Source organism: Massilia sp. CF038 (assembly GCF_900129765.1).
In the GTDB taxonomy this organism is placed as follows: domain Bacteria; phylum Pseudomonadota; class Gammaproteobacteria; order Burkholderiales; family Burkholderiaceae_D; genus Telluria_A.
In genome coordinates, this window is record NZ_FQWU01000002.1 from 55,812 (window position 1) to 170,853 (window position 115,042).

At 62.3% G+C, this 115,042-nt stretch carries 101 protein-coding genes (2 of these 101 only partly in view); 54 read left to right on the plus strand and 47 right to left on the minus strand.

Going from position 1 to position 115,042, the window contains the following annotated elements:
- A protein-coding gene (locus BUC24_RS10310; RefSeq protein WP_073215243.1) for an isovaleryl-CoA dehydrogenase crosses the window boundary here: on the minus strand, positions 1–1,443 show its 5' portion. 237 nt of this gene lie to the left of the window's left edge; the window shows 1,443 of its 1,680 coding nt (coding positions 1–1,443); it begins with the start codon at positions 1,441–1,443; its stop codon lies off the left edge, out of view.
- Between the two features lie 244 nt (positions 1,444–1,687).
- Here BUC24_RS10310 and BUC24_RS10315 point away from each other — a divergent pair, with 244 nt between their 5' ends.
- Both BUC24_RS10315 and BUC24_RS10320 read left to right on the plus strand, forming a co-directional pair.
- Positions 1,688–3,436, plus strand: coding sequence for a putative bifunctional diguanylate cyclase/phosphodiesterase (locus tag BUC24_RS10315; RefSeq protein ID WP_073215247.1), 1,749 nt, complete (start codon positions 1,688–1,690; stop codon positions 3,434–3,436).
- A complete protein-coding gene (locus BUC24_RS10320; protein ID WP_073215250.1) occupies positions 3,433–4,926 on the plus strand; it encodes an HDOD domain-containing protein in 1,494 nt (497 codons plus the stop codon). The genes BUC24_RS10315 and BUC24_RS10320 overlap by 4 nt, the downstream gene beginning before the upstream one ends.
- 12 nt (positions 4,927–4,938) lie before the next feature.
- On the opposite strand, the gene BUC24_RS10325 is transcribed toward BUC24_RS10320, so the two are convergent.
- Complete coding sequence (locus BUC24_RS10325) at positions 4,939–6,108, minus strand: MFS transporter (RefSeq protein ID WP_073215253.1); 1,170 nt, start codon at positions 6,106–6,108, stop codon at positions 4,939–4,941.
- 16 nt (positions 6,109–6,124) lie between these two features.
- Complete coding sequence (gene aroC / locus BUC24_RS10330; protein ID WP_073215256.1) at positions 6,125–7,219, minus strand: chorismate synthase; 1,095 nt, start codon at positions 7,217–7,219, stop codon at positions 6,125–6,127.
- A 212-nt stretch (positions 7,220–7,431) separates the two neighbouring features.
- Between aroC and BUC24_RS10335 the strand changes: the two genes are divergently transcribed.
- The 3 genes from BUC24_RS10335 to BUC24_RS10345 all read left to right on the plus strand — a co-directional run bounded on the left by BUC24_RS10335 (position 7,432) and on the right by BUC24_RS10345 (position 15,475).
- Positions 7,432–9,696, plus strand: coding sequence for a putative bifunctional diguanylate cyclase/phosphodiesterase (locus tag BUC24_RS10335; RefSeq protein ID WP_073215260.1), 2,265 nt, complete (start codon positions 7,432–7,434; stop codon positions 9,694–9,696).
- A gap of 123 nt (positions 9,697–9,819) precedes the next feature.
- Positions 9,820–12,936 (plus strand): ligand-binding sensor domain-containing diguanylate cyclase, encoded by a 3,117-nt coding sequence (locus BUC24_RS10340; protein WP_083598862.1) that lies wholly within the window; start codon positions 9,820–9,822, stop codon positions 12,934–12,936.
- A 130-nt stretch (positions 12,937–13,066) separates the two neighbouring features.
- Positions 13,067–15,475 (plus strand): response regulator, encoded by a 2,409-nt coding sequence (locus tag BUC24_RS10345; RefSeq protein ID WP_073215266.1) that lies wholly within the window; start codon positions 13,067–13,069, stop codon positions 15,473–15,475.
- A gap of 68 nt (positions 15,476–15,543) precedes the next feature.
- Here BUC24_RS10345 and BUC24_RS10350 read toward each other — a convergent pair whose 3' ends face one another.
- Together BUC24_RS10350 and BUC24_RS10355 are read right to left on the minus strand one after the other, a co-directional pair.
- Positions 15,544–16,416 carry a PhzF family phenazine biosynthesis protein gene (locus BUC24_RS10350; RefSeq protein WP_073215269.1) on the minus strand — a complete coding sequence of 291 codons (873 nt, stop codon included), beginning with the start codon at positions 16,414–16,416 and terminating at the stop codon, positions 15,544–15,546.
- Between the two features lie 4 nt (positions 16,417–16,420).
- The gene (locus BUC24_RS10355) at positions 16,421–16,873 is read right to left on the minus strand and encodes a CBS domain-containing protein (RefSeq protein ID WP_073215273.1); all 453 of its coding nucleotides are present in this window, start codon (positions 16,871–16,873) and stop codon (positions 16,421–16,423) included.
- Between the two features lie 220 nt (positions 16,874–17,093).
- Between BUC24_RS10355 and BUC24_RS10360 the strand changes: the two genes are divergently transcribed.
- Genes BUC24_RS10360 through BUC24_RS10370 form a run of 3 tightly spaced genes read left to right on the plus strand, consistent with a single transcriptional unit; the run spans position 17,094 to position 19,521 of the window.
- Entirely contained in the window at positions 17,094–18,404 is a 1,311-nt protein-coding gene (locus BUC24_RS10360) for an O-acetylhomoserine aminocarboxypropyltransferase (RefSeq protein ID WP_073215276.1), read from the plus strand.
- 2 nt (positions 18,405–18,406) lie between these two features.
- Positions 18,407–19,213 (plus strand): alpha/beta fold hydrolase, encoded by an 807-nt coding sequence (locus tag BUC24_RS10365; protein WP_073215279.1) that lies wholly within the window; start codon positions 18,407–18,409, stop codon positions 19,211–19,213.
- 2 nt (positions 19,214–19,215) lie between these two features.
- On the plus strand, positions 19,216–19,521 hold the full coding sequence (locus tag BUC24_RS10370; protein ID WP_073215282.1) for an Mpo1-like protein: 306 nt from the start codon (positions 19,216–19,218) through the stop codon (positions 19,519–19,521).
- A 10-nt stretch (positions 19,522–19,531) separates the two neighbouring features.
- On the opposite strand, the gene BUC24_RS10375 is transcribed toward BUC24_RS10370, so the two are convergent.
- Positions 19,532–20,884 carry a YihY family inner membrane protein gene (locus BUC24_RS10375; RefSeq protein WP_229448162.1) on the minus strand — a complete coding sequence of 451 codons (1,353 nt, stop codon included), beginning with the start codon at positions 20,882–20,884 and terminating at the stop codon, positions 19,532–19,534.
- A gap of 62 nt (positions 20,885–20,946) precedes the next feature.
- Between BUC24_RS10375 and wrbA the strand changes: the two genes are divergently transcribed.
- The 11 genes from wrbA to BUC24_RS10430 all read left to right on the plus strand — a co-directional run bounded on the left by wrbA (position 20,947) and on the right by BUC24_RS10430 (position 34,226).
- Positions 20,947–21,558: an NAD(P)H:quinone oxidoreductase gene (gene wrbA / locus BUC24_RS10380; RefSeq protein WP_073219912.1), complete on the plus strand. Its 612-nt coding sequence runs from the start codon at positions 20,947–20,949 to the stop codon at positions 21,556–21,558.
- Positions 21,558–21,953 (plus strand): DUF2069 domain-containing protein, encoded by a 396-nt coding sequence (locus tag BUC24_RS10385; protein ID WP_073215284.1) that lies wholly within the window; start codon positions 21,558–21,560, stop codon positions 21,951–21,953. Before wrbA ends, BUC24_RS10385 begins: the two co-directional genes overlap by 1 nt.
- Positions 21,950–23,359: an FAD-binding oxidoreductase gene (locus BUC24_RS10390; RefSeq protein ID WP_073215287.1), complete on the plus strand. Its 1,410-nt coding sequence runs from the start codon at positions 21,950–21,952 to the stop codon at positions 23,357–23,359. Before BUC24_RS10385 ends, BUC24_RS10390 begins: the two co-directional genes overlap by 4 nt.
- 17 nt (positions 23,360–23,376) lie before the next feature.
- Complete coding sequence (locus BUC24_RS10395) at positions 23,377–23,808, plus strand: DUF4124 domain-containing protein (protein ID WP_073215290.1); 432 nt, start codon at positions 23,377–23,379, stop codon at positions 23,806–23,808.
- Entirely contained in the window at positions 23,796–26,345 is a 2,550-nt protein-coding gene (locus BUC24_RS10400) for an FtsX-like permease family protein (protein WP_073215293.1), read from the plus strand. Before BUC24_RS10395 ends, BUC24_RS10400 begins: the two co-directional genes overlap by 13 nt.
- Entirely contained in the window at positions 26,345–27,397 is a 1,053-nt protein-coding gene (locus BUC24_RS10405; protein WP_073215297.1) for a lipocalin-like domain-containing protein, read from the plus strand. The genes BUC24_RS10400 and BUC24_RS10405 overlap by 1 nt, the downstream gene beginning before the upstream one ends.
- Before the next feature lie 28 nt (positions 27,398–27,425).
- On the plus strand, positions 27,426–29,279 hold the full coding sequence (locus tag BUC24_RS10410) for an ABC transporter transmembrane domain-containing protein (RefSeq protein WP_073215301.1): 1,854 nt from the start codon (positions 27,426–27,428) through the stop codon (positions 29,277–29,279).
- A 21-nt stretch (positions 29,280–29,300) separates the two neighbouring features.
- Complete coding sequence (locus tag BUC24_RS10415; RefSeq protein ID WP_073215304.1) at positions 29,301–30,404, plus strand: threonine aldolase family protein; 1,104 nt, start codon at positions 29,301–29,303, stop codon at positions 30,402–30,404.
- A gap of 17 nt (positions 30,405–30,421) precedes the next feature.
- Positions 30,422–31,216 (plus strand): thymidylate synthase, encoded by a 795-nt coding sequence (thyA, locus tag BUC24_RS10420; protein ID WP_073215307.1) that lies wholly within the window; start codon positions 30,422–30,424, stop codon positions 31,214–31,216.
- Complete coding sequence (locus BUC24_RS10425) at positions 31,213–31,701, plus strand: dihydrofolate reductase (protein ID WP_073215311.1); 489 nt, start codon at positions 31,213–31,215, stop codon at positions 31,699–31,701. Before thyA ends, BUC24_RS10425 begins: the two co-directional genes overlap by 4 nt.
- A 272-nt stretch (positions 31,702–31,973) precedes the next feature.
- On the plus strand, positions 31,974–34,226 hold the full coding sequence (locus BUC24_RS10430; protein WP_073215314.1) for an arginine/lysine/ornithine decarboxylase: 2,253 nt from the start codon (positions 31,974–31,976) through the stop codon (positions 34,224–34,226).
- A gap of 63 nt (positions 34,227–34,289) precedes the next feature.
- Here BUC24_RS10430 and BUC24_RS10435 read toward each other — a convergent pair whose 3' ends face one another.
- From BUC24_RS10435 to BUC24_RS10480, 9 genes are all read right to left on the minus strand, one after another.
- Complete coding sequence (locus tag BUC24_RS10435; RefSeq protein ID WP_073215317.1) at positions 34,290–34,856, minus strand: PEP-CTERM sorting domain-containing protein; 567 nt, start codon at positions 34,854–34,856, stop codon at positions 34,290–34,292.
- 268 nt (positions 34,857–35,124) lie between these two features.
- Positions 35,125–35,691, minus strand: a complete 567-nt coding sequence (dcd, locus tag BUC24_RS10445) for a dCTP deaminase (RefSeq protein ID WP_018058479.1) — start codon at positions 35,689–35,691, stop codon at positions 35,125–35,127.
- 56 nt (positions 35,692–35,747) lie between these two features.
- Positions 35,748–36,569: an alpha/beta hydrolase gene (locus tag BUC24_RS10450; protein ID WP_073215322.1), complete on the minus strand. Its 822-nt coding sequence runs from the start codon at positions 36,567–36,569 to the stop codon at positions 35,748–35,750.
- Between the two features lie 63 nt (positions 36,570–36,632).
- Positions 36,633–38,975: a DNA internalization-related competence protein ComEC/Rec2 gene (locus BUC24_RS10455; protein ID WP_073215326.1), complete on the minus strand. Its 2,343-nt coding sequence runs from the start codon at positions 38,973–38,975 to the stop codon at positions 36,633–36,635.
- A gap of 84 nt (positions 38,976–39,059) precedes the next feature.
- On the minus strand, positions 39,060–39,863 hold the full coding sequence (locus tag BUC24_RS10460; RefSeq protein ID WP_073215328.1) for a TatD family hydrolase: 804 nt from the start codon (positions 39,861–39,863) through the stop codon (positions 39,060–39,062).
- Between the two features lie 5 nt (positions 39,864–39,868).
- Entirely contained in the window at positions 39,869–40,552 is a 684-nt protein-coding gene (gene lolD / locus BUC24_RS10465) for a lipoprotein-releasing ABC transporter ATP-binding protein LolD (protein WP_073215331.1), read from the minus strand.
- Positions 40,545–41,810 (minus strand): lipoprotein-releasing ABC transporter permease subunit, encoded by a 1,266-nt coding sequence (locus BUC24_RS10470; RefSeq protein ID WP_073215334.1) that lies wholly within the window; start codon positions 41,808–41,810, stop codon positions 40,545–40,547. Before BUC24_RS10470 ends, lolD (BUC24_RS10465) begins: the two co-directional genes overlap by 8 nt.
- Positions 41,811–41,821: 11 nt before the next feature.
- Positions 41,822–42,520 carry a lipoprotein-releasing ABC transporter ATP-binding protein LolD gene (gene lolD / locus BUC24_RS10475; protein WP_073215337.1) on the minus strand — a complete coding sequence of 233 codons (699 nt, stop codon included), beginning with the start codon at positions 42,518–42,520 and terminating at the stop codon, positions 41,822–41,824.
- Positions 42,513–43,781, minus strand: coding sequence for a lipoprotein-releasing ABC transporter permease subunit (locus BUC24_RS10480; protein WP_073215341.1), 1,269 nt, complete (start codon positions 43,779–43,781; stop codon positions 42,513–42,515). The genes lolD (BUC24_RS10475) and BUC24_RS10480 overlap by 8 nt, the downstream gene beginning before the upstream one ends.
- 161 nt (positions 43,782–43,942) lie before the next feature.
- Between BUC24_RS10480 and BUC24_RS10485 the strand changes: the two genes are divergently transcribed.
- From BUC24_RS10485 to recJ, 5 genes are all read left to right on the plus strand, one after another.
- The gene (locus tag BUC24_RS10485) at positions 43,943–45,133 is read left to right on the plus strand and encodes a hypothetical protein (RefSeq protein ID WP_073215343.1); all 1,191 of its coding nucleotides are present in this window, start codon (positions 43,943–43,945) and stop codon (positions 45,131–45,133) included.
- Between the two features lie 22 nt (positions 45,134–45,155).
- Positions 45,156–45,929, plus strand: coding sequence for a ferritin-like domain-containing protein (locus BUC24_RS10490; protein ID WP_229448164.1), 774 nt, complete (start codon positions 45,156–45,158; stop codon positions 45,927–45,929).
- A 132-nt stretch (positions 45,930–46,061) separates the two neighbouring features.
- Positions 46,062–46,703 (plus strand): PEP-CTERM sorting domain-containing protein, encoded by a 642-nt coding sequence (locus BUC24_RS10495; protein ID WP_073215345.1) that lies wholly within the window; start codon positions 46,062–46,064, stop codon positions 46,701–46,703.
- Positions 46,704–46,775: 72 nt separating this feature from the next.
- Positions 46,776–47,798, plus strand: coding sequence for a hypothetical protein (locus BUC24_RS10500; protein ID WP_073219927.1), 1,023 nt, complete (start codon positions 46,776–46,778; stop codon positions 47,796–47,798).
- Positions 47,795–49,489: a single-stranded-DNA-specific exonuclease RecJ gene (gene recJ, locus BUC24_RS10505; RefSeq protein ID WP_073219923.1), complete on the plus strand. Its 1,695-nt coding sequence runs from the start codon at positions 47,795–47,797 to the stop codon at positions 49,487–49,489. The genes BUC24_RS10500 and recJ overlap by 4 nt, the downstream gene beginning before the upstream one ends.
- 44 nt (positions 49,490–49,533) lie before the next feature.
- On the opposite strand, the gene BUC24_RS10510 is transcribed toward recJ, so the two are convergent.
- Entirely contained in the window at positions 49,534–49,995 is a 462-nt protein-coding gene (locus BUC24_RS10510) for a YybH family protein (protein WP_073215348.1), read from the minus strand.
- A gap of 111 nt (positions 49,996–50,106) precedes the next feature.
- Between BUC24_RS10510 and BUC24_RS10515 the strand changes: the two genes are divergently transcribed.
- From BUC24_RS10515 to BUC24_RS10525, 3 genes are read left to right on the plus strand one after another with little or no spacing between them, the layout of a single operon-like run.
- Positions 50,107–50,544 (plus strand): MbcA/ParS/Xre antitoxin family protein, encoded by a 438-nt coding sequence (locus tag BUC24_RS10515; protein WP_018058492.1) that lies wholly within the window; start codon positions 50,107–50,109, stop codon positions 50,542–50,544.
- A gap of 2 nt (positions 50,545–50,546) precedes the next feature.
- On the plus strand, positions 50,547–51,230 hold the full coding sequence (locus BUC24_RS10520; protein ID WP_073215351.1) for an RES family NAD+ phosphorylase: 684 nt from the start codon (positions 50,547–50,549) through the stop codon (positions 51,228–51,230).
- A gap of 15 nt (positions 51,231–51,245) precedes the next feature.
- Positions 51,246–51,566 carry a DUF2288 domain-containing protein gene (locus BUC24_RS10525; RefSeq protein ID WP_073215354.1) on the plus strand — a complete coding sequence of 107 codons (321 nt, stop codon included), beginning with the start codon at positions 51,246–51,248 and terminating at the stop codon, positions 51,564–51,566.
- Here the strand turns inward: BUC24_RS10525 and BUC24_RS10530 are convergent.
- Positions 51,563–52,030, minus strand: coding sequence for a GNAT family N-acetyltransferase (locus BUC24_RS10530; RefSeq protein ID WP_073215357.1), 468 nt, complete (start codon positions 52,028–52,030; stop codon positions 51,563–51,565). The genes BUC24_RS10525 and BUC24_RS10530 overlap by 4 nt on opposite strands.
- Positions 52,031–52,086: 56 nt before the next feature.
- Positions 52,087–52,701, minus strand: a complete 615-nt coding sequence (gene clpP, locus BUC24_RS10535; protein WP_073215360.1) for an ATP-dependent Clp endopeptidase proteolytic subunit ClpP — start codon at positions 52,699–52,701, stop codon at positions 52,087–52,089.
- 148 nt (positions 52,702–52,849) lie between these two features.
- On the opposite strand from clpP, the gene BUC24_RS10540 reads away from it, so the two are divergent.
- The gene (locus BUC24_RS10540; RefSeq protein WP_073215363.1) at positions 52,850–53,539 is read left to right on the plus strand and encodes a sigma-70 family RNA polymerase sigma factor; all 690 of its coding nucleotides are present in this window, start codon (positions 52,850–52,852) and stop codon (positions 53,537–53,539) included.
- 9 nt (positions 53,540–53,548) lie between these two features.
- On the opposite strand, the gene prfH is transcribed toward BUC24_RS10540, so the two are convergent.
- From prfH to BUC24_RS10565, 5 genes are all read right to left on the minus strand, one after another.
- Positions 53,549–54,181 carry a peptide chain release factor H gene (gene prfH / locus BUC24_RS10545; protein ID WP_073215366.1) on the minus strand — a complete coding sequence of 211 codons (633 nt, stop codon included), beginning with the start codon at positions 54,179–54,181 and terminating at the stop codon, positions 53,549–53,551.
- On the minus strand, positions 54,181–55,374 hold the full coding sequence (locus tag BUC24_RS10550) for an RNA ligase RtcB family protein (RefSeq protein WP_073215369.1): 1,194 nt from the start codon (positions 55,372–55,374) through the stop codon (positions 54,181–54,183). Before BUC24_RS10550 ends, prfH begins: the two co-directional genes overlap by 1 nt.
- A gap of 230 nt (positions 55,375–55,604) precedes the next feature.
- On the minus strand, positions 55,605–56,036 hold the full coding sequence (locus BUC24_RS10555) for a hypothetical protein (RefSeq protein ID WP_073215372.1): 432 nt from the start codon (positions 56,034–56,036) through the stop codon (positions 55,605–55,607).
- 48 nt (positions 56,037–56,084) lie between these two features.
- On the minus strand, positions 56,085–57,635 hold the full coding sequence (locus BUC24_RS10560; RefSeq protein WP_073215375.1) for a helicase HerA-like C-terminal domain-containing protein: 1,551 nt from the start codon (positions 57,633–57,635) through the stop codon (positions 56,085–56,087).
- Positions 57,636–57,671: 36 nt separating this feature from the next.
- Positions 57,672–58,478 carry an SPFH domain-containing protein gene (locus BUC24_RS10565; protein WP_073215378.1) on the minus strand — a complete coding sequence of 269 codons (807 nt, stop codon included), beginning with the start codon at positions 58,476–58,478 and terminating at the stop codon, positions 57,672–57,674.
- Between the two features lie 168 nt (positions 58,479–58,646).
- On the opposite strand from BUC24_RS10565, the gene BUC24_RS10570 reads away from it, so the two are divergent.
- Complete coding sequence (locus BUC24_RS10570) at positions 58,647–59,177, plus strand: GNAT family N-acetyltransferase (RefSeq protein WP_267873483.1); 531 nt, start codon at positions 58,647–58,649, stop codon at positions 59,175–59,177.
- Here BUC24_RS10570 and BUC24_RS10575 read toward each other — a convergent pair.
- The gene (locus BUC24_RS10575) at positions 59,165–59,629 is read right to left on the minus strand and encodes a tetratricopeptide repeat protein (RefSeq protein WP_073215383.1); all 465 of its coding nucleotides are present in this window, start codon (positions 59,627–59,629) and stop codon (positions 59,165–59,167) included. The two genes, BUC24_RS10570 and BUC24_RS10575, sit on opposite strands and share 13 nt — an antisense overlap.
- Positions 59,626–61,617: a bifunctional 2',3'-cyclic-nucleotide 2'-phosphodiesterase/3'-nucleotidase gene (locus tag BUC24_RS10580; RefSeq protein ID WP_073215388.1), complete on the minus strand. Its 1,992-nt coding sequence runs from the start codon at positions 61,615–61,617 to the stop codon at positions 59,626–59,628. The genes BUC24_RS10575 and BUC24_RS10580 overlap by 4 nt, the downstream gene beginning before the upstream one ends.
- A gap of 260 nt (positions 61,618–61,877) precedes the next feature.
- Between BUC24_RS10580 and prfB the strand changes: the two genes are divergently transcribed.
- The 5 genes from prfB to BUC24_RS10610 all read left to right on the plus strand — a co-directional run bounded on the left by prfB (position 61,878) and on the right by BUC24_RS10610 (position 66,995).
- Positions 61,878–62,982 (plus strand): peptide chain release factor 2 gene (gene prfB / locus BUC24_RS10590; protein ID WP_143167486.1). Its coding sequence is split into 2 segments (ribosomal slippage): positions 61,878–61,958 and positions 61,960–62,982, totalling 1,104 coding nucleotides; the frame shifts between segments, so codons are not numbered across the junction.
- Between the two features lie 3 nt (positions 62,983–62,985).
- The gene (locus BUC24_RS10595; RefSeq protein ID WP_073215398.1) at positions 62,986–63,645 is read left to right on the plus strand and encodes an HAD family hydrolase; all 660 of its coding nucleotides are present in this window, start codon (positions 62,986–62,988) and stop codon (positions 63,643–63,645) included.
- A 27-nt stretch (positions 63,646–63,672) separates the two neighbouring features.
- Positions 63,673–65,205, plus strand: a complete 1,533-nt coding sequence (gene lysS, locus BUC24_RS10600; RefSeq protein ID WP_073215401.1) for a lysine--tRNA ligase — start codon at positions 63,673–63,675, stop codon at positions 65,203–65,205.
- Between the two features lie 57 nt (positions 65,206–65,262).
- The gene (locus tag BUC24_RS10605; protein WP_073215403.1) at positions 65,263–65,808 is read left to right on the plus strand and encodes a nuclear transport factor 2 family protein; all 546 of its coding nucleotides are present in this window, start codon (positions 65,263–65,265) and stop codon (positions 65,806–65,808) included.
- A 95-nt stretch (positions 65,809–65,903) separates the two neighbouring features.
- Entirely contained in the window at positions 65,904–66,995 is a 1,092-nt protein-coding gene (locus BUC24_RS10610; protein ID WP_073215406.1) for a catalase family protein, read from the plus strand.
- 6 nt (positions 66,996–67,001) lie between these two features.
- Here BUC24_RS10610 and BUC24_RS10615 read toward each other — a convergent pair whose 3' ends face one another.
- The gene (locus BUC24_RS10615) at positions 67,002–67,442 is read right to left on the minus strand and encodes a carboxymuconolactone decarboxylase family protein (RefSeq protein ID WP_143167487.1); all 441 of its coding nucleotides are present in this window, start codon (positions 67,440–67,442) and stop codon (positions 67,002–67,004) included.
- Between the two features lie 97 nt (positions 67,443–67,539).
- On the opposite strand from BUC24_RS10615, the gene sigJ reads away from it, so the two are divergent.
- A complete protein-coding gene (gene sigJ, locus BUC24_RS10620; RefSeq protein ID WP_073215412.1) occupies positions 67,540–68,427 on the plus strand; it encodes an RNA polymerase sigma factor SigJ in 888 nt (295 codons plus the stop codon).
- A gap of 3 nt (positions 68,428–68,430) precedes the next feature.
- Here sigJ and ppnN read toward each other — a convergent pair whose 3' ends face one another.
- A complete protein-coding gene (ppnN, locus tag BUC24_RS10625) occupies positions 68,431–69,801 on the minus strand; it encodes a nucleotide 5'-monophosphate nucleosidase PpnN (RefSeq protein ID WP_073215415.1) in 1,371 nt (456 codons plus the stop codon).
- A gap of 257 nt (positions 69,802–70,058) precedes the next feature.
- On the opposite strand from ppnN, the gene BUC24_RS10630 reads away from it, so the two are divergent.
- Positions 70,059–71,576: a peptide MFS transporter gene (locus tag BUC24_RS10630; RefSeq protein ID WP_073215418.1), complete on the plus strand. Its 1,518-nt coding sequence runs from the start codon at positions 70,059–70,061 to the stop codon at positions 71,574–71,576.
- A 384-nt stretch (positions 71,577–71,960) separates the two neighbouring features.
- On the opposite strand, the gene BUC24_RS10635 is transcribed toward BUC24_RS10630, so the two are convergent.
- Complete coding sequence (locus BUC24_RS10635) at positions 71,961–72,854, minus strand: LysR substrate-binding domain-containing protein (protein ID WP_073215420.1); 894 nt, start codon at positions 72,852–72,854, stop codon at positions 71,961–71,963.
- 104 nt (positions 72,855–72,958) lie between these two features.
- On the opposite strand from BUC24_RS10635, the gene BUC24_RS10640 reads away from it, so the two are divergent.
- Positions 72,959–73,888, plus strand: a complete 930-nt coding sequence (locus BUC24_RS10640) for an NAD-dependent epimerase/dehydratase family protein (protein ID WP_073215423.1) — start codon at positions 72,959–72,961, stop codon at positions 73,886–73,888.
- A 95-nt stretch (positions 73,889–73,983) separates the two neighbouring features.
- Here the strand turns inward: BUC24_RS10640 and BUC24_RS10645 are convergent, their stop codons facing one another.
- Complete coding sequence (locus tag BUC24_RS10645; RefSeq protein ID WP_073215427.1) at positions 73,984–76,239, minus strand: OPT family oligopeptide transporter; 2,256 nt, start codon at positions 76,237–76,239, stop codon at positions 73,984–73,986.
- A gap of 164 nt (positions 76,240–76,403) precedes the next feature.
- On the opposite strand from BUC24_RS10645, the gene BUC24_RS10650 reads away from it, so the two are divergent.
- The 3 genes from BUC24_RS10650 to BUC24_RS10660 all read left to right on the plus strand — a co-directional run bounded on the left by BUC24_RS10650 (position 76,404) and on the right by BUC24_RS10660 (position 80,355).
- Positions 76,404–78,704, plus strand: coding sequence for a penicillin-binding protein 1A (locus BUC24_RS10650; protein ID WP_073215430.1), 2,301 nt, complete (start codon positions 76,404–76,406; stop codon positions 78,702–78,704).
- 107 nt (positions 78,705–78,811) lie between these two features.
- On the plus strand, positions 78,812–79,657 hold the full coding sequence (locus tag BUC24_RS10655; protein ID WP_073215431.1) for a PP2C family protein-serine/threonine phosphatase: 846 nt from the start codon (positions 78,812–78,814) through the stop codon (positions 79,655–79,657).
- Between the two features lie 131 nt (positions 79,658–79,788).
- Positions 79,789–80,355 (plus strand): YceI family protein, encoded by a 567-nt coding sequence (locus BUC24_RS10660; RefSeq protein WP_073215433.1) that lies wholly within the window; start codon positions 79,789–79,791, stop codon positions 80,353–80,355.
- A 23-nt stretch (positions 80,356–80,378) separates the two neighbouring features.
- Here BUC24_RS10660 and BUC24_RS10665 read toward each other — a convergent pair whose 3' ends face one another.
- Complete coding sequence (locus tag BUC24_RS10665; protein ID WP_073215436.1) at positions 80,379–81,128, minus strand: serine/threonine-protein kinase; 750 nt, start codon at positions 81,126–81,128, stop codon at positions 80,379–80,381.
- A gap of 276 nt (positions 81,129–81,404) precedes the next feature.
- Between BUC24_RS10665 and BUC24_RS10670 the strand changes: the two genes are divergently transcribed.
- The 4 genes from BUC24_RS10670 (at position 81,405) to serB (ending at position 87,835) form a co-directional block, all read left to right on the plus strand.
- The gene (locus BUC24_RS10670) at positions 81,405–82,442 is read left to right on the plus strand and encodes an HDOD domain-containing protein (RefSeq protein WP_073215438.1); all 1,038 of its coding nucleotides are present in this window, start codon (positions 81,405–81,407) and stop codon (positions 82,440–82,442) included.
- A gap of 46 nt (positions 82,443–82,488) precedes the next feature.
- Positions 82,489–83,430, plus strand: coding sequence for a 5'-nucleotidase (locus BUC24_RS10675; protein WP_073215441.1), 942 nt, complete (start codon positions 82,489–82,491; stop codon positions 83,428–83,430).
- Positions 83,431–83,524: 94 nt separating this feature from the next.
- On the plus strand, positions 83,525–86,971 hold the full coding sequence (gene mfd, locus BUC24_RS10680) for a transcription-repair coupling factor (RefSeq protein ID WP_073215443.1): 3,447 nt from the start codon (positions 83,525–83,527) through the stop codon (positions 86,969–86,971).
- 21 nt (positions 86,972–86,992) lie between these two features.
- Positions 86,993–87,835, plus strand: a complete 843-nt coding sequence (gene serB / locus BUC24_RS10685) for a phosphoserine phosphatase SerB (protein ID WP_073219930.1) — start codon at positions 86,993–86,995, stop codon at positions 87,833–87,835.
- A gap of 3 nt (positions 87,836–87,838) precedes the next feature.
- On the opposite strand, the gene BUC24_RS10690 is transcribed toward serB, so the two are convergent.
- Positions 87,839–88,372, minus strand: coding sequence for a GNAT family N-acetyltransferase (locus BUC24_RS10690; protein ID WP_073215445.1), 534 nt, complete (start codon positions 88,370–88,372; stop codon positions 87,839–87,841).
- A gap of 27 nt (positions 88,373–88,399) precedes the next feature.
- Positions 88,400–89,236, minus strand: coding sequence for a hypothetical protein (locus BUC24_RS10695; RefSeq protein WP_073215448.1), 837 nt, complete (start codon positions 89,234–89,236; stop codon positions 88,400–88,402).
- A gap of 195 nt (positions 89,237–89,431) precedes the next feature.
- On the opposite strand from BUC24_RS10695, the gene BUC24_RS10700 reads away from it, so the two are divergent.
- Positions 89,432–90,949: a sigma 54-interacting transcriptional regulator gene (locus BUC24_RS10700; RefSeq protein WP_073215451.1), complete on the plus strand. Its 1,518-nt coding sequence runs from the start codon at positions 89,432–89,434 to the stop codon at positions 90,947–90,949.
- Positions 90,950–90,959: 10 nt separating this feature from the next.
- On the opposite strand, the gene BUC24_RS10705 is transcribed toward BUC24_RS10700, so the two are convergent.
- Both BUC24_RS10705 and BUC24_RS10710 read right to left on the minus strand, forming a co-directional pair.
- Complete coding sequence (locus BUC24_RS10705) at positions 90,960–91,628, minus strand: hypothetical protein (protein ID WP_073215453.1); 669 nt, start codon at positions 91,626–91,628, stop codon at positions 90,960–90,962.
- A complete protein-coding gene (locus BUC24_RS10710; protein ID WP_073215456.1) occupies positions 91,625–93,760 on the minus strand; it encodes a serine/threonine-protein kinase in 2,136 nt (711 codons plus the stop codon). The genes BUC24_RS10705 and BUC24_RS10710 overlap by 4 nt, the downstream gene beginning before the upstream one ends.
- A 173-nt stretch (positions 93,761–93,933) precedes the next feature.
- Here BUC24_RS10710 and BUC24_RS10715 point away from each other — a divergent pair, with 173 nt between their 5' ends.
- Both BUC24_RS10715 and BUC24_RS10720 read left to right on the plus strand, forming a co-directional pair.
- Positions 93,934–94,305, plus strand: coding sequence for a hypothetical protein (locus BUC24_RS10715; protein WP_073215459.1), 372 nt, complete (start codon positions 93,934–93,936; stop codon positions 94,303–94,305).
- A gap of 122 nt (positions 94,306–94,427) precedes the next feature.
- Positions 94,428–96,626 (plus strand): hybrid sensor histidine kinase/response regulator, encoded by a 2,199-nt coding sequence (locus tag BUC24_RS10720; RefSeq protein ID WP_073215462.1) that lies wholly within the window; start codon positions 94,428–94,430, stop codon positions 96,624–96,626.
- On the opposite strand, the gene BUC24_RS10725 is transcribed toward BUC24_RS10720, so the two are convergent.
- Positions 96,592–97,353 carry a DUF72 domain-containing protein gene (locus BUC24_RS10725; protein WP_073215465.1) on the minus strand — a complete coding sequence of 254 codons (762 nt, stop codon included), beginning with the start codon at positions 97,351–97,353 and terminating at the stop codon, positions 96,592–96,594. The genes BUC24_RS10720 and BUC24_RS10725 overlap by 35 nt on opposite strands.
- 118 nt (positions 97,354–97,471) lie before the next feature.
- On the opposite strand from BUC24_RS10725, the gene trxC reads away from it, so the two are divergent.
- Positions 97,472–97,915 (plus strand): thioredoxin TrxC, encoded by a 444-nt coding sequence (gene trxC / locus BUC24_RS10730; protein WP_073215468.1) that lies wholly within the window; start codon positions 97,472–97,474, stop codon positions 97,913–97,915.
- Between the two features lie 24 nt (positions 97,916–97,939).
- A complete protein-coding gene (locus BUC24_RS10735; protein ID WP_073215471.1) occupies positions 97,940–98,302 on the plus strand; it encodes a DUF4870 family protein in 363 nt (120 codons plus the stop codon).
- 132 nt (positions 98,303–98,434) lie between these two features.
- On the opposite strand, the gene BUC24_RS10740 is transcribed toward BUC24_RS10735, so the two are convergent.
- The 4 genes from BUC24_RS10740 to phaC all read right to left on the minus strand — a co-directional run bounded on the left by BUC24_RS10740 (position 98,435) and on the right by phaC (position 103,672).
- On the minus strand, positions 98,435–99,595 hold the full coding sequence (locus tag BUC24_RS10740) for a cystathionine beta-lyase (protein WP_073215474.1): 1,161 nt from the start codon (positions 99,593–99,595) through the stop codon (positions 98,435–98,437).
- A 24-nt stretch (positions 99,596–99,619) separates the two neighbouring features.
- A complete protein-coding gene (rimO, locus tag BUC24_RS10745) occupies positions 99,620–100,999 on the minus strand; it encodes a 30S ribosomal protein S12 methylthiotransferase RimO (RefSeq protein ID WP_073215477.1) in 1,380 nt (459 codons plus the stop codon).
- Positions 101,000–101,165: 166 nt separating this feature from the next.
- Entirely contained in the window at positions 101,166–101,729 is a 564-nt protein-coding gene (gene phaR, locus BUC24_RS10750) for a polyhydroxyalkanoate synthesis repressor PhaR (RefSeq protein ID WP_073215480.1), read from the minus strand.
- Between the two features lie 206 nt (positions 101,730–101,935).
- Positions 101,936–103,672, minus strand: coding sequence for a class I poly(R)-hydroxyalkanoic acid synthase (gene phaC / locus BUC24_RS10755; protein ID WP_073219933.1), 1,737 nt, complete (start codon positions 103,670–103,672; stop codon positions 101,936–101,938).
- Positions 103,673–103,722: 50 nt separating this feature from the next.
- Here phaC and BUC24_RS10760 point away from each other — a divergent pair, with 50 nt between their 5' ends.
- Entirely contained in the window at positions 103,723–104,082 is a 360-nt protein-coding gene (locus BUC24_RS10760; RefSeq protein WP_073215483.1) for a hypothetical protein, read from the plus strand.
- A 26-nt stretch (positions 104,083–104,108) separates the two neighbouring features.
- On the opposite strand, the gene pgeF is transcribed toward BUC24_RS10760, so the two are convergent.
- The gene (gene pgeF / locus BUC24_RS10765; RefSeq protein WP_073215486.1) at positions 104,109–104,897 is read right to left on the minus strand and encodes a peptidoglycan editing factor PgeF; all 789 of its coding nucleotides are present in this window, start codon (positions 104,895–104,897) and stop codon (positions 104,109–104,111) included.
- A complete protein-coding gene (locus BUC24_RS10770) occupies positions 104,897–105,934 on the minus strand; it encodes an RluA family pseudouridine synthase (RefSeq protein ID WP_073219936.1) in 1,038 nt (345 codons plus the stop codon). Before BUC24_RS10770 ends, pgeF begins: the two co-directional genes overlap by 1 nt.
- A gap of 65 nt (positions 105,935–105,999) precedes the next feature.
- Between BUC24_RS10770 and BUC24_RS10775 the strand changes: the two genes are divergently transcribed.
- Positions 106,000–106,809 (plus strand): outer membrane protein assembly factor BamD, encoded by an 810-nt coding sequence (locus BUC24_RS10775; protein WP_073215489.1) that lies wholly within the window; start codon positions 106,000–106,002, stop codon positions 106,807–106,809.
- 39 nt (positions 106,810–106,848) lie between these two features.
- Here the strand turns inward: BUC24_RS10775 and yaaA are convergent, their stop codons facing one another.
- Complete coding sequence (gene yaaA / locus BUC24_RS10780) at positions 106,849–107,619, minus strand: peroxide stress protein YaaA (protein ID WP_073215491.1); 771 nt, start codon at positions 107,617–107,619, stop codon at positions 106,849–106,851.
- A gap of 27 nt (positions 107,620–107,646) precedes the next feature.
- Between yaaA and BUC24_RS10785 the strand changes: the two genes are divergently transcribed.
- From BUC24_RS10785 to BUC24_RS10795, 3 genes are read left to right on the plus strand one after another with little or no spacing between them, the layout of a single operon-like run.
- Positions 107,647–108,084, plus strand: a complete 438-nt coding sequence (locus BUC24_RS10785; protein WP_073215494.1) for a putative toxin-antitoxin system toxin component, PIN family — start codon at positions 107,647–107,649, stop codon at positions 108,082–108,084.
- A 47-nt stretch (positions 108,085–108,131) separates the two neighbouring features.
- Positions 108,132–109,289: a pyridoxal phosphate-dependent aminotransferase gene (locus BUC24_RS10790; RefSeq protein ID WP_073215497.1), complete on the plus strand. Its 1,158-nt coding sequence runs from the start codon at positions 108,132–108,134 to the stop codon at positions 109,287–109,289.
- A gap of 44 nt (positions 109,290–109,333) precedes the next feature.
- A complete protein-coding gene (locus BUC24_RS10795; protein WP_083598871.1) occupies positions 109,334–110,431 on the plus strand; it encodes an HD-GYP domain-containing protein in 1,098 nt (365 codons plus the stop codon).
- Between the two features lie 18 nt (positions 110,432–110,449).
- Here the strand turns inward: BUC24_RS10795 and BUC24_RS10800 are convergent, their stop codons facing one another.
- The 5 genes in view from BUC24_RS10800 to BUC24_RS10820 are tightly spaced (at most 15 nt apart) and all read right to left on the minus strand, a layout consistent with a single transcriptional unit that may run on beyond the window.
- A complete protein-coding gene (locus tag BUC24_RS10800) occupies positions 110,450–111,547 on the minus strand; it encodes a tetratricopeptide repeat protein (RefSeq protein WP_083598872.1) in 1,098 nt (365 codons plus the stop codon).
- Complete coding sequence (locus BUC24_RS10805; protein ID WP_073215503.1) at positions 111,544–112,434, minus strand: ExeA family protein; 891 nt, start codon at positions 112,432–112,434, stop codon at positions 111,544–111,546. Before BUC24_RS10805 ends, BUC24_RS10800 begins: the two co-directional genes overlap by 4 nt.
- Positions 112,435–112,436: 2 nt before the next feature.
- The gene (gene mshL / locus BUC24_RS10810; protein ID WP_073215506.1) at positions 112,437–114,209 is read right to left on the minus strand and encodes a pilus (MSHA type) biogenesis protein MshL; all 1,773 of its coding nucleotides are present in this window, start codon (positions 114,207–114,209) and stop codon (positions 112,437–112,439) included.
- A 15-nt stretch (positions 114,210–114,224) separates the two neighbouring features.
- Complete coding sequence (locus BUC24_RS10815) at positions 114,225–114,596, minus strand: hypothetical protein (protein ID WP_073215507.1); 372 nt, start codon at positions 114,594–114,596, stop codon at positions 114,225–114,227.
- Positions 114,581–115,042, minus strand: the 3' portion of a protein-coding gene (locus tag BUC24_RS10820; RefSeq protein WP_073215510.1) for a hypothetical protein. The gene runs 195 nt beyond the window's last position; 462 of the gene's 657 nt are visible here — the last part of the coding sequence; the start codon falls outside the window, past its right edge; the stop codon is at positions 114,581–114,583. Before BUC24_RS10820 ends, BUC24_RS10815 begins: the two co-directional genes overlap by 16 nt.

Genomic DNA, 115,042 nt, shown 5'->3' on the forward strand with positions numbered 1-115,042 from the left:
GTAGTCGTTCAGGGCGCTGTTGCCCCGCCCCGCCAGCGCCAGTTCGGCTGCCAGCGCGTCGCGCGCGGCCGGCGTCTTGCCGAACGCGCGCAGCAAGTCCAGGCACATCACATTGCCTGAGCCTTCCCAGATCGAGTTGACCGGAAACTCGCGGTACAGGCGCGCCAGCGGTCCGTCTTCCACATAGCCGTTGCCGCCCATGACTTCCATCGCCTCCGCGCCAAATCCCGGGCCGCGCTTGCACAGCCAGTATTTGCCGGCCGGCGTCAGCACCCGGCCCAGCAAGGCTTGCGCCGGATCGCCGGTCTGGTCGAAGCAGCGCGCCAGGCGCAGCGCGAACGCGGTGGCTGCTTCCGATTCCAGCGCCAGATCGGCCAGCACGTTTTGCATCAGGGGCTGCTGCGCCAGCGGGCGCCCGAAGGCGGCGCGGCCGCGCGCGTGGTGCAAGGCATGCGTGAGCGCAGCGCGCATGATGCCAGCCGTGCCCACCACACAATCGAGGCGCGTGTAGCCGCCCATTTCCAGGATGGTCGGAATGCCGCGTCCGGGTTGGCCAATCAGCCAGCCCACCGCATCGCAAAATTCCACTTCCGACGAGGCATTCGAGCGGTTGCCCAGTTTGTCCTTCAGGCGTTGCACGCGAATCGCATTGCGGCTGCCGTCAGGCAGAAAGCGCGGCACAAAAAAGCAGGACAGGCCGGCGCTGCCTTCGTCGTCGGTCTGCGCCAGCACCAGGTGCGCGTCCGACTGCGGCGCCGAGAAAAACCACTTGTGGCCCACCAGCGCCCAGGCGCCCTCGCCTTCCTCGCCAAACCGCGCCCGCGCCTGCAGTGGATCGATCAAACTGGCACGCGTGGTGTTGGCCCGCACGTCGGTGCCGCCCTGCTTTTCCGTCATGCCCATGCCGATCAGGGCGCCGTGCTTTTGCTCGATCGGCAGCGAACGCGGATCGTACTGGCGCGACAGGATCTTGGGCAGCCACTTGGCTGCGATTGGCCCGGCCTGGCGCAGCGCCGGCACCGATGCATACGTCATCGTGACCGGGCACTGGGCGCCGTTTTCAAGTTGGCCAAACAGCAGATACTGGGCCGCGCGCGCCACCTGCGCCCCTGGCACACCCGAGTCCCAGGGCGAAGCATGGGCGCCGGCACCGATCATCAGTCCCATCAGCGCGTGCCACGAGGGGTGAAATTCCACTTCGTCCACGCGTCTGCCGCTGCGGTCGAAATTATGCAGCCTGGGTGAATTGACATTGGCCTGGCGCGCCAGATCGAGCGTGTCGGCCTGGCCAAGACGCGCGCCCAGCGCCGTCAGGTCCGCTGCCGCGTCGCCCCCGCCTTCGCGCTCCAGTGCCTCGCGCAGGGCCGGATCGCAGGTGAACAAATTGATGTTTTCAAAGGCCGGCGCCTGATTGAAGACGGCGTGGGTATCGAAATGATTCATGCTGGCGCTCTTTCCGGTGAATTTGTCATATGTGCGTCTACTTGCGCTGGGAGGCTAGCGCAAAGTACCGGGTCAGGCAAGCACCGCCTTAGCGCGTTTCGGGCTTCCATTTCATGATCTGCCACAAACATTGTGGGCGGAATGCCATAGCAAAGACAAATTCGTGCGTTTTAGCATCTTTCAGTGATACATTAGTTCATAGATTTGCAAGCGGCCACCCCTCCACCCGAGCGCGATTGTTTCCATGCCCACCAGCCCTCCTGAAGTGAGCGCCGACGCCAGCCACCGGATCGACCATCTGCTGGAAGCGGCGGGCGACATCGTGTTCCGCCTCGACGCCAGTGGCAAGGTGCTGTTTGCCAGCAGCCGCGCGCAGCGCCTGTTCGGCAGCGTCGATCAGGCGCCGCTGCCCATGCTGGCCGCCCTGGCCGCCGATGTCGACCAGGCAGTGCTGCGCAACGCGATTGCCGATGCCGGCAATGTACCGACCCAGCCCATGGCCGACGAAGGCGCGCTGCTCTCCCCGGAGCCGGTCCGCGTGGCCGTGCGCATGCATGCGGGCGACCAGGAAACCTGGTTCGAATTGCGCATTTCCGCCCTGTCCCATGCCGATACGCCGCAGTTGCTGGTGGTCGGGCGCGACATGTCGTCCCAGCACGCCACTGAAGCGCGGCTGCGCCACATGGCCACCCACGACGCCCTGACCGGCCTGCCCAACCGCCTGCTGCTGTCGGATCGCATGCGCATGGTCATCGCCCAGGCCCGCCGCTCGGGCCAGGGTTTCGCCATTGTCACCATCGGCCTCGATGGCTTTAAAAAGGTCAACGACGGTCTGGGCCACCCGGTCGGCGACGCCGTGCTGCGCATGGCTGCGGCGCGCCTGCGCAAAATGCTGCGCGACAGTGACACCCTGGCGCGCGTGGGCGGCGATGAATTTGTCGCCGTGCTGCCAGGTACCCACAGCGCGGCCCAGATCAAGCTGGTCACGGGGCGCCTTCTGGCCACCACCCAGTCGCCCTTTGAAATTGACGGCCACACCATTTATGTGGGCGCCTCGATTGGCGTGTCCACCTTTCCCGAGCATGCCGAAGACGAGGTACGCCTGGTGGCGCTGGCCGACGCCGCCATGTCGCTGGCCAAAGAAACCGGCAAGGGCCGCGCCCTGACCTACAGTTCGCGCTTCAACGCCGCGCCCGAACATGACATTTCGCTCGAAGCGGCCATGTTCCAGGCCATTCGCGAAGGCGAATTCCTGCTCCACTATCAGCCCATCGTCGCTGCGGCGACCCGCCAGATTCAGGGTTTCGAGGCGCTGATGCGCTGGAAGCATCCGACCCTGGGCATGGTCCCGCCGGCGCGCTTCATTCCGATTGCCGAGACCAATGGCTTGATCAATATGCTGGGCGCGTGGGCGCTCAAGTCAGCCTGCATGCAGATTCGCCAGTTCGCCCAGGCTGCCGGCCGGCCCCTGTACATGTCGGTCAACATCAGCCCGCGCCAGTTCCGCAGCGATAAATTTTTGCAGGTACTGGACGACGCGATCGGCTACGCCGGCCTTGATGGCAGCGAACTGGTTCTGGAAATTACCGAAGGCACCCTGATGATCGATCCGGTGCACGCCGAGACCATCCTGACGCGCATGGCCGAACGGCGCGCGCGCATTGCGATTGACGATTTCGGTACCGGTTACTCGTCGCTGGCCTATCTGAAGCGCTTCCCCATCTCGGTTCTGAAAATCGACCGCGCCTTCATCAAGGATTTGCCCGCCTCCGAAAAAGATGGCGCCATCTGCAACGCGGTACTGGATCTGGCGCGCCACCTGAACCTGTCGGTGGTGGCCGAAGGCGTCGAGACCGAGGACCAGTTCCATTTCGTGGAACAGCGCGGCTGCCGCTACGTGCAGGGTTACCTGACCGGCAAACCAATGCCACCTCAGGTTGCACTGGCGGCTCTGACCGATACCTACCAGCAGCTGCGTGAAGGGGTGGCATGAATCTGAGCGCAGCCATGGCCCCCGCCACCGACGGCGCCGCCACCCTGGCACTGCTGTGGGAACAGGTGCGCAAGCAAGGCGACATGCCCGGCTTCACCAAGGCCATCAACAGCATTCTGGGCGCCGTGCGCGGCGAAGAGGAAAAGGAATTCAGCATGACCGAGGCCGTGCTGTCGGACCCGGTCCTGACCCAGAAGGTACTGCGTCTTGCCAACAGCGGCATGTACTGTGCGTTCGGTCAGCGCATCAGCACCGTATCGAAGGCGGTACTGGTACTGGGGGCCGACGCCATCGGCCACCTGGCATTGGGCTTGAAGCTGATTGAGGAATTGTCGGCTGACGACCCGTCCAGCGCCCACGTCGAGATGGAAAAATCGGTACTGGCCGGTATCGTGGCGCGCCAGGTGGCCGTCAGCGCCGCGCCAGGCGACGCCGAAGAAGCCGTGGTCTGCTCCATGCTCCATTCGCTCGGGCGCATGATGGTCACGTATTACCTGCCCCAGCAATGGCGTGCGCTGCAGGACAGTGGGGGCGCCGGTTTTGAAGATGCTGCCGCCAGCGCCGTACTGGGCCTGTCGATGGAAGACATCGGCCGCGCCGCAGCCGAAAAATGGGGCTTGCCGCATCGCCTGATCCAGAGCATGCGGCGCATGGAGCCAGCCGCGCGCAGCGCCAGTTTCAGTCACGACGACTGGCTCGCGGCGCTCTCGACCATGGCCTCGCAATGCGCCGAATCACTGTGGCATGACGATGAAGCTGGCGACGTCACGGTACGTGCGCTGGCCAGCAGTTTTTCCGAAATGCTGGGCGTGACGCCCGACTCCATCATGAGCGCCGTGGCGCGTGCGCGCGAAGTGGCCGCCGCCGGTTTGTCGCTGGCGCCGCTGGCGCGTCCGGCCGAGCGGCGTGCGCGCGTGCTGGCCTCGAGCCGGATGCGCGCCGAGGGCAACAAAGTGCTGGTACTGGGCGTGACCGATATGCGCGACGCCGTGCGCAGCGCCAGCCCTGGCCAGATGATGTCCATGGCGCTGGAAACGGCCTACCAGGGTCTGTCGCTGACACGCGCCGTGGCCTTCATGCGCATCCGGCGCGAAAAGCAGTACGTGGCGCGGCTGGGGTTTGGCAGCGGCGTCAAGGCGCTCCTGCCCGCCCTTAAATTTGACGATGCCTATACGCCCAACGTGTTCCATGCGGCCCTGGCGAGCGACCGCGTGATTTTTATCGAGCATCCGCGCGAGCCTGATTTTGCCGCCAAAATGCCGGCCTGGTGGAAGCAATCGCTGGAAGGGGCGCGCAGCTTTGTCATCCTGCCGCTCAGCAGCCACGGCCAGCCGGCCGGCTTCATTTATGGCGACTGGGACGGCAATGTCCCGCCGGTGCAGCTGACACCAGCCGAATTTGGCCTGCTCAATGACATGCGCGCGCTGGTGGTCAAGGCCATCGAACGGCGCCAGCTGATCGAAAGCGCCGCCGCGCCGAAGCCGGATTAGACCGGCAAGGCCTCAGGCGGCGGAACGCTCATGGCGCGCATGCATGGCGTACTGCGCCACGCCCGCACCGGCCAGTGCCATCAGAGCCGCACCGTAATACATCTGCTGCGGGCCGAACCGCTCCCATACCCAGGTCATGCCAAGGCCGCCCAGGGTGCCGCCGACACCATACGACAGACTGATATACAGGGCCTGCCCGCGCGCGGCCAGCGCGCCCGTGAACCAGCGCTGCATCGTCATCACGGCGGCAGAATGGTGCGCGGCAAAGGTCGCTGCATGCATCAGCTGCGCCACCACCAGGACCAGGAATACCTGCGGCAGCGCGCCCGTGACCACAAAGCGCAGCACGGCAATGGCGAACGCCCACAGCATCACCCGGCGTGCGCTGAAGCGGCCAAACACCCGCCCCTGAAAATAGAAGAACACCACTTCGGCCACCACGCCCAGCGCCCACATGGCGCCGATGACAGGTTTGCCGTAGCCGGCCCGCGCCAGATACAGAGAGTAAAACGCGTACAGCGCCATGTGCGCGCCCACCATCAATGCCGTGGACAGGAAAAACGCCGCCACTTCCGGCTTGCGCAGCACGCACCACAGAGGTGGCGCCGCCTGCGCATGGTGCTCGTGCGGCAGCTCGCGAATGCGCAGGCTTGCGCCCAGCACCAGCAACAGCAGCGCGCCGCAGTACCACAGCAGCGATTCGGTGCCGAACCAGTCGAGCACATAGCCGCCCGCAACCACGGCAACGATGAAGCCGATCGAACCCCACAGTCGGATGCGGCCATATTTACCCAGGTCGCCGCGCATGTCCGACAGCATCAGCGCTTCCGACAGCGGCGCCTGAGCGCTGGTAAACAGATTGACGATCACCATCGCCGCAAAGAACTGGATAAACGTCTGCGAGAAGAACATCGCGCCAAAACACAGCAGCGCCGCACCGGCGGTGAGGCGCAGCACGCGCGCGCGTGCACTGGTATGGTCGGCCACCCAGCCCCACACATTGGGGCCGAAAATGCGCATGACCTGAATCAGCGACAGCAGCACGCCGATTTCTGCCACGCGCATGCCGCGCGCGGCAAAGAACAGGGCCGCGTAGGTGGCAAAGGTGCCTGCGTAGGCGTAATGCCCGAACAGGAAGAAGGAAAAATTAAAGGCTTGCGGGCGGTGCGCTTGCGGGGCCATGGTTGCGCCGTCCGCCTCAGGCGATCTTCGGCGTCTCCACCCGCACATCGCCACACTGGGCGCGGTGCATCAGTGCATGGTCAATCAGCACCAGGGCCAGCATCGCTTCGGCAATCGGCGTGGCGCGAATGCCCACGCAGGGGTCGTGCCGGCCAAAGGTTTCGACCAGCACTTCCTTGCCCGCTTTGTCGATCGAGCGGCGCGGGGTGCGAATGGACGACGTGGGCTTGATCGCAATCGACACCGTGATGTCCTGCCCGGTCGAGATCCCGCCCAGCACACCACCGGCGTTATTGCCGATAAAGCCGGCCGGCGTCAGTTCGTCGCCATGCTCGGAGCCGCGCTGCGCCACCGACTTGAAGCCGGCGCCAATTTCCACGCCCTTGACGGCATTGATGCCCATCATGGCGTAGGCGATGTCGGCATCGAGCTTGTCGTAGATGGGCTGCCCCAGACCGACCGGCACATTGTGCGCCACCACGTCGATGCGCGCGCCGATCGAGTCGCCGTCGCGGCGCAGCGCGTCCATGGCCTCTTCCATCTGGGTGATCAGGGCCGCATCGGCGCTGGCGGCAAAGAACGGGTTGTCGTGCACATGGTCGAACGACTGGAACGGCACCACAATGTCGCCCAACTGGCTCATGCAGCCCTTGAACACGGTGCCATACTGGGCCAGCAGCCATTTTTTGGCGACAGCCGCCGCGCCCACCACTGGCGCCGTCAGGCGCGCCGAGGAGCGCCCGCCGCCGCGCGGATCGCGCACGCCGTATTTATGCCAGTAAGTATAGTCGGCGTGCCCGGGCCGGAAACTCTCGACGATATTGCCGTAATCCTTGCTGCGCTGATCCTGGTTGCGGATCAGGAGCATGATGGGGGTGCCGGTGGTCTTGCCTTCGTAGGTGCCCGACAGGATTTCAACCAGATCGGCTTCCTGGCGCTGCGTCACATGCCGCGAGGTACCTGGTTTGCGCCGGTCCAGATCGGGCTGGATGTCCGCTTCTGTCAGGGGCAGGCCGGGCGGGCAGCCGTCAATGATGCAGCCAATGGCCGGACCGTGCGACTCGCCAAAGGTGGTAACGCAGAACAGCTTGCCAAATGAATTGCCGGACATGGTCGAAAGAAGAGTGGCGGAAAGGTTAATTCTACCAGCCCCCGCCCGTTTGCTGGCAAAGGCCCCTCGCGACATGCACGAGAGACAAGTACAATGTCCATGTGTCACTATTTTGCATCGGTTTTTCCGGAATTTGTTTTTCTTAACGTTAATTCGCGCAAGTGCCTGATTTCGTGGCATGCTATTGAAAACGCATCCTGGAGAAGTACTACATGCCCCCATCGAGCACGTCCCCTGACAACACCAGGGACGATCACGACGACCTGGTATTTTTGGACGAGCACCCGGCGCCGGCAACGGCGGGCGGCGCTTCCCATGTCTGGCGCGTGATGATCATCGACGACGATGAAGACGTGCATTCGACCACCACCTTCGCCCTCGGCAACCTGGACATGCAGCACCGTCCACTTGAATTCGTGCACGCCTATTCCGCCGGCCAGGCGCGTGAACTGCTGCGTACCGAAGCCGACATCGCCGTCATTTTGCTTGACGTGGTGATGGAGCAGGATGACGCCGGCCTGCACCTGGTGCGCTACATCCGCGAGACCCTGAAACTGGCCGACGTGCGCATTATTTTGCGCACCGGCCAGCCCGGCTACGCGCCCGAAATCGACGCCATTCGCGATTTCGATATCAACGATTACAAGACCAAGTCCGAGCTCACCCGCATCAAGCTGTTTACCACCGTCACGGCAGCCATCCGCTCGTACGAGCAGATTCGCGCCATCAGCGCCAACCGGCGCGGCCTGGACCAGGTGGTGCAAGCCAGTACCGAGCTGATGGCCCTGCACGGCGTGCACAATTTTGCCGCTGGCGTGCTGGCGCAGGTGGCCGACATTCTGGCCATGCCGGCCAACGGCGTGCTATGCGTGCAGGAGTGCGCCGACCCGACCCACCCGGACCAGCTGCAGATTGTGGCCACTGCCGGCGCCAGCCGCCGGCTGGGCACGGGGCTGCTGGGCCAGCGCGAAGACGCCGCCATCCACGACGCGCTCGAACGCACCATTGCCGCGCACCGCAATATCTACGACGCCGGCTACGTCACGCTCTACTTTGCCGGCAAGGCTTGCCGCGACTTTGTCGCCTACCTGGTGCTGTCACGCCCGCTCGACGATATCGACCAGCGCCTGCTGGAAGTCTTCTGCAGTAACGTCTCGGTCGGTCTGCACAATGTGGAACTGGTCAGCCACCTGCACAATGCCGCTTTCTACGACCAGCTCTCCAAGCTGCCCAACCGCACCCGCCTGGTCGAAATCCTGGACGCCACCCTGGCCGGCCCTGGCCGCGCCGACGCCACCCTGTCGCTGGTCGACCTGGACCACTTCGCCGAAACCAACGACGCGCTGGGCCACCATTTCGGCGACACCTTGCTGGTGGCCGTGGCCGGCCGCCTGCAAACGAGCCTGGGCCAGGAATTGACGGTGGCGCGCATTGGCGGCGACATCTTCTCGGTGCTGGGCGACGCCTCGGCGGTGAATCCGGCCCGCATCCTGGCCCTGTTCGAAGCGCCCTTCCCGATCGACGGCCAGGAAGTCCAGCTGTCGGCCACCCTCGGTCTGGTGCGCCTGGGCGAGCATGACGGCACCGGCGCCGATGCGCTCAAGGATGCCGACATTGCCCTCAAGCGCGCCAAGCTGCAGCAGCGCGCCGGCCACTTCTACTTCTCGCGCAGCATGGGCGTGGAAATCCGCGAGCGGGTGCGCCTGATGCACGCGCTGCGCACCGGCTTCAGCAAGGGCGAGCTGTCGGTCATGTACCAGCCGCAGATCGATCTGGCCACGCGCCGCCCGGTGGGCGCCGAAGCGCTGCTGCGCTGGTGTGGCGCCGACGGCAAATTCATTTCGCCCGACCGCTTCATCCCGATTGCCGAGTATTCGGGCCTGATCATCGACATTGGCGAATGGGTGTTGCGCGCCGCCTGCCAGGAAGTGGTGCGCCTGCGCGCGGCCGGCTACCGCGACTTCACCATGTCGGTCAACGTCTCGCAAGTGCAGTTCCGCCATCCCTACTTCCTTGAAATGCTGCGCTCGGCCCTGACCGACACCAATGCGCCGCCCGAAAACATCGAGCTGGAGATCACCGAATCGATGGCGATGGAAGAGCCGGACCTGCTGATCAAGATGCTGGCCCAGATCAAGCATACCGGCGTGTCGATCGCCATTGACGACTTCGGGACCGGCTTCTCCTCGCTGTCGTATCTGCAGCGGCTGCAGGTCGACAAGCTCAAGATCGACCGCGCCTTCGTGACTGAAATCACGGGTTCGGCGCGCGGCAGCAGCATTGCTGAAATGGTCATTCAACTGGGCCGCAACCTGGGCCTGTCCGTGATTGCCGAAGGCGTGGAAGACGAGCGCCAGGCCCAGATCCTGCAAGCGCTGGGCTGCCCGATGGCGCAGGGCTTCCTGTTCGCCCGTCCGATGGCGGTGCCGGCCCTCTACGAATGGCTGAGCAACGACGCCCTGCATCGCGCCGCCTGAGGCTTTTCGCCAATTCCTGTGGTTTGAGGGCAACAATTTGGCGGGCTGTGCGCTGCCAGCGGCCCTACTCAGGTAGGATTGTTGCTCATCTCGGCCCATAGCGGCCACTCTGGGAAATTGGCAATGAGCAGGCTTTCCATTTCGCGTCTTGTAAGCTGCGTATTGCTGTGCGCTGCCGCCTGTGGCATCTGCTTGCCGGCCCATGCGCTGGACCCGGGCAAGGCCTTCCACCATTACGTGCGCAACATCTGGTCAATTCAGCATGGTTTGCCGCAAATTAGCGTCGGCGCCATCGTCCAGGATCAGCAAGGCTACATCTGGGTTGCCACCCAGGCTGGCGTGGCCCGCTTTGACGGCGTGCGCTTTACCATCTATTCGCCGGAAACCAATCCCGAGCTGCCCGGCGTGCTGGCCCGCTCGCTGCTGGCTGACAGCGCCGGGCGCGTCTGGATTGGCACTTACAAAGGACTGGCCGTGTTTGAAAACGGCCAGTTCCGCACCATTCCCATTGCCGACCAGGCCCAGTTCCCCGCGCTCGACATCAACGCCCTGGTCGAGGACGAAGGCCGGATCGTGGCCGCCACCAACAATGGTGTGTTTGACGTCAGTGGCGGCAAGCTGGTGCTGCGGCCGGGCAGTCCGGCGCCGGCCACGTCGCTGCTCAAGAGCGCCGACGGCATTTACGTGGGCACCCTGGGCGCCGTCACGCGCCTGCAGGGCAGCACGACGACCGTGCTGGCGCTGCCCGAGCAGCTGCGTCAAGGCATGGTTACGCGCCTGGCCGAAGCCCAGGGCAAAATCTGGGCTGGCACCAGCGTCGGCCTGCTGGTGCGCAGCGGCGAACAGTGGCTGCCTGCCACCACCGATCCGGTGATCCAGAATTCGCCGATTAACATGCTATTCCAGGACAGCGACCGCAGTCTGTGGGTCAGCAGCAATGCCGGCGTGGCGCGCTTGCGCGATGGGGTGTTGGCCGAGGTGGTCCCCGAAAAAAATCCCACTGCCGTCAAGGGCATCATCGCCGCCTTCGAAGACCGCGAGCGCAATCTATGGTTCGGCAGCCAGTGGGTAGGCCTGGTGCGCATGTGGAATGGCTCGACCCGGCGCCTGTCCGGGGCGGAGGGATTGACCGAGCCGATCGTGTGGTCAGTGGCGCGCGCGCCGGATGGTCGCACCTGGGTCGGCACCAACGACGGCTTGTCGGTGTTTCAGGCTGGCCGCTTCAGCCAGGTGCTGCGCGGCGAGCAACTGCCCCACCCCCATGCCTACAATCTGCTGGCCGAGGACGACCGCATCTGGGTCGGTACGCGGCGCGGCCTGGTGCTCTACCGTGGCGGCAAGATCGAAACACCGTCCGTGTTTGCGCCCATGGCCAACGCCCAGATCAACGGCATTGTGCGCGCCAGGGACAACAGCGTCTGGATTCCCACCAGCGAAGGCTTGTTCCACCTGGTGGGCGAACAGCTCACGCACTACGCCAAAGAAGCGGGCCTGGCCGACATCCGCGTGCGCCAGATCCGTGAGCTCAAGGACGGCCGCCTGCTCGTTGCCACCCAGGACGGCTTGTACGAAAAACGCGGCGAGCGCTTTGTGCTGCTCGGGCTCGAACAAGGCTTGCGGCCCAAGATGGACGTCACGTCCGTCCTGGAACTGGCCGACGGCTCGCTCGTCATCAGCACCCTGGCCGAAGACACCTATTTATACAACGGTCGCAGCTGGCAGCGTTTCAGCCGCGCCGACGGCTTCCCGCCCAACACCGCCTTCTTCATGGCCGAAGACAATGCGGGCTTCCTGTGGGAGGCTGGCATCCGTGGCATCACGCGCGCCACCTTGTCCGAAATGCGCCAGGTGCAAAACGGCACCGCCAAAACCGCCTACGCTGAAATGATCCTCAACGAGCGTGGCGACCGCCGCAGCGGCGAACAGGGTTACTGCTGCAATGGCGCCGGCAATTCCAAGGGCTTCATGGACAGTGCCGGCGTGCTCTGGCTGCCCAGCCGCGACGGCGTGGTCACCCTCGACACCCTGGGCGTGGCCAAGAACATGACCGCGCCCACCGCCGTGATCGAGCGCCTGCGCGTGCACGAAAAATGGCAGGATGTGCGGCCTGGCCAGAACCTCAAACTGCCTAGCGACGCGCGCGACCTGGCCTTCGAATTCACCGCCCTGTCGTTCCAGGATCCAGCCAGCGTGGTGCTGCGCTACCGCCTGCACGGCTACGACAAGGATTGGCGCGAGCTGGCCGCCGGCGCCTCGCGTTCGGTCAATTACACCAACCTGCCAGCTGGCAGTTACACCTTCGAGATCAAGGCCAGCAACAATGCCGACGTGTGGAACAAGTCACCGGCCAAACTCGATTTCAGCATCGCCCCCTTGTTCTGGGAGACCGGCTGGTTCGTCGGCCTGATCGCCGCTGCCCTGCTCGGCACCGTGTATGGCGGCTACCGCCTGCAGCGGCGCAAGCACGAGCGTCAGCGCGCCGAACTCGAACAGCAGGTCGCCGAGCGCACCCAGCAGCTGCACGTTGCCAATCTGGCACTGGAACTGGCCAGCCAGACCGACCCGCTGACCGGCCTGCACAATCGCCGCTACCTGAGCAACCAGATTCCCGCCGACCTGGCGTTCTACGAGCGCGAAACCCGGCGCAAGGGTGGCGGCCAGGAGAACACGCTGCTGTTTGCGCTGGTCGATATCGACCACTTCAAGAAAGTCAACGATACCCACGGTCACAAGGCCGGCGACCGGGTCCTGCAGCAAGTGTCGGAAGTGCTGCGGCGCCAGGTACGCACGGGCGACTACCTGGTACGCTGGGGTGGCGAAGAATTCCTGCTCGTGTGCCGCCCCAGCACGCGCCAGTTCGTGCCTGTACTGGGCGAGCGCATCCGGCGCGCCGTGGAAGAGCACTCCTTCGACCTGGGCGATGGTGTGCATATCTCGCTGACCTGCTCGATCGGCCTGGCCGAGAGCGGCCTGTATCTGAACGGCCAGCAATCGGTCGGCTGGGAGCAATTGGTCGAACTGGCTGACGCTGCCCTGTACTGGACCAAGGCCAACGGCCGCAACGGCTGGTCGGCGCTGCGGCCACAGCCGAATGTCGATTTCGCCGAACTGATCGAAAAACTGCATCTGGGTGCCCAGATCATGATCGATACTGGCCGCGTCGTCCTGATCAGCTCGGGTGATGAGCTGTCTGCACAACACGCCGCAGCCCTGGAAGAAGCCGACGACGTTGCAGGATAACCCCGAAAGCTTGCTTCCATTGCAAATGAGCAACACGTTCCCTATTGCGGTAGTGTAAGATTCGTATGTGCGTCTGTCGCACTACAAACAACCTCTCGCCTGTCGATGGCGCCCAGACGGAGTCGTCCGCGTGTTACTTGAAGAAATTGCATTTTTTGTCGTCCTGATCCTGGTCGTGGCGGTCGCCTTTATCATGCTGCGCGGGCGCCGCCGCCCGCCGGAACAGGCACGCGCCCCAAGCACCCACTTCATGATCGATGAAGGGGCCCCGCTCGACCCGGCCACCATCGACCAGATGCAGGAAGACCGCCTGCACAAGCTGCGCTCGGCCGCCGACGAAATGGACGCTGCCGCCACCCGTGCCGGCACCAGCACCTTGATGGACATCCAGTCCATGCTGGACCCGGCCGTCATCTTCCGCGCCGAAGACGAGCGTATTGCCGCCCACATGGCCGCGCGCGCAGAAGCCGAGCGCATCGCTGCCGAAGCCGAAGCCGAGCGCGCCGAAACGCGCCGCGTGGCCGAAGCGCACACCGCCCGGGTGGCCGCCGAAAAGAAGGCTGCAGCCGAAGCGGCTGCCGCTGAAGCGGAACTGCGCCGCCGCGCGCGCGACGTCGCCCGCCTGGAAAACACCGACGCCAAGACCATCGCCGACGATCAGGCCCTGCGCGACGAAGAACAGCGCGTGGCCGCCGAAGAAGCCGAACGCCTGCACACCAAGATGCTGGCCGAGCAAGCCGCCGCCCGCATCGCAGAACGGCGCCAGATTGAAGAAGAAGCAGCGCGCCTGGAAGCCCAGCGCGCCATCGCTGAAGCAACTGCCCGCGCAGAAGCGGAGCGTGTGTCGGCAGCCCACCACGCCGAACTGGCCCGCATGGCGGCGCAAAAACGCGCAGCCGCCCAGGCTGCCGAAGACGAAGCAGAACGCATCGCCAGTGCCCAGGCCGCGGCTGCCGAAGCCGCCCAGCGTGAAGCGACCAGCGTGGCCGAACGCGAAGCAAGCCGGCTCGAGGCCGAGCGCCCCGCTGCCGAAAAAGAAGCGCAGCGCCTGGAAGAAGAACGCATCGCTGCTGAAGAAGCGGCGCGCGTGGCAGCCGAACGGGCCGCCGCGCTCGAAGCAGCACGTCTGGAAGCGATGCGCGTGGCCGCCGAACTGGCGCAGCGCATCGAGGCCGAACGCATCGCCGCGGCCGAAGAAGCGCGCCTGAAAGCCGAGCAGGAAGCGGCCCAATTGGCCGAGCAGGAAGCCGCGCGCGTGGAAGCGGCGCGCGTGGAAGGCGAACGACTGGCGGCCGAACAGGCCGCGCAGGCCGAGGCGGCCCGCATCGAAGCCGAACGCCTGGCGGCCATCGAACAAGCGCGCCTGGAAGCGGCGCGCGTCGAGGCCGAGCGTCTGGCCGCCGAGGAAGCGGCGCGGGCAGAAGCGGCCCGGATTGAAGCCGAACGTGCCGCTGCCGCTGAAGCGGCACGGCTCGAAGCCGAACGGCTGGCGGCGCTGGAAGCGGCGCGGATCGAAGCAGAACGCCTGGCGGCGCTGGAAGCGGCCCGCATCGAAGCCGAACGACTGGCCCAGGAAGAAGCCGCGCGCGTGGAAGCGGCGCGGGTGGCCGCCGAAGAAGCGGCGCGGGTGGAAGCGGCGCGTCTGGCTGCCGAAGAAGCCGCGCGCATCGAACAGCAGCGCCTGGCCGAAGAACGTGCCGAGCAGCTTGAGCGCGAGCGTTTGGCGGCGGAGGAAGCGGCCCGCGTCGAAGCACGCCGCCTGGCCCAGAAAGAAGAAGCACGTCTGGAGGCGAAGCGCATCGCCGACGAACACGAGGCGCGGCGCAACGTCGAAAAACGCGAAGCCGAAGAAATTGCCCGCATCGCCGCCGAGCGCAAAGCCGTGGCCGACGCCAAAAAGGCAGAGGAAGAACGCCTGGCGGCCGAAGAAGCGGCGCGCGTCATCGCCGAACGCCACGCTGCCGCTGAAGCCATGCGCATCGAGGCCGAGCGCGTTGTCGCGGCCGGCAAAGCGCGGGTGGAAGCGAAGCGCATTGCTGCCGAAGCGGCGCGCGAAGAAGCCGAACGCGCCCAGGCCGAAGCCGACCGCGTGGCAGCCGTGCGCGCGGTCAAAGAATCGGGCGCCGTGCCACCGAAGCCAGCGGCGCCGGTACAGAAAGCAGCGGCCGACACCGTGGTGATGATCGCCGACGACTCCAAGGTGGTGCGCGTGAAGACCAACCGCTTCCTGACCAACAACCAGTTCCAGGTGCAGCAGGCCGAAGATGGCCTGGACGCCGTGCGCCAGATCACCGAGCGTATGCCGGACATTTTGATCACCGACGTCGAAATGCCAGGCATGAACGGCTTCGAACTGACAGCGCACATCCGCTCCAGTCCCACGCTCAAGCACATCCCCGTGATCATGATCAGTGCCGAAGAGAGCTACGGCCCCAAGGCCAAGGAAGCCGGCGTCGACGTGCTGCTCGGCAAGCCCTACGCCGACGACGTCATGCTGTCCCACATCCAGCGCTTCCTGCGCGAAGGCCGCCCCGCCTGATCTGTCCCATCCCGGCGCTGCCTTCAGGCGCTGGAATTGGGACAGCGATTGCGATTTTTTTCGGGGAATTAAAGAGCGATGCTGCCGTCGATGACGGTGACGCAGTGCCCGCCGATCCACGGCGCGCCTGCGCGGTAGTGCACCGCGATCCGGCCGTCACACTGCAAGAGCGTGCCCTGCCGCGCACGGTAGCCACTGGTGTTGCCGTCGGGGAAGCCTTGTGCTTGCAGCACGCGGGCGATGCAGGCATTGGCGCTGCCCGTGACCGGGTCTTCGGCCAGCTGGCCTTGCTTGGTGAAGAGGGCCCGCACTTCGTAATCGGCAGGACCGCCCACATCATGCTTGCCGTACATGGCGATGCCCACCACGCCCTGGCGCAAAAATGCGCTCAGACCGGCTGCGTCCACCCGCGCGTCCAGGCAGGCTTGCGCACTTTTCATGCGCACCACCAGCCAGCCGATGCCCATGGTGGCGATCAGCGGTGGCGGCTCAAAACAGATTTGCTCGCTGTTCAGGGTGCTCGACAGCGCAGGAAACAGACTGGGATGCAAGGCCTGCAATTGCGCCTCGGGCGAATGGAAGGCAAGCGCGCCGCCCTCGCCCAGATCGATCGGCACCAGGCCAACGCCACACTCCTGGATCAGCTGCCCTGGTGTTTTGGGACGCAAGCCCGCTTCCAGCAGCGCGTGCGCGGTGCCAAGGGTGGGATGGCCGGCAAAGGCAAATTCGGCACCGGGCGAAAAGATACGCACCCGATAATCAGCCAACGGCGAGGTCGGCGCCAGCACAAAGGTGGTTTCGGATAAATTGGTCCAGCGCGCCAGCGCATGCATCTGCGCTTCGGACAGGCCATCCGCATCGAGCACGACGGCCAGCGGATTGCCCAGCAGTGGCACGCTGGTGAAGACGTCGACCTGCTTGAATCGGCGTTGCACCAGCATGCGCTTATTCTTCCTGCGACGCTTCGGCTGGCCAGTCGCGGATGTAAGCCTTGAGCATGCGGTTTTCGAAGTTTTGCGCTTCCAGCATGGCACGCGCCACGTCGTAGAAGGAAATCACACCGAGCAAGGTGCGCGCATTCATGACCGGCAGATAGCGCGCGTGCTTTTCCAGCATCATGCGCCGCACTTCGTTCACTTCGGTATCGGGGGTGACCGTGATCGGATGGTCGTCCATATGCTTGCGCACTGTGTCGGTGCCGATGGCGCCACCGTTTTTATGCAGGACCTTGATCACTTCGCGGAAGGTCAGCATGCCCACCAGATCGCCAAATTCCATCACCACCAGCGAACCGATGTCTTTTTCGGCCATGGTGTTGACGGCCTCGACCAGCGGCATGTCCGGAGTGGCGGTGTACAGGATGTTGCCCTTGACTTGCAGAATTTCCGAGACTTTCATGGTGGCCGCCCTTGTCTGATGAGGTATATGGTGAGTTGTTTTTATAAGCCTTAGCTCCGAATGTAGCGTAAGCTTGGCGAAAAATCCAGCATTGCGACGAATCAAACTTTAGCGGGATGATCGATCGACTTCCACGCTATTTTAGCCAGGAAACCATTCTTCTGTGCGGTACGGGCATGCTACGATTCGCGCCATCCCATTTCAACCAGATGAGTCCACCATGAGCGGTCCTCGATACCCCGGCTTCGACACCATGTCGCTGCATGCCGGCGCCACGCCAGATCCGGCCACCGGCGCACGCGCTACCCCTGTTTATTTCACCTCGTCCTTCGCGTTCAAGGATTCCGATCACGCCGCCGCGCTGTTCAACATGGAGCGCGCTGGCCACGTGTATTCGCGCATTTCGAACCCCACCAACGCGGTACTGGAAGAGCGCATTGCCGCCTTAGAAGGCGGCGTGGCGGGCATTGCCACCGCCAGCGGCCAGGCCGCCATGTTCCTGGGCCTGGCCACCATTGCCGGCGCCGGCTCGCACATCGTGGCCTCGCGCGCTCTTTACGGCGGCTCGCAAAATCTGCTGGGCTACACGCTCAAGCGTTTTGGCGTCGAGACCACCTTTGTCGATCCGCGCGACCATGCTGCCTGGCGCGCCGCGATCCGCCCGAATACCAAGGTGCTGTTCGCTGAAACGCTGGGCAACCCGGGGCTGGACGTGCTGGACATCGGTGCCGTGGCCGACATCGCCCACGCTGCCCACCTGCCCCTGATGGTCGACTCCACCTTCACCACGCCCTACCTGCTGCGTCCCTTCGAACACGGCGCTGACCTGGTGTTCCACTCAGCCACCAAATTCCTGTGCGGGCACGGCACCGCCATTGGCGGGCTGCTGGTGGATGGCGGCACCTTTGACTGGCAAGCCGCGTACGACCAGAGCGGGCGCTTTGCCGAATTATGCGAGCCGTATGACGGCTTCCATGGGATGGTGTTTGCAGAAGAATCGACCGTGGGCGCGTTTTCGCTGCGCGCGCGGCGCGAGGGCTTGCGCGATTTCGGCGCCATCATGAGCCCGCACAATGCCTTCGCCATCCTGCAAGGGATCGAAACACTGGGCTTGCGCATGGAGCGCCACGTGGCCAACACGCGCAAGGTGGTGGAGTTTCTGCTGACGCATCCGGCAGTTGAATCGGTCTCCTATCCGGAGCTGGAATCGCATCCCGATTATGCACTGGCCAAACGCCTGCTGCCAAAGGGTTGCGGGGCCGTTTTCTCGTTCAGCCTGAAGGGCGACCGCGCTGCCGGACGCCGCTTTGTCGATGGACTCAAGGTGTTTTCTCACCTGGCCAATGTGGGCGACGCCAAGTCGCTGGTGATCCATCCCGCCTCCACCACCCATTTCCGGGTCCCGGTCGAGCAGCTGGCCAAGTCCGGCATTACCGAAGGGACGATGCGCCTGTCGGTTGGACTGGAAAACGTGGACGATCTGATCGACGACCTGGCGCGCGGCCTGAAGCTGTCGCAGAAGGGAGCCTGAGCATGATCGTGACCGTACAAGACCAGGCAGCGTATTTCTATACCGGCGGCAAAGCCTTCGATCCTGCCCGCCCCAGCGCCATCTTCATTCACGGTGCCCAGAACGACCATTCGGTCTGGGCCCTGCAAACCCGCTATTTTGCCCACCATGGCTTTAACGTGCTGGCGCTTGACCTGCCCGGCCATGGCCGCAGCCAGGGCGCGGCAAAACAAAGCGTCGAGGACATGGCCGACTGGGTGCTGGCCCTGATGGACGCTGCTGGCGTGGACAAGGCCATGATGATCGGCCACAGCATGGGTTCCCTGATCGCGCTGGAAGCATCGCAGCGCGCGCCGGATCGCGTCACCCGAATGGCATTGGTGGGCACCACCTACCCGATGAAAGTATCGGACGCGCTGCTTGCCAGCGCGCGTGACGACGAACAAGCCGCAATCGACATGGTCAACATCTTTTCGCACTCGTCGATGGCGCAAAAACCGTCGTGCCCGGGCCCCGGCTTTTCCACCATGGGGGGCGCGCGCCGCTTGATGCAGCGTATGTCGCAACGCAATCCCGCGCAGCTGTTCTTCACCGATTTCTACGCCTGCAATGCGTATGCCAATGGTGAACAGGCCGCGCAGGCAGTACGCTGTCCGGTGCTGTTCCTGTTCGGCAGTCTGGACATGATGACGCCACCGCGTTCGACCAAAACCCTGACGGCGGCCATCAGCCACGGCAAGGTGGTGCAGGTCGCGGCCGGACACCAGATGATGGCCGAGCAGCCCGACGCCGTGCTCGACGCCTTGTTTGCCTTTGCCACCGGGAGTTAGCCATGACTGAGCGCTATACCAGCTTCAGCGAATTCTATCCGTTTTACCTGACCCAGCATGCCAACCGCATTTGCCGCCGCACGCACTTCATCGGCAGCAGCGGCGCCCTGGCCTGCCTGGCAGCCCTGGTCGCGACTGGAAACGCCTGGTGGATCGTGGCGGCGCTGGTGTCTGGCTATGGCGGCGCCTGGATTGGCCACTTCGTCTACGAAAAGAACCGCCCTGCTTCCTTCGCCCAGCCGCTGCTGTCGTTTCGCGCCGACTGGGTCATGTACTGGCAGATGCTGACGGGTAAGCTGAGCTGGTGAGGTAATCAGCTTAAGCAGCCACCCCAAAGTGGTCTGCCAGCGTCTGATCCAGCCCGCCTTCAACGGCCTGCTCCACCTGCCGCGCCAGCGCGCTGGTATCGAGCGTCAACGGCGACGTGCCATCCAGATCAAGCGCCTTGGCCGCGTCGGCGGCGGTACCGCTGAACACGAACAGGCGGTACACATCGGCCAGCCGCAGCTTGTGCACGTTCACCAGCAAGACCCAGTTGTCCGCGCCTTCGCGCGCCCGCTTGCCCCAGCGCGAGCGGGTCGTCACATCTTCCTGCACGCGGCCCACCCAGCCCACGCGCAGCATTTTCTCCAGCAGTGTGGTCATTTCGTCGTAGCCAAAACGGGTATGCGCGCGAATCGACGCCGACGACACCAGCGCCGTGTCGTTTGCCTGCGCGCTGCCATGCAAGACCTTCAGAATCGCCATGGCGTCGACAAACGCGCCACCTGGCACCGGCCGATACCACCAGCGCTCGTACTTCACCACCGGCAGCGCGGCCGCGATCAGGGCGCCAATCAAGGTGATCATCCAGGACAGATAGATCCACAGCAGGAACAGCGGCAGCGCCGCCAGGGCGCCGTAAATCACTGCATAGGTGGGGAACTGGCGCACGAACATGGCAAACAGGCGCTTGGCGATTTCGAATGCAATCGCTGCCACCACCCCGCCCCAGACCGCGTCGCGCCAGTCGACGTGGCGGTTCGGCACAGCCATGTACAGCAGCGTGTAGCCACCCGTGGTCAGTGCCACGGAAATGAAGGTGTACAGGATGCCGCTGGCCAGCGGGACCGCCTTGGCCAGCCCGCTGGTAGCCACAAACAGCTGCGACGACGCCGAGATCGACAAGCCGAACAGCAATGGTCCCAGTGTGACCAGGGCCCAGTAAATCACGATGCGCTGTCCCAGCGGGCGCACCCGCTTGACGCGCCAGATCTGGTTGAAGGCGCGCTCGATCATCCCCATCATGGCCGCCGAGGTAAACAGCAGCGCCACCGCGCCCACTGCGGACAGGCTTTTGGCCTTGCTGGCAAACTGGGTCAGGTTGGTGACAACGGTGTTGGCGATCCCCTTCGGCATCATGGTCTGGACGAAGTAGGCATCCATCGACGCGCGGAAGTTGCTGAAGATCGGGAACGTCGTAAACAGGGCCAGAATGATCGTCAACAGGGGCACCAGCGCCAGAATGGTCGTAAACGTCAGGCTGCCTGCCACTTGCTGCAGCTTTTCTTCGGTGAGGCGGCGGCGCGCAAAGTACAGCAGGTCGCGCGCTTCGCTCCACGTGAGGCCACGGACGACGTCGACGCTGGAGTTGATCATCTGGTTGGTAGAACGGGAAATTTTGGAAAGCATGAAGTCTGAAAAACGCGCCCGGGTGGCGATGTCGGCCTGTAAAGCGCCCTATAATACCAATGATGAACCCAACCAATCCGATTATTCTTGTTTTGTATTACTCGCGCCATGGCGCCACGCGCAAACTGGCCGAACTGATCGCCCAAGGCATCGAGAGCGTGGCCGGGGTCGATGCCCGCCTGCGCACGGTGCCTGCGGTGTCCACCGTGACCGAGGCCACCGAGTCCGATATCCCGTCGGCCGGCGCACCCTATGTCGAGCTGCAGGACCTAGCCGACTGCGCCGGCCTGGCGCTGGGTTCGCCCACCCGCTTTGGCAACATGGCCGCTGCGATGAAATACTTTCTTGATGGAACGGCAGCGCAGTGGCTGTCCGGTACCTTGTCGGGCAAGCCGGCCGTCGTGTTCACCTCCACCGGCAGCCTGCACGGCGGCCAGGAATCGACCCTGCTCACCATGATGATCCCGCTGCTGCACCATGGCATGATGGTGATGGGCTTGCCTTATACCGAGCCGGCGCTGATGACCACCTCCAGTGGCGGCAGCCCCTACGGCCCCACCCACTGGTCCGGCATCGACGGTAACAAGCCCATCAGCGACGATGAAAAAAAACTGGCCATCGCCATGGGCAAACGGCTAGCCGAAACGGCAGTGCGACTGCAGGGAGCTCGCTGATGGAAGCGCCAAAATATTTTCACATGGGGGCCATTGCCAGTCTGGTGCTGCTGATCGTCTGGCTGGTGGCCTGGGAAACCGTGGTCGCGCCGCTGCACCCGGGCTGGTCGTGGGTGGCCCTGAAGGCGGTGCCGCTGCTCATCCCCCTGGGCGGCGTGATCAAGCGCGATATTTATACCCTGCAGTGGTCGTCCATGGTGATCCTGCTGTACTTCACCGAAGGCGTGGTACGCGCCTGGAGCGACCGTGCCGCCATTTCGCAAATCATGGCCTGGGGCGAAATCGTTCTGGTCTGCGTCTATTTCGTGTGCGCGCTGCTGTACCTGCGTCCATATAAAAAGGCGGCCAAGCGCATCGCCAAAGAATTGCTCGAAAAGGTCAATTCGGCCAAATGACGATGGATTTCCTGGCCCGCTGCCGCGCCATTGCCGGCACCGATCATGTGCTGACCGCCGCCACCGACATGGCGCCCTTCCTGACCGATTGGCGCGGCCGCTTTACCGGAAGCGCCCTGGCGGTGCTGCGCCCGGCCGACGTGCAGCAGGTCGCTGCCCTGGTGCGGGCCTGCGCCGACTGGCGCGTGCCGCTGGTGCCGCAAGGCGGACGAACTGGCCTGGTGCTGGGCAGCGTGCCCGACGCCAGTGCCAGCGCGGTGGTGCTCTCGCTCAGCCGCCTGAACCGCATCCGTTCGCTGGACGCTGTCAATCGCACCATCACGGTCGATGCCGGCTGTATTCTGCAAGCCATCCAGGACGCGGCCGCGGCCGAGGATTGCCTGTTCCCCCTGTCCCTGGCAGCCGAAGGCAGTTGCACCATTGGCGGCAATTTGTCGACCAATGCGGGCGGCACTGCCGTACTTCGCTACGGGAATACCCGTGAGCTGTGCCTGGGCCTGGAGGTGGTGACCGCCCAGGGCGCCATCTGGGACGGCTTGCGCGGCCTGCGCAAGGACAATACCGGCTACGATCTGCGCGACCTGTTCATTGGCGCCGAAGGCACGCTGGGCGTGATCACCGGGGCGGTGCTAAAACTGTTCCCGCAGCCGCGCGCCGCACTTGCCGCCATGGTGGCCATCGATACGCCGCGCCACGCGCTGGACTTGCTGCATCTGATGCAAGCGCGCTGCGGTGCCAGCCTGACCGGCTTTGAATTGATGTCCGACCTGGCCATGCGCCTGGTGGCCACCCATTTCCCGGCCTTGCCCAAACCCTTTACGGCGCGCCACCGCCAGTACGTGCTGGTGGAAGTGTCGAGCAGCCAATCGTGCGAGCATGCGGTCGAACTGCTGGAAAGCGCCATCGCCGACGCGCTCGAACGCGATCTGGCCGACGACGCAGTGGTGGCCACCTCGGTCGCGCAGGCGCGTGGCTTGTGGCAGGTGCGCGAACATATCTCGATGGCCCAGGCTGCCGCCGGCAAGAACATCAAGCACGATATTTCCCTGCCCATTTCCCGGATTGCCGACTTCATTAGCAGCACCGACGCCCTGCTGGAGGCCGCCTTCCCGGGCTGCCAGCTGGTGTGCTTCGGGCATCTGGGCGATGGCAATCTGCATTACAACGTGGCGCCCCCCGAGGGCGCCAGCCATGACGCATTCCTGCTGCATCAGGAGGCGGTCAACCGCATCGTGCACGACAGCGTGGCTGCATTCAACGGCTCGATTTCGGCCGAGCATGGCATCGGCATGCTCAAGCGAGACGAGCTGATCCGCTATAAATCCGAGATCGAGCTGAACATGATGCGTGCGATCAAATCGGCACTGGACCCGCTCGGCATCATGAATCCTGGCAAAGTCCTGTGAACCCTGGGAGAACCACTATGCAACGTCTGTTACCTGTTTTAATGCTGTGCCTGCTGCCGCTGGGCGCCTCGGCGCAATCGCTGTATAAATGCCGCATCGATGGCACCCTCACTTATTCCGGATCCCCCTGCCCCGGTGTGTCCAGTACCGCGGTCGAGGTGCCACCACCGGTCAAGGCGGAAGCGGGGACCGAGCCCGATCTGAAGAAAATGCAGGCCGACGCCACCAAGCTGCAAAAGGAACGCAACGCCAAGGAGCAATCGCAGGCCAAGCTGGATCAGGCTGCCGCGCGCCTGGCAGAAAGCAAGCGTCAGCGCTGCGGCAAACTGCGCCTGCAGAAAAAATGGGCCGACGAAGCTGTTGCCGCCGGCAGTGCCAGCGCCAAGGACAAGGCCACCGAAAAAGCGCGCCGCCTGGGCGACCAGCTGCAGCTCGAATGTCCGTTCTAAGTCCGCTCTCGCGCTGGCTGCTGTTCGGCGAGTGGCGCGCCCATCCCGTCCGGGCCTTGCTTGCCATTGCTGCCATTGCAGTCGGGGTGGCGATGGGCTTTGCCATTCACCTGATCAATGCTGCCGCCTTCAACGAGTTTTCCGCCGCGACCAAAAGCCTGGCCGGCGAAGCGGACGTGCAAGTGGGCGGACGCGAAAAATGGTTCGATGAAGCGATCTACACGCGCCTGGCCGAACACCCATCGGTGCAACTGGCTTCGCCTGTGTTGCTGGTGTACGCCGGTGTGCCGGGCAAGACCGAACCCTTGCAGGTGGTGGGCGTGGACGCATTTCGTGCAGGTGGCGTCACGCCTGGCTTGCTCGGTGCAACCGCCAGCGGCGACCCCGCCGACATCCTGGCCGATGACGCCATCTTTCTGTCGCCAGCGGCATCGAGCTGGCTTGGCCAAAACAATGGCGGCACGCTTAAACTGCGCTCCGGCACCACCGATTTTAGCCTGCGCGTTGCTGGCTCGGTGCCGCAGGCTCGCCCCGGCCAGCGCATTGCCGCCATGGACATCGCCGCGGCCCAGTACCACTTCGCCAGAATCGGCCAGTTGTCCCGGGTTGACCTGAAACTGCGCGCGGGCGTGAGTCGCGACGCCTTCGAACAGTCGCTGGCACGTGAGCTGGAACGCGACTTTCCCGGCCGCTTCGTGGTCTTGCAGCCCAGCGACGGCAAACAGGAAAGCCGCAACAGCGGCATGAGCCGTGCCTATCGCGTCAATCTGACGGTGCTGGCCCTGGTTGCCCTGTTCACTGGCGCTTTTTTGGTGTTTTCGACCCAGGCCCTATCCGTCATGCGCCGCCGCAGCCAGTTTGCGCTGCTGCGGGTGCTGGGGGTGCAGCGCAAGCAGCTGCTGCGCCAGGTGCTGCTGGAAGGGGCCAGCCTGGGCCTCGTGGGCGCGCTGGCGGGCATTGGCGGCGGCTACGCTTTCGCCGCCATCGCCCTGCACTATTTTGGCGCCGACCTGGGCGCGGGCTTTTTCGCCGGTGTGCGTCCGCAAGTGGCTTTCCCGCCCGTGGCCGCGGCCGTGTTCTTCTCTCTTGGCCTGGGCGTGGCCTTGCTGGGCTGCCTGGCACCGGCCTGGGAAGCGGCGCGCGCCGCCCCGGCCGTGGCCCTCAAATCGGGTAACGATGAAGCGGCACTGTCGCGCCTTGCCCGCATCTGGCCTTCGCTGGTATGCCTTGCGCTGGCGGGCATGATGGCCTTCGCGCCGCCGGTCTTCGAGCTGCCCCTGTTTGGCTACCTGGCCATCGGACTGCTGCTCATTGGCGGCATTGGCATGATGCCGCGTCTGGCCGCCAGCGTGTTCACCCTGCTCAACCGGCGCTCCATGCAGCGCCAGGCCCAGCATCCGGTGCTGGCCCTCACGCTGGCGCGCCTGGCCAACGCCTCCGGCCAGGCGGGTATCGCTCTCGGCGGCGTGCTGTCGAGCTTTAGCCTGATGGTGGCCATGGCCATCATGGTGTCGAGCTTCCGCATTTCTCTGGACGACTGGCTGGTACGCCTGCTCCCGGCCGATTTGTACGTGCGCGTGGAGAACAGCGGCAGCGCTGGCGGCATTGGCCCCGCCCAGCAGGCGCAGCTGCGCGCCCTGAATGGCGCCAGCCGCATCGATTTTCTGCGTGCGCGCCCGATCACGCTCGACGCGGCCCGTCCCGACGTCGCCCTGCTGGCCCACGCGATTGACGCGGCCGACCCGGGCCGCAACATGCTCATCGAAGGCGCCAGCGCGCCGATTCCTGCGGGCGCGCGCCCGGCGTGGGTGTCGGAAGCCATGCTCGACCTGTATGGCACCAGGGTCGGCGGCGATATTCAACTTCCCCTGAACGGCAAGCTGCAGCGCTTCTTTGTTGCCGGCGCCGTGCGCGACTACGCCAACCAGTCAGGCGCCGTGCATATTCGTCTGGATGACTACCGCGCCCTCAGCGGCGACGTTCTCGTCAACGACATCGCCATGTGGACGCGCGCCGGCATCGACGCCGACGCGCTCGAGGCGCAGGTACGCGCACTGCCCTTCGGCACGGCGCTCAGTTTTGCCAAGCCAGGCCAGATCCGCACCATGAGCATGCAAATATTTGATCGCAGTTTCGCCGTCACCTATCTGCTTGAAGCGATTGCCATCGCCATTGGCATGGCCGGGGTGGCGGCCACCTTCTCGGCCCAGACCCTGGCGCGCTCGAAAGAGTTCGGCATGCTGCGCCATGTCGGCGTCACCCGCGGACAAATTCTGCGCATTCTTGCACTCGAAGGCGGCGGCCTGTCGGCGCTGGGCGTGGCCTGCGGTTTTGGCCTGGGCCTGCTGATCAGCCTGATCCTGGTGTACGTCGTCAATCCGCAGTCCTTCCATTGGTCGATGCAGCTGCATCTGCCGTGGGCGCTGCTGTCGACGGTGGCGGCGGTCCTGCTGGCCGCCTCTGTCATTACGGCCCTGGTGTCGGGCCGCTATGCGTTGTCCGGCGGGCCGATTCGCGCCGTCAGGGAGGACTGGTAATGCGTTTTCTTTGGATCTTGCTGCTGCTGGCAGCACAGAGCTGCTGGGCCTTTGAAGCGGTCACGCCGGGCCGGGTGCTGCGCTTCCCGGCCGATTACGGCGCCCACCCGGAATTCAAGACCGAGTGGTGGTACGTGACTGGCTGGCTCAATACGGCCGACGGCAAGCCGCTGGGGTTTCAGGTCACCTTCTTCCGCAGCGCCACTGGCCAGGGCAAGAACAACCCCAGCGCCTTCGCGCCGCGCCAGCTCATTATTGGGCACGCTGCATTGTCCGACCCGGCTGCCGGCAAGCTGGCGCACGACCAGCACGCCGCGCGGGAAGGCTTCCAGCTGGCGTTTTCCAAACCCGGCAGCACGGATATCAGGCTCGATGACTGGCGCATGAAGCGAGCCGCCGATGGCAGCTACACGGTCAACATCAAATCGAGCGAACTGCAATTCGACCTTGTATTGACGCCAACCCAGTCAGTATTGCTGCAGGGCGAAGGTGGCTACTCGCAAAAAGGCGCCGATCCCGGCAACGCAAGTTACTATTACAGCGAGCCGCAGCTCAAGGTCCATGGCAAAGTCAATGGCAAGGCGGGCCCGCGCACGGTGACGGGCACCGCCTGGCTGGACCACGAATGGTCCAGCCAGGCGGTCTCGACCGAGGCGGTGGGCTGGGACTGGATTGGCGCCAACCTCGATGACGGCGGCGCCCTGATGGCTTTCCAGGTCAGGGACAAACAAGGTGGTAAACTATGGTCGCACGCGATGTTGCGCGACCGTGGCGGCAAAGTGACCCAGTTTGGCCCCGGCCAGGTCAGTTTTACCCCGCAGGCGCACTGGACTTCGCCGCGCACCCATGCCGCCTATCCGGTTGCAACCACCATCAAGACCGGGGACACCAGCTGGCAAATCATCCCGCTGCAGCAGGACCAGGAGCTCGATTCGCGCCGCTCCACGGGTGCGGTGTACTGGGAAGGCGCGGTGACCATCCAGCGCGACGGCGTGCAGGCCGGACATGGCTACCTGGAATTGGTTGGTTATGTCACGCCCATGAAACTCTGAATTAACACGAATAACGAACAAGAACACAATGACCAACAGCACCACCAGCAGCACCAGCGCCGCCAGCACGATCAGCACGAGCACGAGCACGCCGCCAGAAGCCAGCCGCAAGGGCAGCCTGTCGGCTTTTAAGGGCCTGCTGCCCTTCCTGCGGCCGTACCGCCGCCATTTCGTCATGGCCGGCATTGCACTGGTGGTCGCAGCCGGCGCCACGCTGGCCATTCCGGCCGCCTTCAAGCAAATGATCGACCATGGTTTTGGCGCTGTCGCCGGCGCGCAGAACGCGGCCCAGGTTGACGCCACTTTCCTGGCCCTGTTTGCCGTTGCAACGGTGCTGGGCGTGGCAACTGCGGCGCGCTTTTACACAGTTTCGTGGCTGGGTGAGCGCGTGACCGCCGACATCCGCAGCGCCGTCTACAGCCACGTGGTCGACCAGAGCCCTGAATTTTTCGAGACCACCCAGACCGGCGAAGTCCTGTCGCGCATCACCACCGACACCACCCTGATTCAGGCCGTGGTCGGCACCAGCATCTCGATGGCCTTGCGGAACATGCTGCTGTTTGTCGGCGGCCTGGTCATGCTGTTTATTACAAGCGCCAAACTGACCTCCATCATTCTGGTGCTGCTGGTGCTGGTGGTGGTGCCCATCATTCTGTTCGGGCGGCGCGTACGGCGCCTGTCGCGCGACTCGCAAGACCGCATTGCCGATGCCTCGGCCATGGCCGGCGAAATCCTCAACGCCATGCCAACGGTGCAAGCCTATACCCACGAAAAGCTGGAAGCGCAGCGTTTTGGCGGCTCGGTCGAAAGCGCGTTTCAAACAGCAATGCGCCGCATCCGCGCCCGCTCGCTGCTGACCATGGTGGCCATCGTGCTGGTGTTCGGCACCATCGTGTTCGTGCTGTGGCTGGGCGCGCACGCTGTGCTGGAAGGGACCATGACGGGCGGCGATTTAGGGCAGTTCATCTTGTACGCCACCATGGTGTCCGGCTCGATTGGAGCGTTGTCGGAAGTGATGGGCGAAGCCCAGCGCGCTGCCGGCGCCACCGAACGCCTGCTGGAACTGCTGGCGGCCAAGTCGTCGATCCAGAATCCGGCGCGGCCACTGCCGCTGCCAGGTCGCACTGCCAGTGGCGCCTCGCTGTCACTGGCCGACGTGACGTTCTCTTATCCTTCGCGTCCTGAAACGGCCGCACTGTCGCATCTCTCGCTGTCGATCGCGCCTGGCGAAACGGTGGCCGTGGTCGGCCCATCCGGTGCGGGCAAAACCACGCTGTTCCAGCTGTTCCTGCGTTTCTACGATCCGCAGAGCGGCGCCATCAAACTCGATGGCATCGACATTAAGCAGCTTGACCTGCACGCGCTGCGCGACGCTATCGGCATCGTCCCGCAAGACACGGTGATCTTCTCGGCCGATGCGATGGAAAATATCCGCTACGGCCGCGCTGGCGCGACCGACGAAGAAGTCATCGCCGCAGCGCGCATGGCAGCGGCGCACGAATTCATCGAGCGTCTGCCGCAGGGTTACAAATCGTTCCTGGGCGAGCGTGGCGTGCGCTTGTCGGGCGGGCAGCGGCAACGCATCGCCATCGCGCGCGCGCTGCTCAAGAATCCGCCGCTGCTGCTGCTGGACGAAGCCACCAGCGCGCTCGATGCCGAATCCGAACGCCTGGTGCAAAGTGCGCTGGAAGCGGCCATGGTCGGCCGTACCACCGTCATCATCGCGCACCGCCTGGCCACAGTGCAGCGCGCGGACCGGATCATCGTGATGGAAGATGGCAAAATCGTGGAAACCGGTACCCATAACAGCCTGGTCGCGTTGGGCGGCATCTATGCCAACCTGGCCGCCCTCCAGTTCCACAACGTCCATATCGCCCATTAATTTCCCTGACACGGAGCCATTGTGACCGACGCCGAATTGCTGCAGCAGTGCCACACGGTGATCCCAGGCCACCGCGCACGCGCGCCTGCCGCAATGTTCGCCGCCATGGCTGAATGGTGCGAAACCCATCAGATCGCGCATGATGTCTATGGCGATGGCGCGCTGATCGAAGCCTTCGAAGACAAAGTGGCGCGCCTGCTCGGTTTTGAAGCAGCCGTGTTCTGCATCAGCGGCACCATGGCCCAGGTCACTGCACTGCGGCTGGGCTGCGAAGACCGCGACAGCCGCCTCGTGGCCCTGCATCCCACCTCGCACATTCTGGTGCACGAAAAATCCAATTACCAGCTGTTCGGCCACTTCAACATGGTGCAGGCAGGCGACCGCCATCGGCCCGCCACCGAGGCCGATCTGAACGCCATTCCCGACCGCCTGGGCGCCGTCGCGATCGAACTGCCCATGCGCGAAATTGGCGGTCAGGCGCCAACCTGGGACGAGCTGCAAGCCATCAAACTGCACTGCCGCCAGCGCAACGCCCACCTGCACATGGACGGCGCGCGCCTGTGGGAGGCGGCTGCCGGCTATGGCCGCAGCGTGACCGAGATTGCAGCCGGATTCGATTCGGTCTACGTTTCGCTGTACAAGGGCATCGGCGGCCTGGGTGGCGCCATGCTGGCCGGCTCGCGCGACTTGATTGCGCGCGCGGCCGAATCGTTCCGCAGACAAGGCGGCAATGTGATTCACCGCTCGCCGTATGTGGTGGCGGCAGCCATGCAGTTCGACCAGCGCCTGGCCGCCATGCCCGCCCTGTTCCGCCGCACCCAGTGGCTGTACCAGCTGCTGCGCGACTTCCCGGCCTTGCGCGTCAACCCGGCCGCACCGCAGGCAAACATGCTGCATCTGCACCTGCCGGTGGGACGCGAACGCGCGCTGGCGATCCGCAATCAGCTGGCGGAGCAGCATGGCATCTGGATGTTCGGCCGCGCTTCCAACGCCGCCCTGCCCGACACCAGCGTCGTGGAGCTGTACGTGGGCGACAATCTGGCCAGCCTGCCCGACGACAAGGTACGCGCCGCATTTGCCCTGTTCGAAGGCGCCCTGCGCACCTCAGTTACAATCACGCCTTGACACTTTAAGTAAGCACCATGCGCCAATACCTCGATCTGATGCGCCATGTGAAAGAACATGGCACCGACAAAACCGACCGCACCGGCACCGGCACCCGCTCGGTGTTTGCGCACCAGATGCGCTTCGACCTGCAGGAAGGCTTCCCCCTTGTCACCACGAAGAAGCTGCACCTGAAATCGATCATCCATGAACTGATCTGGTTCCTCAACGGCTCCACCAACATCGCCTACCTGAAGGAAAATGGGGTCTCGATCTGGGACGACTGGGCCGACGCCGAAGGCAATCTGGGGCCCATCTACGGCTACCAGTGGCGCAACTGGCCGACGCCCGACGGCGGCCATATCGATCAGATCACCCAGGTCATGGATCAGATCAAGAACAACCCGGATTCGCGCCGCATGATCGTCTCGGCCTGGAACGTGGCCGACGTGCCGAACATGAAGCTGCCGCCCTGCCACGCCCTGTTCCAGTTCTACGTGGCCGATGGCAAGCTGTCGTGCCAGTTGTACCAGCGCAGTGCCGACATCTTCCTGGGTGTGCCATTCAATATCGCCTCGTACGCGCTGCTGACCCACATGATGGCGCAGCAGGCCGGTCTGGAAGTGGGCGATTTTGTCTGGACCGGGGGCGACTGCCACCTGTACGCCAACCATATGGAGCAAGTCGACCTGCAGCTGTCGCGCGCGCCGATGCCGCTGCCGCGACTGGTCATCAAGCGCAAGCCCGACTCCCTGTTCGACTACAAGTTTGACGACTTTGAATTCACCGGTTACGAGCCGCATGGCCTGATCCGGGCACCGGTGGCTGTATGACGCGCGCGCTCACCATGATCGTGGCGCTCGATGCCGAGCGCGGTATTGGCGTTGACAACAAGCTGCCCTGGCACCTGCCCGAAGACCTGGCGCACTTCAAGCGTCTTACTTCCGGCCATCCGATCATCATGGGCCGCAAGACCTTCGATTCGATTGGCCGCGCACTGCCGAACCGGCGCAATATTGTCATTACCCGCAATGCGGCGTGGGGTCACGATGGTGTCGAGGCGGTCGATTCCTTGGAGGCGGCAATTGCACTGGTGGGCGACGGCCCGGCTTTCATCATTGGCGGCGCGCAGATTTTTGCCGCATCCATGGATCTGGCCGAGCGCATGATCATTACCGAGATTGACCATACTTTTGCATGTGACACCTTCTTCCCAGCACTGCCGGCCGGCCAGTGGAAGGAAACGGCGCGGGACGCGCATCACAGTGAGGCGAATGGCTATGATTACGCGTTCGTGACGTACGAAAAAGTGAACTAACCTCGTCCTCGCGAAGGCGGGGACCTATACCATGTCCCCGAAGTCGTTCAGCATGGTATAGGGCCGGCGCATGCGCCGGCGCCTCCGCGAGGACGATGTTGGTCTGCTAGTGTGCGCCGCCCGAGCCTGCTTGTAGTTATCCTAATATAAGTTTTTTCACCGGATTGCGGCCTTTTCTGCGAAAATCCGCTTCTAATTTTTTTCTCGGTGCCGTGAGCGACGTTCTGCCCCCAGGTGGACAGCCCTCACGGCGCTTCGCTTTGGAGCTGTCCATGAAATTTCGTTTCCCTATCGTCATCATCGACGAGGATTTCCGCACCGATAACACGTCCGGCCTGGGCATCCGCGCCCTCGCCGAGGCCATGGAAAAAGAAGGCATGGAAGTACTCGGCCTGACCAGTTACGGCGACCTGTCGCAGTTCGCGCAGCAGCAGTCGCGCGCGTCGGCCTTTGTGCTGTCGATCGACGATGAGGAATTCGGCGAAGGCTCCGCCGCGGAGACCGATTCGGCCCTGATCGCCCTGCGCGCCTTTATCAAGGAAATCCGCCACAAGAACTCGGACATCCCGATCTACATCTACGGCGAAACGCGCACCTCGCGTCACATCCCGAACGACATTTTGCGTGAGCTGCACGGCTTCATTCACATGTTCGAGGACACGCCAGAATTCGTGGCGCGCCACATTATTCGCGAAGCCAAGTCCTACCTCGACAGCCTGGCGCCGCCGTTCTTCCGCGCGCTGGTCAACTACGCCAACGACGGTTCCTATTCGTGGCACTGCCCTGGCCACTCCGGTGGCGTGGCCTTCCTGAAGTCCCCAATCGGCCAGATGTTCCACCAGTTCTTTGGCGAGAACATGCTGCGCGCGGACGTCTGCAACGCGGTGGAAGAACTGGGCCAGCTGCTGGACCACACCGGCCCTGTGGCCAAGTCCGAACGCAATGCCGCGCGCATCTTCAACGCCGACCATTGCTATTTTGTGACGAACGGCACCTCGACCTCGAACAAGATGGTCTGGCACTCCACCGTGGCGCCAGGCGACATCGTCGTGGTCGACCGTAACTGCCATAAATCGATTCTGCACTCGATCATCATGTGCGGCGCGATCCCCGTGTTCCTGATGCCGACCCGGAATCACCTCGGCATCATCGGCCCGATCCCGCTGGAAGAGTTCACGCCCGAATCGATCGCACGCAAGATCGAAGCCAATCCGTTCGCACGCGAAGCCGTCAACAAGAAGCCGCGCATTCTGACCATCACCCAGTCAACCTACGACGGCGTGGTGTACAACGTTGAAACGCTGCGCGAAATGTTGGACGGTAAAATCGACACCCTGCACTTCGACGAAGCATGGCTGCCACACGCCACCTTCCACGACTTCTACAAGAACATGCACGCCATCGGCAAGGACCGTCCGCGCGCCAAGGAGTCGATGATCTTCTCGACCCAGTCGACCCACAAGCTGCTGGCTGGTCTGTCGCAGGCGTCGCAAGTGCTGGTGCGTGAATCGGAATCGGTCAAGCTGGACCAGGACGCCTTCAACGAGGCCTACCTGATGCACACCTCAACCTCGCCGCAGTACTCGATCATCGCCTCTTGCGACGTGGCTGCGGCCATGATGGAAGCGCCGGGCGGCACCGCTCTGGTGGAAGAGTCGATCCTCGAAGCGCTGGACTTCCGCCGCGCCATGAAAAAAGTCGACGAAGAATGGGGCAAGGACTGGTGGTTCCAGGTCTGGGGTCCGAGCACCTTCAGCGAAGAAGGCATCGGCACCCAGGAAGACTGGATGATCCGCGCCGAAGACGACTGGCACGGTTTCGGCAAGCTGGCGCCGGGCTTCAACATGCTCGACCCGATCAAGGCAACCGTAGTCACCCCTGGCCTGTCGCTCGACGGCGCCTTTGGCGAGACCGGCATCCCGGCTTCCATCGTGACCAAGTACCTGGCCGAACACGGCGTGATTATCGAGAAGTGCGGGCTGTACTCGTTCTTCATCATGTTCACGATCGGGATCACCAAGGGCCGCTGGAACACGCTGGTCACGGCGCTGCAGCAGTTCAAGGACGACTACGACAAGAACCAGCCGATGTGGCGCATTCTGCCGGAATTCGCAGCGGCCAACCCTCGCTACGAAGCGATGGGCCTGCGCGACCTGTGCCAGCAGATCCACGACTTCTACCAGACCTACGACGTGGCACGCCTGACGACCGAGATGTACCTGTCGGACATGATCCCGGCCATGAAGCCGTCGGACGCATTCGCCAAGATGGCGCACCGCGAGATCGAGCGCGTGGCACTGGAAAACCTGGAAGGCCGCATCACCGCCATCCTGCTGACACCTTACCCGCCGGGCATTCCGCTGCTGATTCCGGGCGAGCGTTTCAACAAGACGATCGTCGACTACCTGCGCTTCGCACGCGACTTCAACGAGCGCTTCCCCGGCTTCGAGACGGACGTGCACGGCTTGGTCAAGCGCGAGGTCGACGGCAAGCGCGGTTACTTCGTCGACTGCGTCAAACAATAAGCCGTTTGATAAAAAGAGCCCGGCCGCTGCGAAACGGCCGGGCTTTTTTACGTTTGGAGCGGCTTATTTTGCTTTGCGGCGGCGGGCAGCGGCGATGCCTGCCAGTCCCAAACCCATCAGCAGCATCGATGCTGGCTCCGGCACCTGGCCAGGGGTGGTGGCGGTGTTGGTGAACGAGAAGCTCAGGTCATTGAAATCAAAAGGACCGCCCAGCAGATCTTCAAAGCTGACCAGGGTCGTGTTCAAAGCCCAGTTTTCCTGCACGCGGGCGTGGAAGCTATTGTCGGCGTTGCGGCTGGCGGCGCCGGTGTAGTAGTCGGCATTGGTGTTGTTCACGTGCAGGCGGAACACCAGTTCGGTGCCGAAGGTGAATGCGCCCAAGTCGACCATGCTGCCAACGGGCGAGGTGTGATTGTTGAAGATGAATATGTCGTTGTTGTCGACGCCGTCGTCGGTGACCAGGTACAGGTCGTTGCTGTAGGACGCCGAGTTGCCTTGGTAGGTAGCGACCACGGCGCCGTTACCGGCCAGTACAGCAAGACCTTCGGTACCAGCGTCGGCGATGGGGAAGGCAAAGGCGGCGGCAGGAGCGGCCAGCAGTGCGGCGGCGATGATTTGACGAATTTTCATGGCGGGTGTCTTCCAATAGATTAGTTGCCAGACGTAAAGCATATCTCGTGCCAGCTGTAAATACTGCCAAAGAATCAGGCAGTTACCAATCCGCATAACGGAATGTGTAAAAGTTCCCGACACCCCACATCGTCCTCGCGGAGGCGGGGACCCATAGCACGCTGAGCGACTTCGGCGACGTGGTATGGGTCCCCGCCTCCGCGAGGACGATGTAGTGGCGAAAAAAAAGGCCCCTTTCGGGGCCCTGGCACATTTGGTCGTGGATCAATCAGGTTTTCGGCAGAGTCACCCCATGCTGCCCCTGATACTTCCCGCCGCGATCCTTGTACGAGGTTTCGCACACTTCATCGCTCTCAAAGAACAGCACCTGTGCGCAACCTTCGCCCGCATAAATCTTGGCCGGCAGCGGCGTGGTGTTTGAAAACTCCAGCGTGACGTACCCTTCCCACTCCGGCTCGAACGGCGTGACGTTGACGATAATGCCGCAGCGCGCGTAGGTCGATTTGCCCAGGCAAACCGTCAGCACATTGCGCGGAATGCGGAAGTACTCAATGGTGCGCGCCAGCGCGAACGAATTCGGCGGAATGATGCAGACATCGCTTTTGATATCGACAAACGAATTCGAATCGAAGTTCTTCGGGTCGACAATCGTGCTGTTGATGTTGGTGAAGACCTTGAATTCGTCGGCGCAGCGGATATCGTAGCCGTAAGACGAGGTGCCGTAAGAGATAATCTTGCGGCCATCAGCCTCGCGTACCTGGCCTGGCTCGAACGGTTCGATCATGCCGGTGGCCAGGGCCGTGCGGCGGATCCATTTATCGCTTTTGATTGTCATCGCGGAGATTCTCTTAGTGGGGGTGAATTTCCCGCGATTTTACGCGAAAAGTGGCCTCAAGTCGCCTGTCTTGACGCCCTGCCCTCGCGCGACGCGAGCAGGCGCGCAATCATGTCACGCGTCAGCCGCGCCGCCTTTTCAGGCGACTCCATCGGAAACAGGTGCCCGCCTTCGATTTCGCTGAAATACTCTCCCACCAGCGCACGGGTGGCGGTCAGCCCAGCCTGACGCAGCTCGACCGAGTCTGTCCCGCCCACGAAACCGATCGGCACCGGGTAGTCGTCGTTCATCAGGCTGCCCAGGTGATGCGGCAAGGCGCGGTAAATTTCGGTCTCGATTTCGCGTTTGAAGCGCAGCTGCACGCCTTCTGGATGCGGCTCCAGTCCGTGCTCAAGATAGTCGTTCAACACACCGGGGGCCCAGGCCGCAAACATCGGTTTGCTGATGAAATGATCATGGGCGGCCTTCGCATTCGGCCATACGTTGCGCCGCTTCAGCGAGAATTTGGCCGGCGAAAAATTGTCGCTCCAGGACTGCTTTTTGGTCAGCCGCCACAACATGGCACGCCAGCCGGCCACCACGGGCGAATCGAGCATGACAACGCAGCGCACCAGGTCCGGCCGCTGCTTGGCCGCCATCAGGCTCAGCATGCCGCCCAGCGAATGCCCGACCAGGATGACTGGTTCCTTGTACTCTTCGAGGGCGCTGATCAGGTGTTCCACCAGCTTGGGCCAGCCGTCGGTGACCGGGTAGCGCGGATCATGGCCGTACATGTCGATGGAGCGAATATCAAAATCGCTTAGATAGTCGAAAAACTTCCGGTAACTGCCAGCGGGGTAGCTATTACCGTGAGAGAAATGAATGATGGGTTTGCTCATCGGTAAATTGTAAGGCGATTCGGGCCGATTCGATTCCTAATTAGAGGGAACCCACTAGTTGTGCTAGCGGCCGTACCAGTAGCGCGCATGTTCGCTGCGGTACTGGCGCGGCGCCAGGCCGGAGGCGGAATCGAGGAGGACCGCCCCTGCCTCGTCGCTGCGAATACGGACAATTCCCAGGCGCTCGTAGCGGGCATATACCTGGGCCTTGGGATGGTGATAGCGGTTCCGGTACCCGACCTGGAACAGCGCAACGCGCGGCTGCACCGCTTGCAAAAAAGCCAGGGTCGAGGAAGTGCCGCTGCCATGATGGGGCGCGAGCAGCACATCGGCGCGCAGGCTGGCCGGCGCATGCGTGACTAGCGCCGCTTCTTGCGCCGCCTCGATGTCGGCTGCCAGTAGCAGCGTGCCGCCAGCAGCCGTAATGCGCAGCATGCAGCCGCGCGCGTTGGGTTTGAGCGCCGTGTCGGCATAGCTTGCCACCGTCGGTTGCAGCATGTCGAAGGCAACACCATCCCACCGCCACGTCTGCCCGGCCACACAGCGCAAGTGCCGCGGGGCCGCTGCCACGATCGGATGATCAAACCACAGCGACGACGCCACCCAGTCAAGCTGGATGGCGCGCAGCACCTCGAGCGCGCCGCCGGCATGGTCCGCATCGCTGTGGCTGACGACCATGCCGTCCAGACGGTCGATGCCGCGTGCTTTCAGGTAGGGCAGGATGACCCGGTTGCCGCCATTCGATTCCGGCGAATAGATTGGGCCTGTGTCGTACAGCAGCCGGTGTCCACTGGTCTCGATCAGCAGCGCCATCCCCTGCCCGACATCGAAGGCGGTCACCTTGAACTGGCCCGGTTCGGGATGCGTTGGCTGGCCGGACAGCAGCGGCAGCCAGGCCACCAGGCCAAGCCAGCGCCGCGGCCACCCACGCGGCGCCAGCATCCAGATCGTCCCCAGCAGCGCAAAGCAGAACACCCAGGGCTGCGGCGTTGGCGCGCTCCACACCGCGTAAGGCAAGCTGCTCATCCATCCCAGCGCCTTTGCCAGCAGAGCCACTAGCGCGTGCGCCAGCGACAACAGCAATGTCGACAGGGGCGCAGGGAGCAGACTGCCCGCCAGGGCCAGCGGCGTGACGACAAGGCTGATCAGGGGGATGGCGAGCGCATTGGCAAACGGACTGGCCAGCGACAACTGCGAGAACAGCAGCATGGTGAGCGGCACCAGGCTGACCGTGGCGACAAACTGTGCATGCACGCCAAGGCGCAGGGCCTGCATCAGGCCTGGTCTGCTGCGCGCGATGCGCCCGGTCCCGGCGTACAGCAGCATCGCCACGGCACCGAACGAAAGCCAGAAACCCGGTGCCAGCACTGCCCAGGGGTCCAGCAGCACCACCACGCCGAGCGCGGCGCACAGCACATGCGACACGCTGGACAGCCGACCGAACCAGAGGGCAGCGGCCACCACGCACAGCATGTACAGCGTGCGCTGGGCCGGGATGCCAAAGCCGGCCAGCAGCACGTACAGCAGCGCAGCCAGTGCCCCGGCCAGGGCCGCCACCTTTTGCGCCGGCAGCAGCAGCGGCAACTGCGCGTTGGTGAAGAAGGAGTGGCGCCACAACGCCGACGCCAACTGTGCAAACAAGGCGGCTACCATGGTGATGTGCAGGCCAGAGATCGAGATCAAGTGGCCGACACCGGTGCGGTTAAAGATATTCCAGTCCGACTGGTCGATGGCGCGCTGGTCACCCACCACCAGTGCCACAATGACGCCTGCATATGGCTTGTTCGCCAGTGCATGCTCGATGCGGGCGCGCAGCGCGGCCCGGCAGCGCTCCACCACATTCGATACAGACCAGGCGAAGCTGTCGATGCGTCCATCGCCTGCTGCCAGGGGACGGACATAGCCTGTGGCGCGCACGCCCTGCTCCAGCAGCCATACTTCATAGTCGAAGCCGTGCGGGTTGGCGTTGCCGTGCGGGCGTTGCAGGCGCACCGTCAGCTGCCATCGCTCACCCGGCAGGACCTGCGTCAGCGGCCCTGCGCCATACCAGGCAAGTGCGACGCGCGGTGGTACCGTCGCATCGCGCTGGCGTACGCCCTCCACCGCAAAATTGAAGCGCACACCCTGCTCAAAGCGATAAGGCAGACTGTCGATGGTGCCGGTCAGGTTGAGGTCACGCCCCTCGTCGCTTCGCGCCAGTTCGTGGCCCAGCGCCAAAGATGCCAGCAGGGCCGCCCAGCAAAACCCGGCAAGTGCGCCAGCCAGTGCTTTGGCGCTGACGGGCTTCAGGCCGCAAAGCAGTACGGCCACCGCTGCCAGAGCGGCGCTGGTGGCAGCAGCTGGCAGTTCGGCGCAGGTCTGGAGTAGACCAACACCGCCTGCAAAGCCCAATATCGCGCATCGCATGAATAGGCCCGTAATGGGGAAACACCTAGTGTCTTGCGGCGGAGCGGCTGAACGTTTGTGAAATATCTAGCGACCGCCAGATTGTCAGGGTTGGAGGAGCCTGCGCAAGCGTGGGATGGCCACAAAGGCATTGCTCATGGTGGTAGCTTTAACCTGATCCACGTCGATGCCGCGCAATTCGGCCAGCATGGCACCGATGGCAGGCAGCTGCTCCGGGCTGTTGCGGCCCGGGTGTACCCACGCCGGCGCAATATCCGGCGCATCGGTTTCCAGCACGATGGCCTCCAGCGGCAGCGTTGCGGCCAGACGGCGGATCTGCAAGGCGCGCGTGAACGTCATGGCGCCGCCAAAACCCAGTTTGAAGCCCAGGTTAATGTAGGTTTGCGCCTGCTGAAAACTGCCATTGAAGGCATGCGCGATGCCGCCGGCCGGTGGTATCTGGCGCACATGCTTCAGAACCTGGTCTTGGGAGCGGCGTACGTGCATCAGCACGGGCAGCTCGAACTCGCGCGCCATGCGCAGCTGCTCGCGGAAGAAGTGCTCCTGCTTTTCGCGCATCGCCGGTTCGCACAGCAGCGGAATGAAGTGATCGAGACCGATTTCACCAACGGCGACAAAGTTCGGGTCGGCCATGGCAGTGCCGATGGCAGCGCGCAGCGCGGCCAGATCCGATTCCTGCGCCTGGGGCACGAAGATGGGATGAATACCCAGACCGTAACTGGCATTCGGTGCTTGCGCGGCCATGTTGGCGACGACTGCGAAATTGCCTTGCTCAACCGCGGGGATCACGATCATGCCCACCCCGCCCTCGCCTGCGCGGCGCGCCACGTCCAGCGACTCGGCGCCAAATTCGTGCGCATCAAGGTGGCAGTGGGTGTCGATCCACATGATGGTCAGGCCTGCGCTTGCAAGCCGTGTTCGGACAAACGCAGCACGCGGTCGCAGCGCCCGGCCAGCTCGTTGTCGTGCGTGACAATCACAAAGGCCGTGCCCAGGGTCGACGACAGGTCGAGCATCAGGTCGAAAATCTGGTTGGCGGTCGCATGATCGAGATTGCCGGTCGGTTCGTCGGCCAGCACACAGGCTGGTTGCGTGACCAGTGCGCGCGCCAATGCCACGCGCTGACGCTCGCCGCCAGACAACTCGCCCGGCACATGGATCGCGCGTTTGGACAAGCCCACCCGCGCCAGAATCGCTTCGGCCTTTTCCACTGCGACCGCACGCTTTTCGCGCCTGATCATCAGCGGCATGGCTACATTGTCCAGCGCCGAGAACTCCGGCAGCAGATGGTGGAACTGGTAGACAAAGCCCAGCGACTGGTTGCGCAAGTCGCCGCGCGCGCTCTCGGACAGGCTGGCAAAGTCATTGCCCAGCAAGGAGACAGACCCGGTGCTTGGCGTATCCAGCCCGCCCAGTAAATGCAGCAAGGTCGATTTGCCGGAACCGGAGGCGCCGACAATGGCCACGTGCTCGCCGCGCCCGACGCTGAAGTCTACCTTGCTCAGCACCGGAACCTGGTAGGCGCCCTGGGTGAAGGTCTTGCCCAGGCCTGCGCACGAAAGAACGGGATTACTCATAGCGCAGCGCCTCCGCCGGCTTCACGCGCGAGGCCGAATAGCTCGGATACAGGGTGGCCAGGAAGGCCAGCACCATTGCCACCACACCCACGCCGGCGATGTCGCCAAGGCGTACGTCCGACGGCAAGGTGCTGATGAAGTAAATATCCTTGGACAGGAAGTGAATGCCGAATAAGCGTTCCAGCGCGGGGATGATCACGTCGATATTAACGGCCACCAGCACCCCGAACCCAACCCCGAGCGCGGTGCCGGCAATACCCACCAGTGCGCCCTGCACCATGAAGATCTTCATGATCGAGCGCGGCGAGGCGCCCAGCGTGCGCAAAATGGCGATATCGGCCTGCTTGTCCGTGACCGTCATGACCAGCATGGCTACCAGGTTGAAGGCGGCCACGCCGATGATCAGGCTCAGAATCACGAACATCATTGTCTTCTGGCTCTGCACGGCCGCGAACCAGATCGTGTTCTGCTTGGTCCAGTCGCGGATGAACAGGTCGCCCGACATGCTTTGCTTGAGTTCCTGCGCCACTTGCGGCGCCTTGTGCAAGTCCGCCAGCTTGAGACGCAATCCTGCCGGCGCATCCAGATTGGCCACCGACTGCGCGTCGGCCAGGTGCACGAAGGCCAGGCCCGAATCAAATTCGAAGTGACCCACATCGAAGGTGCCCGAGACAGTAAAGTTGACCATGTGCGGCGCCATGCCGGCAGAATCGGTCTGCGCCGGGGCCACGGCCATGGTGACCTTGTCGCCCACGTTCAGCGACAGCGCCCTGGCCAGTTCGATGCCCAGCACGATGTTGAATTCGCCGGCGCGCAAAGTGTCGAAGCTGCCCTGGGTCACATGCTTGGGCACGTCGGACACCTTGCCTTCTTCGGCAGGCAAAATGCCGCGCACAATGGCCGGGCGCATCACGCCGTCGGACATGAGCATGCCCTGGGTTTCGGCGAACGGCGCCGCCCCCGTCACGGCCGGATTGCGCTGGGCTTCCAGCTGCGCTGCCTGCCAGTTGGGCATGCCGCCGCGGGCGTCGAAGACTTCAATGTGCGCCAGCACCGACAGCATGCGGTCGGTCACTTCCTTCTGAAAGCCGTTCATGACCGACATCACGATGATCAGGGCGGCCACGCCCAGCGCGATGCAGCTGATTGAAATGAGCGAAATGAACGAGATGAAGCTGTTGCGCCGGCTGCGTTTGCCGGCCCGCGTGTAGCGCAGGCCCACGGTCCATTCATACGGCAAGGTGTCGATAAAACTCATAGGGTACTCAGTCAGGATTCGGCCGGATGCAGGCCGTGTTCGGTCAGGCGCAGCACGCGGTCGCAGCGGCGCGCCAGTTCGATATCGTGGGTGACGATCACGAAGGCGGTGCCCAGCGTGGATGACAGGTCAAGCATCAGATCGAAAATCTGCTGCGCGGTGGCCTGGTCGAGGTTACCGGTCGGTTCGTCGGCCAGCACGCAGCCGGGTTGGGTGACCAGGGCGCGGGCCAGTGCCACGCGCTGGCGCTCGCCGCCCGACAATTCGCCCGGCACATGGATAGCGCGTTTCGACAAGCCGACCCGCGCCAGAATCGCCTCCGCCTTCTCGACTGCCACGGCGCGCTTTTCGCGCCGGATCAGGAGCGGCATGGCCACGTTATCGAGCGCAGAAAATTCGGGCAGCAAGTGGTGGAACTGGTAGACAAAGCCAAGCGACTGGTTGCGCAAGTCGCCGCGCGCGCTTTCCGACAAGGTGGCAAAATCCTGCCCCAGCAGCGATACCGTGCCGGTGGTGGGCGTATCGAGCCCGCCGAGCAAATGCAGCAGGGTCGACTTGCCCGAGCCCGAGGCACCCACGATGGCCACGTGTTCGCCGCGCTGCACATGGAAATCGATCTTGCTCAGCACGGGCATCTGGTATTCGCCCTGGACAAAGGTTTTGCCCAGACCGGTGCAGGAAAGGACGGTGTCGTTGACGCGGTTATTCATAACGCAGTGCCTCCGCTGGTTTCACGCGCGAGGCGGCGAAGCTGGGGTAAATGGTGGCAAGGAAGGACAGCAGCACGGCAATGCCGGCAATGACGAAGACATCCATCCAGTGCATATCGGACGGCAAGGCGCTGAACTGATAAATATCCTTGGACAGGATCTGAATGCCGACCAGGCGCTCGAAGAATGGGACGATCACGTCGATGTTGAGCGCCACGGCCACGCCAGCCGCTGTCCCGGCAAGGGTGCCGAAAATGCCGATCAGCGAGCCCTGGATCACGAAGATCTTCATGATCGAATGGGGCGAGGCCCCCAGCGTGCGCAAAATGGCGATATCGGACTGTTTGTCGGTCACGGTCATGACCAGGGTCGACACCACGTTAAATACCGCCACGGTGATAATCAGCGCCATCACGATCAGCATGACCTTTTTTTCGATCTGCACAGCGGCAAACCAGGTTTTATTCTGTTTGGACCAGTCACGCACATTCAGTTCGCCCGGCATGCTGGCCTGGAGCGCATCGGCGACGTCGGGCGCCTGGTGCATGTCGGCGATGCGCAGGCGGATGCCTGACGGCGCGGCCAGCCGTTCCATCTTCTGGGCGTCTTCCATGTGCACAAAGGCCATGCCGGCATCGAATTCATGGTGGCCCGCCTGGAACACGCCCACCACATTAAAGGAGCGCATGCGCGGCACCATGCCGGCCGGGGTGACCTGGGCTTGCGCCAGCGCCATGGTGACCTTGTCGCCAATGTTCAGGCCCAGCGAGCGCGCCAGCGAATACCCAAGCACGATGTTGAACTGGCCCGGCTGCAGTGCATCCAGGCTACCGTATTTGACGGTCTTGGCCACATCCGACACCTTGGGCTCTTCCGAGGGCAGAATGCCGCGAATCACGGCCGGGCGCATCACGCCATCGCGCAGCAGCATGCCCTGAGTTTGCACGAACGGCGCAGCGCCCTTGACGGCCGGGTTCTTGAAGGCGTCCTGCATGGTCTTTTGCCAGTCGGGCAGGCCGGCCCCATTCTTGTCCAGCACTTCAATATGCGCCAGCACCGACAGCATGCGGTCGGTCACATCCTTGCGAAAGCCGTTCATGACCGACAGGACCACGATCAAGGCGGCGACGCCGACCGCGATGCCGGACACGGAAATGAGCGAAATGAAGGAAATGAAGCTGTTGCGGCCGCTACGCCGGCCAGCGCGCGTATAGCGCAGCCCGACCAGCCATTCGTACGGCATTTGATGGGTGAGACTCATGAGCTCCAGCAGTGTATTTTAAGTAAGCCCGAAGTGTGCCATACAAAGCACTTCCTTGACAGGGTTGCCACAATTGAATCGCCATGGCATCAAGACTGAAAAAAGGGTTGAACCCGGCCCCGCCTGCGACAGTCCAATCCTCATTAGCAACGGGAGGACATATGGCATTCAGCTTATTCGATGCAAAAGGCATCCCGCTTGACCAGCAGCGCTTCACCTGGCGCGACCTGGTTCAAAAGCCCATCAGCAAACTCGACGACGACGCATTTACGCGGGTGCGCGTCATCCTCATTAACGGGCTCGAGAACGAGGCCCTGCGTTTCGGCCACATGGCCGCGCGCTTTAACCGCGAGCTGCGCCTGCCCCTGGCCAAGGTGCGCCGCTGTGAGCAGCACCAGGCCACCATGGTCAACTGGCTCATCGCCGCCGACCATTCACCGCTGGAAACCACCATCGCCTACGAACAGGTCGCCATCGAGGTCACGGCTGCCATCGCGCAAAAGGAACCCGACCCGTATCTGGCCCAGGTCTACCGCTTCGGCCTGCTGGAAGACTTCGACCATCTGTACCGCTACTCCGCCCTGCTCGACCGGCTCGAGGGCAAGGACGCCAACAACATCCTGCAAAGTTATACCGACGTTCTGCATGGCCGCCCCACCATGGAGCACCATCGCGCGCCCGAGGATGACTTGCGCACGCCGTATGACGCGAAAAACGCGGCCTTCCTCACCAAGCTGCACGCGCTGACCATAGTGGCAAGCGAATACCAGACCCACGACTACTATATGAATGTCGGCCCCCTGTTTTCCGATCCCGTGGCGCGCCAGCTGTACGCCGAAATCGCCTCGGTGGAAGAGCAGCACGTCACCCAGTACGAATCCATGCTCGACCCGCAAGAAAGCTGGCTCGAGCAGTGGTTGCTGCACGAGGCCACCGAGTGCTACAACTATTACAGCTGCGTGGAGCAAGAGACCAATCACCACGTCAAGGCCATCTGGGAACGCTTTCTCGACTACGAGCTGGGCCACTTTCACATGGCGTGCGAACTATTCAAGCAGTTCGAACGGCGCGATCCGGCCGAGGTTGTCACCACCGACTTTGCGGCGCCCCTGGAATTTCGCAGTCAGCGCGAGTATGTGCGCAAGGTCCTCGTCAACGAGGTCGACCTGCGCGCCGACGGCACGGCCTTCGTACCGCGCCAGAACGAAAGCGCAGCGTCCATCCAATATCGCCACCAGCTCAACGCCGACGGTTCCCCCAGCGAAGCGGTGGCCTCGGGCTATGTATGGACGCCCGGCACCGAACTGAGCCGCAAAAGCATTGCCAGCGCGGTCAGCGACCTCGCGCCCTGAACTCAACCTGAAAGGAAGCACCATGTCTTTACAAAGCACCTCCATGGGCATGAACCGCACGGGTATCCAGATGTCGCCATTCGACAGCAAGGCCATGCAAACCGTCGATCCGGCCATTGCCAGTACCGATACCGGCGACGAATCGGCCTGCGCCGACCTGCGCAACGACTACATCGCCAATGCTGATTCGCTTGGGTCCGTCCCCATGCCGGGCACCTTGCAGGGCGCCGTCACCATGGGCATCAAAATGCTCACTGGCGACAGTCCGCAAATCTTGCTCGACAAGCTAGGCGAGCGTCTGGCGTTCGAGCGCACGGGCACCCGCCTGTACGATGCGCTGATCACCAAGTGCGAAGTCATGCTCGATGGCGACATCAGCATGACGATCGAAGACTTGCAGCAAATCCGCGCGGACGAGGCGCGGCACTTCCGCATGATCGCCGAAGCAATCGAGTCCCTCGGCGGCGACCCCACCTCGCAAACGCCCAGTGCCGACCTGGCCGGGGTCGAATCCATGGGTCTGGTGCAAGTGCTGAACGACCCGCGTACCAGCATTGCGCAATCGCTGCACGCCATCATTACTGCCGAACTGTCCGACAAGGCTGGCTGGGAGACCCTGGTTGCACTGGCGGACGAACACGAGATCGATAGCATGGTGGACGACTTCACCGACGCCCTCAACCAGGAGCGTGAGCATCTTGCCCTGGTGCAAACCTGGTACGAGGAAGCGATTGGTCTCACCTACGGCGATGTGGAGCTCGACGACAACAGCAGCGGCGCCACATCGGCGGTTTGATGTCGAACAAACTTACACAAAATTTAACTTTTTAGCGAGATTTCCCCTTAAGCCTTTGAATCGATAGCAGAAGTCCGCACGGGCACGGCCATTGCTTACCAAGCTATCTTTTCAATCACTTAAGGGAATCTCATGTTCAAGGCAAAACTGGCGCTGTTCCTGGCATGCATCACCCTGTCGTTTAACGCGTGTGCGGGCTGGGTGCAATTCACTTTTCAAAATGCCGTGCTGGACAACGGCTCGGTGCTGGAAGGGTATTTCATCCAGGATCTGGAAGACCGTTCCATCGCGTTTTACGAATTCCGTTTCCTGGGCGGCGGCAATCCAGGCATGATCAACATGTCCCCAAGCGGGATCTTCAACAACATCACCTCGGCTAGCAATAGTCTGCCAGGCACCGGACCGACAAGTTTCAATGCGTTTGATTTGCTAGAGGAGAGCTATTACCACGAAATGGGGTTCTACTTCAGCGGCGCGGGCGTGGGCGGCATCTATGACTTGAATGGCTACCGTCTGCAGTCGCCCTTGATTTCGGATCCGGAGATCGTGCCCGGCTACTTCACGATTAGCGGCCAGGTGATTCGCAGCGCGGTCCCCAGCGACATGCTGCTGTATCTGCAAGCGGCGGAAGACAATGGCGAGCTGATCGGTGGCCTCACCAGAATTATTCCCTCAGGGCAAATTGCAGTGCCTGAGCCAACATCCTTGGCGCTGCTGTTGCTAGGCGCGGCAGCGCTGTTCGGCAGCACCCGACAGGCACGCCGCACGCGCTAAACGTCCCATGTGCCCGCATTGCGGTATCCGAATGGCATTTTCCTGACCTGCCATTTACCCTACAATGCGGGCATGACTCAAATTACGCTTGTTCTTCCCTTCGCCCTTCCCCCTGCCGAACTTGCAGCCGATCTGATCCGCGCCATGAAGGCGCCCGCCCTGGCCGGCCTGCTAGCCCGCTCATCGCTGCAGGAATTGCCCATTGATGAGACTCAGCGCGTGCTCCCGCACGAAGCCTGGCTTGCGCGCACCCTGTCTCTCGCCAGCGACGGCAGTCCGGCGTTTGCCGCTGCCGCCATGCGCGGTTTCGGCCTCGATCCTGGTCGCGACAGCTGGTTCATTGTCAATCCCGCGCACGTGGAAATTGCCCGCAGCACCTTGTCGATTACCGATCTGCGCCAGCTGCGGCTGTCCAATGTGCATGCCAAAGGCTTGTTTGAAACGGCCAAGCCAGTCTGCGACGAAGCCGGCAAAACGCTGGTCTACGGCGACGCCTATACCTGGTTCATGCGCGCGGCCGACTGGACTGGCCTGGAAACGTCTTCGCCCGATGCGGCTGTTGGCCTGAACCTGAACGACTGGCTGCCAACCGGCCCGGGTGCGGCCGAGTTCCGCAAACTGCAAAATGAAATCCAGATGCTGTGGTTCGAGCATCCCAGCAATGTGGAGCGCGAATCGCGCGGCATGGCCTCGATCAACTCGTTCTGGCCATGGGCCTTGTCCGACGCCAGCGCAGCAGTTGCGCCGGCGCCACTGTTTGCCGCGTCGGTCGTGCCATCCTGGTTGTCGGCCATGGAAAATTGCCCGGCCACCGAACTGCCCAATCCCTTCAGCGGCGACGCCACTGACAGCATTTTGCTGCGCGGCGACCTGAGCGAAGCTGCCATTGCGGGTGAATGGTCAGTCTGGCTGGAAAGCATGCAGCGCTTCGAGGACGCCTTGTTTGCACCTGCGCTGGCAGCACTGCGCAACGGCGGCAAAGCCAAATTCACCATGGTCATGAGTAACCGCCATGGCCTGCGGCAATTCAGCACCTCGTCATGGGCGCAGCGCGCCTTCTGGCGTTCGCCCAGCCTGGACCGTCTGCTGCCATGACCCGTATTGCCACCCGCCCTTGTTCGTTCCGCACGTCCGAAATGCTGCGCCAGAGTGGCGTGCACCCCGTACTGGCGCGCCTGTACGCGTCGCGCGGGCTGAGCGACGCGCGTGAACTGTCGAGCGAACTGGCCGCCTTGATGCCACCCTCCGGCCTGCTGCACATCGACGCTGCCGCCGTGTTCCTGGCCGACGCCATCGGGGCGGGCAAGAAAATGGTGATCGTTGCCGACTACGATTGTGACGGCGCCACCGCCTGCGCGACTGCTTTGCGCGGCTTGCGTGCCATGGGTGCGACGGTCGACTTCATCGTCCCCAACCGCTTCGAGTACGGCTACGGCCTCACGCCCGAAATTGTGGAACTGACCGCACGCGAAAAATCGCCCGACATCATCGTTACGGTCGATAACGGCATCGCCAGCATCGACGGAGTGCTCGAAGCGAAGCGGCGCGGTATCGACGTCGTCATCACCGACCACCACTTGCCGGCCGACCGCCTGCCCGACGCGCGCGTGATCGTCAACCCCAACCAGCCCGAATGCGGCTTCCCCAGCAAGCACCTGGCTGGCGTGGGCGTGGTGTTCTATGTCCTGCTCGCGCTGCGCGCAGAACTGCGCCGGCGTGGCGTGTTCGACGCGCAAACCCAGCCCAAGCTGGACAACCTGCTCGACCTGGTGGCCCTGGGCACAGTGGCCGACGTGGTCAAGCTCGATACCAATAATCGCATCCTGGTCGCGCAGGGTCTCAAGCGCATGCGTGCCGGCCGCATGCACGCGGGCGTGGCGGCATTGTTCCGCGTGGCCGCAAGACAGGCGCGCACCGCCTCGCCCTTCGACCTGGGTTTCGCCCTGGGCCCGCGCTTGAACGCGGCAGGCCGCCTGGACGATATGTCACTGGGCATCGAATGCCTGATTACCGACGACGAAGGCCGCGCCTGGGCAATCGCGCAGCAGCTCAACGAAATCAATCTGAAGCGGCGCGAGATCGAAGCCGAGATGCAGGACGCCGCTCTGCTCCACCTGGACGCCTACGAACCCGCCGAGAGCAATACCATCAGTGTGTTTGATGACAGCTGGCACCAGGGCGTGATCGGCATTGTCGCCTCCCGCCTGAAGGAAAAGTTCTACCGCCCGACCATCACCTTCGCCCCCGGTAGCGACGGCTGGATCAAGGGCTCCGGCCGCTCGATCCCCGGTTTTCATTTGCGCGACGCGCTCGACCTGGTATCAAAACGGGCACCGAGCCTGATTGACAAATTCGGCGGCCACGCCATGGCAGCCGGCTTGACGATCCGGGCCGATGCCTTTGACGCCTTCTCGGAAGCGTTTGAGGCCGTGGGCCGCGCGTGGCTCAGTGCGCCTCAGCTCGAACGCATCATTGAAACGGATGGGCCACTGGAAGACGCCTACTACACCACCGAGTTCATCGACCTGATGGATGGCCAGGTATGGGGCCAGGGCTTTGCGCCCCCCGTGTTCTGCGACGAATTCCGCGTGATCAGCCAGCGCATTCTGAAGGAGCGGCATCTCAAGCTGCAGCTCGAGCGCAATGGACAACGGTACGATGCGATCTGGTTCGGCCACACTGCCTCGCTGGGCGAGCGTGCGCGCGTGGCATTCCGCCTCGATGCCAATGAATACAACGGCGTCACCCGGGTGCAACTGATGGTCGAACACGCCGAGCCCGTGTAACGCGGCAGCGGCTCAGGCAGGCGCCTGTTGCAAAGCAGCCGGGCTCAGGGCGCCGGCTTCTTGCAATCGCACAGCGGCTCGCCCTTGTCGAACACAATCTTCCACTTGCCGGCGGGGTCGCGCCGCCAGATGGAATTGAAGCGCGCAATCAGTTTCCCATCTGGTCCGTACACCGGCCCCGATGATGCAGCAAGTTCGCCCGATGCCAGCACTTCGACCTGGTCCGGCTCCCACGAGAACGGCGCCTCGGGCTTGTCATAGAACTTCTTCCAGAACGCACCGACGGTTTTCTTGCCATGCAAGGGCTCGGGCCCGTTGAAGAACACGGCATCATCGGCAACAAAGCTGACGAAACCCGCATGATCACGCGCCTTCATGGTGGCGGCGAAAGCGCGTTCCGTGTCAGCCACCTGCTTTTTCAGATCCGCATTGCTTCCCGGTGCTGCATGCACCGTACCTAGCCCGCCCAGCAGTCCTGCAATGACGAAAATCTTCGCTAAACCCATACCTAGCTCCTACAATTAGGAAACGAAAGAGAAAACGCTCCGAAATCGGCGCGCGCTTGCACTGAAACCGGATTTGGAGTATAAAGGTTCCATAACCGGAGGTATCGCACCATGAACCTGGCCTACGCCTACCCAAAAAGCCGTTTCGAACCCGCCGTACTGGTGGACCTGAATGCCCGTGCCGAGCGCGAACGGCTTTCCAAGTCTGCCCTGATCGGCTTTTTCAAGCTGGTCGCCGCCTGGAAGCTGCGCGACGAAGACGCGCGCGAATTGCTCGGCGGCCTGTCCTCCTCCACGTTCTACGAGTGGAAAAAAAACCCGGACCGCGTGCTCGAAGTCGACCGCATCACACGTATATCGTATTTATTGGGCATCTACAAGTGCCTGCACATCCTTTACGGCGACAAGCTCGCCGACGAATGGATCACCCTCCCGAATAAAAACCCGGTGTTTGGCGGCCGTACGCCGCTGTCGCAAATGCTGGCCGGCGGCTTGCTGGCCATGCAAATGGTCCGGAAATTGCTGGATGCCCGACGCGGAGGTCTTTAATCTTGCCCGTCGTTCCCAAACTCACCACACTGCGCCAGTTCGATACCTGCCGCCTGATCCCGTCCCGCTTTGCCGACGTTGAAGATTCTGTCCTGGCCCCACTGGCCGACAGCGACGCCGTGCTGCGCGACTTGTTCACGCTCGACAATGCCACCAGTGAACGCCTGCGCGGCGAGTACGGCGGGCTGCCCGGCATCGGCGTGGACGAACTGGTCTTTGGCGTACCGAATTTCCGTATCATCAATGCGGCCTATACCTACCCGCGCCCGGAAGGCAGCCGCTTCAATGACGGCGAACGCGGCGCCTGGTATTGCGCTTTCGAAGTCGAAACCTCGCTGGCCGAAATCACGTTCCACAAGACGGTGGAATACATGGAAATCGACCGTTTCGACGACAGCGTCACCTATCAGGCCATGCTGGCCGACTTCACCAGCATCTTCCACGATATCCGCGGCATCGAAGCCTACGAAGGCTGCCTCGATCCAACCAGCTACATCGAGTCGCAGCAGCTGGCCAACGACTTGCTCGACAGTGGCTCGATGGGTGTGATTTACCCCAGTGTACGGCGCCCGGCCGGCAATTGCCTGGCCTGCTTCCGCCCTGCCCTGGTCGGCAATGTCCGTAAAGGGCAAGCGTATCGCCTGACCTGGTCCGGCTCCCCTACGCCCGTGATTGAAACCATTTAAAGCAACAGTCCCAGCATGAAAACCAAACCCGAAAACGATACCGACCTGCGCATCAAGGTCAACCGTGAAACCGCCCGTCTGCCGTGGTCTGAACTGCAGCGCCATTTTGCCCAGGGCACCGTGATTTACGTCAGTGAGGAACTCGATCTGGTCGATGTAGCCGTACGCATTTCGCACGACGACAAGGACAATATCGCCAAGTGGATGGCAGAGGGCAAAATCGGCAAGGTATCCGACATCCAGGCGCAGACCTGGACCGAATCGGACGCTGCGCTATGGACCTCGGTGGTCAGTCCCTTCGTGCTGGTGCAGCCCGAAAAGAAAAACGTGCATTAAGCGGCAGCGCGCTGCCCGCTTTGCCAGTCGGACTGGCGCAGGATAAAGTAAGTATCTTTTTCGTCCTCCCGCTCGACAGTCCAGCCTTGCAGCGCATAAAACTGCGCTGCCCGTGTCCTGGCGCCGGTACTCAAGCGTACCGCAGGCTGGCCCTGCTCGAACAACCAGCTCACGGCCAGTGCCAGCAAGCGCCGGGCAAGGCCGCGACCTTCGAACGCGGGCGCGATGAACAAGGCCCAGATCGAGGCATCGGTGCTGTTGGCATACGAAAATCCAACGATGGCCCCGTCGATTTCTGCCACCCAGCCGCGGCCCAGTAAATCCAGATAGTCCTCGTACATGCGGGTCGTGACGCGGGTGGGGTCGGACAGCACATTTTCCTTCACTGCCAGGCGAATGGCGGACATTGCGGGAATATCGCTGGGCAGCGCGCGGCGAAAAGATGGTGTTTGAGCTGGCGACATTGCAATTCCAAGGTGGAGAACCGGCAGTATAAGGTGGTTTCGGATTCCCGCCACCATCAGGCCGCCTGACGCGACGTCAACACCCGGTCAATCAAACCATACTCCGCACCCTGGCTGGCCGACATGTAGTTGTCGCGGTCCGAATCCTTTTCAATTTGCGCCAGCGTTTGCCCCGTCCTTTCGGCCAGAATGGTATTGAGACGATGGCGCTGGTACAGCACTTCACGCGCCTGAATCTCGATATCGGCCGCGACGCCTTGCGAACCGCCGTGGGGCTGGTGAATCATGATTCTGGCATTGGGCAAGGCATACCGTTTGCCAATGGCCCCGGCAGCCAGCAGAAACGAGCCCATACTGGCAGCAAATCCTGTGCACAGCGTCGACACATCGGGTTGAATGAACTGCATGGTGTCATACACGGCCATGCCGGCATACACCGAGCCACCTGGCGAATTGATATACAGCGAAATATCCTTGTTCGGATCGTCGGACTCCAGAAACAGCAGCTGGGCGACAATCAGATTGGCTGATTGCTCGGTCACCTCCCCCACCAGAAAAATCACCCGCTCCTTCAGCAGCCTGGAATAAATATCGAAGGCACGCTCGCCGCGCCCGGTTTGCTCGATCACGGTGGGCACCAGCCCCAGTGCCATGGGATGAATTACAGTCATCGTCGTCCTTTTGCGGTAAAGTTGAATTACTGACCGCTTGACGTCCCTGCTGATATCCCATGTGACAGAAAAAAATAAATAATTTATGTGTCACATAGTGACGATGACAAGCGTCAAGTGGCACCAGCACCCTGCAAGGAGATCGACAATGCAAGCAAGTCCCGATTCTGGCACTGCGCTATTCGCGCAGATGCGTCCGCGCCTGATTGCCATCAGCTGCCGCATCCTGGGCAGCCAGGCCGAGGCTGAGGATGTGGTGCAGGATTGTTTCCTGAAGTGGCACCGGACCAACCAGGCTTTGCTGGCCACGCCGGCAGCCTGGCTCACCACCGTGGTACAGCACCAGTCCATCGACCGTCTGCGTACGCGTGCGCGCGATGATGCCTCCGCGCACACCGCTACTGAGCTGATCGGGCAAACGCCACCCGCCGCACCCGAGGACGAACTGCTGCGCCGTGACACTCTCGGTCAAGCGCTGGCACATATAACGGCATGCCTGTCACGCGCCGAGCAAATGGCGTTGGTACTGCACGAAGCCTTTGACTGCAGCCACGCCGATATCGCAGCAGCCCTGGGCACGTCCACCGTCAATGCACGCCAGCATCTTGCCCGCGCACGCAGACGGCTCCTGGACAACAGAGACAGTCTGACGCACGAGGAAAAAATGTCACGCGAGCGGATCCGCCACTTTCAGGCAGCCATTAACAGCATGGATGTACCTGCCATGGTTACCCTGCTTGCTGGCGAACAGCCTGTCTCCGTATGCGACGTGCCGCGCCATCGCCAGCGCGATACCTGCGCCAACGACAGCCATTTCCACCTCGCACTGGCAGCGTAGGCAGGCACGCTAAGGCCGCTCCACGAAGCGGGGCCCGACAAAGACCCGCGTGGCATTGCCCCGCTCGGCCTGCGTGTGACGCAGGCGCCGGTCAGACTTGCCCTGTGCCACCGCCGCGTTTGCCAAATCCGCCAGCTTGCTTGCCAGCAGGCGCGCAGCGAGACGTTTGTTCGCATGCTGACTGCGCTCGCTTTGCACTTTAACGGACAAGCCACTGCCCACATGCGTGGCGCGAATGGCACTATCGGTCTTGTTGACGTGCTGTCCGCCAGGCCCGGAAGCACGGGTCGCTTCGTAGCGGATCTCGCCCAGCCCGGCGTCGGCGTCCGGCGGCACAAACGCGCTCCCCGCGAGGAACCAGTTTTTGCGCTTGTGCAAAGTGCGATAGGGGCTTTCGCATACCCATAGCAAACTGCCGCACCAGCGCTCGGCCAGAAGACGGTCCGCATTGCCTGAAGCAGGATCTTCCAGCTCCAGCAACACCGAGCGCAATGTGCCCGACACCGGTCCGTCGATTTCTTCGATCAGGCGAACGCTGACCCCGTCCCGTGCGGCCTCGGCATGAATCACCCTCAGGGCCTTGTGTACGCCGAGACAGCACTCGATGGGACCTGTATTGGCCGTAATTTGCAACCAGATCATTAGCAGCACTCCCCACGCGTCTTGTAGGTCAGCACCGGCTTGCTGCGAGCGACCACCCGCGCCAGTCCCGCCCCGACCAGGCAATCGAGAACGCTGTCGACAGTCTTGTACGCCTGCGGCGCCTCCTCGTAGATCAAACCCCGATCGTTGCAGATCACGCGCCCACCCATTGAGGTGCGGCTCAATTGCGCCGGCGTGGCAATGCGCTCCAGACGCCCCTTGCAATCGGTGCGCTGCCATTTTCGCCCGGCGCCGTGCGCCAGCGAATGCAGGCTCAATGCGCCAGCGTTGGCGACTGGTGCAAGCAAGTAGCTGTAGTCGTCGCGCGAACCTGGCAACATGACCGGGCCCAGATCACTTGGTGTGGCCCCCTTGCGGTGCAGCCAGCCCTTCGCACTATCGACTTGCGCGGGTACAACCGTGTTGTGATTGACCTCAAGCACGGGAACCGCCCCGCAACGCAAACGCTGGCAAATCCGTGCCGCAATCACCCGGCGATTCAGTTCGGCGAACTGAACAGCCGCATCGTGTTGCGCCAGGTAGGCCAGCGCGTCCGCCGTACCATCAGCCAGGCCTGCATGACTGAATTGATCGACATGGTAACGCAGTACCGCTTGCCCCAGGCCACGGGAACCGCTGTGCACGAGCAACTGCAAGCGCTTCGGTTCGATTGCTGTTTGCGCCACCGTATCGGCGCATTCGACCTGATCGACCACCTGCAGTTCGGCAAAGTGATTACCGCCCCCAATGGTGCCAAGCGAACGCAGATGCGAGGTATCAAGACCGGCGTCCGCCAGCGCGGCCGTCAGCGTTGCTTTGCGCTGTACTAACAGCGGATCGCGCGCTGTCAGCAGCGCCCACTCATCCTCATCCATGATGCGGTCGAGATTGCCGATCTGCTTGTCGAGCTTGTCGAGCTTTGCCTTGCTGGCGAGGATATCGGTTTGCCACAAGGCCATGCCGCAGCCGATATCATTGCCAACCAGCGCGGGATAGAAGCGGCCAGTCGAGAAAAATGCCGCGCCGACCGGGTAGCCCCGACCCGGATGCAGATCGGGCAAGCCCACCACGCGCGCCATGCCAGGCAATTGCGACGTGGTTTTCAGTTGTTGTACAGCAGCGTCTTCGAGCCAGAGGCGTGCCGACGCGATGATCGCAACGCGATCAGAAATAATTTGAACAAAATTGCCCATGTGATGCCAATCCAAAAGATGAAACGAGGGATTGGGCGTGGCGGCGCGCGGACGAGGAACTCGTCCTGAAAGCGCTAACGATTAGTGCAGGACGTGACCAGCCAGACCCAGAAAAGGAGTGTTGGACGTAGTAACTTTCATGGTGACTCCTTTCGTTAAAGTGGGTTGGCTTGCTGAGGTCGGGGATAGTAATTTATTTTTATTCAGATGACAAGCAAAAAATACACGAATCAACTCGGCGTTTTGCGATAGACCGTCTTGCACAGCGCTTCCGTGTAAAACAGCAATCCGTCCTCCACACTGCCGCGCTTCCATGTGACCATGATCGCGTTCGATTTGGTGAACAGCTTGCGTATCGCCTGTTCTTGCGGTGTCTCGCTGGCGGCGCCGTTCGGATGTGCGGTCCGATATTCCTCGGAGTCGTACATGTCGGCAAAGGGCTGCGCCTTTACCTCGCTACCATTCTTTTGCAGAATCGCCACCACGCCGGACGGTGATTTCACCCCTTTGAAATCGGGATAATTATCGTAAAGATCTTGCAAGGGAACACAGCCGAGTTGCATGTTCACCGGAAACCAGCCTGGCTCGGCGGCGGCGCTGTGCGTTGCAAGTAGGAGCGTCGGCAACGCCAGCGTCAGAGACAGGATCAGGCGAACAAGCATGGTGACTTTCAAAGATAAGAAAAGAAACGCAACGGCTGCTGCGGGCGTTTAACGCCGTTTCAGAATGGAACCGAGCACGCCGCGAATAATCTCGCGCCCCACGGTCGAACCAATGCTGCGCGCGGCCGACTTGACCATTGCTTCCATGGGCGTCTGGCGTTTGCTGCTGCTGCCAAACAAATCGCCCAGCCCGCCAATCATGCCACCAAAGCCGCCCGAATCCGCGGGTGCTGGCGCTGGTTGCGATGCCGGCGCCCGCTTGGGCACTTCAGCGCGGATCTGCGCCTCTTTCTCGGTCGCTGCCGTTGCAGCTGTGCGGCGCGAAATAATTTCGTAAGCGGACTCGCGGTCGACGGTTTTTTCGTACACGCCCGCTACCACCGATTGCGCCAGCGCCGTCTCGCGGGCGGCCGCATCGATCGGACCAATTTGAGATGCAGGTGGCAAGATAAAGGCACGTTCAACCATATTCGGCCTACCCTTTTCATCCAGGAAGGACACTAGCGCCTCACCCACGCCCAGCTCGGTAATTACCTGCGCCGTATCGATCGCGGGATTGGGGCGGAACGTTTCGGCAGCCGCCTTGACGGCCTTCTGATCGCGCGGTGTATAGGCGCGCAGCGCATGCTGGACGCGGTTGCCCAGCTGACCCAGCACGGTATCGGGAATGTCGAGCGGATTCTGGGTAATAAAGAACACGCCCACACCCTTGGAGCGAATCAAGCGCACCACTTGCTCTATCTTTTGCAGTAACTGCTTGGGCGCGTCCGTGAACAGCAAGTGCGCTTCGTCGAAGAAAAACACCACCTTCGGCTTTTCCAGGTCGCCTACCTCGGGCAAGTTCTCGAACAACTCGGACAGCAGCCACAGCAGGAAGACTGAATACATGGCGGGCGCCATCATCAACTTGTCTGCCGCCAGGATATTGACGATACCCTTGCCACGCGCATCGGTCTGCAGCAGGTCATCGATATTGAGCATGGGTTCGCCAAAGAATTTGTCGCCGCCCTGCTCTTCAATGGCCAGCAGGCCGCGCTGGATCGCCCCAATGCTGGCCGCAGAAATATTGCCGTACGTGGTGCGGTAATCGGCTGCATTGTCGCCCACGTTTTGCAGCATGGCGCGCAAATCCTTGGTGTCCAGTAACAGCAGGCCATTGTCATCGGCGATCTTGAACACCAGTTGCAGCACACCTTCCTGGGTATCATTCAAGTTCAACATGCGCGAGAGCAGCAAGGGCCCCAGATCGGACACGGTTGCCCGCACCGGATGGCCCTGCTCGCCAAATACATCCCAGAACGTGACCGGGCAAGCGGCCCAGGCAGGCTCATCAAGCTCAAGCGCCTGCAGGCGCGTCTTCATTTTCTCCGACGCCGCGCCGGCCTTGGCCATGCCGGACAAATCGCCCTTCACGTCCGCCATGAAAACCGGCACGCCGATATTGGACAGCGATTGCGCGATGGTCTGCAAGGTCACCGTCTTGCCGGTCCCGGTCGCGCCGGTGATGCAGCCGTGCCGGTTGACCAGGCTCGACAACATCTCCAGGGACAGCGCCGGCTTGGCGTTCATGTTTTTTGCGATCGGCAGTGAAACGGACATGGCGGTAACCTTAATATAGAGACAGGAAAGTGTAGCTTACTTTGGCCCGCCCACGTTCACCATTCCCTTGAAGTCATAGGGAATCACCACCGTGTGGACCTTGCCCTCGGCGATGCCTTCGGCGATCTTCATCTGGGCCTGCGCCTGCATGTAGCTGATGGCGCCGGCGTTGGCATTCAGCGCGGAAATCCGCTCTGCCTCTTTCTTGGCGATCTGGACTTCGACTTCCTTGGTTTTTTCCTCGTTTTTGGCGCGTACCAGATTATCGGCACTGGCTTTGACAGCATCGCTTGGCACCATGCTGAATACCCGTACCTGCGAAATGATCACGCCGTTCAGTTTTTCGTCGGCCAGGGTCTTGCTCATGCTGCTCTGGATTTCTTCTTCGATCTGGGCGCGGTTATCGTTCATGTTCAAGGCCTCGTATTTGCGGGCGGTCTTGTACACGGCATTGCGCGCGGTCTGGTAAATATACTGGTGCATCAGATAGATATCGCCGGAGTTGTCCACCATATGGAAGGAGCGGCTCTTGTTGATATACAGGTCAGATACGGCCGAAGGCACGATGTTATAGACCACGCTGATATCAAAATCCTTCATGGTTGAATTGTCCGAGGCCAGCGGGTTCAAATCGCGCACATCGACGCTGACATCCTTGATCGGGAAGGTGAGCACCTTGCCGATCACGGTTTGATTGAAACTGCCGGCCACCAGCTCCGTGCCTTCTATCGTTTTATCAAAATTGACGCGCAGGCCGACTTCGCCGGTTTCAACAATGGTGCAGCCGGAGGTGGCCAGACCAACACACATCGCAACCGCCACCACTGGAATCAATTTCTTCATTTTTCGCTTTCAAGTGAAATTTTTGCGCGCACAAGCGCGCTTCTAGAAGGCAACATTACCTATATACTGTGTAAATGTAAAGACGGCTTGCCCCGACACCACATTTGATCGTCAACTGCCATTTTTGGAGTAATTCTGAACACTGAAACGCTGCGTATATCGCCAGACATCGCGCTTGTTCCTGTCTCACTCAGCCATGCCAACGCCTTGTCCACCCTGGTCCAAGAGAATCAAGCGCATCTGAAGACCTACATGCCCCGGCTTTGCACCTTGAACACGCCGGAAGCAGCCCAACACCACCTTCGCCAAGCGATCGACAGTGCCGCAAAAGACGAATTATGCGAATGGCATATTTTTTCTGGCGACCAGCTCTGTGGCGCTGTCCGCATCCACCAATTTGAACCGCACAACCGCAAAGCCGCCATCGCCTACTACATCGGCGCAGGCCAGCAGGGTGGCGGACTGGCGACCAAGTCGGCACGCGCCGTACTGGCTTACTGCTTCCGGCGGCTGGACCTGAACCGGATCGAACTGCGCTGCGCGGCCGACAACCTGGCCAGCCAGCGCGTGGCAAAGCGGCTTGGCTTCACCTGGGAAGGCATGCTGCGCCAGGCCGAACTCAATAACGGTGTGTTCATCGACCACTTCATCTACAGCCTGTTGCGCCAGGACGCCAACGCCCTGCTTCAATCGGCGTGAGGATGGTGCTTCATCGCGTGCGCCAGCACCGCCATCAGATGCGCACTGCGGGCCGGATCGGGCGCATACCCTAGCGTGCCGTACTGCAGGTATTGGGCAAGCTGCTGCAGCGCCTCGGGATGTTCGCGCTCGGCCGCGCGTTCGAGCCAGCCGCGCGCCTGCGCCTCGTCTCTGGCGCACCCCTCCCCTGCGGCCAGCATGTAATGGAGCGTGAACATGGCCTCGGGATGGCCTGCTTCGGCCGCCGATGCAATCAGCGCGCAAGCCTTGACAGGATCGCGCGCCACGCCAATGCCCTGCCGCGTCATGCGTCCAAGATCAAACCGCGCCGCGGCAGACCCTGTGGCCGCTGCCGCGCGCACGGCGGGGAGATCACCCGGCTCCAGCGGCCGCGCCACGGCCTGGCTCAGCGCCAGGCCAAGCAAGGCGGCGGAAATCCAGCCGGCTTTCACTTGGACAGATCGATCTGATACAGAGAAAAGCCCTTGCCCTGGCCGTCATCGGCGCGCAGCAGCGAGACGTTGTCCAGTCCCGCGTCGCGCGCCAGTGGCAGCACATCCGGTGCCGAGCGAAACACCACTGGTCCAGCGGTGCGCACTTTGGCAAAGCGCCAGGTGCGCTGACGGCCAAACGCCTCGCGCGTGAGCGACTTGGTCTTGCGAATGTAGGCGATCAGCACATCGCGGTTGGTATCCGGCGCCGCAATGACAGTCTTGCTGCCATCGAGGCCAGGGAAATTGCCGCCACCACTGGCGCGGTAATTATTAGTGGCGACCAGGAAGGCAGCGTCGTCCCGCACAGGCTTGCCACGATAAGCCAGGTGAGTGATGCGTTCGCCCACGGGGCGGGTCAGGTCGATCTCGAAACTGATGTCGCTCGATGTGGGCATATCAAAGTTGAAGGCCGGGTAGGACGGGTTGATCAGTTCCTGGGCTTCGCTTTTGGCCGGATCGATGGTGTTGAAGCGGGTGGCGGAGCGTTCCAGCCAGGCTTTTAACTGCGCGCCATCGACCTTGACCGCATACAGCGTATTCGGATACAGATACAAGCCCGCCGCGTTATTGAGCGCCATTGGTCCCGCCGCCACATCGGTAAAGTCGGCGGCGCCGGCAAAGCCGGTCTTGAAAGGCGACGCCATTGACAGCACCGGCAGCCTGGCATACTTGGGCAGCCCTGCCTTGACGGCGCGGCGCACATAATCGGCCTGCGCGGCATTCACCACGGCCAGGGCGGAAACGTCGCCCACCTCTGCAAAGTACGACGACATCCGGAATTTGGTCTCGCCCACGGGCGTTTTGACGTACGCGATGGTTGCCTCATGTTCTTGCGCGACCAGCGCCGCGATGGAGGCATCCGCTGCCACATACGTTTTATCATCGAGCTTTGCCGCGCGCGCCTCGACAGTGGTCCGGCTCTTGTCGACGACCCAGCGTTCGCCATCGTGCGTGAGGTGCAAACCAATCACGCCCAGGTGTTTGCCGAACATATTCGCCATCACCGTCGGCACGCCATTCACCAGGCCCTTGGCTTTGTCCACACCGGGTAAATTGAATTGGGCCGTTTTGCTGGCGGCGTTGGGGAACACGTCGTGCGAGTGGCCGATCAGCATCGCGTCAATGCCTGGCACCTTGGCCAGATGCCAGTTCCCGTTTTCCATGGTGGGTGAATAGGCGCTGTCATCGAGCCCGCCGTGCGAAATGGCGACGATCAAATCGGCGCCCTTGGCCCGCATCTCGGGAATGAATTTGTTCGCGCTTTCGCGCAAACCTTCGGTATAGACCTTGCCGTCCAGCCAGCGCTTGTCCCAGGCCAGGATGGTGGGCGGCGTAAAGCCGATGATGCCGACTTTGAGTGTCATGGTGGCCGGCTTGCCATCGGCGCCGGTCACGGCGATCTGCTTGTCGATGATGCGGTAAGGCGCAAACAGGGGCTGTTTCGATTTGATGCTGTATACGTTTGACAGCACCTGCGGGAAGCTCGGTCCGGCGCAGCGCGGCTTGGTTGGATCGACGCCGGCGACATCGAAGCGATTACCCGTCACCTGCGACAAATAGGCCAGGCCGTAATTGAATTCGTGGTTGCCGATGCCGCCGCCGTCAAAGCCCAGCGCGTTCATGGCTTTATAGACCGCCAGGGTCTTGTCGCAGCCAAGCGGCTTGACCAGCGCCTCGTAGTCGGCCAATGCCGTGCCCTGAATGGTGTCGCCATTGTCAAACAGCAGATTGTTCGGGTACTGCTTGCGCGCCTCGGCGATCAAGGTGGCGGTTCGGTCCAGACCCAGCGACGGGTCGGGCGCGAGGCGGAAGTAGTCGTAGCCGAGGACATTCGAGTGGACGTCGGTGGTTTCGAGCAGGGCCACCACGGCGGTGGAACCTGGGGTGACCGCACTGGCTTGGGCGCACAGCAGCGCAGCGAGGGAAATGCAAAATTGATAACGCATAGTCAGGGATGTGAGATTCGGTGCGCTGATCATATCCCAGGTCAGCACTCCCCACTACATCGTCCTCGCGAAGGCGGCGGTGCGACGCCTCGCGACCCATGGCAAGTTAAGCAACTTCGGGGACATGCTATAGGTCCCCGCCTTCGCGAGGACGATGTTTCAGGGGCACGGGCCATCCTTCAAACCCCGCACTCTCACTCCAGCGCCGCTGGGGTATAATCGAAGGTTCGATTTAACCAATTCAAGAAGACCGGAACGCCATGGAAGCCGAACGCATCAACGCACTGTCCGCCCTGCTCAACGACCTGACCGAACGTCAGGCCGAACTTCGGAGGTATCTTTGACTTCGATAAAAAGTCAGAGAAGCTCGAACAGGTCAACGAAGAACTAGAAGATCCAACCGTCTGGAACGATCCGAAGCGCGCACAAGATCTCGGCAAAGAGAAAAAAGCGCTGGAAGCGGTCGTCCACACCCTGATCAAGGCCGCCAACGACCTGACCGACGCCAACGACCTGTTTGCCATGGCGCGCGAAGAAAACGATGGCGACACGCTCGAAGCGGTCGTGGCCGACGCCGACACCATCAAGGGCGTCATCGAAGGCATGGAATTCCGCCGCATGTTCAGCGGCCAGCTCGACGCCAACAACTGCTTCATCGACATCCAGGCTGGCGCCGGCGGTACCGAAGCCCAGGACTGGGCCTCGATGCTGCTGCGTCAGTATGTGCGCTACTGCGAACGCAAGGGCTTCAAGGTCGATATCATGGAACAGTCCGACGGCGAGGTTGCCGGCATCAAGACCGCGACCCTGAAGGTCGAAGGCGAATACGCCTATGGCCACCTGCGCACTGAAACCGGCGTACACCGCCTGGTGCGCAAGTCGCCGTTCGACTCGGCCAACGGCCGCCACACTTCGTTCACCAGCCTGTTCGTGTACCCGGAAGTGGACGACTCGATCGAGATCGACGTCAATCCTGCCGACATCCGCGTCGACACCTACCGCGCGTCCGGCGCCGGTGGTCAGCACATCAACAAGACCGATTCCGCAGTGCGCATGACGCACGCGCCGACCGGGATTGTGGTCCAGTGCCAGAACGACCGCAGCCAGCACCGCAACCGCGCCGAAGCGATGGAAATGCTCAAGGCCAAGCTGTACGAGCACGAACTGCGCAAGCGCATGAGCGAGCAGCAGAAGCTGGAAGACTCCAAGACCGACGTGGGCTGGGGCCACCAGATCCGCTCCTATGTGCTGGACCAGTCGCGCATCAAGGACTTGCGTACCAACTTCGAGACCGGCAATACCAAGGGCGTGCTGGACGGCGACCTGGACGACTTCATCTCGGCCTCGCTGAAGCAAGGTGTGTAAGCGATGACCAAGCGCGCATTCATCTTTGACATGGACGGCACGATCGTCGACAACATGTCCTTTCACACGGCATCCTGGATCACGTTCTTCCAGCGCCGCGGCAAGGCGATTGATGCCGACGAATTCTTTCGCACCACCGCAGGCCGCCAGGGCAAGGAGATCATCCGTTCGCATCTCGGCGACGAGCTGCCGGACGAAGAAGTCCATGCCCTGAACCTGGAAAAGGAATCGGTCTACCGCGAGCTGTACGAACCGCACCGCAAAACGGTGGACGGTTTCGACGACTTGGTTGCACAAGCCAAGCTGCGCGGCGTGGCGCTGGCCGTGGCCACGGCCGCGCCCAACGCAAACATCACGTTCACGCTGGACGGGCTGGACCTGCGCCGCCATTTCGACCATGTCGTCGGTGCCGCCGATGTTGCGCGCGGCAAGCCGCATCCAGACGTATTCCTGCTGGCGGCCGAACGCTGCGGCGTCGCGCCCGAGCATTGCATCGTGTTTGAAGACGCGCCGCTGGGCGTGGAAGCGGCGCGTCGCGCAGGCATGCGCTGCGTGGTGCTGACGACCACCCTGCCCGCCACCGCCTTTGCCGAATTCGACAACGTGATTCATATCGCCAGCGATTTTTCGCAGCTGACGATCGACGAACTGTTCCCTGCATAACCCAACAAAAACCGAACGACACCCATCATGACTACGGATAACCTAGACCAAGCCGCTGCTCCAGCCGACGAAAACAAGATCATCGCCGAGCGCCGCGTCAAACTCGCTGCCATCCGCGAAAAAGGCATCGCTTTCCCGAACGACTTCCGCCCGCAGCACAAGGCGGCCGATCTGGTGGCGCAATATGGCGAGAAAACGCGCGAGGAACTCGAAGAGAACGTCGTGTCGGTGGTCATGGCTGGCCGCATGATGCTGCACCGCGAAGCGGGCAAAAAAGCGGTGTTTGCGGTGCTGCAGGATTCGTCCGGCCCGCGCGCCGACGGCCGCATCCAGATTTACGTCACGCTCGACGCCACCGGCGAAGCGGCCATGGAAGCGTTGCGCACCTACGACCTGGGCGACATTCTGGGTGTCGAAGGCACGCTGTTCAAGACCAAGACCGGCGAACTGACCGTCAAGGTCGCGCAACTGCGCCTGATCACCAAGTCGCTGCGTCCGCTGCCAGACAAATTCCACGGCTTGGCCGACCAGGAGACCAAGTACCGCCAGCGCTATGTCGACATGATCATGAGCGAAGAGACGCGCCGCACCTTCAAGGCCCGTACCGCCGCCATGTCTTCGATCCGCCGCTTCATGGAAAAGCACGACTTCATGGAAGTGGAAACGCCGATGCTGCATACCATTCCTGGTGGCGCCGCGGCCAAACCTTTCATCACCCACCACAACGCGCTGGACATGGAAATGTTCCTGCGTATCGCTCCCGAGCTGTACCTCAAGCGCCTGGTGGTGGGCGGCTTTGACCGCGTGTTCGAAGTGAACCGCAATTTCCGCAACGAGGGTGTCTCGCCGCGCCACAATCCGGAATTCACCATGATGGAGTTCTATGCGGCCTACACCGACTACCAGTGGATCATGAACTTTACCGAAGAAGTCATTCGCCAGGCCGCAGTCGATGCGCACGGCACCGCAGTGCTGACCTATGGCGGGCGCGAGCTGGACTTGTCCAAGCCATTCCACCGCATGACCATCGTCCAGGCGATCAACAAGTTCGCGCCGCATTACACCCATGAACAGCTGCACGACATGGCTTTCCTGACGGCTGAACTGCTCAAGTTCGGCGTCAAGCCATTCTCGACTTCCGGCCTGGGCGCACTGCAGCTGTCGCTGTTCGAAGAAACCGCCGAAGCGCAGCTGTGGGAGCCGACCTTCATCATCGACTACCCGGCCGAAGTGTCGCCACTGGCGCGCGCCTCTGATACCACCGCCGGCATCACCGAACGCTTCGAACTGTTCATGGTGGGCCGCGAAATCGCCAACGGCTTCTCGGAGCTGAACGACGCCGAAGACCAGTCAGCCCGCTTCCTGGCGCAGGTTGCAGCCAAAGACGCAGGCGACGAAGAAGCCATGTTCTACGACGCCGACTACATCCGTGCGCTGGAATACGGCATGCCACCAGCCGGCGGTTGCGGCATCGGCATCGACCGCCTGATGATGTTGATCACCGACTCGCCAAACATCCGCGACGTGATCCTCTTCCCGCACTTGCGCCGCGAAGAGTAAGATAAAAGGGCTCCTGAGGGAGCCCTTTTTTTTGTATCGCATATTGACAGGGACCGCATGAAAAACTTACTGGCCAGCGCACTGATTTTCTCCGCACTGAGCGCACTGCTGCCCGCGGCCCTTGCGGCCCCGGCCACCGCCACGGAGGACCGGGAACGTATTCTGCAAATCGTCGACAGCTATCGCAACGCCATCATCAAGAAGGACCGTGACACCTTTCTCAAGCTGTTTTTCGGCGGCGCAGTACCTTTTATTGGCGTGACCACCGACCAGAGCCTCGAATGGGAAAACGCCAACAAGCGCAACGCCAGCGCACCGGATGGCGCCAAGCTGTACACCTCAAGCAATCCAAAAAAATTCATCGACGGGATCGTCAACAACCCACTGCCCGTCGAACAGACGAACGACAAGGTCAAGATCGACACTGACGGCGATGTGGCCCAGGTCTGGTTCGACTACACCTTCATCGAGAACGGCTACAAGTCCAACTGGGGCAAGCAATCCTGGCAAATGGTGCGCGACAAGGACGGCTGGAAGATCAACGCGGTCATCTGGTCGATGGAGTTCAATCCCGCAGCCCCACCCCAGCGGTCACGAAAATAACCGGTCTTTAGACCGCGTCCTCTAACGAACGCACTAGGGCGCGCGCTAGACTGTTGTCTCCGATGCAATACCACGAACAAGGTAAAGGGGACCGCATGACCGAGTACATTCGCTACCACGACGCGCTGGAGCAAAAGCAGGAAAACGAAGACGCCATCATTGACGCCGTGGTCGCCTCCATGATGCGGGTGAATGAACGCGTGTTCGACAAGCACCGCCACGCCACGCGCGATGCCCATGCCAAGAGCCACGGTGTGCTGGTGGGCGAAGTGACCATCTACGACCAACTGCCTGCGCATCTGGCCCAGGGTGTGTTTGCGCGCCCCGCCACCTACCCCGTGGTACTGCGCCTGTCGACCGCGCCTGGCGATGTACACAGCGACAAAGTGCCCTCCCCGCGCGGCATGGCAATCAAAATGCTGGGCGTGCAGGGCCACCAGTTTCTACCTGAACGGCAGCAGGCCAGCACGCAGGACCTGCTACTGGTGAACCATCCCGTCATCGCCTTTGGACACGCCGCAGCCTACCTGCAAACCCAGAAGCTGCTGGAAAAGCACATGGACGATTCGGACACCACCAAGCGCATTTTTGCGGCGCTGGCGCGCGGCGGCAGCAAGGCGCTGCACGCCTTTGGTATCGAAAACCCGACCATCGATACTGTCGGCGCGCCCAACACCCACATCCTGGGCGAGACCTTCTTCAGCATGGCGGCAGTGCGCTATGGCGACTACGTGGCCAAGCTGTGCGCCGCGCCGCTGTCGGCCAACGTACGCGCACTGACAGGTCAGCTTATCGACAACGACGCCGGCGACTCCGCCCTGCGTGATCTGGTGGTCGACTTCTTCCGCCACCAGGGCGCCGAGTACGAGCTGCGCGCGCAGCTGTGCACGGGCACCGACAAGATGCCGATTGAAGACGCATCCATCGACTGGCCGCAGGATCTGTCGCCGTATCAGCCAGTGGCGCGCCTGACGATCCCGCCGCAAGAGGCATACAGCCCGGCGCGGCGCGTGTTCGCTGACGACATTCTGTCATTCAACCCGTGGCACTGCATAGACGAACACCGACCGCTGGGGTCGATCATGCGGGCGCGCATCAAGGCCTACGAGGCTTCATCGGTATTCCGGCACCACATGAACGCCCAGCCGCGCATTGAAATTGACGACATCAGCCAGGTACCACGCTGACGCCAGTTACAGCGCCGGCATCTTGCCAAAGCCGATGGCAAGACGGTTCCAGCCGTTGATGGTGGAGATCAGCACGGTCAGATCCACCATTTCCTGTGCGCTGAAGTGTGCCTTGAGCGCCTCGAAATCGGCGTCGTGCGGGTGCTGCTGTGCGATGCCCGTCATCTGCTCGGTCCATGCCAGGGCCGCGCGTTCGCGTTCGGTAAAAAATGGTGTATCGCGCCACACGCTCACCGCATACAGACGGCGCTCAGTCTCGCCATCCTTGCGTGCATCTGCCGCATGCATGTCGACACAGAAGGCGCAGCCGTTCAACTGCGAGCTGCGCAAGCGCACCAGTTCGGCCAGGGGCTTCTCGATGCTCGACTCCGCGAGATAGGTCTCAAGTGCCATCCATGCCTTGATGGCTTTCGGCGAGGCGGTATAAAAATTGAGGCGTTCCATGATGCGTCCTTTTTCAAAGTGGTTTACAGTTTGCTTTTATTCGTCTTACATGGATTAGACGAAACGGCCGCTCCTCTTGTGACAGCCAAGGCAAAAAACAATGAAAAATACTTCGACAAGTGCGCTGACCGAGTTTCAACGCATGCGCCCGCGCATGTTCGGCATTGCCTACCGCATGCTCGGGTCGCGCGCCGATGCCGACGACATGGTGCAGGAAGCCTGGCTGCGCTGGAGCGGCGGCGAAGCCCCGCCCAATCTGGCCAGCGTCGATGCCTGGCTGGTCACCATCGTCACCCGGCTGTGCATCGACCGTCTGCGTGGCTTGAAGCAGGAACGCGAAGATTACATCGGCCCGTGGCTGCCGGAGCCGCTGATCACCCACGAAGCCGACTCCCCTGAAATGCGGCTGGAACTGCTCGGTGATGTATCGACCGCCTTTATGCTGATGCTCGAGCGGCTAGGACCAGAAGAACGCGCAGTCTTCCTGCTGCATGACGTATTTGACTTTGATTATGTGGACATTGCCGCCATCATGGGCAAGAACGAAGCGGCCTGCCGCCAGCTGCTGCACCGCGCGCGCGAACGGGCCCAGACCGACAAACAGCGTTTTGCGGTAGACCCTGCGGTGCATCTGGATGTGCTGGGCCGCTTTGCCCAGGCCATGCGTAGTGGCGACCGCGCCCTGATGGCCAGCCTGTTCACGGGCGACGCCATCTTCTCCGGCGACGGTGGGGGCAAGGTGCTGGCGACGATGCGCGTGGTGGTGGGTGCGGATAAAATTGCGCGCTTCTACGCCAGTTTTGCCGAACGCCACCCGCAGATCGCCTTTGAAAGCGCGACCATCAATGGCTTGCCGGGATTGCTGGGCACAGTCAACGGCAAGGCCGACACCGTGATGTCGTTTGCCTTCGAGGGTGCGCGCATCAGCGCCATCTACATCGTACGCAATCCCGACAAGCTAGCGCTTGCCGGGACCGCGTTCGCATAAGGCTTACTGGATCACCTTGTAGCAAGGCGTATAGGTTTTACCAGGCAGCTTCATGCGGCTTTGCGCCACGAACGATGACAGCAGTGCGTCCATCGGCCCCATCACGGCCGGATCGCCGTGGATTTCGAAGTGACCGAATTTTTCGATGGCGCGAATGCCCTCGTCCTTGACGTTACCGGCCACCACACCCGAGAACGCGCGCCGCAAGTTGGCAGCGAGCAGATGCTTCTCCTGATTCTTGTGCAGGCTCAGGTTGCGCATGTTTTCGTGGGTGGGCTTGAACGGGCGCTGGAATTCTTCGTCGATCTTGAGCAGCCAGTTGAAATAATACGCATCGCTGCGCGACTTGCGGAATTCGCGCACCTGCTTGATCCCCTGCTGCATCTCGCGCGCCACCATTTCGGGATCGTCGATGATGATCTTGTAGCGCTTTTGCGCTTCCTCGCCCAGGGTATCGGCGATAAACTGATTAATCTGGATGAAGTAATCGCGCGCTGTTTCAGGGCCCGTGAAAATCAGCGGATACGGCATGTCGGCGTTATCCGGATGGAGCAGGATGCCCAGGATGTAGAGAATCTCCTCGGCCGTGCCTGCGCCGCCCGGGAACACGATAATCCCGTGACCGGTGCGGACAAACGCTTCCAGGCGCTTTTCGATATCGGGCATGATGACCAGATCATTGACAATCGGGTTGGGCGACTCCGCCGCAATAATGCCCGGCTCGGAAATGCCCAGATAGCGCCCGCGCGCCAGGCGTTGCTTGGCATGGCCAATGGTGGCGCCCTTCATTGGTCCCTTCATTGCGCCCGGGCCGCAACCGGTACAAATATCCAGGTCGCGCAAGCCCATCTGGTAGCCCACTTCCTTCGAATAGTTATATTCGACCCGGTTAATCGAGTGGCCGCCCCAGCACACCACCAGATTCGGGTTGCGCTGCGGCTGCAGCACGTTCGCATTGCGCAGAATATGGAAGACCGAATCGGTGATGCCTTCGGTGCGCGTCATGTCGAACTTGGGGTTGTCATTGACTTCGCTGCTGATGAACACAATGTCACGCAACACGGCAAACAGGTGCTCGTGGATGCCCTTGATCATCTTGCCATCGACAAAAGCGATCGCAGGTGCGCCTTTTATTTCCAATTTGATGCCGCGTTCGCGCTGAACGATGCTGATTTCAAACGATTTGTAGCGTTCCAGCAGCTCCTTGCCATCATCGATGGAGCTGCCGCAGTTAAGCACGGCAAGCGCGCAGTTACGGAAAATCTGGTACAGGCCGCCCTGGCTGGTGTCGAGGAGTTTGAAGACTTCCGCTTTGGAGAGTACTTCCAGCTGGCCTTCCGGGGAAATCAGGGTATCGACAACGTCGTGTTCCATAGTGCGCATTCCTTGTGTGGTTCCTAAAGTTCAATCTAGTCTGCAATGCCAATATACGACAAGTCAAGACAGTGCGTGGCGGAGTTTATATTGTGCATGTGACAGCGCATTTACACGCGCATCTAGCACACTTTGCAAAAAGTGGCTGGGCATGACCGATTTACATTAGAATGCAGCCCTATTGGAGCGCCGGGGCCACAAGTTCTGGTCTTCATAATAACAATCCATCCCCATAACCATAATCCAGGAGATACCGGATGAGCGGTACCACTTCAACACCGAACAAGGAAGTCGTCATTCCCGAGTTTAAGCAGATCATGGGGCACCCTAGCCCCCTGTGGATGCTGTTCATGACCGAATTCTGGGAGCGATTCGCTTTCTACGGCATTCGTTGGGCGCTCGTCCTGTACATCGTGACCCAGTTCTACGGCGGTAATTCAGCTGGCGAGCAATCCGCCAACCTGACTTACGGTTCCTACCTCGCGCTGGTGTATGCCGGCGCCGTCTTCGGCGGTTATGTGGCCGACCGCGTCATCGGCTACCAGCGCTCGATTCTGATCGGCGCCATTTTCATGGCCGCCGGCCTGTTCATGATCACTGTACCCAATGAAGACATCTTCAAGCTGGGCCTGGCGACGATCATCGTGGGTAACGGCCTGTTCAAACCGAACATTTCGACCATGGTCGGCAAGCTGTATGCATTGAACGACACCCGTCGCGATTCCGGCTTCACCATTTTCTACATGGGTATCAATTCGGGCGCATTTCTGGCCCCGATCTTCACCCAGATTTTGGCTCAGAAAGTCTTCAACGTCGGCGACACCCCGGCCTACAAGGTCGTGTTCTTCGCAGCCGGCATCGGTATGCTGATCAGCCTGGTGTGGTTCTACATCGGCCGCGCCAGCCTGAAAGGCATTGGCGCGCCGGAAGGCGAAGCCAAGAACCCGATGCGCATGGTCATGGTTGTCATCGGCGGCCTGCTGGTCATTCCGGTCATGTATTTCCTGCTCAAGGCAGGCGCCGGCAATTTGCAGATCGTGCTGACGATCCTGTTCCTGATCCTGGCCGCGATGCTGATGGTCGAAGGCATCAAAGAAGGCGCGGTGTCACGCGACAAGACGATCGCCATGATGATCATCTTCGCCTTCAACATCCTGTTCTGGATGTTCTTCGAACAGGCAGGCAGCTCGTTCACCTTCCTGGCCGAAAAAGTGGTCGACCGTACCGGCGCGCTGGGCATGGATGTGTTCCCGACCGCCTGGTTCCAGAGCGTGAACTCGGTCGCCATCATCGCCTGCGCACCGATCATCGCCTGGGTGTGGGTTGCCATGGGCAAAAGGAACGTGAATCCTTCGATTCCACGCAAATTCGGCCTGGGCATCCTGTTCAACGGCCTCGCTTTCGGCCTGCTGATGTACGCCCTGACGTTCCTGGTTGACCCAACCATCAACAAGATCCCGTTCTGGACCCTGTTCGCTGTGTATTGGATCCAGTCGATCGGCGAGCTGTGCCTGTCGCCTATCGGCCTGTCGATGGTCACCAAGCTGGCCCCGACCCGTCTGGTTGGCCTGGGCATGGGTGGCTGGTTCCTGTCTACCGGTATCGGCAACAACCTGTCGGGCATCTTTGCCAGCCATGTGTCGGGCGACTCCGGCATGTCGATCGGCTCCGCTTTGTCCGGCTACACCTTCGGCTTCTGGTCGCTGATGATTGGCGGCGTGATCCTGTTCCTGCTGGCACCGTTGATCCAAAAACTGATGCACGGCGTTAAGTAACATCCGACGCAACAAAACGAACGGCGGCCGCTTGGCCGCCGTTTTTACATCCTGGGTGCAGACCCCGTTGCCCCCGGGGTCAGACCTCATTTCTGGAATTGTTTTTTAATCGGGGTCAGACCTCAAATTTGCAAGGGAATGGCCCATCATTTGTTCCATGGCCGTGCAATAGTCGTCAAAAAATGCCCGCGATTTTCAAACATTCGTGTTTTCCCGTGAATACGGTCCGATTCATCACAGATACAGCGCCTTTTCCGTTGCAAAATCGAGGTCTGTCCCCGTTTAAACGTTGCAAAATCGAGGTCTGACCCCGATTAAAAAACAATTGCAGAATTGAGGTCTGACCCCGATTAAAAAACAATTGCAGAATGGGGGCTAAGCGCCTTAGTTGAGGGTGCGGCTCATTTCGTTCATTTCGGCAACTAGCCAGGCGCGGAAGCGTTGGACTTTTGGCATGTCTTGCTTGCGCGGGTTGACCAGGAAACGGTAGCCGCTGCCGAACGGGGCGCTGCGGCAGTTGATCTTGCGTAGCGAGCCTTTCAGGATGTCCTGGGCGGCGATGCCGTAAGCGACCAGGGCGATTCCTTGCCCAGCCACCGCCGCTTGCGCCAGCACGCCCCAGTGGCTGTAGCCTCGGGAGAAGTCGTATTTACCCTTCAGGGCCTTGTTTTCGTTCAGCAGCTTGAGCCAGGATTCGGGCGTCTTTTCATACAGCAGCGGAAAATTCGGCAGGTCCGCCAGCGTCAGCTCGCTTTGCCCTGGCGCCAGCAGGTCGGGGCTGTAGACGGCAATCAGCCGCTCGTGGAACAGGATGTCGGGGTCGCCATCGCTCACCGGGCCGTACCGTACGGCCACGTCGGTGGTGTCGTCGTCCAGGTTGACCGGGGCGTCGTTCGAGTCAAGCCGGATGTCCAGCTCCGGGTACAGCTTGGTGAATCGATGCATGCGCGGTACCAGCCACTTGATGGCAAACGAGTGGGTGGTCGAAATACGCAAGATGGCTTCTTCGTCCCCACCCTGCAAGGCGCCGACCTTGGCACTGAGTTCGCCCAGCAGCCGCCCCACCGTGATCGCCAGTTCCTGCCCTTTGGCCGTCAGCGTCACGTGCCGCGGGTGCCGGATGAAGAGCGCAAAGCCCACCGATTCTTCCAGGTGCTTGACTTGCTGGCTGATCGCCGCCGGTGTCTTGTGCAGCTCTTGCGCGGCCAGCTTGAAGCTGCCCCAGCGCGCTGCACATTCGAAGTCCAGCAGCCCGGATAGACTGCGAAGATGTTTCAAGGAAACTCCAAGGCTAAGTTATTCTTATTCAAAGCGTCAATATTTCTCGGTTGTTGAATCTTTCTGCTGAGCAGAAAATATACTCGATCAGACAAGGAAATGCTATGCGCAAGAATATATTGGTTATCGGGGGAACGCGGTATTTTGGCAAGCTGCTGGTGCAGCGTTTGCTGGCAGCCGGTCATCAGGTCACCATCGCCACCCGCGGCCACGCTCCAGACCCGTTTGGCGAGCGCATTTCCCGCATCCGGGTCGACCGCCGCAATGAACGCGCCATGCTGGCCGCCTTCCGCGACGCGCCGCCCTATGACATCGTGTACGACCAGATGTGCTATTCGCCGCTCGACGCGGCCATTGCGGTACGTGTCTTTGCCGGCCGCGCCAAGCGCTATATCGTCGCCTCCACCATTGAGGTGTACCGCTCCCTGCTCGGTCAGCAGGACCGTCCCTTCGCGGAAGCAGATCTGAATGTGCTGGCGCAACCCATCGACACCCAATATCCATGGCACGACCCGCGCCTTGCAACCCAGAGCTATGTGATGGGCAAGGTACAGGCCGAGGCTTATTTATACCGGGACGGGTCGCTGCCACTGGTCACAGTGCGCATCGGCCATGTCCTGGCCGGTTCGGAGGACTTTACCGGCCGCCTGGCGCATTATGTGGACCTGGCGCGCCAGTACGGCGCCCTGCGCTACGCCAGCGCTGCCGCTGCCACCTCGTTCATGAGCGCGCAGATCATCAGCGATTTTCTGGTGTGGACAGGTACGCGCGACTTTACCGGCCCCGTGAATGCGGCTTGCGAGGGCGGCCTGTCGGCCTTCGATCTGTACCAGCGCGTGGGCCAGGTGCTCGATACGCCCGTGCGCGCAATCCCGGCGACGGAAGCCGCCGCCCCCGGTCAGCTCAGTCCTTTTGATTACCCTGCCCCGTTTGTGATGGACATGAGCCGCGCCAGATCGCTCGGCTACCAGTTCGGTCACAGAGACGATTTCATCGACGATCTGATTCGCCAGCACGATCTGGCTTTCGTCTGACCCCCGGGCAGCCGGCGTTAAAAAAGCGGAAGGTGCCAACAGCACCTTCCGCTTTTTTTTGGGGCAGCTTGCGCCAGCCCGTCCGCCCACGCCTGTTATGGCGCTTTCTTCTCGCGTGCCACCCAGTACAGCAGCAGCATCAGGGCAGCATAAGGAATCAGCGACAGCAGATCGGAACTGGCGCCGGCAAAGAACGGGTTGGCCGCTTCCGCCCACTTGGTCATCATGGTGTCGAAGTCGGTCAGCACACCTGCGGTGATGGCGATGATGATGCCGGCCAGCGCACCGCCGGCGATGTAGCCCGATGCCAGCAGCACGCCCGAGCTGCGGTCGCCTGCCTGCTGCTGCTCTTCTTCGGTCATGGCCGCGTTATGCGCCAGCTTGTTGTTGCGGCGGTCGACCAGCCAGCGAATGGCGCCACCGACGGCGATTGGCGCAGTCGACACCAGCGGCAGGTACACGCCCACCGAGAACGCCAGCGCCTGCACGCCGGCCATTTCCAGCACCACAGCGATCATCACGCCCAGCAGCACCAGCGTCCAAGGCAGTTGCTGATCGAGGATGCCCTTGATGATGTACGACATCAGCACCGCTTTCGGCGCATCGTATTTCTTCACTTCCGAACCATCCGGACGCTTTGTATGGGTGCCGTTGATGCCCGGGTCGACCAGGTAGGCCAGCGAACCATCGTCGGCGACCAGATATTTACCCGACGGGCCACCAACGGTGTCGGTCTTTTGCCAGACTTTGTAGGTCTTGCTGTCGCTGGCGGCCTGCGGGCCTTGCAGCTGGGCCGTCACGGTCAGCCTGGAGGCATCGACTTTCAAGCCTGGCGCAACCTGCGCCGCCGGTACGTACACGGTGCTGGCGTCGTTCAGCTTGAGCAGGATCGGTCCGAGAATCAGTGCCGACGCCAATGCGCCACCCAGAATCGCGTACTGCTGCAGACGCGGCGTCGCGCCGATCAGGTAGCCGGTCTTCAAGTCCTGCGAGGTAGTGCCCGCGTTACTGGCCGCGATGCAGACAATGGCGCCCACCGACAGCGCCGTCACGTAGTACTGGCCGCCGGTCCAGCCCATCAGAAGGAAGATCAGACAGGTAAACAGCAGTGTGGCCACGGCCATGCCTGAAATGGGGTTGGATGAGGAACCGACTTCGCCTGTCAGGCGCGAGGACACCGTGGAGAACAGGAAGCCGAATACCAGAATCAACAGCGCGCCCAGGAAGTTCATGTGCAGCGGCGTGGCCAGAGAGATCACGGCGATGATGCCCAGGCAGCCAATCAGTACCCATTTGAGGGGAATATCGCGGTCGGTGCGCAGCGATTCGTCGGCCACGCTGCCTTTGCCAATGCCAGACAGACCGGCTTTCAGGCCGTTCCAGATGGTGGGCATGGCACGCGCCAGGCTGATCAAGCCACCAGCTGCAACGGCGCCGGCGCCGATGTACAGCACATAAGCGCTGCGAATGTCGTTGGCGGTCATGTCGCGAATGAGCATGGTGCCCGGCGAGACAGGTACCGTCAGCAAATCGCCGAAGAATTTGATCATCGGGATCAGCAGCAGGTACGACAACACCCCGCCCGCAGCCATGGTCATGGCAATGCGCGGGCCGATGATGTAGCCCACGCCCAGCAGTTCGGGCGAGATCTCGGCGCCGACCGAACCGGCTTTCAGGGGCGCGCCAAATTCGAAATTGGCGGTGTCCTTCCAGCCCTTGAACGAGATGTTGGCCACCTTGTACAGCAGGCCAACGGCAAAGCCGCCAAAGATGATCATGGCGCGCCGCTTGGCGTCACGCGCCGCGTCCGAGCCTTCGACCCGGCTTTCGCCCGCCGCCTCGCGCGAGGTTTCGGTCGCTGCGCACTTGAGCACTTCAGCACACGCGGTGCCTTCCGGGTATTTTAGTTCCTTGTGCTGGTCCACGATCATGGTGCGACGCATGGGAATCATCATCAAAATGCCCAGCAGGCCGCCCAGCACGCCCACCAGCATGACGCGCGAGATCTCCAGGTCGAAGCCCAGAATCATAATCGCCGGCATGGTCACGCCCAGGCCGAAGGCAATCGATTCGCCGGCCGAACCGGCAGTCTGGGTGATGCTGTTTTCCAGGATGGTCGAATCCTTGCCGCCGACTTTTTTGGCCAGGCCGAACAAGGTAATGGCAATCACGGCCACCGGGATCGATGCGCTCACGGTCAGGCCCACCTTCAGCACCAGGTACAGCGAGGAGGCACCAAACACCATCCCCAGCAGGATGCCCATGATCAGGGCGCGCGGCGTCATTTCAGGCAGGTTTGCCGATGCCGGAATATACGGCTTGAAGCCGCCCGGCGTGGATTCTTGTGACATGGAAGATAGATCCTAACTCTGGAAACGCGTGACGCTCGCGAGGGACGCCGCTGATTGAAAGGAAAGCAAAATCGTTGGATTATAATCTCCCGCGAGTGGCCGTCAACACCCTAATCGGCCTGACAACAGCGAGTACCGTTTTGACAACATCAGGCAGAATTCTCTTGCGCCGGCCGCGTGGCCGCATTTTAATCACCCTCCTTCTGCTGTTGGTCTTTGTTGCGCTGCTGGGCGCCGGTGGCGCTGCTGGGTATTTCTACCTGGTGGTCGCACCGAATGTGCCGTCGATCGGCGCCGTGACGGACTACCGCCCCAAGATCCCGCTGCGGATCTATACGTCCGACGACGTGCTGATCGGTGAATTCGGCGAGGAGCATCGCGACTTTGTCGCCGTCAAGGCCGTGCCGGACATGCTGAAAAAGTCGATCCTGGCGATCGAGGACACGCGCTTTTACGAGCATGGCGGCATCGACTGGATCCGCGCCGTGGGTGCGGCGCGCGCCAATTTGCGCGGCGGCCTGCGCCAGGGCGCGTCCACCATCACGATGCAGGTGGCGCGTAATTTCTTCCTGTCGCGCGATAAAAAATTTAGCCGCAAGATCAATGAAGTCGCGCTGGCCTACAAGATCGAACAAGCCTTGTCCAAAGACCAGATCCTCGAGCTGTACCTGAACCAGATCTTCATGGGGCGCCGCTCGTATGGTTTCAGCAGCGCCGCGCGCGCCTACTTTGGCAAGGACCTGGCCGAGCTGACCATTGCCGAAACGGCCATGCTGGCCGGGATTCCCAAGGACCCGGTGCGCAACAACCCGGCCGTCAATCCGCACCGCGCCAAGCAGCGCCAGGAAGTGGTACTGCAGCGCATGCGCGAGCTGGCGTACATCACCGAGGCGCAGTTTGAAGAAGCCCGCAAGGAACCCATGCGCATTGCCAGCGTGCGTCAGGAATTTGGCACCCACGCTGAATATGTGGCAGAACTGGTTCGCCTGCAGGTGCTGGCGCAATTCAAGGACGACGCCTATACCCGAGGCCTGGTGGTCATCACCACCATCGGCAAGGCCGAGCAGGATGCCGCCTATGACTCGGTGCGCCGCAATGTGCTGGCCTACGACCAGCGCCATGGCTACCGCGGCCCGGAAGCCTTCATCAATCTGCCCAGCGGGGCCGAGGAACGGGAAGACGCCATCAACGAGGCCCTACGCGCCCGCCCTGTAAGTGACGGCCTGCTGCCCGTCATCGTGACGGCTGTTTCGCCGCGCCAGGTAACGGTCGAAAATCTGAATGGTGACCGGATCGACGTCAGTGGTCCCGGCCTGCGCCTGGTTGGCGCCGCCCTGGCCGACAGTGCCAAACCAGCGCTGCGCCTGCGCCCGGGCGCGGTTGTGCGCATCACCCAGGAAGACAAGGGCTGGGCCATCGTCCAGGTGCCGCAGGTTGCTGCGGGCTTTGTAGCGATCGACGCCAAAACCGGCGCCTACCACGCGATGGTTGGTGGCTTTGACTTCAATCTGCAAAAATACAATCACGTGACGCAGGCACTGCGCCAGCCGGGTTCCTCGATGAAGCCGTTTATCTATTCGTCGGCGATCGAGCGCGGTTACTCCCCCGGCACGCCGATTCTGGATGAGCCACTTGAGTTCCCCAGAGGTGGCGCCAACGGCGGCACCTGGGCCCCGCAAAACGATGACGGCAAATACGATGGCCAGGTCAGCATGCGCCAGGCCCTGACCCATTCCAAGAACGTGCCATCGGTGCGCCTGCTGCGCGCGGTCAGCGTGGGCTATGCCCATGCCTTCCTGGGCAAATTCGGCTTCACTCCCGAGCGCCAGCCCAAGAACCTGACGCTGGCCCTCGGCACCGGCGCCGTCACCCCGCTGCAAATGGCAGGCGCCTACGCGGTGTTTGCCAATGGCGGCTACCAGGTCCGGCCCTACCTGATCGCAGCCATCCGCGACGCCGGCGGCAAGACGCTGTGGGCCAGCGGCCCGCCCAAGGCACCCGCCGAGAGCACACGCGTGCTCGATCAGCGTAACGCGTTCATGGTCGACAGCATGCTGCGCGACGTCACGCGCTTCGGCACTGGCGCGGCTTCGTCACAGCGCCTGGGACGCGCCGACCTGGCCGGCAAGACCGGCACCACCACCGATGCGGTGGACGGCTGGTTTGCCGGTTACGCTGCCAACGTGGTTGCCGTGGCGTGGATGGGCTACGACGATCCACGCTCCCTGGGCGGTCGCGAATTTGGCGCCACGCTGGCCATGCCGATCTGGATCGACTACATGAAAGTGGCGCTCGACAAGCAGCCGCAACAGGTGCGCCCAACGCCCGATGGCGTGGTGCGTGTGAACGATGACTGGGTCTACGCCGAATTTGCCGGGGCAAGCAAGACCGTCGATGTCGACCAGTTACCGCCGTTGCCGGACGGCGCGGCCGAGGCGGCTACGGAGCAAAGTCCCGCTGACTAAATAACAAGGGTCTCAAGGCAATACTCATTAACAATATTGCACTTGGCATGTTAGGATAGCGCCTACGCGGTTGCCCACACGCCGCGGCCGTCACGCCAGGAGCCGCCTTGTACGTTTGGAAACCACTCTCACCATCGCAACCGGAGCATCTCGCCCTTGGCATTGCCTTCGGCATGACCGATATCGGCAAAGTCCGCGTTTCCAATGAAGATAATTTTCTGATCGATTGCCAGCTGGGTCTGGTCGCCGTGGCGGACGGCATGGGCGGTCACGAAGCAGGTGAAGTTGCCAGTTCCGACGCCTTGTTGTCGCTTTCTCACTACATTCGAACGCTCGACGATCACGCCAACCCCTTGGACTTTGGCGCCAGCACCTTTGATGCCGCTGCCGCCGATCCCCTGGGCGAGTGGAGCGCCGAGAACACGGTCACCATGACTGCGCTGCACGACGCGGTCGAGTTCGCCAACCAGCGCATGTTCCATCTGAACATGGAAAATCAGCATGCCGAAGGCGCCGGCATGGGCACCACCCTGACCGGCTTCTGGCAGCCCGACCCAAGCGGCCCCCTGTTTGTCTTTCATGTGGGCGACACCCGTTTGTACCGCCTGCGCGCCGGCCGCCTGAACCAGCTGACGCGCGACCAGACCATGTACCAGCACGCAATTGAGCTGGGGATTCGCCACAATCTGCCGGGCCGCAATTTATTACTTCAAGCGCTGGGACCGTCAGCTGTCATCCGGCCCGAACTTCAGGTCCGCAACACCGCGCCCGGCGACATTTACATGCTGTGCAGTGACGGCTTGCATGGCGCCACCGCCCATGACGACATGGCGGACATTCTCACCGAAGCGGGCCCCGCGGGGCTGGGCGAGGCCTGCAGCAAACTGATCGATCTGGCCAAGCAAGGCGGCAGCCGCGACAACATCACCGTGGTGCTGCTGCACTGCCACTAAACATGCATCGCCTCGTATGATCGAATTTTTCGATGATAGGAGTGGAAATTTTCCGTTTCCGCTAGTTCAATGATTCGGCGCATAATTTACTTCTGCCCTCTCTTCATTCACCTACAACGATCGGAACCATGATGAACAAATTCAGCGCCTTCCTGCTTGCCGCGAGCTTTTCCCTGTCCGCCTTTGCCGCACCTGACACCTTTGTGATCGACAATTCGCATACCCTGCCGCGCTTCGAATACAGCCATTTTGGTTTTTCGAATCAGGTCAGCCGCTTCGACAAGACCAGTGGCACCATTGTGCTGGACCGCGCCGCCAAGAGCGGTTCCGTTGATGTGACGATCGATACCACTTCGGTCAACACCGGTTTCCCGCTGTTCAACGGCCACATCCAGGGTGAAGACTTCCTCGACACCAAGAAATTCCCGACCATCACCTTTAAATCGAGCAAGCTGAACTTCAAGGGCGACACCCTGGCCAGCGTGGACGGCAACTTGACCATCAAGGGTGTGAGCAAGCCAGTGACGCTGGAAGTGACGTCCTTCATGTGCATGCCGCACCCCATGCTGAAAAAAGAAGCGTGTGGCGCCAACGCCGTTACCAAAATCAAGCGCAGCGAATTTAATGCTGGCAAATATGCGCCGCACGTGGGCGACGAAGTGACCCTGACCATTCCGGTCGAAGCCGTCAAGCAGTAAGCAAGACGCGCTGCCTCGTGCCGCTAGCGCACGGGGCGCACGCCGCGTTTGCAGGCGCTGTCAAAGGCGCTGAGAAATTCAAACGCGCTGCCAAAGCGCTGGGCCCGGTCGCGCGCCAGGGCCTGGCTGATCAAGGCATCAAAACTGCTGCCCAGTCCGGGTGACACGGCCGACGGTGCGGCCTGGGATGCATCGCGCAGTTGCGGCATCGACGTGGCGGCGCGCCCTTCAAATGGCGCCGCCCCGGTCAGAATCTGGTACAGCACGGCGCCCGCGGCAAACAGATCGGCGCGGACATCCAGCGGCTCGCCACGTAATTGTTCGGGTGCCATATTACCCAGCGCACTCTGTGGCGGCATGCCTGGCTCGCCCTGGCGCCGCGCATGGGTGAAATTCGCCAGGTGCAAATCCCCTTCTTCGTCAAGCAAGAGATTCTCGCTGCGCAGGTCGGCGTGGATCACGCCATTGGCATGCACGTGCACCAGGGCAAGCAGCAATTGACGGAAATTGGCCAGCGTGAGGCGATGGCCTTGACCGTGGACGTAGCCACTGGCAAGCCATAACACGCCATCGGCTTCGGCACATTCGTACATACGAACAATGTTGGGATGGTTAAATCCCGCAGCAAGTTGCACTGCATGCAGTATCCGCGCACGGATCAAAATTTCCTTCGGCCGCGCCAGCTTGAGCGCGACCTGTTCCCGGGTCGGCCCTTCGCCTGCGCTGGCCAGCCAGGTACGCGAGCGCGCACGATCACCCAAAAGGGAAATCAAGGTGTACGGCCCCACTCGCTCAGGTTTTTTCATTGGCGGGATATTAATATTCAATGTCACAATGATACTTGTTGTGTCCGCTTATTTGTATTCCTTCTCAGCTTAAATCCGAACTTTCTCGCCTGACACTGTGAATCGTTGCAGGCGGCGCGACAGTCGCACCGACCCAGCCGTGTTCCGCTTGACATTGCAGCAAAAAAGACAACCTGACCGCGGCACAGTTACTTGCCTTAAGGTAAAATCCGTGTTCAAAATCACATTGCACAATAGGTAAGCATGTTTTTACAATGGTTCAGGGGGCGCAGCAACGCGCAAGCCGCGCTGGCAGCGCCAAGCCACGCGCCGCGCATGATGGCGAATACGGCGGCGATCGCGGCGGCGGATGCGGCCACGCCAGTGGCTTTGATGGCCACGCCGCACGCCTTGGCGCCCGCGCTGGACGACGCAGCGCTCGGTCACTTGTTCCACGCCTGGCTGCATGGCAAGACTGCAGCCGATCCGCGCGCCGCGGCCCAGCATAAAGTGCTGCTTGACGCCCTGCAGCGCCTGGCTGCCTCGCCCGGCGCGGGCGCCCACCTGGTGCCGCGCGTGCCGGCCATCATCCCGCAGTTGCTGCGCAGCTTGCGCGATGAGCACATGTCCGGCGCGGATGTGTCGCGCCTGCTGGCGCAGGACGTGGTGCTGGTTGCGCAAGTCATTCGCGCTGCCAACAGCCCCTTCTACAGCCCGCGCGCACCGATCCAGACGATTGAATCGGCTATTCTGCTGCTGGGCCAGAACGGCATGCGGGCGCTGCTTGCGCAAGTGGCGTTCCGGCCCGTGATCAGCACCCAGACCGGCAAGCTGGCCCGCGTGGCCGCGCCGCAAGCCTGGCGCCACGCCGAACTGTGCGCCCAGGCCGCAACCCTGCTGGCCCCACGCCTGCGTGCCAACCCGTTTGAAGCGTATTTGGCCGGGCTGATGCAGAACGTGGGCCTGATCGTTGCCTTCCGCCTGTTCGACCAGATCGACCCCGACTTGGTTCTGCCCCGTTCAGAACCATTTGATGCGGCCGTGGCCGTGCACGCGCGCGCGCTGTCGGCACGCATTGCCGCGCTGTGGGAGCTGCCGCCAAGCGTGGTCGAAGCACTGAGCGGCGCCAGCGACCCTGAAGCCAGTGCGCTGGCACGCACCCTGGTCCTGGCCGACCACGTGGCCAAGTTGCGCGTGCTGGTCGATGCGGGTGTGCTCAATGCAACCGATCCTGCCACCCTGGCCGGCATGGATGATGCGGCGCTGGCCTGCTTTGCCAGACTCGCTGCCCCCGATGCGTGAGCGCATCGGGTAGAATCCGGCGACACGCCATTTTCAAGGAAGCCGCATGCCCTTCGATATTGAAAACAAACTCGTGATTGGTGTCGCCTCCAGCGCGCTGTTCGACCTGAGCGAATCGCACCAGGTCTATCTCGACAGCGGCCCGGAAGAATATCGCGCATACCAGGAACGCAATCTGGATACGATTCTGGGACGCGGCGTGGCCTTCCCTTTTATTCGCCGCTTCCTCAACATCAACAAATGCTTCCCGCATGAACCGCCGGTCGAAGTGGTGCTGTTTTCGCGCAATTCGCCCGAAACCGGCATGCGCGTCATGCGCTCGATTGCCCATTACGGCCTGGACATTTCGCGCGCCGCCTTCATGACAGGCAAGTCCCCCTACTCCTATCTGCCTGCGTTTAACACGGCACTATTCCTGAGCGCCAACGAAGAAGACGTCAAGAGCGCCATTGCCGCCAATTTTGCCGCAGGCCTGGTGCTGCCATCGAAGATCAGCGACGACGAACAGGACGCCGAACTGCGCATTGCGTTTGACTTCGATGGCGTGATTGCCGACGACGAGTCCGAAACCATCTTCAAGCGCAATAACGACATCGACGAATTCCACGCCCACGAGACCGCGCACGTGGCCACGCCCCACCAGCCTGGTCCGCTGGCCGAAATGTTCCGCAAGCTGGCGCACATGCAGCGCATGGAAGAAGACGAGCAAAAGCGCGACCCCAATTACCGCAAGATCCTGCGCATTGCCATCATCACGGCGCGCAACGCGCCATCGCACGAACGCGTGGTGACCACACTCAAAAGCTGGGGCGTATCGGCCAACGAAACCTTTTTCCTGGGCGGGATGAACAAGGCGCGGGTGCTCGACGTATTCAAGCCGCATATGTTCTTCGACGACCAGCTGACCCACCTGAAGGCCACGCCCGGCGGCACCATCCCCATGGTGCACGTGCCGTTCGGGGTGGCCAACCGCCGCCCCCCGGCTTGAACGGCCGCCACCTGGCATTTCTGACGGCGACGCGCCAAACAGCGCTACGGTATAATCGGCAGCTCTCCTTTTTGCTTCCAGCTTCGCCGCCTGCATGCCCTTCGATTTAAAGAAATCTCTTCCCAAACCCGGTACCCGGTTCGCGCTTCCGACCCTGTACGGCTCATCGGACGCGTACGCGCTGGCCGTTGCGGCGCTCGAGCGCAAGGCCGGCGGCCAGATGCTGGTCGTGCTGACCGCCTCGGCCAGCGACGGTCAGCGTCTGCTCGATGAAATTCCGTGGTTTGCATCCGGCAAACTGGCTTGCCATTTGCTGCCGGACTGGGAGACCCTGCCATACGACGCGTTTTCGCCGCACCAGGATCTGGTGTCCGAGCGTCTGGCCACATTACACGAAGTGCAGAACGGCCATTGCGATGTGCTGATCGTGCCGGCCACCACGGCCCTGGTGCGCCTGGCGCCGCCATCGTTCCTGGCCGGGTACACCTTCTTCTTCAAAAAGGGCGAAAAGCTCGACGAGGCAAGGCTGAAGGCGCAGCTCACGCTCGCTGGTTACACCCACAACTCGCAAGTCATGTCACCGGGCGAATACTCGGTACGCGGCGGCCTGATCGACCTGTTCCCCATGGGTTCAGCCCTGCCCTACCGGCTCGACCTGTTTGGCGACGAAATCGAATCGATCCGCACCTTCGACGCCGACACCCAGCGCTCGCTCTATCCAGTGAACGAAGTACGCCTGCTGCCCGGCCGCGAATTCCCCATGGACGACGCGGCCCGCACCACCTTTCGCAGCCGCTGGCGCGAACGTTTCGAAGGTGATCCATCGCGCTCGGTGGTCTACAAGGACATCAGCAGCGGCATCGCGTCGGCCGGTATCGAATACTATTTGCCCCTGTTCTTCGAGCAGACCGCCACGTTGTTCGACTACCTGCCGGCCGGCGCCAGCCTGGCCCTGGTGGGCGACATCGATGCGGCCATCAAGCGCTTCTGGGTCGATACCGAGTCGCGCTACCGCTTCCTGAAGGCAGACCGCGAGCGCCCCATCCTGGCGCCGGACGAAATCTTCCTCAGCGACGAAAGCTTTTTCACGCTGGCCAAGCCGTACGCCCGCTGGGCCATCGCCAAAGATGGCGGCGACGCCGCGTCCGAACTGTCAGCCCCGATCCCGAACATTGCCGTCAACCGCCGCGTGGACGATCCCCTGGTCAATCTGCGCGCCTACCTGATGCAAAGCGCGCAGCGCGTGATGATCTGCGCCGAGTCGAACGGACGCCGCGAAACGCTGCAGCAGTATTTCAATGAATACCAGCTGGCGCCCGCCGCAGTCGAAGGCTTTGAAGGCTTTTTGCAGTCCGACGCCAAACTCGTACTGGGCGTGGCGCCTTTGCAGGCCGGCTTTGCGCTGTCCGAAGCGGCGGCCGGCAATCTGATCTTCATCACCGAGACCGAGCTGTATGCCGGGTCGGGCCGGCGCGCCGGCAAAAAGAAACAGGAAGGCGTGACCCAGGTCGAGTCGATGGTGCGCGACCTGTCCGAACTGAAGATTGGCGACCCGGTCGTGCACATCAACCACGGCATCGGGCGCTACATGGGCCTGACCAGCATGGACCTGGGCGAAGGCGAGACCGAATTCCTGCACCTGGAATACGCCAAGGACACCAAGTTGTATGTGCCGGTGTCGCAGCTGCACGTGATTTCGCGCTACTCCGGCGCCTCGCCCGAAGACGCGCCCCTCCATTCGCTCGGTTCCGGCCAATGGGAAAAGGCCAAGCGCAAGGCAGCAGAACAGGTGCGCGACACGGCCGCCGAGCTGCTCAATCTGTACGCGCGGCGTGCGCTGCGCCAGGGCCACGCCTTCGAATATTCGGCGCACGACTACCAGAACTTCGCCGACAGTTTCGGCTTCGAAGAAACGCCGGACCAGGCCGAGGCCATCAACAACGTCATCAAGGACATGACCTCGGGCAAACCGATGGACCGCCTGGTGTGCGGCGATGTCGGCTTCGGCAAGACCGAGGTGGCACTGCGCGCGGCCTTTATCGCCGTCATGGGCGGCAAGCAGGTCGCCATACTGGCCCCCACCACCCTGCTGGCCGAACAGCACGCGCAAACCTTCGCCGACCGTTTTGCCGACTGGCCGGTGCGCATTGCCGAGTTGTCGCGCTTTAGAACCGGCAAAGAGATCAACAACGCCATCAAGGGCATGGCCGACGGCACGCTCGACATCGTGATCGGCACCCACAAACTGCTGTCGCCCGACGTGCAATTCACCCGTCTGGGCCTGGTCATCATCGACGAGGAACACCGCTTCGGGGTACGCCAGAAAGAAGCGCTCAAGGCGCTGCGCGCCGAGGTCGACGTGCTGACCCTGACTGCCACGCCAATTCCGCGCACGCTCGGCATGGCGCTGGAAGGCTTGCGCGATTTTTCGATCATTGCCACCGCGCCGCAAAAACGCCTGGCCATCAAGACCTTCGTGCGCAGCGAGGACGGCTCCATCATCCGCGAAGCCTGCCTGCGTGAACTCAAGCGCGGCGGCCAGATCTACTTCCTGCACAATGAAGTGGAGACCATCCAGAATCGCATGGCAATGCTGACCGAACTGCTGCCCGAAGCGCGCATCGGGGTGGCGCACGGCCAGATGCACGAACGCGATCTGGAAAAGGTCATGCGCGATTTCGTGGCCCAGCGCTTCAACATCCTGCTGTGCACTACCATCATCGAGACCGGCATCGATGTGCCGACCGCAAACACCATCATCATGCACCGGGCCGACAAATTCGGCCTGGCCCAGCTGCACCAGCTGCGTGGGCGCGTCGGCCGTTCGCACCACCAGGCCTATGCCTACCTGCTGGTGAACGACGTCAGCGGCCTGTCGAAACAGGCGCAGCGCCGGCTGGACGCGATCCAGCAGATGGAAGAACTGGGCAGCGGCTTCTTTTTGGCCATGCACGACCTGGAAATTCGCGGTGCCGGCGAAGTCCTGGGCGAAAACCAGTCTGGCGAAATGCTCGAAATCGGCTTTCAGCTGTATTCGGACATGCTCAGCGAAGCGGTACGCTCGCTCAAGGCTGGCAAGGAACCCGACCTGGCCGCGCCCCTTGCCACCACCACCGAAATCAACCTGCACGTGCCGGCCCTGCTGCCGTCGGACTTCTGCGGCGATGTGCACGAGCGTCTGTCCATCTACAAGCGGCTGGCCAATTGCAACGCGCAAGACAAGATCGACGACATGCAGGAAGAACTGATCGACCGTTTCGGCAAGCTGCCCGACCCGGTCCAGGCGCTGATCGAAACGCACCGCCTGCGCGTGTCGGCCAAAACGGTGGGCATCGTCAAGATCGATGTGCATGGCGAGGCGGCCAGCCTGCAGTTCATGGCCAATCCGCCGATCGACTCGATGCGCATCATCACCCTGATCCAGAAAAACAAGCATATCAAGCTGGCCGGCCAGGACAAGCTCAAGATCACCGCCAGCATGCCTGACCTGTCGGCGCGCGTGACCCAGGTCAAGCAGACCATCAAACAACTACTCGCCTGACAGCGCGCTCACACCATGAACATGAATCTGATATTGCAGGGCCCGCACGCCACCCAGGATGCGCTGGCGGGCATTGCCGTGCTGGCCGCGCCCGCGCGCACCACGGTGCTGGGCGCACATGCTCTGCGCTGCGAGCAGGTCGACGCCAGCGCCAGCGTGCGCCAGGCAGTGGAAACAGCAGCAGCGGCAGCCCGGGTGGACGCCACCTTTATCGAAGCCGGGCGCACGCTGGCCGACTTCAAGCTGGTCGCCATGGACATGGATTCGACCCTGATCACGATTGAGTGCATCGACGAAATCGCTGACATGCAGGGGCTCAAGGCGCAGGTATCGGAAATCACCGAGGCAGCCATGCGCGGCGAACTCGATTTCAGCGCCAGCCTGATGCGCCGGGTCGCCCTGCTCGAAGGCCTGGAGGCGAGCGCGCTCGAACGCGTCTATTCCGAGCGCCTGGCCATCTCAATGGGCGGCGAAGCGATGCTGGCCGGTGTGCAGGCGGCGGGCCTGAAAACGCTGCTGGTGTCGGGGGGCTTTACCTTCTTCACCGACCGCCTGAAACAGCGCCTGGGGCTGGACTACACCCATGCCAATCAGCTCGAAATTGCGGACGGCAAGCTGACCGGGCGCGTGGTGGGCGGCATTGTCGACGCCGACGAAAAGCGGCGCACGGTCGAACGCGTCTGCGCCGAGATGGGCATTGCGCCGGCCCAGGCCATCGTCATGGGCGACGGCGCCAACGACCTGAAGATGATGGGCATTGCCGGTCTGTCGCTGGCGTTTCGCGCCAAACCGGTGGTGCGCGCGCAAGCGGGCATTGCCCTCAACTACACAGGCCTGGATGGCTTGCTGACGATCCTGCGCTGACGTTCAGCCGATCTCTTTGCGCATGCGCGTGAGCGCCACCACCACCCCGCCCGACAGCGGCAATTCGATCCGCTCGAGCGGGCGGAAGCCGTAGCGCAGATAAAGCGGTTCGCCCGGCATGGTCGACACCAGTTCCAGTGCCTTGAAGCCGGCCCTGGCGGCGGCGCCGGTGCAATGATCAAGCAGCATCGATCCCAGGCCACGGCGGGCCATGTCGGGGTCAACAAAGAAGGCGCGGATGCGCGCAGGCTCGGTGGCTGGATCGAGCGGACGGTCGGTGCCGCTTTTGGCCTGGTCGCCGCCGAAATCGGTGGCGCGCCGGCTCCAGCCACCGCAGGCGACAATCCGGCCCTGCGCTTCGATGGCGAAATAGGTCCCGTCTTCCACCAGCGCGCTGTCGACGCCGAACACTTCACGCGTGATCGCCTCGGCCTGCTGCTCGGTGTAGAAACCGGCGGCCAGGCCGATGCCGGATTTTTTGATCAGCGCGTTCAGCGCGCTCTTGTCGTCGGCGTGGGCCAGGCGAATGGTGAACATGACGATCCCTTCATCGGTATCGTCTGATTATATGCGTTTGCCCGCCGCACTGCCGCGGCCTGCCTGCAGCATCACCCCATATGCGGTCAGCGCGCCTGGCGCGGCTGCGCGCGCGATCTTGCGTGAAGCGAACCAGCCGGTCAGGCGGCCATCTTCGCGGTCCACCACCGGGCACGAGGCCGACAGCAGCAGCTCCTGGCCGGGCGTGCCACGCAAGGCGCCGCCGCCAGCCATGACGGCATTGCCGGCAGGGGCACGTACATGCACGCTCGGAAAACCCGTCATCATGCTGGCGTTGCGAATGATGCGGGCGTCGAATTCCACGCCCTCGGTGCCGCGAATGCCAATCACAAATGCGGTCAGGCGCGCCTGGCCGGTGTCGGCCAGATCACGGCCGGTGGCGCCCCAGCCACTGATTTTGCCATCGCGTCCGATCAGCGGGTAGCTCGATGTCAGCACATTGACCGCGCCCGGGCCGGCGCAATTGTCGCGCGCGCCGCCGCCCGTACCAATCCAGCCGGCGCCCAGACGGGCGCTCACGCCCGGTTCGCCCACCATGGCACTGGTGGCGCAAAATACTTGCTGCTCAACGGGCACCGGGCGTCCGCCGCGCGTGACCTTGATGCCAATGGCGTACACCGCCAGCGGAAACGGTTCGCGGCCCGAAGCGGCCCAGCCCTTGTAGACACCGTCGCCATCGCGCACCGGGTAGCAGGACGACAGCACATTGGTGGCGCCGCCGCCCAGGTCGTAAGCGCCGCCGCCCGTGAGGGTATAGCCGTCGGGCAGCCAGGCCGCCGCCTGCTCGCCGGGCAAATTGCCCGCCATTGCCACTGCCGCAAAACTTTCGATGACCACGTCCATGCCTGCCCCTTGTTGTTGTCGTTGCCGCGCTGACGCGCTGCCTCTGGCCTTTATTGCAACATCTGTGCCATGACGAAACACGGGCACGCCAAGGCAAAAGCCAGTCCCGCACCTGTAAAGCAGCGCGCCTTTACATGTAATCGACGGTGTAATTGACATATAATCTGGGCGAAAATTGCCCTAAGGAATAGCCGCGTGATCGATCCGGATAACACCCTGACCACCCATCTGTTCGCACGCGAAGGCGGGCCCAGCGCAGCCTTGCTGGGACTGACCATTCTGTGGCACCCCGACAGTGCCCGCATCGGCGAGCAGTACATCGGTCCCGCCGGCGAAGGCACGATCGAGATCAGCCGCTACGCCCCCTTGTTCTTCCGCCCCGGGCAGGACGGCGTGGCGATCGGCCACCGTGCCATCGCCCGCGCGCCCCTGCAGCTGCGCCGCACTGCCAGCGATGGGCTGATCATCACGCCAGCTGCCAGCGCCATGGCGGTGGAAGTCAATGGCCGCATCCTCGACAGCGTGCTGCAGTTCGAACGCGCCGACATGGCGCGCGGCGTCGTCATCGGCCTGGGCGGCCACGTGCTGCTGTGCGCGCACTGGATGACGTCATTCCCGCGTGCCAACGGCTTGCCCGGTCTGCTGGGTGTCTCCAGCGCAGCGATTGCCACGCGCGACCTGATCCGCCAGGTGGCCGCGACCGACCTGTCGGTGCTGCTGCTGGGCGAAACCGGCACCGGCAAGGATGTCGCCGCGCGGGCCATTCACGGCGCCAGCAAACGCAATGGCCGGCCGCTGGTGGCGGTCAATATGGCCACGCTCAATGAATCGCTGGCGGCAGCCGACTTGTTCGGCGCCGTCAAGGGCGCCTACACGGGGGCGCAGTCGGCCCGCAGCGGCCTGTTTGCGGAAGCCGATGGCGGCACCTTGTTTCTCGACGAGCTGGGCGACACGCCAGCATCGGTGCAGCCGATGCTGCTGCGCGTGCTGGAGACGGGCACCTATCGCCCGCTTGGATCGAGCCAGGATGCCAGCAGCAGCGCGCGCCTGATTGCCGCCACCGACCAGGACCTCGATGCCAAGGGCTTCAATCAGCCGCTGCTGCGGCGCATGGAAGCGTTTGTGATCCGGGTCCCGCCGCTGCGCGAACGGCGCGAAGATATTGGCGTGCTGCTGCTCGAGGCGCTGCGGCTGTGCAGCGAGAATGCAGACGAACTGGCAGCGTTTCCGTCCGCCCTGGTCAGCGAGATGTGCAATTACGATTGGCCAGGCAATATCCGTCAGCTGGTCAATGTCACGCGGCGCGCCCTGATGACGCAGCGCGCCGGCGGCGTGCCGGCACTGGGCCAGTTTGTCGACCTGACGCCGGCAGCCCGTACCAGCGCAACAGCGCTGCCAGCCGACAAGGCCGAGGCGTCCGCGCGGCGCCGCCTGGCCGACATTGGCGCCGACGATTTGCTGCAAGCGATGGAAGACAGCGGCTGGCAGATCAGCGCTGCGGCCCAGCAGTTGGGCGTGTCACGCCCGTCGCTGTATAAAATGATCGAAGCCCATGCGGGCATCCGCGCTGCGCCAACGATTCCCGAACAGGAAATCCACATGGCATGGCAGGCGTGCAGCCACGACGTGGCCGCCTGCGCAGCGCTGCTCAAGACGCCGTCCGAAGCCCTGCGCCGCCATTTGCGTGCGCTGGGCCTGGAACCTGGCGTCTGAGGGACAACGCTTACTGGTTCTTTTTCGGCGGGCTGACACCGCTGCCCACTTCGCCTTCTGGCATCAGGGTCGACATCGCCGTCATGCCAGGGAACGCGTCGCGCGCCTGGATTTTTGGCGGGCTCACACCGCTGCCGACTTCACCTTCCGGATCGAAGGAGAAGGCGCGCTGCTCCGTGGTGCCGTCGGCGCGCTGAATTTCCACCGTCAGGACGAAGGCGATTTCCCAGCGTCCGGTGGCCTTGCCCACGGTCAGTTCGCTATTCCATTCCAAGGCAAATTCGTTGTATTCGGGATCGTCCGGATGGACTGCCGACGGCACGAACTGGCTGCCCGGCAAGGACACACTGGCGCCTGGAATCGCAATTTTTGTGGTCGTGACAAACGGCGACACCGGCGCGAACTCGGTGCGAACACCAGCGCCAATCTGCGTCACTTGCGGCATGGTGATCAGGGTGCAGTCCAGCACCTTGAAGCCATTGAACTGACTGTAGCTGCCGGCGCGCACGCGCACACGGGTCAGTTCGCCCACGGTAAAGTAAATCCCGCCGGCGTAGCGGCCCTTGAGCGGATTGCCATGGCCATCCTTGCGGCTGAAACGCCACTCGAGCGACTGGCCAACCTGGTCAATATCGAAGTTGGCTTCAATCAGCATGGTGGTGGGTTTTTTTTCTATCATTTGGCGCTTTCCAAAATGGTGGACTGGTGAAAACGGGAATCGCGCCGAAGCGCAATCAGGTCGGGCTCGGCATTAATCAAATTGAGCGGATAACCACGCTGACGAGCAAGCAACAATTGTTCCAGGGCCGCCTCGCGCTGGCCCGACAATTCATAGGCCATGGCGGCGCGGTAGCGCACATCGGCGCTGTCGGGGTCGGCAACCAGGGCGCGCCGCGTCAGCGCCGCAGCTTGCTCCCTTTCGCCCAGCCTTGCTGAATACAAGCCCATGCGCGACATCATGGTCGCATCCTTGGGTGAACGTTCGAGCAAGGGCTTGAGCAAGGCCAGCGCCTGGCGATACGCTTCGCGCGACGCTTGTTCGCGTCCTGGAATCCAGCGCAGGGTATCGGCCAGATTGGCCCAGCGCACATAGGTGTTGCTGTTGCCGCGCGCCGAGGAGACGGCGTTTTCAAAGGCCTGCGCCGCGCCCACATAGTCGCCCCGGTTGAACAGCGCGTTACCCAGATTGGTGTACAGACTGCCGTTCGGACGTACCTGCAAGCCTTGTTGCAGCACCTGCAGCGACTCGTCGCCCCGGTCCTGGCGCAGCAAGGCATAGCTCAGATTTGCATACGCCATCACCGAATCCGGTTCGGCCGCGATACTGCGCCGGAACGCCGCTTCGGCCCCCTTGTAATCGCCCTGCTCGAAACGCAGCAAGCCCAGCACGTCGAGCAGCTTGCGCTCGTTCGGGTACACGGCCAGCGCGCTGTCGAGGTGAGTCTGGGCATCGCCAAAGCGCGCCATGCGAATCAGGATATCGGCCTTGATGGTGAGCGCAAAGACATCGAGCGGATCAAGACGCAGCGAATGCTCGATCAGGCGCAAGGCATCTTCTTTTTTGCCCTGGCCCAGGCGCACGGCAGCCTGCGCCGTGTAAGCCATGGCCAGCTGGTCGTTCAGGCGCAATGCCAGCTGGGCGCTGGCGTCGGCCCGCTGCAGCCAGGTCTCATCGCGGCTGTCGCCCACGTGGCGCATGTTGTACGCGATGGCCAGGCCAGCCGCGGCGCCCGCATGGTCGGGCTTGCGCTCGAGGATGGCGTTGAAACGTTCGATGGCAATTTCAAGACTTTCATCGCGGTCGAAGGTCTTGAGGGCATACATCCCCTCACGCATGGCCACCGCTTCCGAGAAAAATGGCGTGTGCTGCTTGTACCAGCCAGACGGCGCCAGCAGCAGCGCCGCACCCAGCACCAGGGCCGCCCCGGCGCCACCCATGAACAGCTTGTTGCGCCAACGCGCAGGCGGGGCGGACGCGGGCGCCGCCGGCAGCACCACGGCAGGCGCACCCAAGGTCGCCAGACGCGCACCCACGGCTTCCATCGAAGGCAGGCGCTGCGTCAGGTCGCGCGCCGTCATGGCCCGCACCAGGGCTGCCACCGGGGCACTGGTCTCGGGCGGAAATTCCCATGTCGCCGACGACGACTGGATGTGGGCCGCAGCCAGCGACAAGCCGCTTAAATGGGCAAACGGGCGGGCACCGGTCAGCATTTCGAACATGACCACGCCCAGCGCGTAGATGTCGCTGGCCGCGCCAGGAGCGGTGCCCAGCATCAGTTCCGGCGCCAGATACGCGACGGTGCCGGGCGACTGCTCGAGCGGCGCCACTTCGGTGGCGTCCGGGTCAATGCGGCGCGCCAGGCCGAAGTCGAGAATGCGCACCGCGCCTTCGGCGTCGAGCATCAGGTTGGACGGCTTCAGGTCGCCGTGAATCAAGTTGGCTGCGTGGGCCTGGGCCATCGCATCGGCCACCTGGCCGACGATCGACAGCACTTGCGGCAGCGGCAGCGGACCGCGCGCGCCCAGTTCGCGCAGCGTGTGGCCAGCCACGTATTCCATGATGATCGACAGCTGCGAACGGTCGCCGTCGATCGAAAAAATGCGCACGAAGGCAGGGTGGCGCAGCGAGGCCGCCAACCGTGCTTCTTCCAGTAAGTCATCTGGCCGTGCCGTGAGCAGATGCGGCTTGAGCCGCTTGATCGCGACACTGCGCTGCAGCCGGGTATCCCAGGCTTCGACCACTTCGCCGAAGCCGCCCTCACCCAGTACGCGCAGCAGCTTGTAGTGACCTAAATCTTGTTCCAGCTGCAAATTCGCACTCCGTTGTCATACTGCTAGAAAATATTTCTATAGTGTACATTTTTTCCGCCTTTTTACGGGGAAAAGTTTCGAGTTTCCCGCTCTGTGTAACAGCCTGTAATTCCGCCCCTGAAAGGACTAAACTTCTCTATGATGAAATCATCAGAAATGGAAAGGATCCTCCCATGAAATCGCTGCTCGTCATTGCTGTCGTCTCTGCCCTGGGTGGCTGCGCGGTTGGCCCACCGGTGCAGCAGCGCTATGCGCAGCCGGCCGATCCGGGCCAGTGGCGCGTGGTGTCTGTCACGCCGGTGCCGACCGGTACCGGCGCCAGGGTTGCTGCCGAATCCAAGGATGGCACGCCGGTCGAATACTCCAGTGTGCCTGTTGCTCGCGCGCCCATCTATGCGCCAGCGCCCGTGTATGTACCGCCCCCCGTGTACTACAGCGAGCCGGAGTATTACTGGCCGCCTGTGTCGCTCAGCCTCGGCTTTGTATTCGGCAACCGCTGGGGCTATGGCCGCGGTCACTACCGCGGCCACGGACGGCGCCGGTAAATACACCCGCATAGCGTTAAAAAAAGGGCGATTTTGGCAACAAAATCGCCCTTTTCCTCATGTAGAATCCTGCATCCACAAACGATTCCAAAAATCAACATGCGTACGTCCCTGCCCGGCCCATGAGACTGCGCTCCCATTACCTCCTGCTTGCCTTTTCGATCGTGCTGCCGATCGCCGTGTTTTGCGGCATCGCGCTGCGCATGCTCCAGCAAGCCCAGCACGACTCGGCGATCGGGCGCATTGAGGAAAGCGCCGGCCTGATTGCCCAAGTGATCGACGCTGATATTTTCCGCGCACAATCGGTCATCAAGGTGCTGGCGCTCTCGCAGACGTTGGCCAGAGGCGACCTGCCTGCCTTCTACGATGAAGCCAAGTTGGCCAGCGCTGGCCCCGGGGCCTGGATCATTCTGTACGACGAGCACGGCCAGCAACTCGTCAATACGCGCCGTCCCTTCGGTGAGCAATTACCCGCCCGCCCAGATCCGGAGGCGGTGAGCAGCATGCTCGCCAGTGGCCGCGGCCAGGTATCGGACATGCGCTGGGGAATCGTCTTAAAAGGCAATTTCGTGATGGTGGAAGAACCGATCCGCATGCCGGACGGGCGCCGCTACGTGATTGCCCAGGCGTTTTCGCCCGAATTCTTTGCCCAGGCTTTCTCACGCCGCCGTTTGCCAGCCAGCTGGCGCGTGGCCGTGCTCGACCGCAATGGCATCATCATTGCCCGCAGCGCCCGCGAGGGCGACTTCATCGGAAAACGCGTGCGCCCGCACACACTGCAAGTGATCAATAGCGCCACGTCGGGGGTGTTCCGCCATGCTTCCGGCGACGAAACCGAAGTGTACGACGCCTACACCCGTTCCGAGCGGGCCGGCTGGTCCATCATCGTTGGCGCCCCGGTGGCCGAAATCAACGGCGCCGTGGTGCAAGGCATTTCCTTTATCTCCGCCGGGCTGTTCATCGCCCTGCTGGCCGCGCTGACATTGGCGGTGTTTGCCGGCCGCCACGTGGTGCGTTTTGTGGCGCAGGCTTCCGAGGCTGCCGCCGCGCTGGGACGGGGCACCAGCGTCAGGCACCTGCGGCGCTCCGCGATCTACGAACTGGAATCACTGAACGATGCGCTGCGCGATGCCGGGCAACGCCTGCACACCGAAATGGCTTCGCGCGCGGCGGCCGAGAACGAACGCAATGAGCTGCTGGTGCTCGAGCAGCAGGCACGGGCCCGCGCCGAACAGCAAAACACGGCCAAGGACGAGTTTCTGGCCATGCTCGGACACGAGCTGCGCAATCCGCTGAGCGCGGTCGCCGGCGCCGTGGACATCCTCGATCGTGGTGCCCAGATGGCGCCCGAGGCGAGCACGCGCGCGCGCGAAGTATTGCGGCGCCAGACTGAACACCTGCGCAAAATGGTCGACGATCTGCTGGAAGTGAATCGGGCCTTGATGGGCAAAGTCACCCTGCAGACAGAAACCGTGGACCTGGCCGACATTGCCCGGCGCGGCATCGATGCCTTGCACGCGAGCGCCCGCACCACCGGCTTCAGCTTGCACTTCGAGGGCGAGCGCGCGCTGGTGCTCGCCGATCCGGCGCGCCTGCTGCAAGTGGTGGACAATATTCTCGACAATGCCCTGAAATACAGCCCGGGCGGCGGACGCATCGCGGTCGCGGTGCACGCCATCGACGGCAGCGCCGTGCTGACCGTGCGCGATCAGGGACAAGGCATTCCTGCGGCCCTGCTGCCGCAGGTATTCGACATGTTCGTGCAGGGTGCGCAATCGCTGGCACGCACCAGCGGCGGCCTGGGGATCGGTCTGGCCCTGGTGCGGCGCATGGTCGAACTGCATGACGGCAGCGTCAGCATCGACAGCGCCGGCGCCGGACTGGGCACCTGTGTGACGGTACGCCTGCCCCTGGCCGAGGCAGGGGCCGTGCCAGCCACGCCCCCGGCAAGCGCGCCGGCAGCGCCGCCGCGGCGCCGCGTCATGCTGGTGGAAGACAACGACGATGCACGCGAGATGATGACCATGCTGCTCGACCTGCACGGTTGCGAAGTACATGCAGCCAGCAGCGGCCAGGCCGCCATTGCGCTGGCCCCGAGTGCGCAGCCGGTGCTGGCCTTCATCGACATTGGCTTGCCCGGGATGGACGGCTACACCGTGGCGCGCGCCCTCAAGGCCGACCCGGCAACGGCGCACATCGAACTGATTGCATTGACCGGCTACGGCAGCGAAGCCGACCGCCAGCGCGCGCGCGACGCCGGCTTCAAGCACCACTTCACCAAGCCGATCAGGCTTGAGGATCTGCAGACCGCGCTGGCGTGAGCACGGCCAGCGCGTTGGGCACCGACGCGCCGGACGCGGTGTTATCAAACATGAGCCACACGTCGCGCCCCTGCGCTGCATGGGTGCGCGCGTCATGCCCGAGCCGGGCCAGATAGTCCGGATCGTACGAGGAATAATAGATGCGCGGCGAACCGTGCAAACGCGCGTACAGGGCGGCGCTGGTGGGCTCATGCGCGCCCGGCTGCCCCTTGGGCGGATCGGCAATCACGCGCGTGACGCCCCGCGCCGTCAACAAGGCGGTGGCCTCGGCACCGAACCAGTCCGGGTGGCGTGCCTCACACGCCACCATGCAGCCAACATGGTCCTGCAAGCGCGCAAAGAAATCGGCTGCCACAGCGGCGTCGAACCCCAGTTTGGGCGGTAGTTGTACCAGCACGCAACCGAGCTTCGCGCCCAGTGTGCCTGCCTCGGCGGCAAACTGGGCCAGCGGCGCGGCGATCGACTGCAGACGCGCGTCATGGGTGATGGTGCGCGGCAGCTTGACGGAAAAACGGAAGGCATCCGGCACGCTGTCGGCCCACCGCGCATAGGTGGCAGCGCGGTGTGGCCGGTAAAACGACGAGTTGATTTCAACGGCGTTGAATACGGCCGCGTAGCGCTCGAGGTGGCTGCCCTCGAGCGGAAACGCGGCGCTTGCTGCGCGCGGAATGGTCCAGCCGGCGCATCCGATGCGAATTCGGCCCGATTGTGGAGACTGTTCTGACATGGCGCCCAGTCTAGCAGTCCCGCGCGCACTAGCGGAACACCGTAGACCCGCTTCAGGTCTTACAATATGGGCATGCCGACAACATCACGCCATCCCATCATTCAACGCGGAGACACCCATGAGTGAAGCCCAGCACATCGTCTGCCCCCACTGCGACGCCGTCAATCGGGTTGCACCGGAGCGCCTGAACGACCAGCCGGTCTGCGGCAAATGCAGCCGCGAGCTGTTTCTGGCCAAGCCGCTGGACGTGACTAGTGCGCGCTTTGCGCGCCACATCGAACGCAACGACATCCCGGTCCTGGTCGATTTCTGGGCGCCCTGGTGCGGTCCCTGCAAAATGATGGCGCCGGCCTACCACCAGGCCGCCCAGCGGCTCGAACCGGCACTGCGCCTGCTCAAGGTCGACACCGAAAGCGCGCAAGACCTGGCGGCACGCTACAACATCCGCAGCATCCCGACCCTTGCCCTGTTCCGCAATGGGCGCGAAGTGGCACGCCAGCCGGGCGCCATGGACAGCGCCGGCATCATCGCCTGGGTGCAGGCCCAGCTTGGCAAAGCTTAATCCGCAGTCAAACAAGGAAACCTCATGAACCAGCCACTGACCATTGAACGCAAGGCCGAAGACGCCATCAACATGGCGCGCATTTTGTATGCGGCCCACGCCGTCACCTTCTTCTTCTCGCTGGGACTGCTGTCGATCGTCCCCCTGATCATCAACTACGCCAAGCGCCCCGACGCCGAAGGCACGATCGCCTACAGCCACCATGGCTGGATGATCCGCTCATTCTGGTGGTATGCAGCCTGGATGATCATCGGCGGCGTGCTGTTTGCCACCCTAATCGGCATTCCCATCGCGTTTGGCATCTGGGGCCTGGCATGGCTGTGGAAAGCCTATCGGCTGATCCGCGGCTTCATTGACCTGAACAACAACCGCGCCGCGCCGGAATAAGCCACCACGAAGTTGACCAACATCGCCCTCGCGAAGGCGGGGGCCTATACCATTTATCCGGATTAGTTGGCGTGGTATAGGCCCCCGCCTGCGCGAGGGCGATGTTAATGCTCTTTCAGGAAGAACAGGCGGCTACAGCGTGGCGAACGCCCGCGTCAGATCGGCAATCAGGTCCGGCGTCTCTTCCAGACCGATATACAGGCGCACCAGCGTGCCCGTGCTTTCCCACCCTGGCCGCATGGCCTGCATGCGGTACGGTACCGCCAGACTGTGGGCCCCGCCCCAGCTGTAGCCAATCCCGAACAAGGTCAGCGCGTCGACAAAGCGGTCGGTTTGCGCTTCCGTATAGCGAGCGTCAAAGACGACCGAAAACAAGCCGCCGGCGCCGCGGAAATCGCGCTGCCAGTGCGCGTGGCCGGGACAATCCTCAAACGCCGGATGCAGTACGCGCGCAATTTCAGGGCGGCCCTTGAGCCAGGCCGCAATGGCGCGCGCACTGGCATCGTGCGCATCAAAGCGCAGCTGCATGTGCGACAGGCCGCGCATCACCAGGTAAGCATCGTCGGCGCTCACGCCCAGCCCCAGGCGCATGTGCGCCAGGGCGATCCGGTCATTCAAAGCACGTTCGCGCGTGATCACCGCCCCCATCAGCACGTCCGATCCGCCCGACTGGTATTTGGTCAGCGCCTGCATGACGATATCGACGCCATGCTCAAAGCCGTTCAAGGCCAGGCCAGCGGACCAGGTATTGTCCAGCGCGACCAGCACGCCGCGCGCGCGTGCCGCCTTGCACAAGGCCGGCAAATCAGGCACCTCCATCGACACCGACCCGGGCGCCTCGGTCCACAGCAGCTTGGTATTGGGTGCAATCAGCTCGGCAATGCCGGCCCCGATCATGGGATCGTAATAGCGCGCGCTGATGCCAAAATCGGCGCTGAGCCAGCGTGCCATTTCGCGGTTCGGTGCATACACGTTGTCAGGCAAGAGCACATCGTCGCCTGCCTTGAGCAAACCCAGGTTGACCATGGCAATGGCGGCCAGCCCGCTGGGTGCCAGCAGGCAGAAACGGCCGCCATCAATGGCGGCCAGCTTGGCTTCGAGCGTGAAGGTGGTGGGCGTGCCGTGCAGGCCGTAAGTGTAGCCGTGCTTGGTTTTCCAGAGCCCGGCGCGCATGGCGCTGACGCTGGAAAACAGGACGGTCGATGCGTGATGGATGGCCGGCGGGAAGGCGGCGAAGCCTTCCGGCGGCTTGTAATCGCTGTGGATCAGCGCGGTTTGTGGCGACTTTTTCATTCGCCAACTATACCAATTTCTGTCTTAGACGACAGAGGCCCACAAATCGTGTGCGTCAGCTGCCGTGACAGTCACGTCGGCGAATTCGCCCACCGTCAATTTCTTGCCGGGCACCAGGGAACGCTTGATGTGCACAACGCCATCGATTTCCGGCGCATCGGCGGAGGAACGGCCGATTGCCTCCTTGGCGCCGACTTCATCGATCAGCACGCGAATGGTCTTGCCGACCTTGGCTTGCAGACGCTTGGCGGAAATTTCTTCCTGCAAAAGCATCACGCGCGCGCGGCGTTCTTCCCGCAGGGCTTCCGGCACCGGATTGGCCAGCTCGTTGGCAGTGGCGCCTTCTACCGGGGAATAGGCGAAGCAGCCAAGGCGGTCGATCTGCGCTTCCTTCAGGAATTCAAGCAGGTACTCGAACTCGGCTTCGGTCTCGCCCGGGAAGCCGGCAATAAAGGTCGAACGAATCGTCAGATCCGGATTCATGGCGCGCCAGGCCTGGATGCGGTCCAGATTCTTTTCGCCGCTGGCAGGACGCTTCATGCGCTTGAGCACATCCGGGTGGGCATGCTGCAAAGGGATGTCCAGGTAAGGCAGCACATGACCGCCGCTCATCATCGGGATGATCTGGTCCACATGCGGGTACGGATACACATAGTGCAGGCGCACCCAGGCGCCGTACGACTTGGCCAGTTCGCCCAGCGCTTCGACCAGCTGCGTCATGTGGGTCTTGACCGGACGGCCATTCCAGAAGCCGGAGCGGAACTTGACGTCCACGCCATAGGCGCTGGTGTCTTGCGAGATGACCAGCAATTCCTTGACGCCGGCCTTGAACAGGTTTTCCGCTTCCAGCATCAGGTCGGCGATCGGACGCGAGACCAGGTCGCCGCGCATCGATGGAATGATGCAGAAGCTGCAACGGTGGTTGCAGCCTTCGGAAATCTTCAGGTAAGCATAATGCTTGGGGGTGAGCTTGATGCCTTGCGACGGCACCAGGTCAAAGAAGGGTTCATGCGGCTTTGGCAAGTGCAAGTGCACCGAATCCATCACTTCGGCCAGCGCATGCGGACCGGTCACGGCCAGCACTTTGGGATGCACCTTCATGATGATGTCGTCGCCGGCGGCGTCTTTCTTGGCGCCCAGGCAGCCCGTGACGATCACGCGGCCGTTTTCGGCCAGCGCTTCGCCAATGGCATCGAGCGACTCCTGCACGGCGGCATCGATGAAGCCGCAGGTGTTGACGATGACGAGGTCGGCGCCATCGTAGGACTTGGCGGTGTCGTACCCTTCGGCGCGCAACTGGGTCAGGATCTGTTCGGAATCGACCAGCGCCTTGGGGCAGCCAAGCGAAACGAAGCCAACTTTAGGAGCGGCAGCAGGAAGGGGGATACGGCGCAATTCGGACATGATGGAGGCACAATAAAGCAGGGGAATCCGCTATTGTACCTTGTTGCCGCTGGCAATTGGTGGTCGTCGCCCTCGCGAAGGCGGGGGCCTATTCCACGTGACCGGATTTGTCGGCGTGGCATGGGGCCGGTACATGCACCAACCCCTTCGCGAGGGCGATGAAACTTTACTTTTTATCTACAGGCGGCACGACGGGCGGAAACGGGAATGCCCCAAAGATCGATTTACTCTGGCTCTGCATCTGCTCCTGCATCTGCACAAACAGATTTTTGCTCTGGTCGATGTAATTGTTCATCATGCCCTGCATCATTGGGCCCTGGACGTTCATGAACTGGGTCCACATCTCCGGGCTGAATGGCTTGCCCTCAAAGGCGCCAGTGGTGCCGCTGGTGAACTTGTTCTGGATGTCGGTGAACGCCTGGACGTTCTTTTCCAGGTAGGAGCCCATCATGCCCTGCATGGCGTGGCCATAGTAGCGGATGATCTGCGACAGCACGCCCGAGGAAAACATCGGTGCGCCATTGGCCTCTTCTTCCAGGATGATTTGCAGCAGGATGCTGCGCGTCAGGTCTTCATTCGACTTGGCATCAACCACGGTAAATTCGTCGGCATCGAGCACCAGCTGCTTGACATCGGTCAGCGTGATGTAGGAGCTGGTCTGGGTGTCATACAGGCGACGGTTCGGGTATTTCTTAATCAGGCGTTCGGTACTCTTTTTTGCACTACTCATCTCAAGGTCCGCTTATTGCGCCGCAGCGCTTTTATATTGATTTCGAAAAAAAAGCGGACTTCGGTCCGCTCCTGAATAGCCTACTTTTTGCATTATAGGATGGATATTCGCAAAAATACCACTTTGTCTCCTCCCGTGCAGCAATTATTGCGACGCACCTAAATAGGTGGGCTTGAGCAACAACGCTTATCGGCCTTTCAATGTCCTCAGTCCGCCCGAACCTTGACGTAGCGCCCGGGCGCCGGCTCGACCGCCTTGTAACGGGTATTGCCGGGCTTGGCAGGCGCCTTGACATCTTTGCCGCCATGTTCGGCCAGGAAGGCCGCCCATTCCGGCCACCAGCTGCCGGCATGCTCGGTCGCCCCGCTGATCCAGGCGTCGGCGCTGAGCGGCTTTTTGGCAGTTTTGCCCTTGGGCGCATCGTTAGTCCAATAAGAACGCTTCTTTTTCGATGCCGGATTGATCACGCCGGCAATGTGACCAGAGGCGCCCAGTACGAAGCGGTTGGCCTTTGGCTTGGCGGGATTCAGCAGCGCGGTCGAGGCGTAGGCCGCGTTCCAGGGCACGATGTGGTCTTCCTTGGAGCCGTACACGAATACGGGCGCATCAATGCTGCCCAGATCGACAGCGGCGCCGGCGACAGTGAGCTTGCCCGGCACTTTGAGACTGTTTTCCAGATAGGTATTGCGCAGATACCAGCAGAACATGGGGCCGGGCAAATTGGTGCTGTCGGCATTCCAGTACAGGAGGTCGAACGCGGGCGGCTCGTTGCCTTTCAGGTAATTGGACTGCACGTAATTCCAGACCAGGTCGTTCGGGCGCAGGGCCGAGAACGTGGTCGCCAGGTCGCGCCCCGGCATCAGGCCGCCGCCGCCCAGGGTCTGCTCGCGCAGGGCCACCTGGGTTTCATCAACAAATACTTCCAGCACGCCCGTCGATTCGAAATCGAGCAAAGTGGTCAGCAGGGTCAGACTGGCGGCAGGCTGCTCGCCGCGCGCGGCCAGGACCGCCAGCGCCGTGCTGACAATGGTGCCGCCCACACAGAAGCCGAAGGCATTGACCTTCGCGGCCCCGGAGATGGCGCGCGTGACTTCGATCGCCTTGATCGCCCCAGTTTCCACATAATCATCCCAGGTGGTGCCGGCCAGCGCCTTGTCCGGATTGCGCCAGGACACCAGGAACACGGTATTGCCCTGCTCCACCGCGTAGCGCACCAGCGAATTTTCCGGCTGCAGGTCCAGGATGTAGAACTTGTTGATGCAAGGCGGCACCATCAGCAGCGGCACCTGGTGCACCGTGGCAGTGACGGGTTTGTACTGGATCAGCTGGAACAGTTCATTTTCGAACACCACGTCGCCTGGCGAGGTGGCCACATTGCGGCCCACTTCAAATGCCGACTCGTCCGACTGGGAGATGCGGCCCTTCTGCATGTCATGCAGCATGTTGGCCAGGCCCTTGGTCAGGCTTTCGCCCTTGGTCTCGATCAATTTTTGCTGGGCTTCTGGATTGGTCGCCAAAAAATTGGCCGGCGACATGGCGTCAACCATCTGCTGAACCGCGAAGCGGATTTTCTGATGCTCGCGCGGCGGCGCCTCGACCGCATCGGCCATGGCCGTCAGGAAGGCAGCGTTTAAGAGGTATGATGCTGCACTGAAGGCCGCCATCGGGTGGCTCTGCCATTCGGGCGAGGAAAAGCGGCGGTCGTTCAGCGCTGGCGTTTTACCGGACAGAAAATCTTGCCACAGCAAGCCTGCTTTTTGCAGATAATCGTTGCGCAAGGCCTCCAGCGCGTCAGGATTGAGGTGGGCGCCGGAATCCTTGAGCATGCTGGCCATGGGTCCCGCATCCATGGCAGGTACCTTGAAGAAGGCTTGCCAGGCGGCCGGGTCGGAGAACTGGTGCATCCAGGCCGAAGCCATGGTCTGGTGGTCGGGCATGTTCATCTGTGCGTCCATTGTTTCAACCTTTGTATCAACGATTTTCAAGGAATTATATGTGGATTGTCGCCGTTGCCTGGGTCTACGTGGTGGGCCTCATGGCTGTGACCGAACACAGTATCGTCGCCGGATTCATGACGTTTTTCGGTTACTGTGTGCTACCCCTGTCCATTTTGTTCTACCTGACTGGCGGGCGCGCGCGCCGGGCACGGCGTGACGCGCGCAATCATAGTGAAAGCGGCGGCAGCACCAGCAGCCTGGCGGCCGACACCAGCACCTACCACAGCAGTTATACCAGCCACGACAGCAGCCACCGCGGCACGCATGACAGCGACTGTAGCAGTTCCGACAGCAGCAGCTCGGACAGTAGCTGCTCCGACAGCGGCAGTAGCGACAGTGGCAGTAGCAGCGACTGACGCAGTATTGCGGAAACTCAAGTTAATCACTTGAGCCAGATCAAACTCACCTGGCGTCCGGTCACGCCATCACGCCGATACGAGTAAAAACGCTGCGTATCAGTGACCGTGCAATGCTGGCCACCAGCGACCTGGGTGACGCCATCGCGTGCCAGAAACAGGCGCGCGAGCGTAAAAATATCTGCCAAGTATTTGCCGTCATGGCCCGCATGAGGCCGGAACGCCGCCTGGATCGCCGCCGCCTCGGCCCCGGAACGCGCACCGCCCACAAAACTATCAAGCACATCGTGGCCAACTTCAAATTGTTCCGGTCCGATTGCGGGCCCCAGCCAGGCCAGGATCTCGCCCGCGCCCGCTGCACGCATCGCCTCGACGGTGGCGCCCAGCACGCCACCTGCCAGTCCGCGCCAGCCAGCGTGGGCCGCGCCCACCACCTTGCCGGCACGGTCGGCAAACAGCACCGGCAAGCAGTCGGCCGTCATGACGGCGCACACCACGCCAGGCACGGTGGCAATGCTGGCATCGGCCACCAGTACTGGCCGGTCTGGCTGCACTTGCGCTGCATCGACCACGGCAATGCCGTGCACCTGCGAGGTATAGGCGGGCACGCCCGGCACGTGCTGTGCCAGCAGGGCACGGTTGCGCGCCACCACGGCCGGATCGTCACCCACATGCAAACCCAGGTTCAATCCACCACCGCCCTGCCCGTCGTCGTACGGAGCGGCACTGAAACCGCCCGCGCGGGTACTGGCCAGCGCACCGATGTTGGCCGGTCCACCAGGCCAGTCAGGCACGATGGGATCGAACCCTGCCATTACACCTGCTCCGGCTCTTCGATCCCGGCACGCGCGATCAGTTCGGCAAAATCGTCAGCCAGCGGCACGATCCATTCGCACTGTTCGCCGGTGGCGGGATGGACCAGGCCCAGGCGGCGCGCCTGCAAGGCCTGGCGCGGGAACACGGGCGCCAGATGCTGCTTGCCATACACCGAATCGCCCACCAGCGCATAACCGATCGAGAGCATGTGCACGCGAATCTGGTGGGTGCGGCCCGTTTCGAGCTGGCACTGCACCAGGCTGACCGGACGCCGGTCCAGCATGCCGGTGGCCAGACGCTGGTAGTGGGTGATGGCCGGCTTGGCCGAAAAATTGGTCGAGACTGCCATCTTGACGCGGTCTTTCGGGTGCCGTCCCATGGATGCGTCGATCGTGCCCGACAACTGTGGCGTGCCCCACACCAGCGCAAAATATTCGCGCTTGACGCTGCGCGCCTGCAGCTGGCGCACCAGGTCCGTTTGCGCGGCCAGTGTTTTGCCGATCACCATCAGGCCACTGGTGTCCTTGTCGAGCCGGTGCACAATGCCGGCGCGCGGCACACCTGCCAGTTGCGGCGCGTGGTGCAGCAAGCCGTTGAGCAGGGTACCGGCCCAGTTGCCCGCGCCCGGATGGACCACCAGGCCAGCCGGCTTGTTGATGACGATAATGTGCTCGTCTTCGAACACGATATTGAGCGGAATGTCTTCCGGCGTATAGGCCGCATCTTCGGGCGCACTTTGTGGCACGATAACGACCGTTTCATCGCCATACGCGGTATCCTTGCCGCGCGCTGGCTTGCCGTCGACCGACACGTGGCCGGCGTCGAACCACAATTGCAGTCGGCTGCGCGAAAATTGCGGCACCAGGCCGGCAATGACTTTGTCGAGGCGGTGGCCGCACGCCTCCGGGGTCAGCTCCAGGGTGATCGGCGAAAGGTCGATACCGTCCGCCAGGGGCAGGAACTCGGCGTCGCTTTCCTCGTCGAAATCAGGGTCAAAAGGTAAATCCGCCGAATTCGGCGTTGGAGTTAATGTCACAGCAGTCCCATCGGCTATAATCAGCATTTCGTTGAATCTCGGTTAATACTCTCTTGCACAAAGTTATGCAAAAAAAATTATCTTCTGTTGTTGCTACATGTGTTCTGCTGGCCGTATCGGCTTGCAGCTGGCTGCCGGAAAAAACCGACGAAACAAAAGGCTGGCCAGTTACGAAATTATACGCTGAGGCGCGCAGCGAGGCCGATGCAGGTCAATACGAAAACGCCATCAAGCTGTGGCAGCGTCTCGAAACGAACTATCCGTTCGGTAATTATGCGACTCAGGCGCAGATGGAAATCGCCTATCTGTACTACAAAACGGGCGACCAGGCACAAGCGCTGGCCTCGACCGAACGCTTCATTCGCGAGCATCCGACCCATCCGCAAGTGGACTATATGTACTACCTGCGCGGCCTGATCAGCTTTAACGACCAGCTCGGCCTGCTGAGCGTGGTGTACGAACAGGATCCGACCGAGCGCGACCCGAAAGCGACGCGCGAATCGTTTGCCGCCTTCAAGGCGCTGGTCGACAAGTTCCCGAACAGCAAATACACGCCGGACGCGCTGGAGCGCATGAATTACCTGATCAACGCCATGGCCCAGTACGAAGTGCACGTGGCGAACTACTACTTCCGTCGCGGCGCCTTCCTCGCCTCGCTCAACCGTGCCCAGGGCGCGGTGTCGGAATACCAGAATGCGCCAGCCCGCGAAGAAGCGCTGTACCTGATGATGCGCAATTACGAGAAACTGGGCATGCCGGACCTGCGCAAGGATACCGAGCGCGTGCTCACCACCAACTACCCGAACAGCCGCTTCCTCAAAGGCGGTCAGCAGGACAGTTCGTGGTGGAAGTTCTGGTCCAAGAACGAGAAGTAAGAAAAAACCGGGCGCGTCCCGGTTTTTTTTATCGCCGGGTCAGCTCTCGAGCTTGCGCGTGAACACCCAGTGGCTGGCGTCCGATCCTTTTTTGTCGAAGCTGTAGCCGTCCACATTGAATCGCTTGAGCTTGGCGGGATCGGTGATCCCCTTGACGGCGGCGTAACGCGCCATCATCCCGCGCGCACGCTTGGCAAAGAAGGAAATGATCTTGTACTTGCCGTTTTTCCAGTCGTGGAACACGGGTGTGATCACGGGTACCGCCAGACGCGCCGGCTTGACCGATTTAAAGTATTCTTCGGACGCGAGATTAATCAGCACTTCCGCGCCATTGTCGGCAATCGCGCCATTCAGCGCGCCAGTGACGGTCTCGCCCCAGAATGCATACAGGTCCTTGCCGCCCGGGTTGTCCAGGCGGGTACCCATCTCGAGCCGGTGCGGGTGAATCAGGTCAAGCGGGCGCAGCACGCCGTACAGACCGGACAGGATACGCACGTGCGCCTGGGTGTACGCCAGCTGTGCGGGTTTCAGCGAGCGCGCATCGAAACCGGCATACACATCGCCATCGAAGGCCATGATCGCTTGCCGCCCTTCACGCGTGTCCATGGTCCAACTGGCGTAGCGGCCCACGTTCAGATGGGCCAGCGTGTCGGAAATATCCATCAGGCTGGCCAGCTCGGCAGGTGAAAACCCACGCAGGCGCTCGATCAGCTGGGCAGAGCGATCCAGAAAATCGGGCTGGGTGTGCAACTTGGTGGTCGGGGGCGTCTCGAGGTCGAGGGTCTTGGCAGGCGATAATACAATCAACATAACATTCAAACGAGTAAGCAGACCACTATGATACCCGCTCCAGCCCAACGCATCGTGCTTGACACCAATGTTTGCCTCGACCTGTTCGTGTTCCGCGATCCGCGCTGGGCCAGCCTGATGGCGGCCCTGGAAAGCGGCGCCGTCGAAGCGGTCACGCGTAGCGATTGCCGCGACGAATACCTGGTCGTGCTCCATTACAGCCATCTGCCACTGGACAACGACAGCCGCCCCCTGGCGGCACAGCGCTTCGACGCCTTGATCAAGGTGGTGGCGCCCGCGCCCAAGCTGGTGCGCCTGCCGGTCTGCACCGACAAGGATGACCAGAAATTTCTGGAAGTGGCGCGCGACGCCGATGCGGCCATCCTGGTCACCAAGGACAAGGCCTTGCTCAAGCTGGCCCGCAAAACCGCACAAGCCGGCATGTTCCGCATCATGGTCCCGGAAGCCTGGCTCAAACTGGCTTGAACCGCTCGGGGTAAAATGAGGGTTCGTGCAACTTTTACTGACGCTTCATGTCCACCCCTGCCCTGCCGTCCCGCCTGCCTGCCGTTGGCACCACCGTCTTTTCCTTGATGTCGGCCCTGGCCGCCGAACACGGGGCCGTCAACCTGGGCCAGGGTTTTCCTGACTTTGCCTGCGACCCTGCCCTGATTGACGCCGTCGGCGCCGCCATGCGCGCCGGCCACAACCAGTATCCGATGATGACGGGCGCGCCCGTGCTGCGCGAGGCAATTGCAGCCAAAATCGCGGCTGAATATGGCGCCACCTATCACGCCGCCAGCGAAATCACCGTCACCGCCGGCGCCACCGAAGCGCTGACCACGGCCATTCTGTGCTGCGTGCATCCCGGCGACGAAGTCATCGTCATCGAACCGAGCTACGACAGCTACCTACCCGCAATTGCGCTGGCCGGCGGCGTGCCGGTGACGGTCTCGATGACCGTGAACGAACTGGGCTACACGGTGCCGTGGGACCAGGTGGCGGCAGCAGTCAGCCCGCGCACGCGCCTGATCATCATTAATTCGCCGCATAATCCGACCGGTTCGATCTTGCGCGCCGCCGACATCGCCGCCTTGACCGATATTGTGCGCGGCAGCGACATCCTGATCTTGTCCGATGAAGTCTACGAGCACATGGTCTACGACGGCCAGCGCCACGAATCGGTGTGCCGCACACCCGAACTGGCAGCGCGCAGCTTTGTCGTCTCCAGCTTTGGCAAGACCTACCACGTCACCGGCTGGAAAGTCGGCTATGTGGCCGCCCCCGCTGCGCTCAGCGCGGAGTTCCGCAAAGTCCATCAGTACAACGTATTTTCGGTCAACACGCCGATGCAGCACGCCCTGGCCGCCTACATGGCCGATCCGGCGCCCTACCGCGATTTGCCCGCCTTTTACCAGCGCAAGCGCGACCTGTTCCGCGAGGGCCTGGCGGGATCGCGCTTCACGTTGTTGCCAGCCGACGGAACTTATTTCCAATGTGTCAGATACGATGCGATTTCCTCTATACTGGAGTCGGAATTCGCGCAATGGCTGACCACCGAAATCAAGGTGGCGGCAATCCCCGTTTCGCCCTTCTACAGCCAGGGCCGCGAGTCGGGCATCGTGCGTTTTTGCTTTGCCAAACAGGACGAGACCTTGCGCCTCGCGCTGACGCGCCTGGCCAGGCTCTGAGCGATCCTCTTGCAACCTGCAGCGATCAAGGTCAGACCGACACCATGGCCATTCGACGTATCACTCTTGCCGACATCGTGTTCGGCCAGCCGCTGCCCTGGGACGTGTTCAACACGCCGGCCGCCACCCGCCCGTTGCTGGAAAAAGGCAAGGTCGCTGCGCCGGAACAGCTGGAAGGCTGGCTCGATGCCGGACTGTATGCCGAAGCAGGCGGCCAGGCCTCCATCCTGCAGCACCTGAACCAGCTCAACCGCCGTCTGGAAGCCATCCTGCTCAGCCTGCGCGACCAGAACAGCGCCGACAGCGACTTGCGCCAGCTGGCCCAGGAACTGATCGACACGGTCGAACGCGACCAGGACATCGTGCTCGCCGCCATTTTCCTGAACCAGATCGCGGGCGCCTATGCCGTGCGCCACTGCACCGAGGCGGCCATCGTCGTGTGCCTGATCGCGCGGGCGATGCGCAAGTCGGCGCCGGAAGTGCTGCTCGTCACTGCTGCCGCCCTGACCATGAATGTGGGCATGGTGCGCCAGGCCGACCTGTACCAGAACCGTGACAGCGCGCTGAGCAGCGAAGAACGGGCCGCCATCCGCCGCCATCCGTCCGACAGTGTCGACATGTTGCGCTGGGCGGGCATTGAAGATGACGCCTGGCTTGACCTGGTCTTGCTGCACCACGAGAACGATGACGGCAGCGGCTATCCGCAAGGCCGGCTGGGCGACGAGATTTCCCAGAATGCCAAGTTGATTGGTCTGGCGGACCGCTACTGCGCCTTTGTCTCGGCCCGCAACTACCGGCGCTCGCTGCTGCCGCCTGTGGCCCTGGGCAAGCTGGCCTGCGACAGGGAAATGCCGATCGATCCCGCCGTGGTAGCCCATTTTTCCTATGAAATCGGCCCCTACCCGCCTGGCACCCTGGTGCGCTTGCAAAATGGCGAGATCGGGGTGGTGTCGCGCCGTCCGGACGCCGAGGGCACCTTGGGTGTGCACATACTGCGCGCCGCCGATGGCAGCACCCTGCCCCAGGCACACCCGCGCCGCACCTGCGATGAGGGCTGCGAAGTGGCCGAGGCGCTGCACGAGGACCAGGCCAGGGTCCGCTTCACGATGAAGCTGATCTGGGGTGAGGCTGCCAGCCTGTAAGCACTGGGGCGCCGCGCCTTACCGACCCAACTTCTGCAATTTGCGATCGACGAATTCCTGCAACGGGGCCGTCAGCGTGCGGCTTGCTTTGGCGCGCTGAAACGCTTGCACCGCTTCGCCGTTGCGCTGCTCGGCCTCGAGCGAAATTCCCATCCCCATCAGCCAGACGCCGTGCTCGGGATTGGTCCGCAGCGCCAAGGCATACTGATCAATTGCTTCAGGGTGGCGCTGTTCACGCTGCAAAGCGCCAGCCAGGAAGGCGTGATAATCACCATTGCCGGCCGCAGCCGGCAAGCTGCGCAGCAGCGTGGCCACACCGGATTGGCCGGCATCGATCTGCATCCGCGCCAGCAGCATGGCCAGCGCCGGCTGCCCTGCATCGGCGGCCAGACCTTGCTCGAGCTGCTGCATCGCTTCCGCCTTGCGTCCGCTTTCCACCAGCAGGCTGACCAGACTCTGGCGGGCACCTTCATGGCGCGGGTTTAACACCAGGGTCTGGGACAGCACGTCCATGGCTGCGCTGGCGCGGCCTTCATCGAGCATCGTCATGGCCTCGCGATAGCTGCGTTCAGCGCGCTGTTCGCTGGTCATCTGGCGTCCGCCTGTTGGTGCGGTGCTGCCGGCAGGCGCATTGTGCGCGGTGCTTGCTGCTGGCGCCACCTTGCTTGCGACCTTGTTTGCCGCCTTGGCGGGCGCGTTGCTCGCTGGTGCCCTGGGCGCGGTAACTGTCGCGGCGCCGGCCGGCTCTGGCTGAACCGGTGCGACCGCCACTGGCGCCGATGGTGCCTGTTTGGGACCGTCGGGCACAACGCCCTTGTTCGTGACCGTGGCAGGCACCGCCACGCCAGGAACCGGCACGGAGGGTGGCGGCGTCGCAGTGGGCGCATTCGCCGCAGGTGCGTCCATGGTCAATGCACGCGGCCCGGCCGGCTTCTTGAGCCAGAACCACGCCCCCATCGCCAGTGCGAATACGATGAGCACCGCGGCAGTGGCGATCTGGCGTACAGGCAGGCGCGGCTCGGCCACCAGCACCGGTTTGATTTCAGACTGCATGCCGGTGCCCGATTGGGAACCGCGCGCATCCAGGTCTTGCAGCATTTTGTTTATCAGACTCATTTGCTAAACATCCAGGTTAGGCCGGCCAGGGCCACAAGCGCGGGCACGGCAGCCAGCGCCCAGCGCGGCGCGGCGGCTTTGCTTGCCAGTGTGTCTTTGGCGGCTTCGGCCACATGGGCCCGGCTCACTTGTTGCGTTCCCTGACCAAAACTGACCATCAAGGACTTGTGCGCCAGAATATTCACCAGCCGTGGAATGCCGCCACTGGCGCGGTACAGCTTGTTCAGCGCCTGGCGCGTGAACATGCGCGAGCCACCGTAGCCGGCAATGCGCAGCCGATGCACCAGGTAATACTCCATGTCATCGCGGCTCAGGGCGCCCAAGTGGTAGTGGAAGGTAATGCGCTGCGCCAGCTGGCGTATCGACTGCTCCTGCAAGTTCTTGTCCAGCTCGGGCTGGCCAAACAGCACGATTTGCAGGAGCTTGCGCTTTTCCGTTTCCAGATTGGTCAGCAGGCGCAGTGCTTCCAGACTTTCAATGGGAATCGCCTGCGCCTCATCAAGGCACAGCAGCACGCGCTTGTCGTCCGCTGCCAGTTCCAGCAGACGATTGTTAATCGACTTGAGCAACTGGTGCTGGTCCACATCGCGCCCCAGCGCGATCTCCAGTTCATCAGCCAGCGCAAGCATCAGCGTGCGCGGCTCCAGCAAGGGATTGGGAATGTAAGCGGTGACGTATTCCTTGCCCAGCGTCGCCATGAACTTGCGGCACAGCAGCGTCTTGCCGGTGCCCACCTCGCCCGTGATCTTGATGAAGCCTTCGCCATTGCGCGCCGCCACCAGCAAGGTGTTGAGCGCCTCCTGCGAGTGGGGGCTGGTGAAAAAGAAGCTGGTGTCCGGCGTGATGCCGAACGGTGCTTCGCGCAAGCCGAAATGGGCGGTGTACATGCTTATCTGCGCTCCTGCGACGGCGGCGCCAGCTGCTCGATGCGGCGGCTGGCGTCGAGCATGTCGTTGCCAAAGGCATTCGGATTGCTGTCGTCGACGATGGTCGGCTTGATCAGCACCACCAGCTCGCGCTTCTGGTTAACCCGCCCTTTGCTGCCAAACAGCGCGCCCAGCACCGGCACCCGCTGCGCGCCCGGCACACCGGACTGGTCGTTGGTGGATGACTGGCGCATCAGGCCGCCAATGGCGACCACCCGGCCATCCTGACCGCGCACCATGCTGTCCATTTCGGATGTGGACGAGGCTGCCAGCGGCAGCGACAGCGAACCAGCCGTGCCCAGGTTGATCCCCTTGCTCACGGTGGACACCTGGCTCACCGACGGGTGCACGTGCAGGATGATGTTGCCCTTCTCGTCGATCTGCGGGGTGACGTCCAGCACCACACCGGAGAAGAAGGGCTGCAGCGTCACGCTCGGCGTGGACTGGGTATTGCCCGTCAAATTCGTGCTGGTGTTATTCGTCACACCGGTCACATAGTATTCATCGGTACCGATCTTGAGCACGGCCTTCTGGTTGTTCATGGTGGCGATGCGCGGGCTGGACAGCACGTGCACCGTCCCTTGCGATTCCAGGAAGGAAATCAGGGTCGCAAAATTCTGGGTCTGGAATGCCAGCCCGAACAAGGAGCCAGCTGCCGAATTTGCCGCTGCAATGGCAGAGCCGGCCACTGCACTGACGCCTGCGGGCCCGGTATTGGCCAGCGTGCCCGTCGGTGCCAGTCCCGTGCCGGGCTGCAGCAAGCCGGCGGAAAGGCGGCGGTCGCCACCACTGTAGTTCCCGAAACCGGCCCAGTTGATGCCCATCTGGAAGCTGTCGTTCAATTCCACTTCGAGGATCTTCGCTTCCAGGATCACCTGGCGGTTGACCGACAACTGGCTGGCCTTCAGATACTCGGCCACGTTGCGCAAATCCTCGGGCATGCCGCGCACCACGATCACGCCCGATTGCGGACTGATGACGACGCTGCGGCCATCGCCGGGCACCACAATGGCCGTCAGCGCGGCCTTCAGTTCGGCCCAGAACTCGCTGTTCGAGGTGGTGGTGATCTGGCTGCTTTCCTGCGGCCCGTTGTTGCTGGTGTCGCCGCCGCCATTGTTATTATTGTTGTTATTGTTCTGGCCGTTCCCGTTCTGGTTGTTCTGATTATTGTTATTGTTACTGTTGTTGGCCGCGGAACTGACCGAAGTCGAGGTCACTTTCAGGCTGGATGTGCCCTTCCGGTTACCGATCAGGTAATTGATCTGAAAAACACGCGTTTGCATGGTGAGCGGCTTGATCGAAATGCGGGTGCCCTCGATCTTGTAATCGAAGCCGTACATTTCACGGATGGCATCGAGCGCTTCGACCATCGTCACATCTTTCAAGTTGGCCGAAATGGTGCCGCTCACGTCCGGATGCACCAGCATGTTATAGCGCGTGCCTTCCACAATCGAGTGGTAGAACTGCTGCACCGGCACGTTGTTGAAGGCCACATTGAAGCGCTCTTCCTGCGCAGCGCGCCCGCGCGGCAGGCGGTTGTTCATCACGGCAACGGGTGGCAGCAGCGCGTCGGCCACGGCGTCGGGCTGGCGCACCGGCGCGTTGCTGTTGCGCGCGGCATCTTCCTTGAGGCCATTGCTGAGCGTATCGTAGGTGCTGCGCGTGGCCGGCGGCGCGGCGCAGCCCGCCATCGTGCTCAGGGCCAGCATACAAGCAATCCAGGTAGTTTTCTGCATAACAGGTTCTGTCTTTTAAGGTTGGGCTGCGGCCGCGCTCTCGGGCGGCCGGAAAAGCTTCAGGGTCACGCGCTGCTGGCCGCGCTTGAGCACCACTTCAGTGGGACGGATCGTTTCCAGGATGGCGTCGCCAACGCGCTGGCCCTGGCGCACCGGCTTGCCGTCGATCACAGCCACGCGCCGTCCACCAGGGCGTTGCGATACCAGAATCGATTGCAGGTCAGGCAGTCCGGCCGCAGCGGGGGCGCCGCTTGCCGCCGGCGCGCTCAGCGCGGCAGGCGGCCGGGTTGGATCGTCCAGCGCGTCTTGTGCCATCGCCATGCCAGCAGAGGCCAGCATGGCCACAGCGGCAAGCAGGCGCGCCAGCGCGCTCATAGTTTCACCCATTTCTTGTCCAGGTTGACGGTATAAGCCACCAGCGTCAGGGTGGCGTCGGGATAAGTATCGACCCGCATATTGGCGCTGCCCCAGAACAGCTGGCCATGCATTGCTTCCAGCGCGGCCATGTATGCGACCATGTCCGGATAACTGCCCTGCACCACCAGTTCCACCCCATGCTTTTGCAGCAGCGCTGCCGGCGCGGCTGCCGCACCTGGCGCCGGCGCCGCTTCCACCTCGCTTAGGGTGCGCAAGGATTTAAGCCGCAAACCACGGTGCGCGCGCAGCATCTGTTCCAGCATGGTGGACATGCGCTCGGCCGGCACCATGCCCTCCTGCATGGCCAGCAACTTGTCGGACAGGGCCTTGGCGTCGGCGCGTATCTTCGCCAGGCGTGCGCGTTCGGCCGCGTCCGGGTCGATCGTATGGGTGAGAATGGTTTGCGCCGTTTCTGC

Excerpts from the sequence above, each read along its gene's own strand:
- BUC24_RS10315 (WP_073215247.1), top strand. The coding sequence starts at position 1,688 with ATGCCCACCAGCCCTCCTGAAGTGAGCGCCGACGCCAGCCACCGGATC.
- BUC24_RS10320 (WP_073215250.1), top strand. The coding sequence starts at position 3,433 with ATGAATCTGAGCGCAGCCATGGCCCCCGCCACCGACGGCGCCGCCACC.
- BUC24_RS10325 (WP_073215253.1), bottom strand. The coding sequence starts at position 6,108 with ATGGCCCCGCAAGCGCACCGCCCGCAAGCCTTTAATTTTTCCTTCTTC.
- aroC (WP_073215256.1), bottom strand. The coding sequence starts at position 7,219 with ATGTCCGGCAATTCATTTGGCAAGCTGTTCTGCGTTACCACCTTTGGC.
- BUC24_RS10335 (WP_073215260.1), top strand. The coding sequence starts at position 7,432 with ATGCCCCCATCGAGCACGTCCCCTGACAACACCAGGGACGATCACGAC.
- BUC24_RS10340 (WP_083598862.1), top strand. The coding sequence starts at position 9,820 with ATGAGCAGGCTTTCCATTTCGCGTCTTGTAAGCTGCGTATTGCTGTGC.
- BUC24_RS10350 (WP_073215269.1), bottom strand. The coding sequence starts at position 16,416 with ATGCTGGTGCAACGCCGATTCAAGCAGGTCGACGTCTTCACCAGCGTG.
- BUC24_RS10355 (WP_073215273.1), bottom strand. The coding sequence starts at position 16,873 with ATGAAAGTCTCGGAAATTCTGCAAGTCAAGGGCAACATCCTGTACACC.
- BUC24_RS10360 (WP_073215276.1), top strand. The coding sequence starts at position 17,094 with ATGAGCGGTCCTCGATACCCCGGCTTCGACACCATGTCGCTGCATGCC.
- BUC24_RS10365 (WP_073215279.1), top strand. The coding sequence starts at position 18,407 with ATGATCGTGACCGTACAAGACCAGGCAGCGTATTTCTATACCGGCGGC.
- BUC24_RS10370 (WP_073215282.1), top strand. The coding sequence starts at position 19,216 with ATGACTGAGCGCTATACCAGCTTCAGCGAATTCTATCCGTTTTACCTG.
- BUC24_RS10375 (WP_229448162.1), bottom strand. The coding sequence starts at position 20,884 with ATGCTTTCCAAAATTTCCCGTTCTACCAACCAGATGATCAACTCCAGC.
- wrbA (WP_073219912.1), top strand. The coding sequence starts at position 20,947 with ATGAACCCAACCAATCCGATTATTCTTGTTTTGTATTACTCGCGCCAT.
- BUC24_RS10385 (WP_073215284.1), top strand. The coding sequence starts at position 21,558 with ATGGAAGCGCCAAAATATTTTCACATGGGGGCCATTGCCAGTCTGGTG.
- BUC24_RS10390 (WP_073215287.1), top strand. The coding sequence starts at position 21,950 with ATGACGATGGATTTCCTGGCCCGCTGCCGCGCCATTGCCGGCACCGAT.
- BUC24_RS10395 (WP_073215290.1), top strand. The coding sequence starts at position 23,377 with ATGCAACGTCTGTTACCTGTTTTAATGCTGTGCCTGCTGCCGCTGGGC.
- BUC24_RS10400 (WP_073215293.1), top strand. The coding sequence starts at position 23,796 with ATGTCCGTTCTAAGTCCGCTCTCGCGCTGGCTGCTGTTCGGCGAGTGG.
- BUC24_RS10405 (WP_073215297.1), top strand. The coding sequence starts at position 26,345 with ATGCGTTTTCTTTGGATCTTGCTGCTGCTGGCAGCACAGAGCTGCTGG.
- BUC24_RS10410 (WP_073215301.1), top strand. The coding sequence starts at position 27,426 with ATGACCAACAGCACCACCAGCAGCACCAGCGCCGCCAGCACGATCAGC.
- thyA (WP_073215307.1), top strand. The coding sequence starts at position 30,422 with ATGCGCCAATACCTCGATCTGATGCGCCATGTGAAAGAACATGGCACC.
- BUC24_RS10425 (WP_073215311.1), top strand. The coding sequence starts at position 31,213 with ATGACGCGCGCGCTCACCATGATCGTGGCGCTCGATGCCGAGCGCGGT.
- BUC24_RS10430 (WP_073215314.1), top strand. The coding sequence starts at position 31,974 with ATGAAATTTCGTTTCCCTATCGTCATCATCGACGAGGATTTCCGCACC.
- BUC24_RS10435 (WP_073215317.1), bottom strand. The coding sequence starts at position 34,856 with ATGAAAATTCGTCAAATCATCGCCGCCGCACTGCTGGCCGCTCCTGCC.
- dcd (WP_018058479.1), bottom strand. The coding sequence starts at position 35,691 with ATGACAATCAAAAGCGATAAATGGATCCGCCGCACGGCCCTGGCCACC.
- BUC24_RS10450 (WP_073215322.1), bottom strand. The coding sequence starts at position 36,569 with ATGAGCAAACCCATCATTCATTTCTCTCACGGTAATAGCTACCCCGCT.
- BUC24_RS10455 (WP_073215326.1), bottom strand. The coding sequence starts at position 38,975 with ATGCGATGCGCGATATTGGGCTTTGCAGGCGGTGTTGGTCTACTCCAG.
- BUC24_RS10460 (WP_073215328.1), bottom strand. The coding sequence starts at position 39,863 with ATGTGGATCGACACCCACTGCCACCTTGATGCGCACGAATTTGGCGCC.
- lolD (WP_073215331.1), bottom strand. The coding sequence starts at position 40,552 with ATGAGTAATCCCGTTCTTTCGTGCGCAGGCCTGGGCAAGACCTTCACC.
- BUC24_RS10470 (WP_073215334.1), bottom strand. The coding sequence starts at position 41,810 with ATGAGTTTTATCGACACCTTGCCGTATGAATGGACCGTGGGCCTGCGC.
- lolD (WP_073215337.1), bottom strand. The coding sequence starts at position 42,520 with ATGAATAACCGCGTCAACGACACCGTCCTTTCCTGCACCGGTCTGGGC.
- BUC24_RS10480 (WP_073215341.1), bottom strand. The coding sequence starts at position 43,781 with ATGAGTCTCACCCATCAAATGCCGTACGAATGGCTGGTCGGGCTGCGC.
- BUC24_RS10485 (WP_073215343.1), top strand. The coding sequence starts at position 43,943 with ATGGCATTCAGCTTATTCGATGCAAAAGGCATCCCGCTTGACCAGCAG.
- BUC24_RS10490 (WP_229448164.1), top strand. The coding sequence starts at position 45,156 with ATGTCTTTACAAAGCACCTCCATGGGCATGAACCGCACGGGTATCCAG.
- BUC24_RS10495 (WP_073215345.1), top strand. The coding sequence starts at position 46,062 with ATGTTCAAGGCAAAACTGGCGCTGTTCCTGGCATGCATCACCCTGTCG.
- BUC24_RS10500 (WP_073219927.1), top strand. The coding sequence starts at position 46,776 with ATGACTCAAATTACGCTTGTTCTTCCCTTCGCCCTTCCCCCTGCCGAA.
- recJ (WP_073219923.1), top strand. The coding sequence starts at position 47,795 with ATGACCCGTATTGCCACCCGCCCTTGTTCGTTCCGCACGTCCGAAATG.
- BUC24_RS10510 (WP_073215348.1), bottom strand. The coding sequence starts at position 49,995 with ATGGGTTTAGCGAAGATTTTCGTCATTGCAGGACTGCTGGGCGGGCTA.
- BUC24_RS10515 (WP_018058492.1), top strand. The coding sequence starts at position 50,107 with ATGAACCTGGCCTACGCCTACCCAAAAAGCCGTTTCGAACCCGCCGTA.
- BUC24_RS10525 (WP_073215354.1), top strand. The coding sequence starts at position 51,246 with ATGAAAACCAAACCCGAAAACGATACCGACCTGCGCATCAAGGTCAAC.
- BUC24_RS10530 (WP_073215357.1), bottom strand. The coding sequence starts at position 52,030 with ATGTCGCCAGCTCAAACACCATCTTTTCGCCGCGCGCTGCCCAGCGAT.
- clpP (WP_073215360.1), bottom strand. The coding sequence starts at position 52,701 with ATGACTGTAATTCATCCCATGGCACTGGGGCTGGTGCCCACCGTGATC.
- BUC24_RS10540 (WP_073215363.1), top strand. The coding sequence starts at position 52,850 with ATGCAAGCAAGTCCCGATTCTGGCACTGCGCTATTCGCGCAGATGCGT.
- prfH (WP_073215366.1), bottom strand. The coding sequence starts at position 54,181 with ATGATCTGGTTGCAAATTACGGCCAATACAGGTCCCATCGAGTGCTGT.
- BUC24_RS10550 (WP_073215369.1), bottom strand. The coding sequence starts at position 55,374 with ATGGGCAATTTTGTTCAAATTATTTCTGATCGCGTTGCGATCATCGCG.
- BUC24_RS10555 (WP_073215372.1), bottom strand. The coding sequence starts at position 56,036 with ATGCTTGTTCGCCTGATCCTGTCTCTGACGCTGGCGTTGCCGACGCTC.
- BUC24_RS10560 (WP_073215375.1), bottom strand. The coding sequence starts at position 57,635 with ATGTCCGTTTCACTGCCGATCGCAAAAAACATGAACGCCAAGCCGGCG.
- BUC24_RS10565 (WP_073215378.1), bottom strand. The coding sequence starts at position 58,478 with ATGAAGAAATTGATTCCAGTGGTGGCGGTTGCGATGTGTGTTGGTCTG.
- BUC24_RS10580 (WP_073215388.1), bottom strand. The coding sequence starts at position 61,617 with ATGCGTTATCAATTTTGCATTTCCCTCGCTGCGCTGCTGTGCGCCCAA.
- BUC24_RS10595 (WP_073215398.1), top strand. The coding sequence starts at position 62,986 with ATGACCAAGCGCGCATTCATCTTTGACATGGACGGCACGATCGTCGAC.
- lysS (WP_073215401.1), top strand. The coding sequence starts at position 63,673 with ATGACTACGGATAACCTAGACCAAGCCGCTGCTCCAGCCGACGAAAAC.
- BUC24_RS10605 (WP_073215403.1), top strand. The coding sequence starts at position 65,263 with ATGAAAAACTTACTGGCCAGCGCACTGATTTTCTCCGCACTGAGCGCA.
- BUC24_RS10610 (WP_073215406.1), top strand. The coding sequence starts at position 65,904 with ATGACCGAGTACATTCGCTACCACGACGCGCTGGAGCAAAAGCAGGAA.
- sigJ (WP_073215412.1), top strand. The coding sequence starts at position 67,540 with ATGAAAAATACTTCGACAAGTGCGCTGACCGAGTTTCAACGCATGCGC.
- ppnN (WP_073215415.1), bottom strand. The coding sequence starts at position 69,801 with ATGGAACACGACGTTGTCGATACCCTGATTTCCCCGGAAGGCCAGCTG.
- BUC24_RS10630 (WP_073215418.1), top strand. The coding sequence starts at position 70,059 with ATGAGCGGTACCACTTCAACACCGAACAAGGAAGTCGTCATTCCCGAG.
- BUC24_RS10640 (WP_073215423.1), top strand. The coding sequence starts at position 72,959 with ATGCGCAAGAATATATTGGTTATCGGGGGAACGCGGTATTTTGGCAAG.
- BUC24_RS10645 (WP_073215427.1), bottom strand. The coding sequence starts at position 76,239 with ATGTCACAAGAATCCACGCCGGGCGGCTTCAAGCCGTATATTCCGGCA.
- BUC24_RS10660 (WP_073215433.1), top strand. The coding sequence starts at position 79,789 with ATGAACAAATTCAGCGCCTTCCTGCTTGCCGCGAGCTTTTCCCTGTCC.
- BUC24_RS10670 (WP_073215438.1), top strand. The coding sequence starts at position 81,405 with ATGTTTTTACAATGGTTCAGGGGGCGCAGCAACGCGCAAGCCGCGCTG.
- BUC24_RS10675 (WP_073215441.1), top strand. The coding sequence starts at position 82,489 with ATGCCCTTCGATATTGAAAACAAACTCGTGATTGGTGTCGCCTCCAGC.
- mfd (WP_073215443.1), top strand. The coding sequence starts at position 83,525 with ATGCCCTTCGATTTAAAGAAATCTCTTCCCAAACCCGGTACCCGGTTC.
- serB (WP_073219930.1), top strand. The coding sequence starts at position 86,993 with ATGAATCTGATATTGCAGGGCCCGCACGCCACCCAGGATGCGCTGGCG.
- BUC24_RS10690 (WP_073215445.1), bottom strand. The coding sequence starts at position 88,372 with ATGTTCACCATTCGCCTGGCCCACGCCGACGACAAGAGCGCGCTGAAC.
- BUC24_RS10695 (WP_073215448.1), bottom strand. The coding sequence starts at position 89,236 with ATGGACGTGGTCATCGAAAGTTTTGCGGCAGTGGCAATGGCGGGCAAT.
- BUC24_RS10705 (WP_073215453.1), bottom strand. The coding sequence starts at position 91,628 with ATGATAGAAAAAAAACCCACCACCATGCTGATTGAAGCCAACTTCGAT.
- BUC24_RS10715 (WP_073215459.1), top strand. The coding sequence starts at position 93,934 with ATGAAATCGCTGCTCGTCATTGCTGTCGTCTCTGCCCTGGGTGGCTGC.
- BUC24_RS10720 (WP_073215462.1), top strand. The coding sequence starts at position 94,428 with ATGAGACTGCGCTCCCATTACCTCCTGCTTGCCTTTTCGATCGTGCTG.
- BUC24_RS10725 (WP_073215465.1), bottom strand. The coding sequence starts at position 97,353 with ATGTCAGAACAGTCTCCACAATCGGGCCGAATTCGCATCGGATGCGCC.
- trxC (WP_073215468.1), top strand. The coding sequence starts at position 97,472 with ATGAGTGAAGCCCAGCACATCGTCTGCCCCCACTGCGACGCCGTCAAT.
- BUC24_RS10735 (WP_073215471.1), top strand. The coding sequence starts at position 97,940 with ATGAACCAGCCACTGACCATTGAACGCAAGGCCGAAGACGCCATCAAC.
- BUC24_RS10740 (WP_073215474.1), bottom strand. The coding sequence starts at position 99,595 with ATGAAAAAGTCGCCACAAACCGCGCTGATCCACAGCGATTACAAGCCG.
- rimO (WP_073215477.1), bottom strand. The coding sequence starts at position 100,999 with ATGTCCGAATTGCGCCGTATCCCCCTTCCTGCTGCCGCTCCTAAAGTT.
- phaR (WP_073215480.1), bottom strand. The coding sequence starts at position 101,729 with ATGAGTAGTGCAAAAAAGAGTACCGAACGCCTGATTAAGAAATACCCG.
- phaC (WP_073219933.1), bottom strand. The coding sequence starts at position 103,672 with ATGAACATGCCCGACCACCAGACCATGGCTTCGGCCTGGATGCACCAG.
- BUC24_RS10760 (WP_073215483.1), top strand. The coding sequence starts at position 103,723 with ATGTGGATTGTCGCCGTTGCCTGGGTCTACGTGGTGGGCCTCATGGCT.
- pgeF (WP_073215486.1), bottom strand. The coding sequence starts at position 104,897 with ATGGCAGGGTTCGATCCCATCGTGCCTGACTGGCCTGGTGGACCGGCC.
- BUC24_RS10775 (WP_073215489.1), top strand. The coding sequence starts at position 106,000 with ATGCAAAAAAAATTATCTTCTGTTGTTGCTACATGTGTTCTGCTGGCC.
- yaaA (WP_073215491.1), bottom strand. The coding sequence starts at position 107,619 with ATGTTGATTGTATTATCGCCTGCCAAGACCCTCGACCTCGAGACGCCC.
- BUC24_RS10785 (WP_073215494.1), top strand. The coding sequence starts at position 107,647 with ATGATACCCGCTCCAGCCCAACGCATCGTGCTTGACACCAATGTTTGC.
- BUC24_RS10790 (WP_073215497.1), top strand. The coding sequence starts at position 108,132 with ATGTCCACCCCTGCCCTGCCGTCCCGCCTGCCTGCCGTTGGCACCACC.
- BUC24_RS10795 (WP_083598871.1), top strand. The coding sequence starts at position 109,334 with ATGGCCATTCGACGTATCACTCTTGCCGACATCGTGTTCGGCCAGCCG.
- BUC24_RS10800 (WP_083598872.1), bottom strand. The coding sequence starts at position 111,547 with ATGAGTCTGATAAACAAAATGCTGCAAGACCTGGATGCGCGCGGTTCC.
- BUC24_RS10805 (WP_073215503.1), bottom strand. The coding sequence starts at position 112,434 with ATGTACACCGCCCATTTCGGCTTGCGCGAAGCACCGTTCGGCATCACG.
- mshL (WP_073215506.1), bottom strand. The coding sequence starts at position 114,209 with ATGCAGAAAACTACCTGGATTGCTTGTATGCTGGCCCTGAGCACGATG.
- BUC24_RS10815 (WP_073215507.1), bottom strand. The coding sequence starts at position 114,596 with ATGGGTGAAACTATGAGCGCGCTGGCGCGCCTGCTTGCCGCTGTGGCC.